Annotated in this window: 112 protein-coding genes, 1 tRNA gene, 3 riboswitches and 1 other annotated feature (1 of these 117 running past the window's edge); of the genes, 47 read left to right on the forward strand and 66 right to left on the reverse strand. The window is 65.8% G+C overall.

Features of this window, described 5'->3' with window-relative positions; all coding sequences use genetic code 11:
- Window positions 1–233: 233 nt before the first annotated feature.
- On the forward strand, window positions 234–1,556 hold the full coding sequence (locus tag BZF61_RS06890; RefSeq protein WP_086618025.1) for a tyrosine-type recombinase/integrase: 1,323 nt from the start codon (window positions 234–236) through the stop codon (window positions 1,554–1,556).
- Between the two features lie 182 nt (window positions 1,557–1,738).
- Here the strand turns inward: BZF61_RS06890 and BZF61_RS06895 are convergent.
- The 10 genes from BZF61_RS06895 to BZF61_RS06940 all read right to left on the reverse strand — a co-directional run bounded on the left by BZF61_RS06895 (window position 1,739) and on the right by BZF61_RS06940 (window position 13,883).
- Window positions 1,739–2,967, reverse strand: a protein-coding gene (locus BZF61_RS06895) for an IS3 family transposase (RefSeq protein WP_143736950.1) whose coding sequence is annotated in 2 segments (ribosomal slippage) — window positions 1,739–2,679 and window positions 2,679–2,967 — 1,230 coding nt in all. Because the reading frame shifts where the segments join, the coding sequence is not laid out codon by codon here.
- Window positions 2,570–2,686: a sequence feature (AL1L pseudoknot), on the reverse strand. (Overlaps the previous gene by 117 nt.)
- Before the next feature lie 169 nt (window positions 2,968–3,136).
- The gene (locus BZF61_RS06900; protein WP_086618026.1) at window positions 3,137–3,379 is read right to left on the reverse strand and encodes a Rieske 2Fe-2S domain-containing protein; all 243 of its coding nucleotides are present in this window, start codon (window positions 3,377–3,379) and stop codon (window positions 3,137–3,139) included.
- 90 nt (window positions 3,380–3,469) lie between these two features.
- On the reverse strand, window positions 3,470–4,531 hold the full coding sequence (locus BZF61_RS06905; protein ID WP_086618028.1) for a homocysteine S-methyltransferase family protein: 1,062 nt from the start codon (window positions 4,529–4,531) through the stop codon (window positions 3,470–3,472).
- Window positions 4,532–4,544: 13 nt separating this feature from the next.
- Window positions 4,545–4,823: a hypothetical protein gene (locus BZF61_RS06910; protein ID WP_086618029.1), complete on the reverse strand. Its 279-nt coding sequence runs from the start codon at window positions 4,821–4,823 to the stop codon at window positions 4,545–4,547.
- Window positions 4,820–5,923, reverse strand: a complete 1,104-nt coding sequence (locus BZF61_RS06915) for an FAD-binding oxidoreductase (protein ID WP_169711948.1) — start codon at window positions 5,921–5,923, stop codon at window positions 4,820–4,822. The genes BZF61_RS06910 and BZF61_RS06915 overlap by 4 nt, the downstream gene beginning before the upstream one ends.
- Window positions 5,924–5,938: 15 nt before the next feature.
- Window positions 5,939–7,186 (reverse strand): aromatic ring-hydroxylating oxygenase subunit alpha, encoded by a 1,248-nt coding sequence (locus tag BZF61_RS06920; protein ID WP_086618031.1) that lies wholly within the window; start codon window positions 7,184–7,186, stop codon window positions 5,939–5,941.
- Between the two features lie 116 nt (window positions 7,187–7,302).
- Window positions 7,303–7,509, reverse strand: a riboswitch (cobalamin riboswitch).
- Window positions 7,510–7,579: 70 nt separating this feature from the next.
- Window positions 7,580–7,852: an ABC transporter substrate-binding protein gene (locus BZF61_RS16105; protein ID WP_086618032.1), complete on the reverse strand. Its 273-nt coding sequence runs from the start codon at window positions 7,850–7,852 to the stop codon at window positions 7,580–7,582.
- Between the two features lie 172 nt (window positions 7,853–8,024).
- Window positions 8,025–9,152 (reverse strand): ribonucleotide-diphosphate reductase subunit beta, encoded by a 1,128-nt coding sequence (locus BZF61_RS06930; protein WP_086618292.1) that lies wholly within the window; start codon window positions 9,150–9,152, stop codon window positions 8,025–8,027.
- A gap of 29 nt (window positions 9,153–9,181) precedes the next feature.
- Window positions 9,182–12,190 carry a ribonucleoside-diphosphate reductase subunit alpha gene (locus tag BZF61_RS06935; RefSeq protein WP_211276729.1) on the reverse strand — a complete coding sequence of 1,003 codons (3,009 nt, stop codon included), beginning with the start codon at window positions 12,188–12,190 and terminating at the stop codon, window positions 9,182–9,184.
- Window positions 12,182–12,394: riboswitch (cobalamin riboswitch) on the reverse strand. (Overlaps the previous gene by 9 nt.)
- Window positions 12,395–12,458: 64 nt before the next feature.
- On the reverse strand, window positions 12,459–13,883 hold the full coding sequence (locus BZF61_RS06940; protein ID WP_086618035.1) for a short-chain fatty acyl-CoA regulator family protein: 1,425 nt from the start codon (window positions 13,881–13,883) through the stop codon (window positions 12,459–12,461).
- Window positions 13,884–14,029: 146 nt separating this feature from the next.
- Here BZF61_RS06940 and BZF61_RS06945 point away from each other — a divergent pair, with 146 nt between their 5' ends.
- The 6 genes from BZF61_RS06945 to BZF61_RS06970 all read left to right on the forward strand — a co-directional run bounded on the left by BZF61_RS06945 (window position 14,030) and on the right by BZF61_RS06970 (window position 21,903).
- Window positions 14,030–14,449, forward strand: a complete 420-nt coding sequence (locus BZF61_RS06945; RefSeq protein ID WP_086618036.1) for an acyl-CoA thioesterase — start codon at window positions 14,030–14,032, stop codon at window positions 14,447–14,449.
- Entirely contained in the window at window positions 14,446–15,963 is a 1,518-nt protein-coding gene (locus BZF61_RS06950) for an MmgE/PrpD family protein (protein WP_086618038.1), read from the forward strand. The genes BZF61_RS06945 and BZF61_RS06950 overlap by 4 nt, the downstream gene beginning before the upstream one ends.
- Window positions 15,964–15,973: 10 nt before the next feature.
- On the forward strand, window positions 15,974–17,140 hold the full coding sequence (prpC, locus tag BZF61_RS06955; protein ID WP_086618039.1) for a bifunctional 2-methylcitrate synthase/citrate synthase: 1,167 nt from the start codon (window positions 15,974–15,976) through the stop codon (window positions 17,138–17,140).
- Window positions 17,141–17,151: 11 nt separating this feature from the next.
- Window positions 17,152–18,063 (forward strand): methylisocitrate lyase, encoded by a 912-nt coding sequence (gene prpB, locus BZF61_RS06960; RefSeq protein ID WP_086618041.1) that lies wholly within the window; start codon window positions 17,152–17,154, stop codon window positions 18,061–18,063.
- Window positions 18,064–18,127: 64 nt separating this feature from the next.
- Window positions 18,128–18,342, forward strand: a riboswitch (cobalamin riboswitch).
- 105 nt (window positions 18,343–18,447) lie between these two features.
- The gene (gene metE / locus BZF61_RS06965) at window positions 18,448–20,787 is read left to right on the forward strand and encodes a 5-methyltetrahydropteroyltriglutamate--homocysteine S-methyltransferase (RefSeq protein WP_086618042.1); all 2,340 of its coding nucleotides are present in this window, start codon (window positions 18,448–18,450) and stop codon (window positions 20,785–20,787) included.
- 162 nt (window positions 20,788–20,949) lie between these two features.
- Window positions 20,950–21,903: a LysR family transcriptional regulator gene (locus BZF61_RS06970; RefSeq protein ID WP_211276730.1), complete on the forward strand. Its 954-nt coding sequence runs from the start codon at window positions 20,950–20,952 to the stop codon at window positions 21,901–21,903.
- On the opposite strand, the gene BZF61_RS06975 is transcribed toward BZF61_RS06970, so the two are convergent.
- From BZF61_RS06975 to BZF61_RS07180, 41 genes are all read right to left on the reverse strand, one after another.
- Window positions 21,812–22,075, reverse strand: coding sequence for a DUF2274 domain-containing protein (locus BZF61_RS06975; protein WP_086618043.1), 264 nt, complete (start codon window positions 22,073–22,075; stop codon window positions 21,812–21,814). The genes BZF61_RS06970 and BZF61_RS06975 overlap by 92 nt on opposite strands.
- Window positions 22,076–22,078: 3 nt before the next feature.
- The gene (locus tag BZF61_RS06980; protein WP_211276734.1) at window positions 22,079–23,212 is read right to left on the reverse strand and encodes a TraB/TrbI/VirB10 family type IV secretion system protein; all 1,134 of its coding nucleotides are present in this window, start codon (window positions 23,210–23,212) and stop codon (window positions 22,079–22,081) included.
- 56 nt (window positions 23,213–23,268) lie between these two features.
- Window positions 23,269–24,249: a P-type conjugative transfer protein TrbG gene (gene trbG / locus BZF61_RS06985; protein WP_086618046.1), complete on the reverse strand. Its 981-nt coding sequence runs from the start codon at window positions 24,247–24,249 to the stop codon at window positions 23,269–23,271.
- Window positions 24,246–24,929: a conjugal transfer protein TrbF gene (gene trbF, locus BZF61_RS06990; protein ID WP_086618297.1), complete on the reverse strand. Its 684-nt coding sequence runs from the start codon at window positions 24,927–24,929 to the stop codon at window positions 24,246–24,248. The genes trbG and trbF overlap by 4 nt, the downstream gene beginning before the upstream one ends.
- The gene (trbL, locus tag BZF61_RS06995; protein WP_086618295.1) at window positions 24,929–26,281 is read right to left on the reverse strand and encodes a P-type conjugative transfer protein TrbL; all 1,353 of its coding nucleotides are present in this window, start codon (window positions 26,279–26,281) and stop codon (window positions 24,929–24,931) included. Before trbL ends, trbF begins: the two co-directional genes overlap by 1 nt.
- A 4-nt stretch (window positions 26,282–26,285) precedes the next feature.
- A complete protein-coding gene (trbK-alt, locus tag BZF61_RS07000; protein ID WP_086618048.1) occupies window positions 26,286–26,621 on the reverse strand; it encodes a putative entry exclusion protein TrbK-alt in 336 nt (111 codons plus the stop codon).
- 11 nt (window positions 26,622–26,632) lie between these two features.
- A complete protein-coding gene (gene trbJ, locus BZF61_RS07005) occupies window positions 26,633–27,397 on the reverse strand; it encodes a P-type conjugative transfer protein TrbJ (protein WP_086618049.1) in 765 nt (254 codons plus the stop codon).
- Window positions 27,394–29,832, reverse strand: coding sequence for a conjugal transfer protein TrbE (gene trbE / locus BZF61_RS07010; RefSeq protein ID WP_086618051.1), 2,439 nt, complete (start codon window positions 29,830–29,832; stop codon window positions 27,394–27,396). The genes trbJ and trbE overlap by 4 nt, the downstream gene beginning before the upstream one ends.
- Window positions 29,833–29,840: 8 nt before the next feature.
- Window positions 29,841–30,119 carry a VirB3 family type IV secretion system protein gene (locus BZF61_RS07015; protein ID WP_086618052.1) on the reverse strand — a complete coding sequence of 93 codons (279 nt, stop codon included), beginning with the start codon at window positions 30,117–30,119 and terminating at the stop codon, window positions 29,841–29,843.
- Entirely contained in the window at window positions 30,119–30,478 is a 360-nt protein-coding gene (locus tag BZF61_RS07020; RefSeq protein WP_143736952.1) for a TrbC/VirB2 family type IV secretion system protein, read from the reverse strand. Before BZF61_RS07020 ends, BZF61_RS07015 begins: the two co-directional genes overlap by 1 nt.
- Entirely contained in the window at window positions 30,475–31,458 is a 984-nt protein-coding gene (trbB, locus tag BZF61_RS07025) for a P-type conjugative transfer ATPase TrbB (protein WP_086618054.1), read from the reverse strand. The genes BZF61_RS07020 and trbB overlap by 4 nt, the downstream gene beginning before the upstream one ends.
- Before the next feature lie 169 nt (window positions 31,459–31,627).
- On the reverse strand, window positions 31,628–32,062 hold the full coding sequence (locus BZF61_RS07030) for a CopG family transcriptional regulator (protein WP_086618055.1): 435 nt from the start codon (window positions 32,060–32,062) through the stop codon (window positions 31,628–31,630).
- A gap of 6 nt (window positions 32,063–32,068) precedes the next feature.
- Entirely contained in the window at window positions 32,069–34,054 is a 1,986-nt protein-coding gene (locus tag BZF61_RS07035; RefSeq protein ID WP_086618057.1) for a conjugal transfer protein TraG, read from the reverse strand.
- A gap of 28 nt (window positions 34,055–34,082) precedes the next feature.
- Window positions 34,083–35,822: a relaxase/mobilization nuclease domain-containing protein gene (locus tag BZF61_RS07040; RefSeq protein ID WP_086618058.1), complete on the reverse strand. Its 1,740-nt coding sequence runs from the start codon at window positions 35,820–35,822 to the stop codon at window positions 34,083–34,085.
- A 244-nt stretch (window positions 35,823–36,066) separates the two neighbouring features.
- A complete protein-coding gene (locus tag BZF61_RS07045; protein WP_086618060.1) occupies window positions 36,067–36,840 on the reverse strand; it encodes a lytic transglycosylase domain-containing protein in 774 nt (257 codons plus the stop codon).
- 4 nt (window positions 36,841–36,844) lie between these two features.
- Window positions 36,845–37,180, reverse strand: a complete 336-nt coding sequence (locus BZF61_RS07050) for a DUF736 domain-containing protein (protein WP_086618062.1) — start codon at window positions 37,178–37,180, stop codon at window positions 36,845–36,847.
- A gap of 45 nt (window positions 37,181–37,225) precedes the next feature.
- On the reverse strand, window positions 37,226–37,771 hold the full coding sequence (locus BZF61_RS07055) for a S26 family signal peptidase (RefSeq protein ID WP_143736954.1): 546 nt from the start codon (window positions 37,769–37,771) through the stop codon (window positions 37,226–37,228).
- A complete protein-coding gene (locus BZF61_RS07060; protein WP_086618064.1) occupies window positions 37,768–38,277 on the reverse strand; it encodes a DUF2840 domain-containing protein in 510 nt (169 codons plus the stop codon). Before BZF61_RS07060 ends, BZF61_RS07055 begins: the two co-directional genes overlap by 4 nt.
- Window positions 38,274–38,528, reverse strand: coding sequence for a ribbon-helix-helix protein (locus BZF61_RS07065; protein ID WP_086618066.1), 255 nt, complete (start codon window positions 38,526–38,528; stop codon window positions 38,274–38,276). The genes BZF61_RS07060 and BZF61_RS07065 overlap by 4 nt, the downstream gene beginning before the upstream one ends.
- Entirely contained in the window at window positions 38,525–39,163 is a 639-nt protein-coding gene (parA, locus tag BZF61_RS07070) for a ParA family partition ATPase (RefSeq protein WP_086618068.1), read from the reverse strand. Before parA ends, BZF61_RS07065 begins: the two co-directional genes overlap by 4 nt.
- A 208-nt stretch (window positions 39,164–39,371) precedes the next feature.
- A complete protein-coding gene (locus BZF61_RS07075) occupies window positions 39,372–40,250 on the reverse strand; it encodes a replication initiator protein A (protein WP_086618069.1) in 879 nt (292 codons plus the stop codon).
- Window positions 40,251–40,260: 10 nt separating this feature from the next.
- On the reverse strand, window positions 40,261–40,536 hold the full coding sequence (locus BZF61_RS07080; protein ID WP_086618071.1) for a helix-turn-helix transcriptional regulator: 276 nt from the start codon (window positions 40,534–40,536) through the stop codon (window positions 40,261–40,263).
- Between the two features lie 131 nt (window positions 40,537–40,667).
- A complete protein-coding gene (locus BZF61_RS15875) occupies window positions 40,668–41,048 on the reverse strand; it encodes a DUF2285 domain-containing protein (RefSeq protein WP_245804535.1) in 381 nt (126 codons plus the stop codon).
- 142 nt (window positions 41,049–41,190) lie between these two features.
- A complete protein-coding gene (locus tag BZF61_RS07090) occupies window positions 41,191–41,439 on the reverse strand; it encodes a transcriptional regulator domain-containing protein (RefSeq protein ID WP_086618072.1) in 249 nt (82 codons plus the stop codon).
- Between the two features lie 126 nt (window positions 41,440–41,565).
- Window positions 41,566–41,811, reverse strand: coding sequence for a DNA -binding domain-containing protein (locus BZF61_RS07095; protein ID WP_086618074.1), 246 nt, complete (start codon window positions 41,809–41,811; stop codon window positions 41,566–41,568).
- A 138-nt stretch (window positions 41,812–41,949) separates the two neighbouring features.
- Window positions 41,950–42,201, reverse strand: a complete 252-nt coding sequence (locus tag BZF61_RS07100) for a helix-turn-helix domain-containing protein (RefSeq protein ID WP_086618076.1) — start codon at window positions 42,199–42,201, stop codon at window positions 41,950–41,952.
- Window positions 42,202–42,408: 207 nt separating this feature from the next.
- On the reverse strand, window positions 42,409–42,732 hold the full coding sequence (locus BZF61_RS07105; RefSeq protein WP_011315360.1) for a DUF736 domain-containing protein: 324 nt from the start codon (window positions 42,730–42,732) through the stop codon (window positions 42,409–42,411).
- 576 nt (window positions 42,733–43,308) lie between these two features.
- The gene (locus BZF61_RS07115) at window positions 43,309–43,749 is read right to left on the reverse strand and encodes a hypothetical protein (protein ID WP_086618077.1); all 441 of its coding nucleotides are present in this window, start codon (window positions 43,747–43,749) and stop codon (window positions 43,309–43,311) included.
- Window positions 43,750–43,922: 173 nt separating this feature from the next.
- Window positions 43,923–44,345, reverse strand: coding sequence for a type II toxin-antitoxin system VapC family toxin (locus BZF61_RS07120; protein WP_086618079.1), 423 nt, complete (start codon window positions 44,343–44,345; stop codon window positions 43,923–43,925).
- The gene (locus tag BZF61_RS07125) at window positions 44,342–44,596 is read right to left on the reverse strand and encodes a FitA-like ribbon-helix-helix domain-containing protein (RefSeq protein WP_055459950.1); all 255 of its coding nucleotides are present in this window, start codon (window positions 44,594–44,596) and stop codon (window positions 44,342–44,344) included. The genes BZF61_RS07120 and BZF61_RS07125 overlap by 4 nt, the downstream gene beginning before the upstream one ends.
- A 79-nt stretch (window positions 44,597–44,675) precedes the next feature.
- Window positions 44,676–45,599 carry a DUF2493 domain-containing protein gene (locus tag BZF61_RS07130; protein WP_086618303.1) on the reverse strand — a complete coding sequence of 308 codons (924 nt, stop codon included), beginning with the start codon at window positions 45,597–45,599 and terminating at the stop codon, window positions 44,676–44,678.
- Window positions 45,600–45,934: 335 nt separating this feature from the next.
- Window positions 45,935–46,996, reverse strand: coding sequence for a DUF7146 domain-containing protein (locus BZF61_RS07135; protein WP_086618080.1), 1,062 nt, complete (start codon window positions 46,994–46,996; stop codon window positions 45,935–45,937).
- A complete protein-coding gene (locus BZF61_RS07140; RefSeq protein ID WP_086618082.1) occupies window positions 46,996–51,351 on the reverse strand; it encodes a strawberry notch-like NTP hydrolase domain-containing protein in 4,356 nt (1,451 codons plus the stop codon). The genes BZF61_RS07135 and BZF61_RS07140 overlap by 1 nt, the downstream gene beginning before the upstream one ends.
- 139 nt (window positions 51,352–51,490) lie before the next feature.
- Window positions 51,491–51,733 carry a DUF6117 family protein gene (locus tag BZF61_RS07145; RefSeq protein ID WP_085933388.1) on the reverse strand — a complete coding sequence of 81 codons (243 nt, stop codon included), beginning with the start codon at window positions 51,731–51,733 and terminating at the stop codon, window positions 51,491–51,493.
- Complete coding sequence (locus tag BZF61_RS07150; RefSeq protein ID WP_086618084.1) at window positions 51,730–52,155, reverse strand: hypothetical protein; 426 nt, start codon at window positions 52,153–52,155, stop codon at window positions 51,730–51,732. Before BZF61_RS07150 ends, BZF61_RS07145 begins: the two co-directional genes overlap by 4 nt.
- 73 nt (window positions 52,156–52,228) lie before the next feature.
- Complete coding sequence (locus BZF61_RS07155) at window positions 52,229–52,423, reverse strand: hypothetical protein (protein WP_019014755.1); 195 nt, start codon at window positions 52,421–52,423, stop codon at window positions 52,229–52,231.
- 1 nt (window position 52,424) lies between these two features.
- Window positions 52,425–53,078, reverse strand: a complete 654-nt coding sequence (locus BZF61_RS07160) for a hypothetical protein (RefSeq protein ID WP_086618085.1) — start codon at window positions 53,076–53,078, stop codon at window positions 52,425–52,427.
- 72 nt (window positions 53,079–53,150) lie between these two features.
- Window positions 53,151–53,372: a hypothetical protein gene (locus BZF61_RS07165; RefSeq protein ID WP_086618087.1), complete on the reverse strand. Its 222-nt coding sequence runs from the start codon at window positions 53,370–53,372 to the stop codon at window positions 53,151–53,153.
- A gap of 60 nt (window positions 53,373–53,432) precedes the next feature.
- The gene (locus tag BZF61_RS07170) at window positions 53,433–55,586 is read right to left on the reverse strand and encodes a ParB/RepB/Spo0J family partition protein (RefSeq protein WP_086618088.1); all 2,154 of its coding nucleotides are present in this window, start codon (window positions 55,584–55,586) and stop codon (window positions 53,433–53,435) included.
- Window positions 55,587–55,760: 174 nt separating this feature from the next.
- The gene (locus BZF61_RS07175) at window positions 55,761–56,132 is read right to left on the reverse strand and encodes a DUF2958 domain-containing protein (RefSeq protein ID WP_086618090.1); all 372 of its coding nucleotides are present in this window, start codon (window positions 56,130–56,132) and stop codon (window positions 55,761–55,763) included.
- The gene (locus tag BZF61_RS07180) at window positions 56,129–57,082 is read right to left on the reverse strand and encodes an ArdC family protein (RefSeq protein ID WP_086618091.1); all 954 of its coding nucleotides are present in this window, start codon (window positions 57,080–57,082) and stop codon (window positions 56,129–56,131) included. The genes BZF61_RS07175 and BZF61_RS07180 overlap by 4 nt, the downstream gene beginning before the upstream one ends.
- A 168-nt stretch (window positions 57,083–57,250) precedes the next feature.
- On the opposite strand from BZF61_RS07180, the gene BZF61_RS07185 reads away from it, so the two are divergent.
- From BZF61_RS07185 to BZF61_RS07195, 3 genes are all read left to right on the forward strand, one after another.
- A complete protein-coding gene (locus BZF61_RS07185; RefSeq protein WP_086618093.1) occupies window positions 57,251–57,715 on the forward strand; it encodes an Rrf2 family transcriptional regulator in 465 nt (154 codons plus the stop codon).
- Entirely contained in the window at window positions 57,705–58,598 is an 894-nt protein-coding gene (locus BZF61_RS07190; protein ID WP_086618094.1) for an NAD(P)/FAD-dependent oxidoreductase, read from the forward strand. The genes BZF61_RS07185 and BZF61_RS07190 overlap by 11 nt, the downstream gene beginning before the upstream one ends.
- Window positions 58,599–58,662: 64 nt before the next feature.
- Complete coding sequence (locus BZF61_RS07195) at window positions 58,663–59,388, forward strand: transposase (RefSeq protein ID WP_211276731.1); 726 nt, start codon at window positions 58,663–58,665, stop codon at window positions 59,386–59,388.
- Here BZF61_RS07195 and BZF61_RS07200 read toward each other — a convergent pair.
- Window positions 59,385–60,302, reverse strand: a complete 918-nt coding sequence (locus BZF61_RS07200) for a nucleotidyl transferase AbiEii/AbiGii toxin family protein (protein ID WP_211276736.1) — start codon at window positions 60,300–60,302, stop codon at window positions 59,385–59,387. The two genes, BZF61_RS07195 and BZF61_RS07200, sit on opposite strands and share 4 nt — an antisense overlap.
- A 24-nt stretch (window positions 60,303–60,326) precedes the next feature.
- Entirely contained in the window at window positions 60,327–60,989 is a 663-nt protein-coding gene (locus BZF61_RS07205; RefSeq protein ID WP_086618096.1) for a DUF6088 family protein, read from the reverse strand.
- Between the two features lie 191 nt (window positions 60,990–61,180).
- On the opposite strand from BZF61_RS07205, the gene BZF61_RS07210 reads away from it, so the two are divergent.
- The 10 genes from BZF61_RS07210 (at window position 61,181) to BZF61_RS07255 (ending at window position 75,825) form a co-directional block, all read left to right on the forward strand.
- Window positions 61,181–63,049: a KAP family P-loop NTPase fold protein gene (locus BZF61_RS07210; protein WP_086618097.1), complete on the forward strand. Its 1,869-nt coding sequence runs from the start codon at window positions 61,181–61,183 to the stop codon at window positions 63,047–63,049.
- Window positions 63,050–63,272: 223 nt separating this feature from the next.
- On the forward strand, window positions 63,273–63,878 hold the full coding sequence (gene qatB / locus BZF61_RS07215) for a Qat anti-phage system associated protein QatB (protein WP_211276733.1): 606 nt from the start codon (window positions 63,273–63,275) through the stop codon (window positions 63,876–63,878).
- A complete protein-coding gene (gene qatC, locus BZF61_RS07220; protein ID WP_086618100.1) occupies window positions 63,875–65,149 on the forward strand; it encodes a Qat anti-phage system QueC-like protein QatC in 1,275 nt (424 codons plus the stop codon). The genes qatB and qatC overlap by 4 nt, the downstream gene beginning before the upstream one ends.
- Window positions 65,146–65,880 carry a Qat anti-phage system TatD family nuclease QatD gene (gene qatD, locus BZF61_RS07225; protein WP_086618102.1) on the forward strand — a complete coding sequence of 245 codons (735 nt, stop codon included), beginning with the start codon at window positions 65,146–65,148 and terminating at the stop codon, window positions 65,878–65,880. Before qatC ends, qatD begins: the two co-directional genes overlap by 4 nt.
- Window positions 65,881–66,046: 166 nt before the next feature.
- Window positions 66,047–66,355 (forward strand): HigA family addiction module antitoxin, encoded by a 309-nt coding sequence (locus tag BZF61_RS07230; RefSeq protein WP_086618103.1) that lies wholly within the window; start codon window positions 66,047–66,049, stop codon window positions 66,353–66,355.
- Window positions 66,336–69,113, forward strand: a complete 2,778-nt coding sequence (locus tag BZF61_RS07235; protein WP_086618105.1) for a class I SAM-dependent DNA methyltransferase — start codon at window positions 66,336–66,338, stop codon at window positions 69,111–69,113. The genes BZF61_RS07230 and BZF61_RS07235 overlap by 20 nt, the downstream gene beginning before the upstream one ends.
- The gene (locus tag BZF61_RS07240) at window positions 69,110–69,943 is read left to right on the forward strand and encodes a hypothetical protein (protein WP_086618106.1); all 834 of its coding nucleotides are present in this window, start codon (window positions 69,110–69,112) and stop codon (window positions 69,941–69,943) included. The genes BZF61_RS07235 and BZF61_RS07240 overlap by 4 nt, the downstream gene beginning before the upstream one ends.
- Complete coding sequence (locus tag BZF61_RS07245; protein WP_086618108.1) at window positions 69,940–72,003, forward strand: DEAD/DEAH box helicase; 2,064 nt, start codon at window positions 69,940–69,942, stop codon at window positions 72,001–72,003. The genes BZF61_RS07240 and BZF61_RS07245 overlap by 4 nt, the downstream gene beginning before the upstream one ends.
- A complete protein-coding gene (locus BZF61_RS07250) occupies window positions 71,996–73,222 on the forward strand; it encodes a GIY-YIG nuclease family protein (RefSeq protein ID WP_086618110.1) in 1,227 nt (408 codons plus the stop codon). Before BZF61_RS07245 ends, BZF61_RS07250 begins: the two co-directional genes overlap by 8 nt.
- Entirely contained in the window at window positions 73,219–75,825 is a 2,607-nt protein-coding gene (locus BZF61_RS07255; protein ID WP_086618111.1) for an AAA family ATPase, read from the forward strand. The genes BZF61_RS07250 and BZF61_RS07255 overlap by 4 nt, the downstream gene beginning before the upstream one ends.
- Before the next feature lie 75 nt (window positions 75,826–75,900).
- Here the strand turns inward: BZF61_RS07255 and BZF61_RS07260 are convergent.
- Window positions 75,901–75,977 (reverse strand) — tRNA-Arg (locus tag BZF61_RS07260).
- Window positions 75,978–76,305: 328 nt separating this feature from the next.
- Between BZF61_RS07260 and BZF61_RS07270 the strand changes: the two genes are divergently transcribed.
- From BZF61_RS07270 to BZF61_RS07330, 13 genes are all read left to right on the forward strand, one after another.
- Window positions 76,306–76,686, forward strand: a complete 381-nt coding sequence (locus tag BZF61_RS07270; RefSeq protein ID WP_086618113.1) for a hypothetical protein — start codon at window positions 76,306–76,308, stop codon at window positions 76,684–76,686.
- Window positions 76,687–76,747: 61 nt separating this feature from the next.
- Window positions 76,748–77,251: an MmcB family DNA repair protein gene (locus BZF61_RS07275; protein ID WP_086618114.1), complete on the forward strand. Its 504-nt coding sequence runs from the start codon at window positions 76,748–76,750 to the stop codon at window positions 77,249–77,251.
- 70 nt (window positions 77,252–77,321) lie between these two features.
- Entirely contained in the window at window positions 77,322–78,098 is a 777-nt protein-coding gene (locus tag BZF61_RS07280) for a sterol desaturase family protein (protein ID WP_086618116.1), read from the forward strand.
- A gap of 5 nt (window positions 78,099–78,103) precedes the next feature.
- Complete coding sequence (locus tag BZF61_RS07285) at window positions 78,104–78,529, forward strand: DUF2141 domain-containing protein (RefSeq protein WP_342742803.1); 426 nt, start codon at window positions 78,104–78,106, stop codon at window positions 78,527–78,529.
- Window positions 78,530–78,653: 124 nt separating this feature from the next.
- Window positions 78,654–80,303, forward strand: coding sequence for a PAS domain-containing protein (locus BZF61_RS07290; RefSeq protein ID WP_086618119.1), 1,650 nt, complete (start codon window positions 78,654–78,656; stop codon window positions 80,301–80,303).
- A 109-nt stretch (window positions 80,304–80,412) separates the two neighbouring features.
- Window positions 80,413–81,780, forward strand: a complete 1,368-nt coding sequence (locus BZF61_RS07295) for a M48 family metalloprotease (RefSeq protein WP_086618120.1) — start codon at window positions 80,413–80,415, stop codon at window positions 81,778–81,780.
- Window positions 81,781–81,815: 35 nt separating this feature from the next.
- Window positions 81,816–82,508: a DsbA family protein gene (locus BZF61_RS07300; RefSeq protein ID WP_086618122.1), complete on the forward strand. Its 693-nt coding sequence runs from the start codon at window positions 81,816–81,818 to the stop codon at window positions 82,506–82,508.
- A complete protein-coding gene (locus BZF61_RS07305) occupies window positions 82,505–83,503 on the forward strand; it encodes a M48 family metalloprotease (protein WP_086618124.1) in 999 nt (332 codons plus the stop codon). Before BZF61_RS07300 ends, BZF61_RS07305 begins: the two co-directional genes overlap by 4 nt.
- A gap of 86 nt (window positions 83,504–83,589) precedes the next feature.
- Window positions 83,590–84,825, forward strand: coding sequence for a sensor histidine kinase (locus BZF61_RS07310; protein ID WP_086618125.1), 1,236 nt, complete (start codon window positions 83,590–83,592; stop codon window positions 84,823–84,825).
- Entirely contained in the window at window positions 84,822–85,628 is an 807-nt protein-coding gene (locus BZF61_RS07315; RefSeq protein ID WP_086618127.1) for a LytR/AlgR family response regulator transcription factor, read from the forward strand. Before BZF61_RS07310 ends, BZF61_RS07315 begins: the two co-directional genes overlap by 4 nt.
- A gap of 71 nt (window positions 85,629–85,699) precedes the next feature.
- Window positions 85,700–86,575, forward strand: a complete 876-nt coding sequence (gene nadC / locus BZF61_RS07320; RefSeq protein WP_086618128.1) for a carboxylating nicotinate-nucleotide diphosphorylase — start codon at window positions 85,700–85,702, stop codon at window positions 86,573–86,575.
- Window positions 86,572–87,009, forward strand: a complete 438-nt coding sequence (locus BZF61_RS07325) for a hypothetical protein (RefSeq protein WP_086618130.1) — start codon at window positions 86,572–86,574, stop codon at window positions 87,007–87,009. The genes nadC and BZF61_RS07325 overlap by 4 nt, the downstream gene beginning before the upstream one ends.
- A gap of 22 nt (window positions 87,010–87,031) precedes the next feature.
- On the forward strand, window positions 87,032–87,709 hold the full coding sequence (locus BZF61_RS07330) for a ribonuclease T2 family protein (protein ID WP_245804537.1): 678 nt from the start codon (window positions 87,032–87,034) through the stop codon (window positions 87,707–87,709).
- Here BZF61_RS07330 and BZF61_RS07335 read toward each other — a convergent pair.
- The 3 genes from BZF61_RS07335 to BZF61_RS07345 all read right to left on the reverse strand — a co-directional run bounded on the left by BZF61_RS07335 (window position 87,704) and on the right by BZF61_RS07345 (window position 89,762).
- Entirely contained in the window at window positions 87,704–87,946 is a 243-nt protein-coding gene (locus BZF61_RS07335; protein WP_086618133.1) for a ribbon-helix-helix domain-containing protein, read from the reverse strand. The two genes, BZF61_RS07330 and BZF61_RS07335, sit on opposite strands and share 6 nt — an antisense overlap.
- Before the next feature lie 200 nt (window positions 87,947–88,146).
- On the reverse strand, window positions 88,147–88,869 hold the full coding sequence (gene phbB, locus BZF61_RS07340) for an acetoacetyl-CoA reductase (RefSeq protein WP_086618134.1): 723 nt from the start codon (window positions 88,867–88,869) through the stop codon (window positions 88,147–88,149).
- Window positions 88,870–89,003: 134 nt separating this feature from the next.
- Complete coding sequence (locus tag BZF61_RS07345) at window positions 89,004–89,762, reverse strand: hypothetical protein (RefSeq protein WP_086618136.1); 759 nt, start codon at window positions 89,760–89,762, stop codon at window positions 89,004–89,006.
- A 338-nt stretch (window positions 89,763–90,100) separates the two neighbouring features.
- Between BZF61_RS07345 and BZF61_RS07350 the strand changes: the two genes are divergently transcribed.
- The 5 genes from BZF61_RS07350 to BZF61_RS07370 all read left to right on the forward strand — a co-directional run bounded on the left by BZF61_RS07350 (window position 90,101) and on the right by BZF61_RS07370 (window position 96,237).
- Window positions 90,101–90,568 (forward strand): DUF3576 domain-containing protein, encoded by a 468-nt coding sequence (locus tag BZF61_RS07350; RefSeq protein WP_086618137.1) that lies wholly within the window; start codon window positions 90,101–90,103, stop codon window positions 90,566–90,568.
- A 43-nt stretch (window positions 90,569–90,611) separates the two neighbouring features.
- Window positions 90,612–93,134 (forward strand): leucine--tRNA ligase, encoded by a 2,523-nt coding sequence (gene leuS / locus BZF61_RS07355; protein ID WP_086618139.1) that lies wholly within the window; start codon window positions 90,612–90,614, stop codon window positions 93,132–93,134.
- On the forward strand, window positions 93,134–93,634 hold the full coding sequence (gene lptE, locus BZF61_RS07360; RefSeq protein ID WP_086618140.1) for an LPS assembly lipoprotein LptE: 501 nt from the start codon (window positions 93,134–93,136) through the stop codon (window positions 93,632–93,634). Before leuS ends, lptE begins: the two co-directional genes overlap by 1 nt.
- Window positions 93,631–94,695, forward strand: a complete 1,065-nt coding sequence (gene holA / locus BZF61_RS07365; RefSeq protein ID WP_086618142.1) for a DNA polymerase III subunit delta — start codon at window positions 93,631–93,633, stop codon at window positions 94,693–94,695. The genes lptE and holA overlap by 4 nt, the downstream gene beginning before the upstream one ends.
- Before the next feature lie 138 nt (window positions 94,696–94,833).
- Window positions 94,834–96,237: a sugar transferase gene (locus BZF61_RS07370; RefSeq protein WP_086618143.1), complete on the forward strand. Its 1,404-nt coding sequence runs from the start codon at window positions 94,834–94,836 to the stop codon at window positions 96,235–96,237.
- A gap of 11 nt (window positions 96,238–96,248) precedes the next feature.
- On the opposite strand, the gene BZF61_RS07375 is transcribed toward BZF61_RS07370, so the two are convergent.
- Genes BZF61_RS07375 through BZF61_RS07385 form a run of 3 tightly spaced genes read right to left on the reverse strand, consistent with a single transcriptional unit; the run spans window position 96,249 to window position 98,125 of the window.
- On the reverse strand, window positions 96,249–96,821 hold the full coding sequence (locus BZF61_RS07375) for an LptA/OstA family protein (RefSeq protein WP_086618145.1): 573 nt from the start codon (window positions 96,819–96,821) through the stop codon (window positions 96,249–96,251).
- A complete protein-coding gene (gene lptC, locus BZF61_RS07380) occupies window positions 96,821–97,489 on the reverse strand; it encodes an LPS export ABC transporter periplasmic protein LptC (protein ID WP_086618146.1) in 669 nt (222 codons plus the stop codon). Before lptC ends, BZF61_RS07375 begins: the two co-directional genes overlap by 1 nt.
- 15 nt (window positions 97,490–97,504) lie before the next feature.
- Window positions 97,505–98,125: a ribonuclease D gene (locus tag BZF61_RS07385; protein ID WP_086618148.1), complete on the reverse strand. Its 621-nt coding sequence runs from the start codon at window positions 98,123–98,125 to the stop codon at window positions 97,505–97,507.
- Window positions 98,126–98,270: 145 nt separating this feature from the next.
- Here BZF61_RS07385 and ung point away from each other — a divergent pair, with 145 nt between their 5' ends.
- The 3 genes from ung (at window position 98,271) to BZF61_RS07400 (ending at window position 100,725) form a co-directional block, all read left to right on the forward strand.
- Complete coding sequence (gene ung / locus BZF61_RS07390; protein WP_086618149.1) at window positions 98,271–98,954, forward strand: uracil-DNA glycosylase; 684 nt, start codon at window positions 98,271–98,273, stop codon at window positions 98,952–98,954.
- Window positions 98,954–99,739 (forward strand): enoyl-CoA hydratase, encoded by a 786-nt coding sequence (locus BZF61_RS07395; protein WP_086618151.1) that lies wholly within the window; start codon window positions 98,954–98,956, stop codon window positions 99,737–99,739. Before ung ends, BZF61_RS07395 begins: the two co-directional genes overlap by 1 nt.
- A 173-nt stretch (window positions 99,740–99,912) precedes the next feature.
- Window positions 99,913–100,725, forward strand: coding sequence for an Abi family protein (locus BZF61_RS07400; protein ID WP_086618152.1), 813 nt, complete (start codon window positions 99,913–99,915; stop codon window positions 100,723–100,725).
- Here BZF61_RS07400 and BZF61_RS07405 read toward each other — a convergent pair.
- The gene (locus BZF61_RS07405) at window positions 100,709–101,164 is read right to left on the reverse strand and encodes a nucleoside deaminase (protein ID WP_086618154.1); all 456 of its coding nucleotides are present in this window, start codon (window positions 101,162–101,164) and stop codon (window positions 100,709–100,711) included. The genes BZF61_RS07400 and BZF61_RS07405 overlap by 17 nt on opposite strands.
- Window positions 101,165–101,281: 117 nt before the next feature.
- Here BZF61_RS07405 and rpmB point away from each other — a divergent pair, with 117 nt between their 5' ends.
- Window positions 101,282–101,569, forward strand: coding sequence for a 50S ribosomal protein L28 (gene rpmB / locus BZF61_RS07410; protein ID WP_086618155.1), 288 nt, complete (start codon window positions 101,282–101,284; stop codon window positions 101,567–101,569).
- Between the two features lie 66 nt (window positions 101,570–101,635).
- On the opposite strand, the gene BZF61_RS07415 is transcribed toward rpmB, so the two are convergent.
- The 3 genes from BZF61_RS07415 to xseA are packed head-to-tail and all read right to left on the reverse strand — an operon-like array spanning window position 101,636 to window position 104,335.
- Window positions 101,636–102,637 (reverse strand): esterase-like activity of phytase family protein, encoded by a 1,002-nt coding sequence (locus BZF61_RS07415; protein ID WP_143736957.1) that lies wholly within the window; start codon window positions 102,635–102,637, stop codon window positions 101,636–101,638.
- Window positions 102,638–102,847, reverse strand: a complete 210-nt coding sequence (locus tag BZF61_RS07420; protein WP_086618158.1) for a DUF2093 domain-containing protein — start codon at window positions 102,845–102,847, stop codon at window positions 102,638–102,640.
- 24 nt (window positions 102,848–102,871) lie between these two features.
- Complete coding sequence (xseA, locus tag BZF61_RS07425; protein WP_086618160.1) at window positions 102,872–104,335, reverse strand: exodeoxyribonuclease VII large subunit; 1,464 nt, start codon at window positions 104,333–104,335, stop codon at window positions 102,872–102,874.
- On the opposite strand from xseA, the gene purD reads away from it, so the two are divergent.
- A complete protein-coding gene (gene purD, locus BZF61_RS07430) occupies window positions 104,334–105,605 on the forward strand; it encodes a phosphoribosylamine--glycine ligase (RefSeq protein WP_086618161.1) in 1,272 nt (423 codons plus the stop codon). The two genes, xseA and purD, sit on opposite strands and share 2 nt — an antisense overlap.
- Window positions 105,606–105,748: 143 nt before the next feature.
- On the opposite strand, the gene BZF61_RS07435 is transcribed toward purD, so the two are convergent.
- A complete protein-coding gene (locus tag BZF61_RS07435) occupies window positions 105,749–106,075 on the reverse strand; it encodes a hypothetical protein (RefSeq protein ID WP_143736959.1) in 327 nt (108 codons plus the stop codon).
- Window positions 106,076–106,203: 128 nt separating this feature from the next.
- Here BZF61_RS07435 and BZF61_RS07440 point away from each other — a divergent pair, with 128 nt between their 5' ends.
- Entirely contained in the window at window positions 106,204–106,587 is a 384-nt protein-coding gene (locus tag BZF61_RS07440; RefSeq protein WP_143736960.1) for a cytochrome c family protein, read from the forward strand.
- Window positions 106,588–106,946: 359 nt separating this feature from the next.
- On the opposite strand, the gene BZF61_RS07445 is transcribed toward BZF61_RS07440, so the two are convergent.
- The gene (locus BZF61_RS07445; protein ID WP_086618165.1) at window positions 106,947–107,948 is read right to left on the reverse strand and encodes an adenosine kinase; all 1,002 of its coding nucleotides are present in this window, start codon (window positions 107,946–107,948) and stop codon (window positions 106,947–106,949) included.
- A gap of 126 nt (window positions 107,949–108,074) precedes the next feature.
- On the opposite strand from BZF61_RS07445, the gene BZF61_RS07450 reads away from it, so the two are divergent.
- The 3 genes from BZF61_RS07450 to BZF61_RS07460 form a co-directional block, all read left to right on the forward strand.
- On the forward strand, window positions 108,075–108,764 hold the full coding sequence (locus BZF61_RS07450) for an EI24 domain-containing protein (protein ID WP_086618167.1): 690 nt from the start codon (window positions 108,075–108,077) through the stop codon (window positions 108,762–108,764).
- Window positions 108,761–109,156, forward strand: a complete 396-nt coding sequence (locus BZF61_RS07455) for a hypothetical protein (RefSeq protein WP_245804538.1) — start codon at window positions 108,761–108,763, stop codon at window positions 109,154–109,156. Before BZF61_RS07450 ends, BZF61_RS07455 begins: the two co-directional genes overlap by 4 nt.
- Window positions 109,157–109,217: 61 nt before the next feature.
- Window positions 109,218–110,069: the 5' portion of a hypothetical protein gene (locus BZF61_RS07460; RefSeq protein WP_086618168.1), read on the forward strand. Its footprint extends 90 nt past the window's final position; the window shows 852 of its 942 coding nt (coding positions 1–852); its start codon is at window positions 109,218–109,220; its stop codon lies off the right edge, out of view.

Below are 110,069 nucleotides of genomic sequence, written 5' to 3' on the forward strand. Positions count from 1 at the left end.
AAATTTTGGCGCACCCGACAGGATTCGAACCTGTGACCTCTGCCTTCGGAGCAATTTAAGCTGCCCATCCGAAAAACACGCCAGGGCACGCTATGGTACGCCATCTATCTGATCTGACTGGATTTTCTAAAAATCGAGGAGCACGTTCGTATCCGGCACTGCGCCGCAATTTCGGCCCGAGTGCTTACGTGGTGCTTACGCGAGAAGTCGGCGTAGCGATCTGAGAGAAGGTGATGGCGAAGATCACCAAGAGGATCGTCGACGCCGCCGAAGCCCGGGAGAAGGACTACGTCATTTGGGATGACGAGTTGCCCGGGTTCGGCCTGCGCGTTTTCAGCTCGGGCAAGCGGAGCTACGTCATCCAATATCGTGCAGGTGGTCGCTCGCGTCGCTACACCATAGGCCTTCACGGAATCTGGACCCCGGAGACGGCCCGTCAGGAGGCGAAGATCCAATTCGGCCGGATCGCGCAGGGCGATAATCCCGCCGAGGAACGGTACCTCGATCACAAGGCGCTCACAGTCAAGGAACTTTGCACATTGTACCTAGCGGATCTCGAGGCTGGTCTTATCCTCGGGAAAGGCGGACGCTCAAAGAGGCCGAGCACCATTACCGTCGACGTCGGCCGCATCCACCGGCACATCATCCCGCTGATCGGCACGCGTCGCGTGAAGGATCTGACGAAGGCTGACATCAACAAGGTCCTGAAGGACATCATGGCTGGAAAGACCCGAGTGTCCGTCAAAACCAAAAAACTCCGCGGCAAGGCCATAGTGCGAGGTGGAGTTGGAACCGCAACCCGAACGGTCGGCTTGCTTGGCGGCATTCTCACTTATGCCGTCGAAGCCGGGATCATAGACAGCAACCCGGCGCACGGCATCCGCAAGCCGAAAGACAATGTGCGAACTCGTCGTTTGTCTGAAGCGGAGTATCAGATCCTCGGTCAGATGCTGCGCGATGCGGCTAGGCAAGAGAAATATATCACGACCGTGGACATCATTCGACAGATCGCCCTGACGGGTTGCCGGCGCAGCGAGATGATCCAACTGAAATGGTCAGAGGTCGACAGCGAGGCGAGCTGCCTGCGCCTGCATGACAGCAAGGAAGGAAAATCGATTCGCGCCATCGGCTTGCCCGTCGTCGAGTATCTCGATCGCCGGCGTGTGTGGGCCGTTGGCACTTATGTTTTTCCCGGGCAGGGCGAGGACAATGCGTTCGGCAGCTTCCCAAACCACTGGGAACAGATCTTCAGGAAGTCGCCGCTGTCGGATGTCACGCCGCACGTGTTGCGTCATAGCTTCGCCAGTATCGCGAACGACTTGGGATTCACCGAAGTTACGATCGCAGCCTTGATGGGCCACTCGAAGGGGTCGGTTACGAGCAAGTACATCCACACTCTCGACACGGCGCTCGTGATGGCCGCGGACACAATCGCGGGCTACATCCAAGGCCTGCTCGATGGCATTGAGTACAAGCACACAGCGTATGCACTTGATCGTGACTCACGAAAGGCGGCACTTGGGCGTTTCTTGAGCAGGGCAGTTGGAGAACAGTAACCGTCCGGTGAGACTTTCAATTACCCATATTGTTGCCTTGCGCCGATAGAGATACCGAAAGCGATGTCGTGCAAGCGGGTCAAGCCGCGCCAGAGGACCGTGTTACCAGGTGGTGGATCATGGTTGCGGGCGAGATAGCCGCCTGAACCGCCCCGGGATTGCCGGAGGCCGTTTGGTTTGAGTTATGCGGCCATGGGCCTGTCGTCCAGCATGGCGTAATATCGTTGTTCGGCTTCGGCGGGCGGGATGTTGCCGATTGTCTCGAGCAGCCGCCTGTTGTTGAACCAGTCGACCCATTCGAGAGTGGCGTATTCGACGGCTTCGAACGAGCGCCACGGCCCTCGCCGGTGGATCACCTCGGCCTTGTAGAGGCCGTTGATCGCCTCGGCCAAGGCGTTGTCGTAGCTGTCGCCGACGCTGCCGACCGAAGGCTCGATCCCGGCTTCGGCAAGACGCTCGGTGTAGCGGATCGAGACGTACTGGCTGCCACGGTCGGAGTGGTGGACGAGGCCGCCCCGGTAGGCCGGTCTCCGCTCGTGGATTGCTTGTTCGAGAGCATCGAGCACGAAGCCGGTATGGGCCGTGCGGCTGACCCGCCAGCCAACGATGTAGCGGGCGTAGACGTCGATCACGAAGGCGACGTAGACGAACCCCGTCCAGGTCGCGACATAGGTGAAGTCCGAGACCCACAGCATGTTCGGCGCCGGCGCGTGGAACTGCCGGTCGACCAGGTCGAGCGGACACGGCGCTGCCTTGTCGCTCTTCGTGGTCTTCACCGGCTTGCCCCGGATCACACCCTGTAAACCCATCTCGCGCATCAGCCGCTCGACCGTGCAGCGGGCGATGTCGAAGCCTTCGCGCTGCATCTGCCGCCACACCTTGCGCGCGCCATAGACGCCGAAGTTATCGGCGAACACGCGCCGGACCTCGCCCTTCAATGCATCGTCGCGCCGGGCACGGGGCGACCGCCGCAAAGGATCGCGCCGCTGCGCTGCCCGCTCATGGTAGGTGGATGGGGCGATCGGCAGAACCCGGCAGATCGGCTCGACCCCATACTCCTCGCGATGCTCATCAATGAAGCTGGTCATCGCTTGAACGGGCGGTCGAGCTCCGCCTGGGCAAAATATGCCGACGCCTTGCGCAGGATCTCGTTGGCCTGCCGCAGTTCGTGGTTCTCGCGCTCCAGCGCCTTCAGCCGGTCGGCCAGCTCGGTCGGAACCCCGGCGCGCTTGCCGCTGTCCACCTCGGCCTTCTTGACCCACTCCAGCAGCGTATAGGCCGAGCATCCGATCTTGGCTGCGATCGACCGCACCGTCGCCCAGCGCGACGAATGCTCGTCCTCATGATCGAGCACCATCCGTACCGCACGCTCCCGAACCTCGGGTGAAAACTTGTTCGTCGTATTGCTCATAGAAGACCCGTCCTCTCAGGAGTTGGGCCTCCGGCAATCCCGGGGCGGTTCAGCCGAGCATGGCGATTTGCAGCAGATAGGCGACGAGCGTGGATCGTTGGAGACGCAGTCGCGTTCGGGCTGCTATAGCGCGAGAATCACAGCCACGCGACGACGTTGCCAGCGGCAATCAACATGATAATCTCGGCGATGCCGCGACATAGGATCTCATCCTGTTTGTCGCGCGGCAATGACGGCAAACATTGAGCAGCGCACGGACGTTGCCGTCAGCTGATCGCGTCAGGATCACCTGCTCGTTGCCGAGCCTGAACAGCTCGAAGTCGCCCGCACCAGGGATGCAGGCATGGGCGAGGCAATGCCAGTGCCGCCGGAACACGCGCTCCATGTCGCGCTCGAAGATCGTCGGGTCCATGTAGAACGGCCGCGCCGGGCCATGGCCGGGCCGGTGCGCGGCGACCAGCGATGCTCATGGTGGCGTCCTGTCTGGCCGGGATGTCGCGGGTCAGATCTCGATCCGGCGCTCCTTGTATTTTTCCGGGATCACGGCGTCGGTGCCGAAGAAGGCGTGCTTCGACATGTCGGGCGAATAGCGGCTGCCCGGCACGGTGCGGCCGAGCGCTTCGGCTACGGCGCGGATGTGGTGGGGCGCGGCGCCACAGCAGAGCCCGATATAGCGCACGCCCATGTCGTAGGCTTCGCGCGCGTATTCTGCGCATTCGTAGCGATTGCAGGTGAAGGGATCGAGCGCGGTCGGGAACGGGCGATCTCCCGGAATGCAGGAACAGGCCCGGTCGGTGAGTGACTGGAAGGTCGGCTCGGCATCGGTCGTGCGATAAGGCACCGGCAGCGAGGCGACATGGCACGATACCGCCTGCCGGACCTTTCTGACGACCGGCATCAGGGTCCTGGGACCGCGCTGGCAGTTCAGGCCCACCACATCCGCGCCGGCCGCCTCCAGTCGCTTGCAGGCGTCGACCACATCGACGCCGTCGAACATGTTTTCGTCGCGATGGACGGAGAGCGTCACGACCGTCGGCAGGTCCGTCGCCTTCATGACGTCGAGCGCGATCGCCGCCTCACCATACCAGTCGATCGTCTCTGCGATCAGGAAGTCCGCGCCTTCCTCGACCGCCCAGCCGATCTGCTCCTCGAACATGCCCCGGACAGCATTGTGCGTCTTCGGGTCGTCCGCCTCGTAGGCGTTGGTGTTGCAGATGTTTCCTGCCATCAGGCAGCCGTTGCGGTCGGCGACGTCTTTTGCGATGCGCAGGGCCTGACGGTTGATCGTCTCCAATATGTCCTCGCGGCCGATCACCCGCAGCTTCTCGCGATGGGCATAGTAGGTGAAAGCCTCGACGACGTCGGAGCCGGCATGGACGAAATCCTCGTGCAGCCGCGTCACCGCTTCAGGATGCTCGATCACGACTTCCGGGACGAACGGCCCTGCCTGGAGGTAGCCGCGCCGTTCCAACTCGAAGAGGTAGCCTTCGGCGCAGATGACCGGGCCGGCATCGAGCCGCTCGAGCAGACCGCGCTTGGACACCGACGCTTGCTGTGGGCTCATAAGAAATTCCTCCTCAGAGATTGGCGATTGGTTTGCGCCAGCCGCCGTCGCCCGCCACTGCAACGAGCAGGGTGCGCAACTGACGGACATGGGGATGCAGGACGACCGCGGAGCTGTCGATGATCTCGATCTGATAGCGCGCGGCTGCCTCCAGACAATCTTCCGCGGGCACCGACAGAAGCCAGTCGATGAACACTTCTTCAGGGGGCGGCAGCGGGGATATCCGTGCCATGGTTTCCCGACTGACGGCGCGCCGCTTCGTGACGATGTCCTTTTGCCGGGGCGCCGTCATGCTTCTATCTCCAGTGCGGAGAGCGGTTTCGAGCAGCACGCCAGGATGTAGCCCTCCGCGATCTCCTCGTCGAGGATGCCGCCATTGTGGCTCATCTCGACCTCGCCCGCCGACTTCTTCACCTTGCAGGTGCCGCACAGGCCGAACTCGCAGGCCGCCGGAATGCGCACGCCGGCCGCCCGCGCCGCCTGCAACACCGTCTGGCCGGCAAGGCATCCGGCCTCGACATCGGAGGTTGAAAACCGGATCGCCACTGTTTCCTGCACCGGCGCTTCGGCGGGCGGCGCATCGGAAAACGGCGCCGGCAGCGGCATCACCGCGGGCCGGCCGAAGCTTTCCTCGTGGTAATGCGCCATGTCGAAGCCGGCGGCCTCCAGCATGCCGCGCACCGCCCGCATGAACGGCTCCGGCCCGCAGCAGAACACCTCGCGCTCGCGGAAATCCGGCGACAGCATCGGCAGGCGCACCGCGTCGATGCGGCCGATATGGCCGAACCAGCTTTCGCGGCTGGACCGCTCCTCGACCAGGAACCCCAGCGACAGGCCGGGCATACGGGTGCCGAGAAGCTCCAGCTCCTTGCGGAAGATGATCTCCTCCGGGCGGCGGGCGCAGTTTACGAAGGCGACGTCGGTCCACGGCGCGCAGTCGAAGAGCCAGCGCAGCATCGACATCATCGGCGTGACGCCGGAGCCGGCCGAGACGAACAGGTACTTGGCCGCCGGGTGGTTGTGGTGGGTGAAATCGCCGGCCGGGCCGCAGGCTTTGACGCGGTCGCCAGGCTTCAGGTTGTCGAACATCCAGCGCGTGCCGACGCTGCCGGCCTGCGCCTTGGCCGTGACCGCGATCGAGAACGGCCGCGACGGCGAGGACGACAGCGTGTAGGTGCGCATCAGCGGCCCATCCGCCGCCGGCAGCTCCAGCGTGACGAACTGGCCCGGCTTGTAGCGGAACCAGGTCTGCACGTCGGAGCGGAAGGTGAAGGTCTTAACGTCCGGCGCCTCGTCGGCGACGCCGATCACCTCAAGCACCTGCAGCCGGTCGTTCCACGGGGCCATCTCGTCGAGATGGCGGTAGAGGCCGGGATCGGTCATGGCGTTCATCGCCCTCTCCCGGCCTCAGGCGACGCTGCGCAGACGCGGCGACCCGTCCTCGGCCAGCCGCAGCTCGATGAAGCGCGCATACCACTCCACGAACTGGACCACGCCGCCTTCGTGGATCTGCGAATAGGGGCCGGGCTCATAGGCGGGCGAGCGGATGCCGAACGCGTTCTCCTCGACGATGCGGCGGTCCTCGTCATTGGTCTCGGCCCAGACGTGGATCAGCTCGCCCAGGTCGTAGTCAACGCCCTCGACCGCGTCCTTGTGGACCAGCCACTTGGTCGTCACCGCCGTCTCGGTGGCGCTCAGCGGCAGCACCCGGAAGGTGACCGCATGGTCGCCCAGCACGTGGTTCCACGTCGTCGGATAGTGGTAGAGCATCAGCGTGCCGATGCGGTCCGCCGAGGCCGCGTCGGAAAGCCTGCGCCGCACCGCCGGCCTGCCCGTCATGGTGTAGCTCACCGCGTCGCGCAGCAGCGGCGCGCGCGTGGCGCGGTACTGGCCCGCCTCGTCGATACGGAAGCGCGACGGCAGCCCGGCCGCCTCGCAGCGCGCCCAGTGCGCCAGCATCTCCGGATCACTCTCGGCGCCGTTCACGCCGGTTATGGTCGGCGCCTCCGGGAAGGTCTTGCACAGCTCGGGATGGTTGCCCGCGCAATGATAGCATTCGCGGTTGTTCTCCCAGACGAGCTTCCAGTTGCCCTTCTCGACGATGGTGGCCTCGTGGGCGACCTTGGCCTCGGCGAGCCGGTGCGGCGCGAAATAGGGCTCCATCATCGCCCTGAACGGCGCGATGTCCGCCGGCTGCGGCGACAGGCAGATGAAGACGTAGCCCGCCACGCTCTCACAGGCGACCGGCTTCAGCCCGAAGTCCTCCTTGCGGAAATCCTCGGCCATCTGTCGCGCGAAGACGAGACTGCCATCGAGGTCGTAAGTCCACTGGTGGTAGGGGCACACCAGCGGCGCCGAGGTGCCGCGATCGGCCGTGCAGACGCGGCTGCCGCGGTGGCGGCACGAGTTGTGGAAGGCGCGGATCAGCCCGTCGCGGCCGCGTACCACCACCACCGGATAGTCGCCGACCTGCACGGTGAGGAAGCTGCCCGGCCTGGCCACCTCGCAGTCGTGGCCGACGAACAGCCAGTCCCGATACCAGATCAGCTCCAGGTCGAGCCGGTAGAAGTCCGGGTCGATGTAGAAGGGCTGCTCCAAGCTGAAGCCCTCGCGCCTGCTGCGGATCAGCCTCAGCATCTCACTGCGCACGTCCATGTCCGTCCTCGCTCGTCGCACAAGGACTGAACTGGTGGTGATGGAGGATTCGCGGCAGCAGGCGCCAGCCGGCGACCTGCGGCGCTCCGCCTCCTGACCGCCCACCGCGATCAGTCGGTTTCAACAGGTTCGAGGCTGGTTTCCGGGCTCCGGAGCCGTCCTTCCGGACCTTCCCGACACCTTCCCGGGCCTTTCGCCCAGTGGTCTCCCGTCGGGATCTCTCGCTCCGCTACCGTTGCGGGGGCAGCGCCGGCATCAAACCGGCTTCCCAATTATCCCTTCGGTTGATTCGCCGAAGGGCACCTTGAACGCTGTTCATTGGAGCACGGATGGATCTGAACCGAGAGCATGAAAGCGACATCGCCCAAGTGCAAAGGCGACAGGGGATTGCGATCAGCAACGCCACCGACCCGGCGCGCGAATAGCCGCGACGATCGCGTCAAGCCCGTCGGTCAGGGCTGCGGGACCAAGCTGGAGGATCAATGGCGACTCGATCTCGACGATGCGCCCGTCGCGCACGGCCGGGATCGCGCCCCATCCGGGCCGCTGCGCGATCCTTTCCGGCCGCACCTTCTTGCGGCAGCATGAGGCGAGGATGATGTCGGGCGCGGCGGCGATGACGGCCTCAGGCGAGACGATGCGGAGCCGGAGCCGACAGCGACCCAGACGACCGCCCCGAGCGACGGCTGCGCGACAACGGGACGCATGGTTTCGGCCGACATTGGACCGTCCTTTCTCATCATGTTTGTGGCCCGCATGTTAGCGGCTCCGGCGCGGGTGCGCGAGTGGCGCAGGGACGCCGAGCCACCACCGCGGCGCGCCTTCCTCCAGGTCCGCGTCAATCCCATGCCAGCGCTCCACCATTCTGGTACTCGATGACGCGGGTCTCGAAGAAGTTCTTCTCTTTCTTGAGGTCCATCGCCTCGCTCATCCAGGGAAATGGGTTCTCGACCTCGCCGAAAACCGGATTAAGGCCGAGCTGCGCGCAACGCCGATTGGCGATGAAGTGCATGTACTGCTCGCACAGCGACGCGTTGAGGCCGAGGAAGCCGCGCGGCATGGTATCGCGGCCATAGGCGGCCTCCAGTTCGGCGGCGTCTTTCAGCATACCCCGCACCTCGTCCTGGAAGGTCTTCGTCCACAGATGCGCGTTCTCTAGCTTGATCTGGTTAATGACATCGATGCCGAAGTTCAGATGGATGGACTCGTCGCGCAGGATGTACTGGTACTGCTCGGCGATGCCGACCATCTTGTTGCGCCGCCCGAGCGAGAGGATCTGCGCGAAGCCCGTGTAGAACCACATCCCTTCGAACACGACGTAGAAGGCCACCAGATCACGCAAAAAGGCCTGATCGGCCTCCGGCGTCCCGGTCCGGAAGGTCGGATCGTCGAGGTTGCGCGTGTAGTTCAATGCCCAGGCCGCCTTGTCGGTGATCGACGGCACCTCCCGGTACATATTGAACAACTCACCCTCGTCGAGACCAAGGCTTTCCACGATGTACTGGAAGGTATGGGTATGCACCGCCTCTTCGAAAGCCTGCCGCAAGAGGTATTGCCGGCATTCCGGATTGGTGAGGTGCCGGTAGATCGCCAGCACGATGTTGTTGGCGACGAGACTCTCGGAAGCGGCGAAGAAGCCGAGATTGCGCTTGATCATTCGCCGCTCATCTTCGGTGAGCCCATCGCGCGACTTCCAAAGCGCGATATCGGCCTGCATGGAGACTTCAGTCGGCATCCAATGATTGTTGCAGCCGGAGAGGTACTTTTCCCACGCCCAGCGATATTTGAGCGGCAAGAGCTGGTTCACGTCGGCGCGGCAATTGATCATACGCTTGTCATCAACCGACACGCGTGCCGCGCCGCGCTCGATCTCGCCAAGGCCTGTCGCATCGGCGACAGGAACCGCATCGGGCTCGGAAGAGACCGCGGTTGAGGGATTGGTTTTCGACTCAGACCAGTCGAGCATGATTTTCTCCTTTCTTTCTTCCCGGATGTTCACTGGCAGGCTTCACATTCGGGATCGTCGATGGCGCAGGCCTTGCCCCAAGCGGTGTTCGTGGCGATCACGACCGGTCCTGTGACAGGCGCCGCAACGACCGTCGCGGAGACGGCGTTAAGCTTGCCGTCGGTGCCCTTCAGCGTCGATTTCTCGACATGGGTCGCCGAACGCGAGCGCAGGTAATAGGTCGTCTTCAAGCCCTTGTGCCACGCCAGGCGGTAGAGCTCGTCGAGTTTCTTGCCGCTCGGATTGGCAATGTAGAGGTTGAGCGACTGCGCCTGGTCGATCCACTTCTGCCGGCGCGAGGCAGCCTCGATCAGCCATTTGGGGTCGATCTCGAAGGCGGTGGCGTAGAGCGCCCTGAGATCATCCGGGATACGGCCGATCTCGCCCACGGATCCGTCGAAATACTTGAGATCGGAGACCATCACCTCGTCCCACAAGTCGCGCTCCTTGAGATCGCGGACAAGCTGAGCATTCACCACGGTGAAGTCGCCCGACATGTTCGACTTGACGAACAGGTTCTGGTAGGCGGGCTCGATCGACTGCGACACGCCGCAGATGTTGGAGATCGTCGCCGTCGGCGCGATCGCCATCGTGTTGGAGTTGCGCATGCCGACGGTCTTCACCCGTTCGCGCAAGGCATCCCAGTCGAGGGTCGAGGACTCGTCCATCTCCACACCGGGGCGCGCGGCCTTGAGCAGGCGGATCGAGTCGATCGGCAGAATGCCCTTCGACCAGAGCGAACCCTCAAAACTCGAATAGCGCCCCCGCTCCGCTGCAAGATCGACCGAAGCCGAGATGGCGAAGTAGCTGATCGCCTCCGTCGAGCGGTCGGCGAACTCCACGGCGGCATCCGAGGCGTAGGGGATGCGCAGCTTCTGCAGCGCGTCCTGGAAGCCCATGAGGCCGAGGCCCACCGGCCGGTGGCGCAGGTTCGAGGCCCGAGCCTCGGGAATGGTGTAGAAATTGATGTCAACGACATTGTCGAGCATGCGCATGGCGGTCTTCACCGTCCGCCCGAGCTGCTCCATGTCGAGCCCGCCATCGCGAATGTGATTGACGAGGTTGACCGAGCCCAGGTTGCAGACAGCCACCTCGTCCCGCGAGGTATTGAGGGTAATCTCAGTGCAGAGGTTCGACGAATGCACCACGCCCCTGTGTTGCTGCGGCGACCGGATGTTGCATGGTTCCTTGAACGTGATCCACGGATGGCCCGTCTCGAACAGCATGGTGAGCATCTTCCGCCAGAGATCGACCGCCCGAACCTTGCGGAACACCTTGATCTCGCCTCGCGCCGCGGCCGCCTCATAGGCCTCATAGGCGTCGCGGAACGCCGGCCCATAGAGATCGTGCAGGTCCGGTGTCTCGTCAGGGGAAAACAGCGTCCATTCGGCGTCAGCCTCGACGCGTTCCATGAACAGGTCCGGCACCCAGTTGGCGGTGTTCATGTCGTGGGTGCGGCGGCGGTCGTCGCCCGTGTTCTTGCGCAGGTCAAGGAACTCTTCGATGTCGACGTGCCATGTCTCGAGATAGGCGCAGACCGCGCCCTTGCGCTTGCCACCCTGATTGACGGCGATGGCGGTATCGTTGGCGACCTTCAGAAATGGGACGACGCCCTGGCTTTCGCCGTTGGTGCCCTTGATATGCGCGCCAAGGCCGCGCACCGGCGTCCAGTCGTTGCCCAATCCGCCGGAGTATTTGGCGAGCAGGGCATTGTCCCGGATACCCTTGAAGATGGCGTCAAGGTCGTCGCCGATCGTCGTGAGAAAGCAGGACGAAAGCTGCGGCCGCGTCGTTCCCGAGTTGAACAGCGTCGGCGTCGAGGCCATGAAATCGAACGAGGAGAGGAGATTATAGAACTCGATTGCACGACCCTCGCGGTCGATCTCGCGCAGTGCCAAGCCCATTGCCACCCGCATGAAGAAGGCCTGTGGCAGTTCGAACCGCTTGCCCTGCGTATGAAGGAAGTAACGATCATAAAGTGTCTGCAAGCCGAGATACTGAAAATTGAGGTCGCGTTCCGGCGTCAGCGCCTCGCCGAGGCGCTTGAGGTCGAAACGTCCGAGTTCGGGATCGATCAGTTCCGCCTCAATGCCGGTCCTGATGAAATCCGGGAAATAGCGCGCATAGCGCGTCGACATTTCTGCCTGCGTCGCCTGTTCCGGGCGACCTGACACGAAGGTCAGCGCCTCGCGCCGCAGCCGGTCGAGCAGCAGGCGGGACGAGACGAAGGCGTAGTTTGGCTCCTGTTCTACGAGCGTGCGCGCCGCCATGATCAGGGCGAGCGACAACTCATCCTGCGTGATGCCATCATAGAGATTACGCCGGGTCTCGGTCAGGATCGGCTCGGCCGAAACTGCTTCGAGCCCGTCGCAGGCCTCCTCGAGGAGGCAGGCCAGCCGTGCCTCGTCCAGCGCCATAAGCGAGCCGTCCTCGGCCTTGATATGCAATAACGGCGCAACTGGTCCGGCCACCGCCACATTTTCAGCGGCACGCTCGCGGGCACGCTCCTCACGGTAGAGCACGTAGGCGCGCGCGACCTTGTGGTGTTCGCCGCGCATCAGCGCGAGCTCGACCTGATCCTGGATGTCTTCGATGTGGAAAGTCCTTCCGGCATCCGCTCGCCTGGTCAGGCCGGCGACGATCTGTTCGGTAAGCTTCGCCACGATATCGTGGACACGGCGCGAGGCGGCGGCGCTGTTTCCCTCAACGGCGAGAAATGCCTTGGTGAGCGCGACGGCAATCTTCGAGGCGTCGAATGGCGTGACGGTGCCATTGCGACGGATCACCTGATAGGCTGGTTCGGTCGCCGGCCGCGGCGGTCGCTTCGCGGTCGGCGGTTCATCTGGTTCGATCCGCGATGCGGCTTTGGCGATTAAGGACATCGGCTTGAGACCCCTTGTGTTTTGGGGCAAAGGCCGAGCGGACGCGTGCGTAGTCCGGCTGGAGGGGCCGGCAAGACGACAGCGACCACCGGGACACCCCGCCCGAGGACGTTTCATGCTGTCACGGCAGGTCTCCTGGCTTGCGGGTCACTACCTGCATCCTGCCTTCCCGAAGCCCGAGGGCTTCAGTGGCGCAATTGGGATGAAGGCTCGCCGCCTACAGTTGCGGGGACAGCTCCGGCATTGCCTTTATCTGGCGCACCGGATTCCCTCTTGGCTCTCGATCATCTGATTCGAGAGACCGTGACCGCTATATGTAGTATCCTGCGCGCCGGTAATGTCAATCCATAGCACATGCGTAGCCGTGCGCTATTTTCGGAAACAGTTACATGTCGGTCGTATAAGGGGCAAAGGCGCTGCGATTCTGGTCGACATACAACGGCTGGCCGATCGGAGGAAACGCACGCTGCGGGCAGGCTCGGCGTTCGCAGATTTTGCAGCCTGCGCCAATCGGCGTTGCCGCCGCCGGATTGCCGAGATCAAGTCCGTCCGCGTAGACAAGCCGCGACGCATGGCGAATGTCACAGCCAAGCGCAACCGCGAAGGTCTTCCGGGGTGCGCGATAGCCACCCTGTCCGCGTGAGACAGATCGGGCAATCCACAAATAGGTTCGCCCGTCCGGCATGCTGGCCACTTGTGTCAGGATGTGATCAGGCTGGGCAAAGGCCTCATATACGTTCCACAATGGACAGGTGCCGCCGAAGCGTGAGAAGTGGAAATCCGTAGCCGACTGGCGCTTGGAGATATTGCCGGCACGATCTACGCGGATGAAGAAGAAGGGAACGCCATGCGCGCCCGGCCGCTGCAGCGTGCTGAGGCGATGGCAGGTCGTCTCAAAGCCCACGCCGAAGCGCTGCCCGAGCAGCTCGATGTCGTAGCGGAGACGCTCGGCAAGCCGCAGGAACGGTGCGTAGGGCAGGACGAGCGCGCCTGCGAAATAGTTGGCGAGGCCGATACGTGCAAGAGATCGGGCCTCCTCGTTGGAGAATGATCCGCCTGCGACCAATTCATCCATCAGCCCACGCTGCTCGAGGAAGGCGAGTTGCGTCGCGATCTGGAACGCCTGCTGTCCCGGCCGCAGCCTGCGTGACAACCAGAGGGTGCGTGTTTCGGGATCATATTTCCGCTGCGTCCCGGAGCCTGCGTCTTGGCTGAGATCGGCCAGCCGAAGTCCGTGTTTGGCCTCCAGCCTGCCGGCGAGTGCTGACGCCATCCGGCCGAGCGGCATGCCCAGTTCTTGAGCGACGATTTCCGCTGCGCGGTCGAGCGCATCGACATAGTTGCGGTTGGCATAGAAGAAGTCGCGTACCTCCTCGAACGGCGTTGACGGAAGCGCTGTCAGTTCTCCCTGCCTGTCGTCGCCGAGCCGTGCCGCATAGGCGGCCGCTTGCTCGCTCGCCTGCTTCAGTCGCCGACTCTGGGAAATGAAGGCGCGTGCGAGAGCCGGCATGTTGCTGGCCAGTTCCCGCAGGTCGGTTGAGGCGATCGGTTCACCGAGCGCCGGATCGGACAGCGCCTCGCGCAACTCGCCGATCAGCCGCGCATCGTCGTGTTCGGAGAAGAGCTGCACGTTCATGCCGAACGCGGCGTTGAGCTTCAGGAGCACTGGCACGGTCAGCGGCCGCTGATTGTTTTCGATCTGGTTGAGGTAGGAGAGCGAGATGCCGAGCGCGTCGGCCAGCGCCTGTTGGGTCAGCCTGCGCTCCTCCCGAAGCCTCTTCAACCGCACGCCCATGAACACCTTCTTCATGGGCGGCCTCGCTGCCAGCGCCTTCGCAAACTTTGCAGATTCACAGGATACCCTTCGCAAAGCTCCGCATTCTCAGTGGTTTACGCCTCCGATCCTATGCGGATAGTGCGGAGTTGAAAAGCCCATTGGAGCAACGACGCTTGAACATGCAGGCGATCAAAACGGATCAGGCCGAAGCGCGCTTTCTGGAAGTCGTTCTTCCGGAACAGGCCAATCACTACGGCACGCTCTACGGCGCGAATGCGCTGCAGATCATGGGCAAGGCCGCTTTTGTCTGCGCTACGCACCATGCGCGGTGCGCCGTCGTGATGGCTAAGGTCGACAGCATCGAGTTCACCAAGCCGATCAGGATCGGCGCGATCATCGATATCCGTGCGAGCATCGTCTTTCAGGGACGGTCATCGATGACCGTCATTGTCGAAGTCGTTGCTGATAGTCCTGCTGGGCCGTCTGGCGCGCCTTCGATCAGCGGCCGCTTCGTGATGGTCGCTGTCGATTCCGATGGCGTGCCGATACCCATTCCACCCCATGAAGATCAATCGCCAGCCGAGGATGCCGTTTCGTGAAGCCGCATAAAGTCCGTACATACAAATCCGCCGAGAAACTCGCACGCGAGGACGAGCTTGCCTGGAAGATCGCGTCCGTCGCGGCAGACGACGTGGCGCTCGACGCCGATGTCGTCGAGATGATCGGCAACCGCATCATCGACAATGCCGCCGTCGCAGCCGCGTCGCTGGCGCGCCGTCCGGTGGCGAGCGCGCGTGCGCAAGCGCAGGCGCATCCTTTCGTGCCGGGCGCGACGGTGTTCGGGCTTCCTGCCGCCGCCCGCGTCTCGCCTGAATGGGCCGCATGGGCGAATGGCGTCGCCGTGCGCGAACTCGACTTTCACGACACCTTCCTCGCCGCGGATTACTCTCATCCCGGCGACAACATTCCGCCAATCCTTGCGGTCGCCCAGCATTGCGGCCTATCGGGCACCGCGCTCGCCAAGGGACTGGCGACCGGCTACGAGATCCAGGTAAATCTCGTGAAGGGCATTTGCCTGCACGAGCACAAGATCGATCAAATTGCCCATCTCGGTCCATCGGCAGCAGCAGGCATCGGCACAGCGCTCGGGCTCTCCACGGAAATCATCTATCAGGCGGTGCAGCAGGCGCTACATGTAACCACCACGACACGCCAGTCGCGCAAGGGCGAGATTTCGAGCTGGAAAGCCTACGCCCCCGCGTTTGCCGGCAAGATGGCGGTGGAGGCGGTGGATCGGGCCATGCGTGGCGAAGGCGCGCCGTCACCGGCATGGGAGGGCGAAGACGGCTTCATCGCCTGGCTGCTGGGCGGCTCCCAGGCGGAATACATCGTGCCGCTGCCCGAAAGGGGCGAGCCCAAGCGTGCCATTCTCGAAACCTACACCAAGGAGCACTCGGCCGAATACCAGAGTCAGGCGCTCATCGATCTCGCCCGGCGGCTGGGGCCGAAGATTGGCGACCTCACCAGGGTGAAGGACATCGTCATCCACACCAGCCATCACACCCACTACGTGATCGGCACCGGCGCGAAAGATCCGCAGAAGATGGACCCGAAGGCGAGCCGCGAAACGCTCGACCATTCGATCATGTACATCTTCGCCGTGGCACTGGAAGACGGCGGCTGGCACCACGAGCGCTCCTATGCGTCGGAGCGCGCCAACCGGCCTGAAACGGTGGCCTTGTGGCACAAGATCTCCACCATCGAGGACCCGGAGTGGACGCGCCGCTACCACAGCCATGATCCGAAGGAAAAGGCGTTCGGCGGCCGGGTCGTCGTCACACTTATGGACGGGACTGTGATCGAGGACGAGCTGGCCGTGGCCGACGCGCATCCGCTCGGCGCGCGACCGTTCACGCGGCCCGACTACGTGAAGAAATTCCGCACGCTCTGCGAAGGCATCGTTGCGGCGAGCGAGCAGGATCGCTTCATCGCCACCGTCGAGCGCCTGCTGGACCTGAAGCCGCAGGAGCTTGCCGGACTGAACTTCACTGTCGACGCCGACAAGCTCGGTCCGGCAGCTGCCCCCGGCATTTTCGACTGGAAGCGCGGTTGAGGAGGATGAGATGACCGCACCCAAGCCCAAGAAATCCGTCGCCCTGTCCGGCGTCGTCGCCGGCAACACCGGGCTCTGCACCGTCGGCCGGACCGGCAACGATCTGCACTATCGCGGCTATGACATTCTCGATGTTGCGGAGACCTGTGAGTTCGAGGAAATCGCCCATCTGCTCGTCCATGGCACGCTGCCGACAGTGGCCGAGCTGGCCGCCTATAAGGCGAAGCTGAAATCGCTCCGCGGCCTGCCGCAGGCGGTGAAGCGCACGCTGGAACTGCTTCCAGCCGCCACCCACCCGATGGACGTTTTGCGTTCGGGCGTCTCGGCGCTGGGCTGCGTCCTACCGGAAGCGGCAGACCACAACCATGCCGGCGCACGCGACATCGCCGACCGGCTGCTCGCCTCGCTCGGCTCCATCCTGCTCTACTGGTATCACTTCACCCAGAACGGCCGGCGTGTCGAGGTTGAAACAGACGACATGACTATCGGCGGGCATTTCCTCCACCTGCTGCACGGCCGTGTGCCCAGCGATAGCCGTGTGCGGGCGATGCACACTTCACTGATCCTCTATGCGGAGCACGAATTCAACGCCTCCACCTTTACCGCACGTACCATCGCAGGCACGGGCGCCGACCTTTATTCCGCCATTACGGGCGCCATCGGCGCACTGCGCGGGCCGAAGCATGGCGGGGCCAACGAAGTCGCCTTTGATATACAGAGGCGCTATGTCGATCCGGCGGAAGCGGAAGAGGACATCCGCCGCCGCGTGGCTGCCAAAGAGGTCGTGATCGGCTTCGGCCATCCCGTCTACACGGTGTCGGACCCGCGCAACATCGTCATCAAGGAGGTGGCCCGCCGGCTTTCTATCGAAGCAGGTTCGATGCGGATGTTCGAGATCGCCGAACGGATCGAGCGGGTGATGGGCGACACCAAGAAGATGTTCGCTAATCTCGACTGGTTCAGCGCTGTTTCATACCACATGATGGGTGTGCCCACCGCGATGTTTACGCCGCTCTTCGTTATCGCCCGCACCGCCGGGTGGAGCGCGCACGTCATCGAGCAGCGGCAAGACAACAAGATCATCCGCCCCTCCGCGAACTATGTCGGCCCAGAGCACCAACCGTTCGTGCCCATTGAGGCACGTGACCGGGCCAGCTCTTCCGTGCGTGCGGCATAAAGGACACCGATATGCCATATCTTGTTGCATCCGAATTTCCCACCGAACCTGCCGGCGCCCGCTTCCGGGCTCTGGTGGAAAGAGACGGCATTCTTCCCATTCCCGGCGCTCATAACGGCATGGCCGCGCTCCAGGCCACGGCGGCAGGCTTTGAAGCACTCTATCTCTCCGGGGCCGCCATGACGGCTTCCATGGGCCTGCCTGACCTTGGCATCATCACCGTGGACGAGGTGGCTTTCTTCATCCGCCAGGTGGCGCGAGCGAGCGGCCTGCCGGTACTGGTCGATGGCGACACCGGCTATGGAGAAGCCCTCAATGTGATGCACATGGTGCGCACCTTCGAGGAGGCTGGGGCTGGCGCCGTCCATATCGAAGACCAACTCCTACCGAAGAAATGCGGCCATCTCAACGACAAGAAGCTCGCCGACGCCCGTGACATGGCGGCCAAGGTGGCCGCCGCTGCAAAGGCGCGCCGCACACTCTATCTCATCGCCCGCACCGACGCGGCCACGAGCGAGGGAATCGACGGCGCGGTAGCCCGCGCGAAGCTCTATGTCGAAGCGGGCGCCGATGCAATTTTTCCCGAGGCGCTCACCGACGCGGAGATGTTCCGCGAGTTCGCGCGCCGCATGCCGGGCGTGCCGTTGCTCGCTAATATGACCGAGTTCGGCAGAACGCCTTTCTTCACGGAGCAAGAGTTCGAGGAGATGGGCTATCGGATGGTAATCTGGCCGGTATCCTCGCTTCGCGTAGCCAACAAGGCGCAAGAGAAACTCTACGCGACCCTGAAGCGCGACGGCGCGACGAAGGCCATGGTCAATGAGATGCAGACCCGCGCAGAACTGTACGACCTGATCAGACTGGCTGACTACGAGCGACTCGACGCTTCCATCGTCGCCACCGTACTTCCGGCCGTTGCCTGACTGCCAAGCGATAGCACCATATAAAGATATCTTTATATTCCACTTGACAACGGGTTGGTAGTCGTCATTATTGTGCCGTCGTGGTTCTCTGCGCCTGTCTTTGGCCAGAGCTAAGAGGGAATCCGGTGCGCCAAATAAAGGCAATGCCGGAGCTGTCCCCGCAACTGTAAGCGGCGAGCCCTCATCCCAATTGCGCCACTGAAGCCCTCGGGCTTCGGGAAGGCAGGATGAAGGCCGTGACCCGCAAGCCAGGAGACCTGCCGCGACAGAATGATACGTCCTCGGGCGGGGTGTCCCGGTGGCCGCACGTCTTACCGGCATTCTCGCCGGAGTACGCACGCGCGTCCGCTCGGCCTTTGCCCCCAACATCATGGGGTTGAGCCGATGTCTCTACTTTCACTTCCTGTAAGCACTCTCGGCGTGCCGCGGATAGGTCCGCGCCGTGAGCTCAAATTCGCACTCGAATCCTACTGGTCCGGCAAGTCCGATGCCGCTGCGCTCTTAGACGCCGCTGCCGGATTGCGCGCCGCGCACTGGGCGCGCCAGAAGGCGCTCGGTGTGACCAACATCCCGTCGAATGACTTCTCGCTCTACGACCATGTGCTCGATACGAGCGTCATGGTTGGCGCCATTCCCGAAATCTACGGCTGGACGGGCGGCCCCGTTCCGCTCGACACCTATTTTGCGATGGCGCGCGGCAGCCAGGGCAATGACCATGACGGGGCGTGCTCCCACGGCGGTCACGGCGAGCCTCGCGGCGTTCCGGCACTCGAAATGACCAAGTGGTTCGACACCAACTACCACTACATGGTGCCGGAGTTCACGAAAGGGCAGCAATTCACGCTGGCTTCGAACAAGCCAGTGGATGAGTATCGCGAGGCAAAGGCGCTCGGCTACGAGACACGTCCCGTCCTGCTCGGTCCAGTTACCTATCTGAAGCTCGGCAAGAGCAAGGATCCAACGCTCGACCCCGTATCGCTCATCGGCAAACTGCTTCCAGTCTATGTTGAGGTGCTTCGACGTTTGGTGGCGAACGGCGCCGATTGGGTACAGATCGACGAACCTTGCCTCGTACTCGACGTCGATGAAGCGACGCGCGACGCATTCCGCCAAACCTATAGCCTCTTCGCGCACGCGCTGCCGAAACTGAAGATCATGCTGACGACCTATTTCGGTGGGCTCGGTGACAATCTCGATCTGGCACTTGGCCTGCCGATCGCTGGTCTCCACCTTGACCTCGTGCGCGCTCCGGAGCAGCTCGACACTGTGCTCGCGAGAGCGCCCCAAGAGCTCGTGCTGTCGCTCGGTGTTATCGACGGACGCAACGTCTGGCGTGCCAACCTGCCCGCCATTCTCGAGCGCCTGGAGCCGGTCGTGGGCAGACGCGGCTCCGACCATGTCGAGATCGCACCATCCTGCTCGCTGCTGCACGTTCCGATCGACCTCGAACTGGAAACAGGCCTCGATCGCGACCTGAAGGAGTGGCTTGCCTTCTCTGTTCAGAAGATGGGTGAGCTCGCCGTCCTGGGGAAGGCGCTGGTCGAGGGCCAAGAGGCCGTGATGCAGCAACTCACCGACTCTGCCGTTGCGGCCGGCCGACGCGAGGCGTCGGAGAAGGTGCATGACGCGGCCGTCGCGGCCCGTATCGCCTCGGTCACGCCGGAAATGGCCAGACGAGCAACCCCCTTCACTGAGCGCGTCCACCTGCAGCGTGCAGCGTTGAACCTGCCGCCGTTCCCGACGACGACGATCGGCTCCTTTCCGCAAACCGAAGGCGTTCGCAAAGCCCGCGCGGCACATGCAAAGGGCGCAATCACTGACGCTGATTACGAGGCCTTTCTGCGCAAGGAGATCGAGGCGGCTGTGCACTGGCAGGAGGAGATCGGCCTCGACGTGCTGGTCCATGGCGAATTCGAGCGCAACGACATGGTGCAGTATTTCGGGGAGCAGCTCGCTGGTTTCGCCTTCACAAAACACGGCTGGGTGCAGAGCTACGGCTCGCGCTATGTCCGGCCGCCCATCCTTTTCGGCGATGTGTCGCGGCCGCAGCCGATGACGGTGGAATGGTGGCGCTACGCCCAGTCCCTCACGAACAAGCCCATGAAGGGCATGCTCACCGGGCCGGTCACGATCCTCAACTGGTCGTTCGTGCGCGATGATATTCCACGTAGCGCCGTCTGCCGGCAGATCGCGCTTGCGATCCGTGACGAGGTCCAGGACCTCGAGGCGGCCGGGGCAAGGATTATCCAGATCGACGAAGCTGCGTTGCGCGAGGGTCTGCCGCTCCGAAAGGCCGACTGGAAGGGCTATCTCGACTGGGCGGTCGATAGCTTTCGGCTGGCCTCTTCTGGCGTTTCGGACGAGACGCAGATCCACACTCACATGTGCTATTCGGAGTTCAACGACATCATCAACGCCATCGCCGCGATGGATGCAGACGTCATCTCGATCGAGACTTCGCGCTCGAAAATGGAGCTGCTCGATGCCTTCCGGACTTTCAAGTATCCGAACGAGATTGGACCTGGCGTTTACGATATCCACTCGCCGCGCGTGCCGGAAACCGTCGAGATGACACACCTGCTTACTCTTGCGCGAGAGCGCATCGCGGACGGGCAGCTCTGGGTCAATCCGGATTGCGGCCTGAAGACCCGAATGTGGGATGAGGTCAGACCTGCACTTGTAAACATGGTGAAAGCGGCGAAACGCATGCGAGATGTCACCTGAATGGAGCGCAGCGGCGACGAGGTTATATCTCGAAGAGTGCGTACCGATCACTGCCGCGCAGAGAGCATTGAAGACGGGCGACATTTTTGCACTCGAAAATATTCGGAGCGTTGTCCGTTCTTCGATTTTGGCTGCGTCGGCGCAACAAGATGAACGCCGCCGGTGTCAATCGAGCTTAGACACCTACGCTGTGCCGAAACGGCGGAGCGCTGTGGCAGCTTCCGCCAGGCCGCTGACGCGCTTTCCCTCAAGCAGTCCAATCTCAGCCGTCGGGTGCGGCATCTCGAAGAAGAGCTCGGGGTCGCGCTATTCGAGCGGACTAATGGCGGCGTCCGGCCCACACGGGCGGGACGCGATTTCGTCAGAGGGATTCGACGTATACTTGATGAGTTGCAGCTCGTCATTGAATGCACGAAGGCCGTGGGCCGCGGTGAGGCTGGATGCCTGACGATAGGCTTCTATACGTCGCTCTCGGCAGGCAATCTCAAGGCAAGCCTCATCGAGTTTTGTCGGCGCTATCCGCGGGTGGACTTCAGCACCGTAGAGGGGTCGCGAGCGCGCCTGCTCGACGGTATTCACAACGGCACGATCGACATCGCTATCGTCACCGGAGAGCCGGCATCGGATTTCGCCCATTCGATGGTGCTATGGAGCGAGCGCATTGTTGTCGCGCTGCGCGAGGATCATCCTCTTGCCGCGAAGGAGGTCATTGACTGGACGGATCTGAAGCGTGCTCGCATCCTGTTGAGCGAGCGCGATCCCGGCCCGGAGATTCGCGATATTCTGGTTGCGAAGTTGAATTCGCCTGGAGCCTCTCTCGATATCATACGTCACGACGTGACGCTGGAGAACATCAAAAGCCTCGTTGGTGCCGGTCATGGCGTGAGCCTGATGTGCGAGGCCTGCACAGGAGCAACCAACGCCGGGGTTGTCTATCGTGAGGCGCGCGACGGCAATGAATCGACCAGGATTGTTTACCGAGCCTACTGGCGGGATGAGAACAATAATCCCGCGCTTGGCAACTTCATACGGCTCTTGGAGGAGCGTTGCCCGTCGATTGCGAGCGGAAACGGCGGTCGCGGCGAATTTTCACGAACACGCGATCGGTCGCCATGAACCTCGCGATCATCGGCGGGATGAGCTTCACGGGATCGGAGACGGGCCTGCCGGTCTCCTGCGCAAGCACTTCCGCATAGGCGAGCAATTCGCGGTGGATCGCTGCCGGCAGTTCCACCGTTAGTTTGACTGGCTTGTCGTCCTCCAGCGCGCCGAGCTTCAGCTTTGCCATTGCTCATGCTCCATAGGGTTCGAGAACGAGGTCGCGCGTGACGATCACGCGGACCGGGAAGCCGGGCCGGATGGTGAGCGTCGGCGCCACGTTAAGCTGACGACGGATAACTTCCTGACCGGCATCGTTGATCGTGTCCTGGCCGCCGTTGCGGATGGCGCGCAGGAAGCGGTCGTCGTCGTCGACGGCGAGTTCGGCTCCGATGCTCAGCAGCGTGGAAAGACCGGCAGCCTTGGCGAGGTCCCACCAGTGATAGTCGACGCCATCCTCGAGGCCCGCATAGCCCGCCGCATCCGCCCCTGGCTGGCGCTCCAGGACGATCGAGCGACCGTTGGGGAAGATCAGCCGGTTCCACACCAGCAGCACGCGGCGCTGGCCGAACTGCACGGCGTTGTCGTACTGGCCGATGATGCGGGTGCCCTGCGGCACGAGGAGAATCCGGCCGGTCGGACTGTCGTAGATGTTTTCCGTGACCTGCGCCGTGATTTGCCCGGGCAGGTCAGAGCGAATGCCGGTGATCAGCGCAGCCGGGATCACCGCGCCGGCCTGCAGGACGTAGGGTGAGGCCGGCGGCATCACGCGATCCGGGGCGACGGTGCGGCGATCGGCGGCAGCATTGAGGAAGGCGAGCTGCCGCTCCTGGGCGCGCTCTTGCGCCGTCGGCGTGTTGAATTGGCCGAGAAGCCCGAGGCCGGTCAGGTTCGCGGTGGTGGCGGCGCCGCTAGGCGACGTCGAAGCCGCGACCGTCCGTGCCTGTGTCTGGAAGAAGACTCGGCTCGTGCGTGCCGCTTCCTCTTCGGCGAGTCGGCGCTGCTCCGCCGCATCCGCGGTCGGCTGGATGGATGGCGGCATGACCGGCTGTCCACGATCCTGGGCGTTGAGGATGGGTCGGCCCAGGTCACCCGGCAGCGGCGGTCCAAGGCGCGGGCCGGTATAGTCGCGCGGCAGCCCGGCGAGTCCATCGGCCGTGGGCCGATTGGTCGTAGAATAGAGTTCCTCGCTGCGGGGGCCGCCATCGCGGGTTTGCAGCGCGTAGATGAGGGCGCCGCCGAGGCCGATCGATGCAATGAGGCCGATCCCTGCCAGCGCCTTGCGCGACAGGCGGGTGACGCGGGGCGGATCGCCGCGCAGCCGCATGGAGGCCGCGGTATCGCTCGCTCCCTCCGTTCCGAAATGGCGATTGTCGGTGTCGCTCATGAGGACGGCCTCCCGTCGCTGCGCGAGATCCTGACCGTTTGCTGACGGTCACCGCTGCCAAGGCGAAGCTCGGCGGCGCCGAAGAGGCGATCGACGATCAGGATGTTCTGGTAGATGCGGCTATTGGCGATCTGGAGCTCGCCTTCCGAGCCGATGACGAAGAGCGGCGGCATCTCGCCCTGGACGATGCCGCGTGGGAACTCGACATAGACCCGACGTCCGTCGTCGTAGACAGCTGTCGGCCGCCAGGGCGGATTGTCGCCGCTCAGGGCATAGCGATAGTTGCGTGCCGCAGCGGCGGGAATGATCGGCATCGCCGGCATGGCCTGACGCTGCGAAGCGGGCGGCTGCGGGTAAGCCCAGGCCACCGCCGGCATGTACGGATTGGCACCGGCGCGCAGCTCGATCATGTAGGTGCGGCGGTCCGTGGTGATAAGCAGGTTGGTCGTGATGTCAGGCCGCGTCGGCTTCACCAGTACGTGGACACGACGCGTGACCCCCGATCCGCTCTCGGTGTCGCCGATGATCCAGCGCGCGGTGTCGCCGGCGGCGATCGGGCCGGCGCCGGTCAGGCTTTCGCCGGGCTCGAGCGCGATGTCGGTGATCTGCCCCGGCGAGGTGTAAACTTGGTAGAGCGCGCCCTCCGACCACGGATAAATCTGGATGGCATTGTAATAGCCCTCGCGGCGCGGCTCGACGCGGGCGGCGGCATTGGCATTCGCCACGCGCGCCGTTGGGGAGTTGGCGACCGATCCGCCATGGCTGGGTGTCCAGGCAGGCGGGATGTGCAGCGGCCGTGGCCGGTCGTCGGTGAGCACGGCCGGAACGGGCGGCAGAGGCGGAACGTCGGAATCATAGTTGATCTGCGGCGGCCTCTGGCTGGCGCATGCGCTGAGCAACGTCACTGACAGAAGCGCGGCCGGGATTGCGGATTTACGGAAAGCCGCATTTGCGGCGCGGACATTCGTTCGGTTCATTGCCCCAGCTCCCGCGACCAGTTGATCGCATTGACGTAGATGCCGAGCGGATTGGCGCGGAGCCGCTCGGCGTCACGCGGCGGCTGCACGACGATGGTGAGGATGGCGGTCCATCGCTCGGTCGATGCGAGCTGACCATTCTCGTAGTGCCGCTCGGTCCAGGCCACGCGGAAGCTGTCGGGCGAAGCCCGGATGACGCTCGATACGTCGAGCGCGACCTGCTGCTTGCCGACCTTGGTGAACGGGTCGTTCGCGCGCGCGTAGTCGTTCAAGGCGGCGGCGCCGCGATCGGTCGTGAAGTCGTAGGCGCGAAGCCAGTTCTGCCGGACGATGATCGGATCAGCCGGGATGGAGCGGACCTGTTCGATGAAGCGCGCGAGGTGGAACGCGACTTGGGGATCGGTCGGGCGATAGTCGGCAACCGCGGGCGCGACCGCCTGGGCCTGGCCGAGATTGTCGACCTGCACCACCCAGGGCACGACGGTGCCGCGCGCCGACTGCCAGACGAGAGCTGCGGCGAACCCGGCGGACAGGAACAGGCAGCCGAACGCCATGAGGCGCCAGTTCCTCGCCTGCACGCGCGCCGAGCCGATGCGCTCGTCCCAGACCTGCGCGGCGCGCTGATAGGGCGTCTCGGGTGCAGGAGCTTTTCCGTAGTGTGTGGACGGTCGCTTGAACATCATTGGTCTCGCTGGGAAAGGCTGATGGAGGCGCCGCCGCCATGGCTGTCGCCGCTGCGGATCGCGTGCGCGGCGGCCATGACGCCGTGATGGAGCTGCTGGGAGCGATTCATGCGGCGGGCCCAGTCGGGCGGACCGTCAGACGTGGAAGCTCCTGACGCGTCGACCGCGCCGCCGCCGATCGTGCCCATCGTCGAGGCGCCGCCGGTCGCTTCGAAAGCGGACTGGGCGCCTCGGGCGTAGCTGGAGCGCATGCTGTCGGCCGCGTGAGAGACCGCGCGGCGAAGCGGCGAGACGGCCGCGCCGCCCGCCGCGCGCGCGACGCCACCGAGGCCGGAGGCAACGCCGGCCGCACCGGATTGTCCGGCAGCCCCCAGGCTGTAGGCCGTCGCTGCGCCGCCGGCGAGGGTCGCGCCTCCGCGCGCTGCGGCAGCTGTGCCCGAGATCGCGGCCGCGCCGCCGCGTACGGCGAGTCCGCCAGCCGCACCCGCAGCGATCACCGCACCGCCGGCCGCAAGCCCAGTGCCCACGGCCGCGCCGGCGCTGAGCTGGGGACCGCCGCTGACGAGGCCGTTGGCGATGCCGGGCCCGAAGATCCCGAGGCCGAGAAGCGACAGCGCCGCCAGCACGATCGCCATGGCCTGATCGATCGTCGGGTTGGCGCCGCCGAAGCCGGCGGTGAACTCGGAAAACAGCGTCGAGCCGATGCCGATGATGACGGCGAGCACCAACACCTTGATGCCAGAGCTGATGACGTTGCCGAGCACGCGCTCGGCCATGAACGCGCTCTGCCCGAACAGCCCGAATGGGATGAGGACGAAGCCGGCCAGCGTCGACAACTTGAATTCGATCAGGGTGACGAAGAGCTGGACTGCGAGGATGAAGAACGCCAGCAGCACAAGCGCCCACGCGAGGAAGAGGCAGGCGATCTGGATGAAGTTCTCGAAGAACGACCAGTAGCCCATGAGGCCCGAGATCGAGTCGAGCAGCGGACGGCCGGCGTCGAGGCCGGTCTGCGCGACGCGGCCCGGGCGAAGAAGATCGGCCGTCGTGAAGCCGGTTCCGCTCGCCTTCAGTCCGAGGCCGGCGAAGGACTCGAAGACGATCCGCGCGAGGTTGTTCCAGTTGCCGATGAGATAGGCGAACACGCCGACGAACAGCGTCTTCTTGATGAGGCGGGCGAGGATGTCGTCATCGGCGCCCCAGCTCCAGAACAGAGCTGCGAGCGTCACGTCGATGACGATCAGCGTGGTCGCAACGAAAGCAACCTCGCCGCCGAGGAGGCCAAACCCGCTGTCGATGTAGCGGGTGAAGACCTCGAGGAAATGGTCGATGACGCCCGTGCCGCCCATGATGCTACTCGCCGCCTGGCGCAGCGCCGCGGCTGCGGATCTCACCGATCGAGCTCGGCAGTCCGGACCCGGTTTGCGGGCGTGCCGTGCCCGGCGAGAGAAAGCGCCGGCGGCTCTCCGCCCAGGCGCGCAGGCACGCGGGATCGCGCGGGCCGGCCTCGCCCAGGCTCTGGCAGCGGAACAGCTCCTCTCGCAGCGGGTCCGCCGCACCCGTCTGTGCCGGTCGCGGCATCGCTGCCTCCGGCCGCTCCTCCTTCCGGGTCAGCTCGATCACCGTCGCGGTGATCGCGACGGCGACGAACGCGATTGCGCCGATGCGAGCGAGGGTCTTGGGGGCCACGAGTGCCCCCGTCAGTTGCCGCTGCCCGGGAACATGCTGGCATTGCCGGGCTGATAGCCGGCGCCAGGGGTGAGGAAGCGCCGGCGCTGCTCGCGGCCCTGTTCGGCCGCGGCCGCGCGCTCCGCTTCGGCAAGGGCGCGTGCGCGTCCATCGGCCGCCACGACGGCGGTGAGGTCGGCAAGCTGCTGCGCCTGGAGCGCGAGGATCTGGTTGCCGGCCTGCGTCGCCTGCAGCGCTCCGGTTGCGCCCTGGCTCTGGCCGACCAGCGCCGACATCTCGGTGCGGTTGGTGTCGAGATTGCCGACGACGGTCGCCTGGACGCGCATCGCGTCCTGAAGGCCGCCGACCGTGTTCTGCCAGCGGGTGCGCGCATCGGCGATCAATTGCTGATCGGACGCGGACAGCGAGGCATTGCCGTAGGTCGTCTGAAACGCCTGGTCGATCTGCTGAACGTCGAAAGCAATGTTCTGCGCCTCGCCGAGGAGATGCTGGGTGCGCTGGATGGACTGCTGCAGACGCTGCAACGAGGAATACGGCAGGCTCGCGAGATTGCGGGCCTGGTTGATCAGCATTTGCGCCTCGTTCTGAAGCGAGGTGATCTGGTTGTTGATCTGCTCCAGCGCGCGGGCCGCCTGCAGCACGTTCTGTGCGTAGTTGGTCGGGTCATAGACGATCCACTGGGCCGAAGCGGGTGTGACCAGGACGGGCGAGAACGCCAGTGGAAGCGAGAGAGCCGTCGCGGCGAGAAGCGCCGCGCGCGAGCGACGGATTGTCATGAGGGAGTCTCCAGATTGGTGAGGCTTGGGATGAGATCGGCGGCCCACGCGACGCCGCGGTGGTGCAGCCATGCCGGCAGGAAGCCCTCGCGGCCGTGCTCGGCGCGGATGCGGTCGATGGCGGCCTGATCGGTCTTGGAGGACGCGGCGCAGAGCGCGAGGGCGACGTCGGAGAGGCCGAGCTCGAACAGTCGATTGCCGCGGCGTGATTGGCAGTAATAGTCGCGCTTCGGCGTGGCGTGGGCGAGGATTTCGATCTGGCGATCGTTCAAGCCGAACCTTCGATAGATCGCGGTGATCTGCGGCTCGATCGCCCGCTCGTTCGGGAGCAGCAACCGCGTCGGGCAGCTCTCGATGATGGCCGGCGCGATCGGCGAATTGTCGATGTCGGAGAGCGACTGCGTGGCGAAGACGACGCTGGCGTTCTTTTTCCGGAGCGTCTTCAGCCATTCTCTTAGCTGACCGGCGAAGCCTTCGTCGTCGAGGGCCAGCCAGCCTTCGTCGACGATCAGCAAGGTCGGCCGCCCGTCGAGGCGATCCTCGATGCGATGGAACAGATAGGCGAGCACGGCCGGCGCCGCGCCGGTCCCGATCAGGCCCTCGGTCTCGAACGCCTGGACCAATGCTTCGCCGAGATGTTCGTGCTCGGCGTCGAGCAGGCGGCCATAGGCCCCGCCGACACAGAAGGGCCGCAGCGCCTGCTTGAGATCGTTCGATTGCAGGAGCACCGCGAGGCCGGTGATCGTGCGTTCGACGACGGGCGCGCTCGCGAGCGAGGTCAGCGCGGTCCAGAGATGCTCCTTGACCTCGGGCGTGATGGCGATGCCCTCGCGCTTCAGGATCGCGACGATCCAGTCGGCGGCCCAGGCGCGTTCGGGGACATGGTGGATGCCGGCGAGCGGTTGCAGCGAGACGCTCTCGGCCGATCCTTCCGTGAGACCGCCGCCGAGGTCGTGCCAGTCGCCGCCCATGGCGAGTGCGGCGGCGCGGATCGAACCGCCGAAATCGAAGGCGAAGGCCTGCGAGTTGGAATAGCGCCGGAACTGCAGCGCCATCAGCGCCAGCAGCACCGACTTGCCGGCGCCGGTCGGGCCGACGACCAGCGTGTGACCGACGTCGCCGACATGCAAAGAGAACCGGAACGGGGTGGAGCCTTCGGTCTTGCCGAACAGCAAGGGAGGCGCAGCGAAGTGCTCATCCCGTTCCGGGCCGGCCCAGACGGCTGACAGGGGAATCATGTGCGCGAGATTGAGTGTGTTGATCGGCGGCTGGCGCACGTTGCCGTAGACGTGGCCCGGCAGCGAGCCGAGCCAGGCGTCGACCGCATTGATCGTCTCGGGCATGGTGGTGAAGTCGCGGCCCTGGATGACCTTCTCGACCAGCCGCAGCTTCTCGGCGGCGATGCGGGGGTCATTGTCCCAGACCGTCACAGTCGCGGTGACGTAAGCCTCGCCGGCGTAGTCGACCCCAAGCTCCTGTAGCGCGAGGTCCGCGTCGGCCGCCTTGTTCGCCGCATCGGTGTCGATGAGAGCCGACGCCTCGTTGGTCATCACTTCCTTGAGGATCGCCACGATGCTCTTGCGCTTGGCGAACCACTGCCGGCGGATTTTTGTGAGCAGCCTGGTTGCGTCGGTCTTGTCGAGCAGGATGGCGCGCGACGCCCAGCGATAAGGAAACGCCAGCCGGTTCAGCTCATCCAAAATGCCCGGCGTGGTTGCCGTCGGAAAACCGACGATCGTCAGGATGCGAAGGTGCGCGTCGCCGAGCCGTGGCTCGAGGCCGCCGGTGAGCGGCTGGTCGGCCAGTAGTGCGTCGAGATACATCGGCGTCTCGGGCACGCGCACGCGGTGCCGCCTGGTCGAGATGCAGGAGTGCAGGTAGGTCAGCGTCTCGCCGTCATCGAGCCAGGCGCATTCGGGCATGAAGGCTTCGATGAGCTGCAGCACGCGGTTGGTGCGATCGACGAAGCCGCGCAGGATCTCGTGCGGATCGACGCCGCGGTCCGCCTTGCCCTCGTAGAGCCAGTTCTCGGCGCGCGCGGCGTCCTCAGCCGGCGGCAGGTAGGTGAAGGTGAGGAAGTAGCTCGACTCGAAATGCGCACTCGCTTCCTCGAAGTCCGCCTTGCGCTCGGCGTCGACGAGCGCAGACGCAGCATCGGGAAAACGGCTCGATGGATAGGCGCCGACGCCGTGGCGCTGGGCTTCCACGAAGATTGCCCAGCCCGATCCAAGGCGGCGGAAGGCGTTGTTGAGGCGGCCGGCGACCGCAACCAGCTCAGCCGGTACGGCGGAGTCGAGGTCGGGGCCACGGAAGCGCGCCGTGCGCTGGAAGCTGCCATCCTTGTTGAGGACGACGCCCTCTGCGACGAGGGCTGCCCAGGGCAGGAAGTCGGCGAGGCGCGAAGACGTGCGGCGATATTCAGCGAGGTTCATCATCGGCCGCCTCACACGTCTAGGAAGCCGGGAATGCGCAGGTGCCGGCGCGTGACCTCGACGAACATCGGATCGCGCTTTGCCGCCCACACCGCCGCGAAATGACCGACCGCCCAAAACCCGAGGCCGACGAGCCAGAGTCGCAGGCCGAGCCCGAGCGCGGCCGCGAGCGTGCCGTTGAGGATGGCGATCGAGCGCGGCGCGCCGCCGAGGAGGATGGGCTCGGTCAGCGCCCGATGGACCGGCACCGAGAAGCCGGGGACCTCGGCGGTATCAAGCACACCAGCCATCACACGACAGCCCCGCCGCCGAAGCTGAAGAAGCTCAGGAAGAAGGAGCTGGCTGCGAATGCGATCGACAGGCCGAACACGATCTGCACCAGTCGGCGGAAGCCGCCGCTCGTATCCCCGAAGGCGAGCGTCAGGCCGGTGACGATGATGATGATCACCGCGATCACCTTGGCCACCGGGCCTTCGATCGATTGGAGGATCTGCTGGAGCGGCTGCTCCCACGGCATGGACGAGCCGCTGGCATAGGCCGGCGCGGCGTAGAGAAGTCCTGCCGCGGTCAGACCGATGGCGCCGATCCGGTCGCGGACCGGGCCGGCAAATAGACGTTGCTTGAATGATGGCTGTCGGACCGTGGTCATGCGTGATCTCCTGCTGGGCCTGCTGTCGCGGGGGTGATGCGGTAGTCGCCGCCGGGTCCGAGGCCCTCGACGCGGGCGAGCTCGGCGAGGCGGCGCGAGGCGCCGCGGCCGCTCAGCACGGCGACGAGATCGATGGTCTCGGCGATCAGCGCGCGCGGGACCGTGACCACGGCTTCCTGAATGAGCTGCTCGAGGCGGCGGAGCGCGCCGATGGCGGTCCCAGCGTGGATCGTGCCGATCCCGCCGGGATGTCCGGTGCCCCAAGCCTTCAGGAGATCGAGCGCCTCGGCGCCGCGCACCTCGCCGATCGGAATGCGGTCGGGCCGCAGGCGCAGGGAAGAGCGCACGAGGTCGGAGAGCGTGGCGACGCCGTCCTTGGTGCGCATGGCGACAAGATTGGGCGCCGCGCATTGAAGCTCGCGCGTATCCTCGATCAGGACGACACGATCGGCCGACTTCGACACTTCCGCGAGGAGCGCGTTGGTGAGCGTGGTCTTGCCGGTACTGGTTCCCCCGGCGACCAGGATGTTGCGGCGGTCGGCGACGGCGCGGCGAATGATCTCCGCCTGCTCGGCCGACATGATGCCGGCGGCCACGTAGTCCTGCAGGCCGAATACGGCGACGGCGGGCTTGCGGATCGCAAAGGTCGGCGCCGCGACCACGGGCGGCAGCAGGCCCTCGAAGCGCTCTCCCGTTCCGGGCAGCTCGGCCGAAACGCGTGGGCTCCCTGCGTGGACCTCGGCGCCGACATGATGAGCGACGAGCCGGACGATGCGCTCGCCGTCGGCGGGCGACAGGCGCTCGCCCGTATCGGCCAGGCCCTCCGAGAGACGGTCGATCCAGAGCCGCCCGTCGGGGTTGAGCATCACCTCGACGATCGACGGGTCTTCCAGGAATCCGGCGATGGCCGGGCCGAGGGCGGTGCGCAGCATGCGCGTGCCGCGAAGGACCGCCTCGGATTGCTGGAATGAAACCGCCATGTCGTCCCCGTTCTGCGCGGGGCCGCTCGCGAGCGGCCCTGGATCGGGGATGAGTAGAAGAGGCAGAAAATCGGGCGACGCAACAACCCTGATGGGGTCATAGTAGTCTGGCGTAGAAATACAGGGAAACGGCGAAGCCGCTGACGAGTTGCGAGCGTCGTGATCTCGCTTATTCGTTACTCGGTTCGCCCGGAACGTCCTCGGAGATTTCTTGGCCGAGCTTTGGCCCCTTGGCGAGTCGCCGGCCGAGCGCGGCGACGAAGGCGTCGTAGCGTTCGCCGGCCTTCGCGCGCGCGGCGGCCTGCGCAGGCTCAGGCAGCGGCGGGTTGGTGGTCAGCCAGAAGCGGACAAAGACCGCGAGCGTCTCGACGGCGATGCCGAGGTCGCGCTCGAGGCGCGCCATGCGGCGATCGAGCTGGTCAAGGCGCCTAGTGAGCGCTGCCTCCTGCCGTTCGGCGGCGTCGGGTGAGAGGAATGAGGCGATGGCCGCCTCTGCGACGAGCGAGCGAGACTGGGCGCGGCGCGCGGCATATTCCGCCAGCGCCCTGGTCACGCTCGGTTCGAGATAGACGGAGAGCCGCTGCTTCTTGTTCGGGTTCGGCATGGCGTCCTACAGCTCCATGCCGTCGTTGGGATCGAGCGAGACCTGACGCGCGAGGCCTTGGACGAGACGGTTCATGCGGCTCAGCCGCGCGGCGTCGTCCGGCTCGTCATCGTTGGGATCGATCTCGAACTCGTTGTCGATCGGCGGTTTCTTCTCGACCGGGGCCACGCGACTGAGCTCCGGCTGGCGCCGCTTCTCGGAGCCAGTCGTGTCCTCGTCATCCATGCCGCTCACGGGTGGCGCGGCTTCCGGCAAAGGTCGCGGCGGCAGAGGCCTGCCGGTCCAGTCATTCGCCTGCTGGTGTTCCGCCGCCTTCAGCACCGGCGGCGGCAAAATGCGCGCCTGTAATCTCCGGTCCTCGAAGTAGCGCGCCTTCTTGGCGCGGATGGGCGGCGTGCCGGCGACCATCACGATCTCGTCTGTGGGCGGGAGCTGCATGATCTCGCCGGGCGTAAGCAGCGGCCGGGCCGTCTCCGAACGCGACACCATCAGGTGTCCGAGCCAGGGGCTCAGGCGATGTCCGGCATAGTTGCGCATGGCGCGCAGCTCGGTCGCCGTGCCGAGCGCGTCGCTGACCCTCTTGGCGGTCCTCTCGTCGTTGGTCGCGAAGCTCACTCGCACATGGCAATTGTCGAGGATCGAGTTGTTCGGGCCGTAGGCCTTCTCGATCTGGTTGAGGCTCTGTGCGATCAGGAACGACTTCAGCCCATAGCCGGCCATGAACGCCAGCGTGCTCTCGAAGAAGGCGAGGCGGCCGAGCGCGGGGAACTCGTCGAGCATAAGAAGCAGGCGGTGATGGCGGGTCTTGGCGTGGAGATCTTCCGTCAGGCGTCGGCCGATCTGGTTGAGGATCAGCCGGATCAGCGGCTTGGTGCGCGCAATGTCGGACGGCGGCACGACGAGGTAGAGCGTCGTCGGCCGTGCACCGCCGATGATGTCGGTGATCCGCCAATCGCAGCGGCGCGTGACGGCCGCGACGACGGGGTCGCGGTAGAGGCCGAGGAACGACATGGCGGTGCTCAACACGCCGCTGCGCTCGTTGTCCGACTTGTTGAGGAGCTCGCGCGCGGCGCTGGCGATGACCGGGTGCGGTCCGGCCTCTCCGAGATGCGGGGTCTTCATCATGGCGGCGAGCGTCGATTCGATCGGGCGGCGCGGATCGGAGAGGAAGGAGGCGACGCCTGCGAGCGTCTTGTCCTCCTCCGCGTAGAGCACGTGGAGGATGGCGCCGACCAGCAGCGCATGGGAGGTCTTCTCCCAATGATTCCTCTTCTCAAGCGAGCCTTCGGGGTCGACCAGGATGTCGGCGATGTTCTGGACGTCGCGGACTTCCCATTCGCCGCGCCGGACCTCGAGCAGAGGATTGTAGGCAGAAGACTTGGCGTTGGTCGGATCGAATAGCAGCACGCGGCCGTGCCGTGCGCGGAAGCCGGAGGTGAGCTGCCAGTTCTCGCCCTTGATGTCGTGGACGATGGCACTGCCGGGCCAGGTGAGCAGGGACGGAATGACCAGGCCCACGCCCTTGCCGCTCCGGGTCGGGGCAAAGCAGAGGACGTGCTCGGGTCCGTCGTGCCGGAGGTAGTCGCGGCCGAGCTTGCCGAGCACGACGCCGTCGGGGCCGAGAAGGCCGGCGGCCTTCACTTCATCGGGCCGGGCCCATCGTGCCGAGCCATAGGTGTCGACGTTCTTCGCCTCGCGGGCCCGCCATACCGACATGGCGATCGCGACCGCGATCGCCATGAACCCGCCCGACGCCGCGATATAGGCGCCTTCGACGAAGATCGCCGGCGCATAGGCGTCATAGAAGAACCACCACGCATAGAACGCCGGCGGATAGTAGACCGGCCAACCGAACGCGACGAACCATGGGTCACCGAGCTGGGCCTGGAAGCCCAATCGCCATGCGGTCCACTCGGTCGCGCCCCAGGTCGTCGCGAGGATGATCAGCGCGACGACCAGAATCTGACCCCAGAGAATCTTCGTTGCTGACATCACGTACTCTCCTTGTCCGATCCTCTCATCACAGGCCGATGCCCCGCTTGCGGCCGAAGCTCCAGTCGATGCCGCCGTCGCCGCGAGCGACGCCGGAGACATGGCGGCCGAGATGCTGTTCGAGCGAGGGCGACCAGGGCACGAGCTGGAAGCCGAGGCCATTGTCGAGCATCGCGAAGCGTCCAGAGGCGAGATCGAAGCGGCGGCGATACGTGCCCGCGACGTATTCCCCGGCGCTGGCCTTCACGGCCGCTTGGCCGGTGTCGGCCGTAAGGCGCTCATTCAACGCGTCGAGCTCGCGACGCCGCAGCGTCTCGATCAGGTTGCGGCTGAAGCTGACCCCGCGGCTTTGCCGCTCGGCGATCCCCTGGCCGATGAGATGCTCGGCGCGGCGCTCGAGCGCGGCGCGGACCTCGGCGCCGAAGCCGCCGACGCCGAGCGGGATCGGCTCGCGCGCGATGGCCCGGCGGTCGAGCCAGGTGGCGCCGTTCGCCGTGATCTGCTGCTCGAGCGGAAGGTCCGACCGGACGGCGAGCGCGACGCGCCGCCGGCCCTGCGCATCGTCGAACCGGCGCAGCTCGACGATCGAGCCGGGGGCGGAATCCCCGGCCGCGTTGAGATCGGGAAGCCTGATGTGGTGGGTGCGGCCATCGATGCCGTCGACGACGGCGTAGGCGGTGCCCTTCAACTCGTCGTCGAGCCCGCGGGCCAGCAAGCGGCCGACGATTGGCTCGTCCAGGCTCTCGCCGGCCAGCACATAGCTCGAAGGCCCGCGTTCGAGGCCGCGCTCCGCGAGGCCGCGATGAATCCGCTTGATGATGTCGCCGCGCTCGCCGAGCTCGCGCAGCCGCTTCTCGGCAGACTCAGAGATGACCCATTGGCCCGGCCCGATCTGGTCGGCGAGGCCGAGAGCCTCCAGCTTGCGCAGGCGTCCGACCTTCAGCGCATGGAATTCATCCGGCTGGCGATCGGGATGCCGCGCGAGATCGATGATGCCCGTCCGATGGGCGTCGCGCGCGAGCTGGCGGTCGATGTTGGTCCAGCGCTCGGCCTCGATCTGTCGCTCCAGCGCGGTGCGGATGTCGCGATCGGTGCGCGGGCCCAGCTCTTGGGTGATCAGGTTGCGCGCGCGGTCGCGCATGCCTTCCTTGATGTAGTCGCGTGCGATGACGAGGTTCTCGCCGTCGTCACGAACGCCGCGCACGATCAGGTGGATATGCGGGTGCTCGGTGTTCCAGTGGTCGACCGCCAGCCAGTCGAGCCTCGTCCCGAGATCCTTCTCCATCTGGCCGACCAGGTCGCGGGTAAACCGCTTGAGGTCCGCCATCTCGATCGCGTCGTCCGGCGACACGATGAAGCGGAAATGGTGGCGGTCGTCGGCGCAGCGCTCCGCAAAAGCCTTGGGATCGGCGTCGTCAGTACCGGGACCAAAGAGCCGCGCCTTCTCTCCGTCCCGGGTGACGCCCTCGCGCCGCAGATAGCCGAGATGGGTCGCGAGCGGCGCGCCGCGTGCGCTGTGGCGGACGACGCGCGCCTTCACGACGGCGCCGCGCGAGCGCGCGGTGATGAGCCGGTTGGCCTGTACCGAGGCGCGCTGGCCGCGGCCAAAGCGGGAGCGATGGCCGGGGCCGATCACCCCCTTCCGGGAAACGGAGCCGCCGGCGCGCTCAGCGGCGGCGAGCGCCTGTGCGATGAAGGGCCGTGCCCGCTGTGTGCGGGTGGAACGGATGCGGCCAGGGCGGATGCGGAAGTCGTCCTCGGCGCTCATGGCCGCGGCTCCGCACATCGCGTCAAGAAGCGGAATTCATTGCAAAAGTGCCGAAGGCGCAGGCTGCGCGGGGACGGCGCACCTCGCGGTTTCGGCATGCAAGCTATTGAAAAAGCACAACCGTCATGGCGCGCACATCGCGCTCCTTTATCCTGCCATCGTGCGGTCGGGGTTGCGCCCTCCCGCCGCATCGCACGCTCCGGTGCGCTGGGGTTCGCCAGACCACAACCCGGCAGGGAGCGCCTCATTGTCGGGGCTCCGGACTTGCCGAAGCCACGAAAAGCCCGGACGAGCGCGGTGAAAGCGATATCGCCTCATGCGTGCGCGATGCCGTCGCGTTGTTGCCGGACCCGCGCTGGTCTTGCGATGGTCCTGCATTCGCACCGTTGTTCGCGTGCACGACGAACAAGGGCGAGCGCGTCCAGGCGAGCGGATCGGGCGCAATCGCGGTCACGCTCTCGAACGGTTCGCCGCCGACAAGGGGCGCGAGCACAGCGACATAGGCACGCGTTTCGGCCGGCAGAGCGCGCACGCCCGCGAGGTATTCCTCATATCGCTGGGGACCGGCGTTGTAGGCCGCAAGGAAGCCCGGCGATCGGTAGCGGTCGTGCATCTCGCGCAGGTACGCGGCACCGGCCAGGATGTTGTCGCGCGGATCGAAAGGATCGCGGCCGAGACCGTAGCGCATGCGCAGCTCCGACCAGGTATTCGGCATGATCTGCATCAGGCCCATCGCGCCGTTGCGAGAGACGGCGTGGACATCGCCGGCACTTTCCGCGTCCATGACGGCCCGTATCCATGCGATGGGCACGCCGAAACGCCGCGCCGCTTCCGCGATGTAGTCAGCGATTGTGTGGTCGCTCCGAAGACGCGCGGCAGACGCGTTCTGCGCAAGCGCAACGCTGGTGAACGGCGCGGCGATCAGCAGGCCGGAAAGGAGAAGAGTGGGAAGACGCCGGACGAGCGAGCGTCGCCCGGCGTCTTCACTCCGTTTCCACGATGTCGAGCGGATGGGCATCGCCTCAGTCCCGCTCCGGCCGCTTCTGGGGACGGTTCCAGTGCAGGCCCCAGACGGACTTTGCGTCGCCCGACTGGAACAGGTTGGCGCGGATCGGCTGGCTGAGCGCCGGGTCGTCGATCTGGACGGAGACGTAATCGCCGGCTTTCTCGCCGGTGCGCTTCCAGCCGGCGCCGATCTCGGGCCCGTCGCTGTCGCCGAGATGGACGCGGTAGTCCGGCGCGTTCTCGGCGTCGGAATGTTCGGCCGGAATGAGCACGATCTCGCTGTTGAGCGTGAGCGTGCGCACATGCCCGGTATAGCCGTTCTTGGTGCGGGTGAACTCTCCGATCTGTGGCATTGAAAGCTCCCTATGTGCGGTGAAGGGGACGTGCTCGGCGCGCCGTCACCGCGTTGCGGCGTGCCATTGGAAGCGGCCGTCGCCGTCCTCGTCGGTCCACAGCGGGACCGCGCGGCCGATGATCGTGTTGGTGGCGAGCGGGCCGAAGTAGCGGCCGTCCATGCTGTCGGGAGCGGCCCAGTTCATCAGGAAGACTTCCCCATCGGCGATGCGGCGGCAGCCCTGCCAGGACGGCAAGACACGGCCGGCGCGGTCGCGCGCCAGCGCCTCGCCCATGTCGATCCCGTCGACCGTGATGTGCGATCCGTCCCGGCAAACCTGCTGGCCAGCAACGGCGGCGACCCGCTTCATCAGCGGCACGCCGCGCGGCAGATAGCGGCGCTCGGCCATGAAGGAGGCGAGCGGTTCGGGCGTGCGGACGGCAACGAGGTCGGCGACTTCGACGTGACGCGCCGACGCGATGGAATAGAGGCCGAGCGGCACGCTGGCGGACGCGTTCCAGATGAGCTTCGGCGTCACCGGAAGGCAGGAGAGGCCGCCGACCGCCAGCACGGCGAAGGACGTCGTCATGACATAGCCGAAGCGCGTCACGGCTCGACCCTCCGCCGCAGGAGGATCGCCCGATGCTGCTCGACGGTGTAGCGGCGCGGCTCCTGGCCGGCGGTCAGGCGGTTGTGGACGTGACGCCAGTGATGCGGCGATACCTCGGCCGGGTCGATGCCGATCGCCTCGATCGCATCGACGATCTGGAGGACGCGCTCGACCTTCGGCCAGCCCTCCATCTTGAGAAGGATGTCGCCGCCGGGCCGCACGAAGGGCAGCGTCTGATAGCGCTCGCCGGGCGTGATCGCGCGCACGATGTCGATGCGCGAGAGGATGGTGCCGTGGTCGTTGGAGGCCCAGCGCACGAAGGCGAAGGTGCTGTTGGGCGTGAAGGCGAGCACGCGGCGGCGCCGGTCGAGGATATGCTCGTCCTTCTCCTTACCGAAGCGGATCCAGTATTCGACCTTCTTTTCGATCCAGGTCAGCTCGACGCGCGTCAGGCCGTCGGCGGGAAGCGGCGGCGGCACGAGGCGCAAGTGGGGCGCATCGGTCATGGCAGGTCTCGTTCGGCTGGAGGGAATTCGCGGGCGAGCAGGTCGCGCAGCATGTCCGCGACGGTCAGGCCGCGTTGGAAGGCGACGATCTTGATGCGGCCGCGCAGCTCCGGCGTGATGTCGATCGTCAGCCGCGCGGTGAATGCGGCCGCGTCGCCGTTGCTGTTGGAGCGCGGCGCAGATGCCTTGATCCAGCGTTCGGGATCGGCCGGCCGCGCGATGAAGGCGCGTTTGGAAGAGCGCTGGGTCATCGCGCCAGCCTCCCGACTTCGGCCGCAAGAGCGGTGATCTCGCGCGCCGCCGGACTTTCTATGTGTGCTTCCCAGACGAGGCGGCCGGACTGCGCGGCCTCGGCGAAGGCGACACGCTGACCGATTTTGGAGGCGAGCAGCGGCGGGTCGTGATCGGCGAGCGTGAGCGCGGTCTCGCGCGCGATGACAGTGCGCGCGGCGCATCGATTGAGGACGAAGCGGGCGACGAGCTGGGGGCGATAGATGCGCGCCTCGCTCAGCAGCGTGAGCATCTCGGCCGATCCCCAGCCGTCGAAGGGCGACGGCTGCACCGGGATCAGGACGATGTCGGCCGCGAGCAGCGCCGAGCGCATGAGCCCGGCGACGCGGGGCGGACCGTCGATGACGATGTGATCGGCATTGCGCGCAAGCTCGGGCGCTTCCCGGTGCAGCGTATCGCGCGCCAGGCCGATAACGCCGAACAGCCGTGGAAGGCTCTCGCGGGCGCGTTGCTGCGACCAGTCGAGGGCAGAACCTTGCGGATCGGCGTCGATGACGGTGACGCGCTGGCCGCGTCGTGCCCATTCGCCGGCGAGGTGGAGGGCGAGCGTGGTCTTGCCGACGCCGCCCTTCTGGTTGAGCATCGCGACGATCATGGCGCCGCCTCCCGTTGGCGGCACTCATCCACAGGTGTGGAACGCGGAGCGGCCGTTAGAAAGATTCCGAAGGAATCTTGGTTAGAAGAGTTACGCCGTGCGCATTGCTTTGAATCGGCGCTCGGATTCGATGAATCCGGTCCCCGATAGCACGAGGATCGGGTCCCCGATGGCACGACAGGCCGGGTCCCTGATAGCACGAGGCGATTCACAGCTTGTCCCCAGCGCGAGAAGTCCCGCGCGGCCGCAGCGGAGCGAGGGCCGCCGAAGCGACGGGAACGAATGCGAGGCGTTCTGGGGCGTTCGGCGGCTGCTCGATGGTCAGCCGGTAGCCGGGCAGCGTCTGCCGGCGGACGATCTCGCGCAGGTCGTAGGCGAAGTGCTTTAGCGGCGAGAGGCTGCCGGACTTCGCGTGGAGATACGCGATGTCGAAGCTCCAGCCGGACGGCTGGCGGCCACCGTGCTTGCGCACCAGGCGGTAGAGCCAGCGCTCCAGTCCGCCGGTCAGGCGGAAGTAGGCGCGGTCGATCGTCAGCACGAGGGCGTCGTCGAGCACGGCCGCGTAGAACCAGTCCGGGACGATCAGCTCGAGGCCGAGCGGACGGCCGTGCGCGTCCGCACGCTCCTTCCACTCATTGATCCAGGAGAAGCGATGCATGCGCCGCTCGGAGGGCTGGCGGATCGAGGTCGCGACCGTGGTTGATTGCAGGCGATCGAGCCCGGCCTTGAGACGGTCGTAGTCGCGCACGCTCACGCCGCGGCCGATGAAGGAAAGAATCTCGTAGGGCGTCGCCGCCATCAGGCGCGACGGCTTTAGGCCAAGATCGCGGGCCTCGACGATCTGCGAGGCGGCCCAGATCAGCACGTCGGCGTCCCAGATGGTCGCCATGCCGTGCTCCGGGACCGCTTCGACGCGGATGACGATCGGGCCGGCTTTGAAGTCGATCGGCGTCAGCCGTTTCGACTTGGCGAGCGAGAAGAACGGATAGGCCATGAGGTCCTGCGCGTCGCGCGGCGCGAGGTCGCCCGGCAGCGCTCGGAAGAGATCGAGCTGCTCCCGCTCGCTGTTGCGTCTCGCCGAGGACATGGCCGGTACCTCAACGGCGGTCGCGGCCGGCCTGCACCGGGGCCGGGCCGTGGCGCTTGGCCGGCAGCACGGAGCCGCGCGGGTCGGACGTCGAGGTGACGGCGCCGCGATCGGCCCAGGCCTTGAGATCGTCGAGCGCGTAGACGACGCGCCCGCCGAGCTTGCGGTAAGCGGGACCCGTGCCGTAGGTCCGATGCTTCTCGAGTGTCCGGCTGGAGAGGCCGAGGAAGTCGGCGGCCTCCGGAGTCCGCAAGAAGCGCGGCGGCAAGCCGGCGAGATTGGTCATGTCGCACCTCCGGGCGTTCGTTCAGATCGCCGGCCAAATCCGGCGAATGGCGGCCACGGTGGCGGAGGGGCACTGGGTTGGGGGATGGCGAAGATGCGGGTGCTGAATTCGCACCCCCGCGGCCGCGCGAGCTATGGGCGTCGTCGCCGGCGCAGAAGCGAGCGATAGCCGCCAGCGATCAGCGCGAGGCCGTCCTTCACGAGGTCGATCGTCGCGTCGCGCAGGGCGGAGGTTTTCCAGGGAGCATCGGCAACGCGCGCGGCGCCGAAGATCGCCTCGGCGATCTCGCGATAGCTCGCGCCTTCGTGGCGGCCGTCTACGGCCTGAAGCATGCGGCGGAGCCGTCGTCGCTGCTGACTCGTCAGCCTCGCGTCGGCCGGTACGCGCCGGCCGTTGATGGCCCGCCAGAGGCGGGCGACCGCCTCGATCCGGTCAAGCCCGTCGGCTCCCAGCGACACCAGGGCCACGAGCGGGCTCGCCGGCGAAGCATCGGACAGGAGCAGGAGCCGCACGGCCCTCGACCCGCGGCCATGGACAATGCTCAGTCCGTCGGAACCAGCGCGGCCAGTATGCGGATCGAGTTCGGGAAGGACGGTGCTCTCGACGGTCGATGCGGCGGGAACGGCCGTGAGAATGACCGTGCCTGGGTCAATGTCAGGCGCCCAGAATACGGTCGCGGCGGTCGCATCGAGCGTGGGATCGATCGCGAAAGCGCAGCCCCCAGCGCCGCTGGATCGTCGCGGCAAGGCGCTCGGTGGCGTCGGGGGAGCGCGTGCTTTCGGCAAAATCCCGTTGATAGACAGCGTTGCGCCTCAGGCATTCCCAGGCAAGGTCAGGCGCGACCAGCTGATCCAGGTAGTCGTAGGTGTCGGACGAGCGCCAGCGCGATGTGTCGGGCCCCATTCTGTTTCCTCCCCCGACCCGCGGGCCGGGCGCGTGCGAAGGAGCTGTACGATTGCGAGGCCATCGGAGTTGGGGAAGTCCCGTTTTGTGCAACACGCGATGCCGTGACGGCATCACGGATGGACATCATTTGTCCGTCTCATGGGCGAGCTGCCGGTAGCCTTGCTCGGTCATCCAGCGGGCGCGCGCGAGATGACTGCGGTGCACGCGGCTCGCGCGCTCCGGTTCCTTCGCGGGATCGATCCCGAAGAGGACCTTGACCGCCTCGCGCCAGTCAGCGCCGTCCGTTTCGGCGTCGAGCAGGCGCAGATAGAGCTTCATGTGCGCGCGGTCGTAGCGGGTCAGAACGGCGCTCTGCGGCGGTTCGTCCATGAACGGATCGTGTGTCAAATCGAACCCCGCCGGCCGACGCTTGGACGCGTCAACGATCTGTTAACGCTACGCCGTCGGACGCACGGCGCAAGGCGACGTGTTGGCACGAAGGATCGAGGCCCGTGGCGCCCCGCGGCATCATCGGTTTTTGCGGGACTCGACCTTTGCGCGGACAAGCATCACTCCTTCGCCCTGATCGGACGACAGGAAGACGATGCCGTTGGCCTCCAGCGTGCGACGGACCTGATCTTCCGTCGACTCGTAAACGGCGCGATGGCCCGACTCCAGGCGCTTAAGCGCCGTCAGCGATACCAGGGCCTTGTCGGCGAGCGTCTCCTGCGTCCATCCCAGCAGCGCGCGAGCGGCCCGCGATTGTCGGGCGGTGATCATGCATGATCACCTCCCACCGGGCCGATCGAGCGTGCCAGAACTACGACTAAAATAGTCGTTCTTGGCCGGCGAGGCGAGGGAAAATGGCCGCTAAAGACGGGAAGTTGGACGAATCGCGCTGAACCGATTCGGTCGCCCGGCCGTGTCGGCACCAACCAGCTGGCGTGGCCCCGCCCGGTCGACCGGGCGGGGCCTGGGGCTCGCGCCTCATTCGCCGTTGCGGCGGTTCGGGCGGGACCAGATCAGGCTGTAGCCGTCGCCGTCCTCGTCGTCGAAGAGGTTGGCGTAGATTGGGGCGGTAAAGCTCGGATCGTCGAGCTTGAGGCCCAGATAGTCGCGGCCCTCGTTGGAACGCTTGGCCCAGGCGGCGCCGATCTCGACGCGGCCCGCGAAGACGCGGTGGCTGGGGGCGTTCTCGCCGGAGCGGTTGGCTTCGGGAACGATGCGGACGTTCTTGGCCTGGACGCTGAGGGTGACGATCTGGCCGACGAACTCGTTGCCGGACTTCTTGAAGGTGCCGATGGTCGCCATGGTGGGTTCTCCTTGATGTTTGCTTCGAGCCCGCACTATTGCGGCCTCGATGGTGATCGACAGGCCGCAGGCGATCGACGCCGCACCTGCCTGCAGGCCGGAGCGCAGCGGAGGATGGCAGCCGGGAGACTTTCTTGTTTCGCGAGGAATGGGCGCAGCCCAGGGGAAGAAAGTCGACCGGCGCCATTGCGGCATAGGCGATCGAGGCGAAGCCGGCCTGCGGCCAGATCAGCCCATCTAAAGAGGCCGCATGGTGCGCTCGATCAGGCAGAGAGGATCACGGAGAACCTGGCGACTCCGTCGTGCAACCGAGGGGGCCGGCGGCGTCGGTGCACGGCGCTCATCCCGCGTCGAGGTGACCGGCCGCATCGATGCTCCCGATAAGCAGGGACAGGCGTGCGATCAGCCCGCCGCATTCGAGGGCGTGGAGGTTCACGCGGGCCAACACCGCGTTCCAACGCGGTCCGCGACCGATGGGTCAGCGCGACCCGGCGCTCATCCACACCTCAGATTGCCAACAGGTGAGGACGAGATCGCAGGCGGTATGATGTCGTCATGCCGGTAGCCGGAACGGCCTCAAGCGCGCGCCACGCCCTGGCCGGTCCCACCGGGTGGGGCCAGCGTCGCCAGCCGCGCGAAGGCGGTGATGCCGACGACGACGGCTCCGACCAGCGAGAAGGCGACCTGCCAGGTTTCCGAGGGCATCGGGTGCTTCACGATGCCATGTGTCGCGTGATAGCCGGCGATGGCGGCCGGTGCGACGAAAGCGGCGGCAATCACGAGCCGCAGCCAGAGCGGCCTGACCAATGCGAGCAGGACGTGACCAGCGAGAAGGGTTGCGAGGCCGGCGACCGCTCCAACGGCGATTCCGCCGAGCCAGCCGGCGCCTGTGCCGTACGCCCAGACGCCTGCCGTGACCCCTGCGAATAGAGGAAGGGCGTAGACCGCGAGGTAGAACAAGAGACAGCAGATGACGCTGATGGCGGCGATGCTGGCGAGCACGCTGAGTAAAATCATGGTGGTGGCCTCCGTGAGACAAGGATCTGACGGTCGCGCCTTCCACCACCACCGCGGCGCAGGAGCTTTATAGCATAAGATCGACGGCGCGTGAGCGGACATCGCGAACGGCTTCCGTCCGGCGTAGCTGAGCCGGATTGTTCTGCAACGGAAGCAACTTCGTCGGCTGCCGGTCAGCCGTCGGCGGTCCAGGGATCGATGACCGTCAGGCCGGCGGCCGTGAACGCGGCGGTATCGCGCGACGCCACGGCGAAGCCGTGCGCGACGGCGATCGCGGCGATGTAGCCGTCGGGCGTGGGGAAGCCCTTGCCGGCCTTGCGCGCCTTGACGGCGAGGTCGGCATATCGCCGCGCCGCTTGCGTATCGAAGGGAAGGATTCTCAGCTCGAACAGCTCCATCACGCCGTCGAGCGTGGTTGCCAGGCGGTCCTTGCGCTTGCCCCTGGGCAGGGCGCCGATGCCGAACATCAGCTCCGCGATGGTGACGCTGGAGAGAAAGAGCGTTTCCGCGGCCTGGGCATCGAGCCAGCCACGGACCGACGGGTGCGGCTCGGGCTTCATCGCCTCGGAGACGACATTGGTGTCGAGCAGGATCATCCGAAGCGCATCGGCTGGGCGGGCCGGGTGTCGCGAGTCTGTTCGAGTGCCTCGACATCGGCATTGGTGAGCCCGATCTTGCGGCTCATCTCCGAGAGCGCGGTGCCGATCCGCAGGCGTCCCGCGGGGCGCACGGCGGCTTCCAGAATGGCGCGCATTTCGGCTTCAGTGCTGCGGTTGTGCTGCGCCGCCCGGACCTTCAAAGCGCGATGCGCCTCCTCCGATAGGTTGCGAATAGTGACAGCGGGCATGATGGCGTCCTCGACGGATTGACTGCAGTGCTATCAATATACCTTATGTGATGGCATTTTTCAAGAATGATGGCGGCGCTCAGGCGCCGCCGAAACGCCAGACCGGGATGCCGAGCTTCTTCGCCTTGTCGGCGAGGTTCTGCTGGATGCCCGTGCCGGGAAAGATCATGACGCCGATTGGCAGCACCTCCAGCATGGCGTCGTTGCGCTTGAACGGTGCGGCCTTGGCGTGCTTCGTCCAGTCTGGTTTGAACGCGATCTGCGGCACGTTGCGGTGATCGGCCCAGCGCGCCGCGATGCGTTCGGCGCCCTTCGGCGAGCCGCCGTGCATGAGCACCATGTCAGGGTGCTTGGCGTGCACCTGGTCGAGCTTTGCCCAGATCAGCCGATGATCGTTGAAGTCGAGGCCGCCGCTGAGCGCGACCTTCGGGCCGGGCGGTAGCATGACCTCGGTCTCGGTGCGCCTTTTGGCGGCGAGGAAGTCGCGGCTGTCGATCATCGCCGCGGTCATGGCGCGGTGGTTGACAAGCGAGCCGCTGCGCGGCCGCCAGGCCGAGCCGGTGTGGCGCTCGAAATGCTCGCAGGCCTGGTCGCGCATCAGCTCGAAGGCGTCGCGGCGCTCGACGAGCGTCTGGCCCTCGGCGATGAGCCGCTCCAGCTCGACCGACTTGACCTCGGTGCCGTCCTGCTCGCGCTGGCTGCGGCGCTGCGCCTGCTCGTTGTCGTCAAGCTCGCGCGCGATGCGGTCGGCGGCGCGGTGGAAGAGGTTGACGGTCGACCACAGCAGGTCCTCGAGATCGGGCTCGAGGCGGGTGTCGCCAAGGGTGGCGATGAGGGCGTCGAAGATGTCGGCGATGGCCCCGGCAACGGCATTGCCCTCGGGAAGCGGGCGCGGGTCGGGTTCGTCCTGGAAGGGGCGGAAGCCGTAGAGCTGAAGCTCGGTGAGGACGTGGTTGGTCGGAGACGAGCTGTGATGGGGCTCGAAGTCGTCGTCGCTGGTCATGGGATGCTCCGTCGCTGGATTGGCCGCGACCCTCGCGGCCTTCATGGCGACGGAAGACGGCGGGCGGGCCGGCCCTGCACCCGGAGCGAAGCGCAGGGCCGAAGCGCGAGCGGAGGATGGCGAAGGCCGGCTATTTTGCCTCGCGATGCAAAGGCGCGTCAGCGCCGGCGGAAAATAGCCGGCTGCAGCCATTGCTGGGCCGGGCCGCCCGCCGTCCCGTTCGCCCTCTCAGGAAGGCCGCGGGCGCGGCTCTGTCCCGGCGCGAGGAGCATCGGCCGCCGGTGTGACGGTGAGCCCCATCATCCGTTCCGGCCGAACGTCCACGTTCGTCAAAGCTACGCGGCCTCGGCCATGAAGCGAGCGGCATCCCGGGCCGCGATCTGCGCCCGAAGGGCTGCGCGTAGGGCGTCGGGGCCGAGCATGCGGAGATCCTCGTTGAAGTCGGCGAGTCGTGGCGACAGCACGATCGCCTCGATGCTGTCGGCGGACGCGCGCTCGATCAGCGCGGCCATCGCGCCATCGCCGGCCGGATCGTCGTCGCGCGCGATGTAGAGCCGGCGCAGCGTGTCGGCGAAGAGGATGGCCGAGAGATGGGCGGCCGAGAGGGCGGCGACCATCGGCATGCCGGGCAGCACCGTCCTCAGCGACAGCATGGTCTCGATGCCTTCGCCTGCGGCCATGACGTCGCCGGCGACGCCGAAGCGGACGGCGTGACCGAGTAGATCGCCCATCGCGCGGCGCGGCGTGTCGATCGGCGCCTTGCCGAGACGGACGGGGTCGAAGCCGTCGGGATCGAGCCAGGTCCGGTGCGCGCCGGTGAGGCGGCCGTCGAGATCGGTGACGGCGGCGATCATGGCGGGCCAGGTCTCCGTGGCGGAATGCTCGTCCGGCCGGTAGTAGCAGCGCGGGTGGAAGCGCAGCGATACGGTTCCGTGCAAAGACGTAATGCCGCGCCGGCGGAGATACGTCTCGGCGAGCGTGCCGTGGATTGGCCGCGACATGGCGAACAAGCGCCGCGCGGCTTCCGGCGAACCCGCTGGGGCTGGCTGGATGGCGCGACGATGTTCGTGCGCTTGCGGTTCGGGTTGCGGCAGGCTGAGGAAGGCACGTGCCTCCCTCGCGACGTCCGCGAAATCCACGAAGCCGCAGCTCTCCCGGATGACGTCGAGCAGGTCGCCATGCTCGCCGGTCGCGGCGTCGGTCCACTTGCCGGCCGCACCCTTGCCGCTCTCCGGGCCGATGAGGCGCACGAACATCGAGCGGCCGGGCGTGTTGCGCACATCGCCGACCATCCAGTAGCGGCCTTCGCGATGACCGTTGGACAGATAGTGGCGGCACACCGCTTCGGCATTTCGCGCGAGCCGGCGTGCCAGTTCGGAAGCGTCGAGCCGGGACATCACACCGCCTCCCGCTCGGCGACCCGCTCGATTGGATAGCGGTCCATCACCCTGGCGAGGATCGCGGGACCGCTGGCGTCGGTGGGCACGAACAGGCGCAGCTTCCACGAGATGATCTCGTGGAAGAGGCCGTAGGCCGTGAGCCGCTCGCGCATGGTGTCGGTGAAGCCCGACAGCTCGATGCGATGGCCGCCCATCAGGCGGACGCGGCGAAGCTGAAGACCTTCGGCGAGATCGATGACGCTCTTGCCCTCGATCAAGGCGGCGAAGGCCTCGACCGGCGTCAGAGAAGGCAGGCCGGTCGCGGTTGCCGTGGCGGCCCAGGCGGGGGAAACCTTGCGGCCGATGATGCGTTCGCCATCGTCGGTCTGCAGGCGATAGACGCGGGTCGATTCGTTCGGGAGCCGCTTCCAGATCGGCAGCAGTAGGCCGGAGACCATGTGCAAGGTGGAGTCGGTGAACGCGGGAACCTCGGCGAGCTCGGCCGTCCAGGCGGCCGCGAAGATCGCCTCGTCGGCGTCCTGCCAGTGGCTTTCCGCCATCGCGCGGACGGGCACGTTCGGCGCTTCCATCGGCCGGATCAGGCGGACGCGGTACTCGACTTCGCCATCGTCGAGCATGACGGATGGGGCACGGACCTGCACGGCGGCGCGGCCGGACCGCGCATTGACGAGAAGGCGCGCGCCGCGTTCGCTCAGGCAGCTCAAGGCCTCTTCGAGCGTGACGGGCCGGTTGCGCTGGCGCTGCGTGATGGTGAGGAGCCGCGTCTCGGCGCCCGTGCCGGGATGGGTATAGATCGTCTGCCGGCCGGTGACGACGAAGCTCTCGGCCCGCAGCGTCTCCAGCCCGACATCGTAGGTGCCGGCGGCGATGGCGCCCTCGATGCGGGCGTTGAGGAGCTGCTCGAATGCCGTGAAGAGCACGCCCTGGAGCTCGATGGTCAGCGCGAGCATGCGGTTGAGGAACGTGCTGATGCCCGGCAACTGGTCCTTGAGGCCATTCGCATCGGTGAGCGTGAGGCCGGTGGCCGCCTCGAACCGTTCGAGAGAGCAGCCCTCGATCCTGCCGCGGGCGAGCAGATGATAGAGCTGGCGCAAGGCGTCGCGCGCATAGTGGGACTCCAGATTGTCCTCCGGTCGGAACAGGCCCTGGCCGGCGGTTTCGCGCTGTCCGCGCGTGATCGCGCCAAGCGTGTCGAGCCGGCGCGCGATGGTGCTGAGGAAGCGCTTCTCGGCCTTGACGTTCGTGGCGACGGGCCTGAACAGCGGCGGCTGCTTCTGATTGGTCCGGTGCGTGCGGCCGAGCCCCTGGATGGCCGTATCCGCCTTCCAGCCGGGTTCGAGCAGGTAGTGCACGCGCAGCCGCGTGTTTCTCGCGGAAAGCTCCGCATGGTAGCTGCGGCCGGTGCCGCCAGCGTCGGAGAAGACCAGGATGCGCTTGTGGTCGTCCATGAAGGCCTGCGCCTCGGCGAGGTTGGCCGAGGCGGCTCGGGTCTCGACCACGAGACGATCGCTTCGGCCCGCGCTGCCGGGCTTGCGAACGATCCGGCGCGAACGCCCCGTCACCTCGGCCACCATGTCGGCGCCGAAGTGCTGGACGATCTGGTCGAGCGCGCCGGGAACGGGCGGCAGGCTCGCGAGCTTCGCGATCAGGGCATCCCGGCGCGCGACCGCCTCGCGGCTCTCGACCGGCTGTCCGTCGCGACAGACCGGACGCGACGACAGCTTGCCTTCCGAATCCGTGAACGGCTCGTAGAGCTGGACCGGAAAGGAGTGGGCGAGATAGTCGAGGACGTATTCGCGCGGCGTGATGTCGACGCGGACGTCGTTCCATTCCTCGGTCGGCAGCTCCGCGAGGCGCCGCTCCATCAGGGCCTCGCCCGTCGAGACGATCTGGACGACGGCGGCATGGCCTTGCTCGAGATCGCGCTCGATCGAGCGGATCAGGGTCGGGGTCTTCATGCTGGTGAGCAGGTGTCCGAAGAAGCGCTGCTTGGCGCTCTCGAAGGCCGATCGCGCGGCCGCCTTGGCCTGCCGGTTCAGCGTGCCCGATCCGCCCTCGCTGCCGCCGGTGATGTTGGCCGCCCGCATGGCGGCATCGAGGTTGTTATGAATGATCGCGAAGGCGTCGGCGTAGGCGTCATAGATGCGGGTCTGCTCGGGCGTCAGCGCGTGCTCGACCAGCTCGTATTCGACGCCGTCGAAGGAGAGCGAACGCGACGTGTAGAGGCCGAGCGCGCGCAGGTCGCGGGCGAGCACCTCCATCGCCGCGACGCCGCCGGCTTCGATCGCCTCCACGAACTCGGCCCGGGTTGAGAACGGGAAGTCATCGCTGCCCCAGAGGCCGAGCCGCTGCGCATAGGCGAGGTTGTACACGGTGGTCGCGCCGGTGGCGGAGACATAGACGACGCGCGCATCTGGGAGCGCGTGCTGGAGGCGCAGGCCCGCGCGGCCCTGCTGCGAGGCCTCCTGATCGCCGCGTTCGCTCCTGACGCCGACCGCGTTCTGCATGGCATGGGCTTCGTCGAAAATGATCACTCCGTCGAAGTCGGAGCCCAACCATTCGACGATCTGCCGGACGCGGGAAAGGCGTTCGCTGCGGTCGTCGGACCGCAGCGTGGCATAGGTTAGAAATAGGATGCCTTCCCGCAGCGTGATCGGCTTGCCCTGCGGGAAGCGGGAGAGCGGCGTGATGAGCAGCCGCTCCATGCCGAGCGCGGACCAGTCGCGCCGCGCGTCCTCGATCAGCTTGTCGCTCTTCGAGATCCACACCGCCTTGCGGCGGCCCTGCAGCCAGTTGTCGAGGATGATGCCGGCGGCCTCGCGCCCTTTGCCGACCCCGGTGCCATCGCCGATCATGAAGCCGCGCCGGAAGCGGACCGCGCCCTTGGCGTCCTCGGCGGCGGCGGTGACGACGTCGAAGGTCTCGTCGACGGTCCAGCCGCCGGCGAGATAGCCGGAATGCGCCTCGCCGGCATAGATCACGGTTTCGAGCTGGGCGCCCGAGAGCCGATTCAGGATGTTCGCTGGCAGGCGCGGCCGGTAGCCCGGCTTGGGTGGCGCGACCGAGGCCATCGCCGCCGACTGCACGAGCTGTGTCGGGTGATCCTGCGCGCCGGGAATTCTTATGCTCTGGAGCGCGTAGTCCTCGTAGATGGAATCGGAGAGGCGCGCACCCTGTGGCGGCATCCAGTCGACCGTCTCGTAGGGGACCTCGATGCCTTCGGGCTCGGCAGCCATCGCTGGCCGCGCTGCGGCTTGTGCGGTACGGGCGACGTAGCCGCGAACGGTGCGCGGCGTGGAGACGGTGGGCACAGCCACAGAGGCATCGACCGGCAGTCGTGCCGGAACGTGCTCCGTGATCCAGGCCAGCAGCGTGGCGACGTCCGGCGCGACACCGGGCGCGGCCGGGAAGACGGTGGGATCGTCGGCCGGACGCTTGTCGATCACGGTGAGCCGCGTCGGGAACGTCGTGCCATGCCTGGCATAGACGCGGCCGTCGATGGCGGCGGAGAAGACGATACGGCCGCGCTCCTGAAGCCGGACATAGGCGTCGCGCCAGGCGGGAGCGTCCGGCGCGAAATTGGCGCCCGTAATCGCGACCAGGCGGCCGCCGTCCGCGAGCCGCGCCAGCGCCGAGGCGATGTGCCGGTAGGCGGCATCCGCCATGCGGCCTTGCACATTCACCATTGCCGAGAACGGCGGGTTCATGATGACGACGTTCGGCACGATGGTGGCGTCGAGGTGGTCGTGAATCTGCGCGGCGTCATGCCGGCTTACGGCGATGTCCGGAAAGAGGAGGGAGAGGAGGCCGGCGCGGGTCTCCGCTAGCTCGTTGAGGACGAGCGATCCGCCCGCGATCTCGGCGAGGATGGCGAGCAGGCCGGTGCCGGCCGAGGGCTCGAGCACGCGGTCGCCGGGCGTAATGGCGGCGGCCGTCGCGACCGCGAGCCCGAGTGGCATCGGTGTCGAGAACTGCTGGAGGGTCTCGCTCTCGATCGAGCGGCGTGTGTGCGTCGGCAGGAGGCCGACGATCTTCTCCAGCATGGGGAGGGCCAGGGCCGGAGAACCGGCCTTGCGCAAAAGCGCCTTTCCGAATTTGCGGAGAAACAGAACGGTCGCGGCCTCGCAGGCTTCGTAGGACGTCTTCCAGGCCCAGGTGCCGGACGCGTCGGACCCGCCGAAGGCATGCTCCATCGCGGCGCGAAGGATCGCCGCGTCAACCTGACGACCCTGTTCGAGACGAGGAAGGAGAAGGTGGGCAGCCGCAACAGTGCACGCGGCGGCGCCGGAACGTGGTGCAAGTGGCGACGCCGCGGCCGCGGGCGCGGCCGCGAGAGCGGTGGATGGAGTCATGTCGGTGAACCTCGGGAGAGCGGAGACGGACGAGCCGGCCGGCGCTCTCTCTGGACCGCACCGGCTCAAACCCGTCCCGGCCAGGCTCTCCCTTTCGTCACGCCGCTGCCTTCACCGCGCGCCACCACGCACGCGAGGATCAGGGAGTCGGTTCGTCCGGCAGGGTTGCCGATGGCGGCACGTAGGCGTCGAAGGGGTTGCCGTCAGCGAGATGGCCGAAGGGCGTGAACACGAAATCCGTGCCGTCGCGCCCCACGGCACAGATGACGTAGCGCGGCTCGCCGGTAACGGCATCGGTGCACTCCATGAGCGCGAGGTTGCCGTCCGCCGCAGCACGGAGCAGCGTCGCAAAATTCGCCCGCGCGTGATCGGGGATGCTCATCGCGCACCTCGCATTCCGCGCTTGCCCGACAAGGTGCGGTCGAGCCAGCCATTGGTCGCGATCCAGGCGACGGTCCTGCGGCGGCCGAGGTCGAGGACGTGCGCGCCGCCACCGAACGCGTTCACACGCGGGCGCGAGCAGGTATTCGCCCACTGAAAGCCCCACCGTCCGCTGAGGCCGAATTCCGCCGCGCAGCGGAGCACGAAATCGATGACGGCCTGCGGATCGCCGGTCGTGTCATCGCGAATCCAGAGCTGCGTTCCGCCATGCTCGGGCTGGATGGAAAGAAGAAACGCCTCGGAGGGCGGGGCCTCGGCGGCGTTCTCCTCCATCATGCGATTGTAGATTTCGAGCGCGCGCGCGGCGTTCTCCGGCGTGCGGACATCGAGAAGACAGGAGAAGTGCGTGAAGAAGTCGGCCATGTCAGGCTCCTGAAACGACGAAGCCCGGCGCGATGGCCGGGCTGGTTGAAGTAAGGAGATTGCGGTCGGTGGGTCAGAGCCGGAATTCAGCGACGAGGCGCTGCGCGTTGGCGTGATGCTCCAGCATCTCGCGGTAGAATTGCTTGCGGGCCTCCCGCTTCGCCGGATCGCGCCGTGCCGATCGCGTGAGTTTGCGCCGTGCCGCGCGGATCACCGTGCGGTCGCTGTCCCAGACGGTGACGCCGAGGCGGAGATAGGTGCCGTGCATCTCAGCCTCCGTCCGCCTGCTTCGCCGCTCGCAGGGCGACGAGCGCCGCGCGGAATTCCGCCGCGCCGACTTCCTCCGACAAGTCGATGTTGGCGGCGACGGACACGCATGCACTTTGAATGTCAGCGTCCGACACGGCGTCCGCGGTCAGACTTGCGAATTCGGCATCGGTCTCGACGATCGCGGCGATCTGGTCGCGGACGCGGTCCTCCTGGAGCTGCGCGAGGACGTGACGTGGGCGAGGAGCCGTGACGGGTTCGTCGGGATCGCGCGCTCCAGCAAGGATCGCTTCGGCCTTCGCGACCGCGGCGCTCGCCCGTGCGAGCCAGTAGGCATCCGTGCGCCGCTGGGCGACCTCATCCGCAATGACGATCTTCAGAAGGCCGAACAGCACCTCGAAGTGCGCGGCCTTCCGCTGAATGGTCTCATCGAAGTGCGATGGGACCGGGACGGCCTCGCCCGAATAGGCAGGATCCGCCCCGAGCCAGATGCCGGTGACATAGGTTTCGCCGGCAGCCTCGTAGTCGAGCTTGTCGTTGGACCAGTCATCGTCCTCGATGGCCTGACGACAAGCCTCGGCCGGCGTCGCGGCATGATAGGTGCGTTGCCGGTAGACCGGCACGCGGTAGGTCGTTTCAACGGTGTAAGCGGGCATGACAGCCTCCTGGAAACGCGAAAGCCCGGCGCGGCGGCCGGGCTGTTGGGGTTGGGTGGAGGGAAGGCGGGCCTAGAAGCCGAATTGCCAGGACGGCCAGGGCTGACCGTCATCGGCGGCCTTCACCGCCGCTTCGAGATAGTCGGCATCGCCTTCCACGACGGTCGGGTTCTCGACGGGCGTTTCGTCGATCACCGTCACGCTGCACACGAGGCCGTCCTCGACTTCGACATGGACGGGCACGAGATACTGGAAGACGACGCGGCGAGGCGTGGCCGAGCTGAGCTTGGTCATCGGATTGCTCCTGATCTAGAGGCTGGCGGGAGCGCAGGAGCCGCCCCCGCCATGGTCGCGTCACTCGGCGGCGATCATCGCCGGGTCATCGGCATCGGCGTCGCCATCATCCGGCTGCTCGTCCTCATCGTCGGCGAGGAAGGCCGGCAGCGTTTCATCGCCTTCACCTCCGCTTGCATCGACCGAGGTCGTCACACCGGGATCGGCGGACCGCAGCGGCTCCGGCAGCCAGCCGGTGTCGGCGAGCAGGCGCTCGGCCTCCTTTGCCATCTCGGGCTTCTTGAGATGATCGATGAGCTGCGCCTTCTCCTCGCCGAGGGCTTCGCGCACGGCTTCGACGATCCGGCTCTTCGTCACGCGGCCGAGATAGTTCGCCACGCTCGGGCGCCATCCGGCCTCCACCATGTCGAGGCCGGTGGCACGGGCGAGCCGATCGGCATCGCGCATGCGCCGGTCGAGCCCGTGCTGGGAGACGCCGTTGCCGCTATACGGATTCGGGCGTTCGTATAGCGCGTTGATCCCGTAGCTGACGCAGTGGGCGAGCAGCGCGAGGCGGCTCGCATCGTCGAGCTCGGCGATCCAGTCCCACAGCCGATCGTCGTCATCGAGCGGCATGTCCGCCTTCCAGGCTTCCATGCGCGCCTGGATGGCCTTGGCGGAGGCGCTGTCCTTCAGGTCGGGGGCCTGGACGGGGAAGTGGACCTCGCGGACCGACGCCTCGACGGCACAGCCGTGCGCGTTGCGCTTGAACGCATCGAGCACCAGCCTGTGCAGGAGCGCCGTCAGAGCGACATGCGGATGGTTGGCGACCGCGTCGCGCAGCGCCAGCGTGCGATGGGCGGTGAGCTCGATCACCAGCCGCTCGGGCAGCGGCTTGACGGCGTCGTCTTCATCGTCCTCTTCGGCGCCGGTGGTCTGGCCGCCGATGGTGATGACAGCGTGCTGAGCGGAGGGGATCGCGGGAGCATCGTCGCTGCCGGGTTCTCCATCGGTCTCAGCGTCGCTGCTGTCGACGGCGACGGGCGCCTCGTCCTCCGGCCGCACATAGCCGCGATCGATCACGATCTCGCCGTCGCGGTCCACGCTGACGAAGACGCCGGCGCGCGCGATGTCGGCGGGATCGTAGACGACGGGACGTTTCTCGAAGGCCTCGAGCGCCTCCTCGATCTCGCCGAGGCGTCGGTCGATCTCGTCCGGCAGCTCGTCGGCGCCGTCATACTCCGCCTCGAGCCGATCGTACTCCGCGCGCAGCGTCTCGCGCTTGGCGCGTTCGTCGTCGGTGAGATCGACAAAGGCGCCGCCGATCTTGCGCAGGCCGTGGTCGTAGCCATAGGGCAGGTCGAGATCGACCTTCACCCACTTCCAGCCTTCGCCGGCGATCTCTTCGGCCACCGCCTTCAGCTTTTCGCTGACCAGGCGGTGAAGGAGCGCCGGGTCGGCAAGCCAGCCGCCATCATCGTCCTCGAACAGGTCGCGCAGCACGACGCCGCCAGCCGCTACATACGCGTCGATGCCGACAAAGCGCGCCCGCTTGTCGGAGGCCGGGATCGTCGTCTCGGTCAGCAGCTGGCGGATATGCCAGGGCTGCCGATTGTAGGAATGCTGCACGGCTTTCCACACCTGCTCCTGCCGCGCGTGGTCCGGGTTGACGGTGAAGGCCATCAGCATGTCGAGCGTCATGCGCTCCTCGGCATAGGCGTCGCGCAGCACGGGCGAGACGGCGTTCAGCCGAAGCCGCTGCTTCACGACCTGGACGGTCGTGAGGTACGCTGCGGCGATCTCCTCCTCGGTCATGCCCTTGTCGAGCATGTCCTGGAACGCGCGGAACTGGTCGAGCGGATGAAGCCCAGCGCGAAGGAGGTTCTCGGCGAGGGAGTCGTCTTCCGCGAGGATCCTGGTGTCGGCCTTGCGTACGATGCAGGGGACGAGCCCGTCCTTCGGGAAGCGCTTGGCCTTCACCAGGCGCTCGATCGCGCGATACCGGCGGCCGCCCGCCGGCACCTCGAACATGCCGGTCTCGTTGCCGTCGCCGTCGAGGATGGCGCGGACATTGAGGCCCTGCACGAGGTCCTCGCGCCGGTCGATGTCATGGATGAGTTCGTCGAGCTCGGCTTCCGGCCGGGTGCGCCGGACGTTGGACTCCGAGAGCACGAGCTTGTTGAAGGGGATGTCGCGCGAGCGCGAGAAGACGATCTTCTTGGCAGCCTTTGCCATGTCGAGATACTCCGCGACGGGCGCCGAGAGCCTCTCTCTCGGCTTCCAACCCGTCACGAAGCGAAGCGCCGCCCTCTTCCTCTGAGGACGGCGCCGCCTTCCGGCGATCCGGAGCGTAGAACCGGAGATGCGCAAACGCTCATCTCCGGCTCTTCGGACTTAAGGGTGGGTGAGTTACGTGTCATCGCGTCGAGGCGAAGCCGCCCGGTAGAGGATGCGCTCGGCCGCTCGGATGCTTCCCGCCTCGCGGGCGGCCTCTGCCCAGACCGAGATCGGGAAGTCGCCGATGAAGAGAATGTCGCGCTCGATCCCCATGCCGAACGGCAGAACGATCGAGGCCAGCTCCTCGAGCGAGAAACTGCCGAGCTCGGGACAGCCGAGATCGGCGAGGCCGAAGAGCGTGTCGCCATCGGCGTCCAGCTCGGTCGCGAGCCAGACGCCCTCGCCGAGCGGGTTGAAGAACTTGACGACGGGCACATGGTCGGCGCCGCATTCAAGCCCATTGGCGAGCAGGCGCTCGCGCAAGTCGTCGGTCAGGAGGATCATGCTGCCCTCCTGTCGCTCGCGGGTTCGCCGGCGATCTCCGTTTCGGGGAGGAACGCCAGCAGCCAATCGGCCGCCTTGCTCGCCTGCGACGCGGCGCGGACGATGGCGCGGTTGTCCTCGCGCAGCACGTCCAGCCACGAGCCGATGTAATCGGCGTGGCGCACCGTCGGAGTGATGCCGAGCGAGGCGCAGCAAAAGGCCGCGTTCATCTCGGCGACCAGTTCCTCGAAGGCATATTTCTTGGAGCCGAAGGAGCCGGTGAGGTCGCGGCCGAGACGGGACGAATGGCCCGTCGCATGGCCGAGCTCATGCAGGGCCGTGCGATGCCAGTTGATCGTCTCGAAATACGCCTGCGGTGGCGGCACCTGGACGTAGTCGTGCGCCGGCACATAGAAGGCGCGGTCGCCGCCGATACGGAAGTCGATGCCCGTCGCCTTGATCAGTGCCTCGACGCGCGGCTCGATCAGGCCGGGACCCGGCGCGGGCGGCGAGACGGCAAAATCGTCGGGCAGATCCTCGCACTGCGCGATGTTGAAGACGGTGAAGCGCTTGAGGAATGGAATGGCCTGGGCTTCCTCGCCGGTCTCTTGCGCGCGCTTCTTCTCGTCGTCTGGAATGAAGCGATCGGCGTAGACGACGGTGGTGCCGCGCTCGCCTTTGCGGACATGGCCGCCGAGCGATAGCGCCTGGCGGAACGTCAGCCAGCTCTGCACCGGAAAGCCGTGCTCGATCACCGCGCCCCAGAGGATCAGCACGTTGATCCCGGAATAGGCGCGGCCGGTGGCGGCATTCGCCGGCATGGCGAGCGGCGCCTTCGCCGCCGCCGTGCCCCACGGCTGGACCCAGGGTACGCGGCCGGCCTCCAGCTCGGCGATGATCTTGTTGGTGATGTCGTCGTAGAGGCTCGTCCGGTCGGCGCCGGCGCGAGCGTTGCGGTCATGTCTGGACATCGCGGTTCTCCGCGACGGGCGCCGGAGGCCTCTCCTCCAGCCCTCAACCCGTCACGGCAAACCCGGTCCGCACTCTCACTCTCTATGGGGGGCGTTGCGGGGCAGGCTGTGCAAAAACTCTTCTGCCTAGCCTTGATTAGTCGGATATCACGCAACATATAAAGTTGCATGAGAAGAGATAGCCGATTATCGGGCGTCCTGCACGTCCTGCTGCACATGGCCGAACATCCCGGTCCCTGCACTTCCGACATGCTGGCCCGCGCGATGGACACCAATCCCGTTGTGATCCGCCGGCTGATGTCGGGCCTGCGGGACCGACGCTACGTGCGATCCGAAAAGGGCCATGGCGGCGGCTGGATGATCGCCTGCGATCTCGGCGCGGTCACGCTCCGCGACATCTATGAAGCGCTGGGGCGGCCCGAACTGCTGGCCATCGGCAACCGGACCGATGAACCCGGCTGCCTTGTCGAGCAGGCGGTCAACGCCGCACTCGGCAAGTCTTTCGATGAGGCTGAAATGCTTCTTCTTCGCCGCTTCGGCGAAGTCTCCCTCGCCGCGCTGAGCGCCGACTTTCATGCGCGACTCGCCGAACGCGGCGGATCGATCGCTCTGGAGACCACCCATGCAGAATGACGTCGTCATCATCGGAGGCGCCTTCGCCGGGCTCGCCGCTGCCACCTATCTCGCGCGGGCGCGGCGACGCGTCTGCGTCATCGACTCAGGGCGACCGCGCAACCGCTTTACTGAGGCGTCACACGGCTTTCTGGGTTCTGACGGCAGCGATCCTTCGTCGATCCTCGCCAAGGCTCGCGATCAGCTTGTTGCCTATCCTGGCGCTACGCTTGTCTCGGGAGAAGCGGTCGCAGCGCGTGCCGTTGGCGACGGCTTCGTCGTCTCGTTGTCGAGCGGCGCGGAAATTTCGGCGCGCAAGGTGATCCTTGCCTTCGGGCTGCGGGACAGTCTCGAGCCAATCCCCGGTCTTTGGGAACGTTGGGGCAAGACGGTGCTGCACTGCCCCTATTGCCATGGCTTCGAGTTCAGCGATCAACCGCTCGGGGTGCTCGCCCGCACGCCGATGTCCATGCATCAGGCCTGCCTCATCGCCGAATGGGGACCGACGACACTCTTTCTCAACAGCGTGGAGCTTGAGCCGGAACACGCGGAGATGCTCGCCAGCCATGGCGTGGCCATCGAGCGGGGCAAGGTGACGCGGCTCACCGGCGAAGGGCACGGCCTGTCCGCCGTGGAACTGGAGGATGGACGCAAAAGTCAGGTTTCGGCGCTTTACGTCGCACCGCAATCCTCTCTTGCCAGTCCAATCGCCGCGCAACTCGGCGCCACCATCGACGACGGACCGATGGGGCCGATCATCCGGACGGGCGGTGACAAGATGACCACCGTGCCGGGCCTGTATGCCGCAGGCGACATCGCCCGTGCACCGCACAGCGTGAGCTGGGCGGTTGCCGATGGCGTGACGGCGGGCACGGCGGTCCACCGCGCGCTGGTGTTCGGATGATGGACAGGGTGCAGGCCTTCGCCAATCCGGAATGGACTTAACGAGGAACGCCGGAGGAAGCTTGATGACTTGCTTCATCGAAGGTCACGACCGCCATCAACCCAGTCTGCTCCCTCCCTGCGTTGACGACTATGTTGGCCCCGAGGCGCTCGTCCGGGTCGTTGATGCATTTGTCGAGACTCTCGATCTCGCGGCACTCGGCTTCGCTCGCACTGTCTCGGCGGCAACCGGACGCCCGGGCTTCCATCCCGGCGATATGCTGCGCCTCTACATTTGGGGCTATCTGAACCAGTTCCGTTCATCCAGGCAACTGGAGCGCGCCTGCCAGCGCGACCTTGAGGCGATATGGCTGGTGCGGCGCATGTCGCCCGATTACCGGACGATCGCAGCATTCCGGCATGACAACCCGGACGCCATAGTCGGCGCCGGTGCCGCTTTCATCCGCTTCTGTCGCGAAGCCGGGCTGATCGCGGGCGGCAAGGTCGCGCTGGACGGCACCAAGATGCGGGCGGTGGCCAGCGCCAAGAACATTGCCGGGGCAGAGCGCCTTGCCCGCAACATCGCGCATACGGAAACGGAAATCGCCTACTATCTCGACCGTCTCAACATCGCCGATGAGCAGATCGCCCAGGGGATCGCGGATCAGACTGTTCACCGTGATGCCTTTGCCCAAGCTATCGGTTCGCTGGAACGCCGGAAGGCGAGACTGGAGCGACGGCAATCCGAACTTGGCGAGCACGACATGGATATCGTCGTCTTCGGGGAACCGGATGCAAGACCTATGGGCTAATCACGGCGAAGCGCGTCAATCATGCCCTCGACAGGGGCAATCGCGAATGTGCCGGGCTGCGCTGACGCAAGATCGAAGTCCGACCGGTCGAAGAACATGCGCGCGTGGCGCACGCAGTCGCGTGCAAGCTCCAGGTCGCCCAACGCGTCCTTCCCTGCTTGCGACGCGTGCAGCTGGTGCAGGTCGCAATAATGGCGCGAAATGCGCTGGCCTTCCTGGCGCAGCACGCCGCGCCGCTCATACCATCGCCGCAGGCCGTGCGCGATCACCACCTTGTCCCAGAAGGTTCGGCCTGGCTCGATGGTCGTGACGTTGGGGACCGAAAGGTCCAGGTCGGGAGTCTCGTCGGCAATGTATGGCTTGATCAGGACCGGACGGTTGGGATCGAGCGCTGACTTCGCACCTGACTCGATCCGCACGGCCGGGCGCACATAGCCGTCGTCACGCGGTTCAACCTCCGGATACCAGAGAAGCAAAGTCTGCCCGTCGGGATCGGCCTGATCGATCTCCACGCGCCCGGCTCCGCCTGTAGCCTCGGCCAGGAGCCCGGCGAGGCTCTCCCGAAGCGGACCGGTGATATACGCGCGGCAGGCGTCACGGATGGCGTCAAGCCTGGCGCGGCGCTTCTTGCCGGAGAGCGCCTCCAGTTCCTCGGCGGTTGCCACTTGTTCGAGATCGTCACGGAAGACCGTAACGTCGATGTCCTCTGAAAACCGGTTGATGAGGCCATAGGCTTTGGACAGCGAGGTGCCGCCGTTGAAGAGAAGGCGCGGCCGGCCTGCGGGGAGGCGGTGATAGAGCGCGTCGAGCGTCCAGCAGACCCAGAAGTCCTTTTCGATGTTGCCGATCGGTGCGCCGAGCCGATTGGCAGTGGAGAGGAACAGATCGAGGCGGTCGCGCGCGGGGGCTCGGATGACCGCTGCATAAGCCTCCGGCGGTCATGTCTTCGCGCCCTTGCCGACGATCAGCGGACGCAGGAACTCCTGCATCCAGATGGGCAGAGCCGAGAGCCCTTCGCGCAGATCATCGCGAATGCCCTGGCCGTGGTTCGGATCGGCGAGCAGCCGGCGCAGAATCTCGGTGACACGGGCGCGTTCGTCGTTCTCGTTCAGCACGTCCTGAAGCCAGTGCAGAGCCTGGACGACGCGCATCGCCGGCCGGCCGGCCCAGTAGAGCCGGCTTGCCGCGGCTGCCTTGAAGTGGATTTCCTGGTTGCCGAGCTTGATGGGCTTTAGTCGGGCATCGACCAGGACCTCGATGCGGGCGGGCACGGCTGTGGTGAGGCCGAGATCGTTGGCAGCCGTCATGCCGTCCACGACGAAGCGGGCCTTGTCGCGCCGGGCGACGGCGCGGATGACGGCGCGATAGTCCGGCACGGTGGGACGGCCGGTCAGGCTGTTGACGCTCGGACGATCATAGAGGCCGCGATCGATTCGACGGAGCTCGCCTGCAGCCGCCAAGCGCTGCAGCGATTTATCGACGGCGCCCCGGCCGGCGAGATCAGCGAAGTCGCTGGGCGTCCACACCTCGCTCGGCTGTTCGGCGATGCGGGCGAGCAAGCGGCTGCGGAGGTCGGAACCCGGCTGGTGAGCATCGGTCATGTCCGAAATATGCCGCATGTTTCGGACGATGAGAAGCGTCCGAAGGATGCTACATTTTTCGGACGCGATCTGCTAAGAAATGCAATGGGTCCAACCAAACCTCACTCACATTCTGTTCCGCAATTGTTCTAGGGCGGGCTTATGGGGCGAGCTGGCCTGAGTCGCGCCGGGAAAGGAGTAGAACAAAGCCGATGTGGCCCGATAACGAGACCGAACGTGACTTCCTGAACTTCTCCGGAGTGGCCGACACCGTAGCCGAGATTATCGTTCAGGCACGGGGGCGACCAATCTCCATTGGCGTGTCGGGAGCCTGGGGGATCGGCAAGTCTTCGATGATCAAGCTTACCCAGGCGTCCCTGGCTGCCCGGCCACGCAAGGAAGGTGAGCGGGAATTTGTCTTCGTCGAGTTCAACGCTTGGCTCTACCAAGGCTATGACGACGCTCGGGCCGCACTCATGGATGTGATTGCGACGAGGCTCGAAAAGGAAGCAAAGGCACGCGAAAAGGCCATCGACAAGGCCAAGGCGCTGGTGAAGCGCGTGAACTGGCTGCGTGCGGCAAAGCTGGTCGCCGGCTCTACGGTTGCAATGTCGCTGGGCCTGCCTCCGACGGGACTGATCGGGGAAGTCTGGGGCCTGGGCCAGCGCTTCTTCTCGGGCAGCGTTGACGGCAAGCTGCTTGAGGAGGCGAAGGGCAAAGCTAGCGAGGTGGCCGAAACCGCGAGCGGGCTGTTGAACCCAAAAGAGGAAACGTCGCCACCGAAGGAGATCCAAGCGCTCCGTGACAATTTCGAGGAGACTTTGGAAGAGCTCGGCGTCACTCTCGTGGTGCTGATCGACGATCTTGACCGTTGCTTGCCCGAGACGACCATCTCGACGCTCGAGGCAATCCGGCTGTTCCTGTTTCTGAAGAACACGGCTTTCGTGATCGCCGCCGACAACGACATGATTAAACATGCCGTTCGCCGGCACTTCGAGGGCGTACCGGATGATCGCCTGGTCACCAACTATTTCGACAAGCTGATTCAGGTGCCTATCCGAGTGCCGCCGCTGGGCACCCAGGAGGTGCGTGCATATATGATGCTGCTGTTTGTCGAGAACAGCGAACTCGGCGATGATGTGAAGGAGAAGATCCGCGCGGGTGTCGTCGCCCAGCTCAGGCAAACCTGGGCTGGCAAGCGCGTTGATCGCGCCTTCGTCCAATCGCTGCATGATCCTTTGCCCGCCGAACTGATCGGCCGCTTCGACACGGCAGACCGCTTGGCGCCGCTGATGACAACGGCGTCGGGCATCCTGGGCAATCCCCGCCTGATCAAGCGATTTCTGAACGCCCTCGCCATCCGCATGACCATCTCAAATGCGCAGGGCGTCGGCGTGGACGAGGCCGTTCTGGCCAAGCTCCTGCTGTTCGAGCGGCTCGGAAACCCCAAGGCGTTCGCCGAACTGATGGCGCGGGTGAGCGCCAGCGATACCGGCAAGCCAGCTTTCCTTGCCGAGTGGGAGGAGAAGGCCATCGCCGGTCAGGACCAAACGCTTCCTGCGCCGTTCGATGATCCCTTCTTTGCCGAGTGGTTGACGCTGCCACCGTCGCTCGCCGATACGGACCTACGCGGTGCGCTGTACGTGAGCCGTGAGCACGCACCGCTGATCACTCCGGAGGACAGGCTCTCCTCAGAAGCCGCCGAGCTACTGACCGCGCTCCTTCAGCACCCGGAAATGGCGGCTAGCTTGAAGGAGCGACTCCTCCGCGTGCCACGGACCGAGATCACGATCGTCATGGACCGTCTGCTCGATCGTGCAAGGCAGGAGCAGGAGTGGGGTGTACCCGCCATTTTGGAAGCTTGTCTCATCGTTGCCGAGGCCGACCCGCCCCAAGGTGCGAGGCTTGCCGCCTTTCTCGGCGAACGTCCGGCCGCGCAGGTCCAAGCAAATATCGTCCCGAAGATCGGCGACCAGCCCTGGGCTAAGGGCGTCTTCGATATATGGGATCGGGGGCAGGTGTCGCGGCCGGTGAAGACCGCCATCAAGAGGCAGAGAGAGAATGGGAACCTCGCAGTCTAGTGGCGGTCCAGGCAGCGGAGTCCCCATGGTGCCTTCATGGACGCCGGACCCGCCCGCAAACGAGCCGATTGGTGGTGAGCTGGGCACGGATGCGCCAACTGATGCCGAACCAAGCGCGCCTCAAGTAGCGCCGCCTACCCCGGCGCCGGTCGCGCCCCCTGCTCGATTTTTAGGTGTGCGTCGCGCGCTGGGCGATTTCGCGAGATCGGGTGATAGCCGGGATATGCGGCGCAGCCTCGGCCACTATGTCCGAACCGGGTATGGTGGATCGGGCACCGCGACGCGCCGCTTTGGCGGCACCGCCGCAACAGCCGGCGTACTCGGCGGAGCCTTAGCGCGCGTGGCAGCGGGACAGCCTGCCGCACCAGGCAGTCCGCTCGATCCGGCGCTTCTCGCGGGCCGTAACGCCCAGGAGGTCATGGATGCGGTCGTAGAAGCTGTCCGGCCGGTCGATGGCACCCAAGACGCCGAAGCGGAGCGGGCGGCAATTCGGGACGCCTTGTCCGAACTGCTCACCAAATTCCCAGAAGCGGACCTTCTGAATCTTGAGCCGGAGCAGCGGGCGTTCGCTATTGAACGATTCACGGCGATCGACGTGTTTCGCCGCTTCGAGCTCGATGTGGGCAAGACGATCGTCGACAAGGCGCCCAGCGCCGTGACGGCTCTCTCGCGGCTCAAGGAAGTTCGCGAGTACGTGAAGCAGAGCGTGGCGGCGGCGTTCCGCAAGCTGCGCAACGCAGGGCGCAGTCTCACAAGCGGTCACATCAGCCAAGTGGTTCGCGACGCGCTGCGGGAGACCTTCGATGTGTTCGAGGGCTACGCGGAATGAGGCTCGCTTGCGGTCCGGACGGAGTCGACCTGCCTGGCGGCGAGGACCTCCGCGTCGTACTCTACGGTCAGCCGCGGCAAGAGGGAGAGGGAAGCGCTGGAGATGCCGCCAAGGCGGAAATTCAACGGCGCAGGCTCGATCCTGCGCCAAAGGCGTGGGACCTTCTGTCGATCGCGCTGAGCGTCGTCACCGCCGATTCTGCGGTGCTGCGGGATCAGAGTGCCGACGGGTGGACGCGCGAAATAGAACTCGACATCGCGGTTGCAGATGCTCCCTTCTGGAGCGGGCAAGCCGTGGCGCTCGCCCAAGCACTGGGTTTTCTGACGACGGACCGCTGGACTCTGCGCTTCCACGAATGTGGGCTATTGCCTGCTCCGCCGCGCGAGCCGATCCGCCCCGCAGAGGATTGCGTCGTTCTCCTTTCGGGAGGGCTCGACAGTCTCGTCGGAGCGATTGATCTCGCTGCCGCAGGCTATAAGCCGTTCGCCGTCAGTCAGACTGTGCGAGGGGACGCAGACAAACAGGTGGATTTCGCCGCGAAAATCGGAGGCGGTCTCGGCCACCTTCAACTGAACCATAACGCGAACACGCCGGGGATTCAGGAAGCTTCGCAGCGGGCAAGGTCGCTGATCTTCATCACTTTCGGGGTGATAGCCGCTACCGCTCTAAAGGCCTATCATGATGGTCAGGAGGTGTCGCTCTTTGTCTGCGAGAACGGGTTCATCGCCATCAATCCGCCGTTGACCGGCGGGCGCTTGGGGAGTCTCAGCACTCGCACCGCACACCCGGAGTTCTTCGCCCGCCTGCAGGGTGTGCTCGATGCCGCTGGCCTGCGGGTGAAGATCACCAATCCATACGCAACCAAGACGAAAGGCGAGATGCTCAAGGAGTGTGCGGACCAAGCGCTTCTTCGCGCGGAGGCGGTCCGTTCCACGAGTTGTGGTCGTTTTCAACGATTCAATTATCGGCAATGCGGGCGTTGCGTTCCCTGTCAAGTGCGACGGGCCGCATTCCTCGCTTGGGGCGCGGCGCCAGACACGACGGACTATGTCTACGCGCCGATCGGGAAGAACGATGCGGAGCACGCCGGCTTCGATGACGTTCGTTCCGTCGCCATCGCGCTCGCGGCCGTCAAGGCCGATGGTCTTGAGAGTTGGCTCGGCCATGCACTCGCATCGCCCTACATCCAGGACCGTGCCGCCCTGCTCGGGATGCTTGAGCGGGGACTCGGCGAGCTTCGCGCACTTCACCAATCTCACGGGGTCAAGTGATCGATTTCCACGCTCACCTGGATCTTTATCCCGATCCAAACACGACAGTTCGCGAGTGCGTGGCCCGGAACATCTATGTTCTATCGGTCACTACAACGCCGTCCGCATGGGCTGGAACGGCCGCTCTGACAACGGGGGCTCCCAGGATACGCACTGCGCTTGGGCTCCATCCTCAGATAGCGCATGAGCGTAAGGGTGAGTTGCCGCTGTTCGAGCAGCTGCTTCCTCGAATGCGATACGTCGGTGAAATCGGGCTCGACGGCGGGCCAGAGTATAGGCGGCACTGGCCGGATCAGGAGCAAGTCTTCTCGCGCGTGCTCGAACTCTGCGCGCGGGCAGGCGGGCGGATTATGACCATCCATAGCCGGCGCGCCGCGACGCCGGTACTTGATGCGCTGCAGGCGCGGCCGGGGGCTGGCATTGCCATTCTGCACTGGTTCTCTGGAACACAAAAGGAGCTGTCGCGCGCAGTTGACCTTGGCTGCTGGTTCAGCACAGGGCCGGCAATGTTGGCTGGCGAAAAGGGGCGCTCCTTGGTGATGAAGATGCCGCGCGACCGTGTACTCACAGAGTCGGATGGTCCTTTCGCGCAGGTCGACGGAAGGGCTGCGTGGCCGTGGGATGCCGATCGAGCGGTAGAGACGCTGGCGCAGATCTGGTCGCAGCCCGTGAATGAAGTACGCCGCCAGTTACTCGACAATCTTCGTCGACTGACCAAGAGTTTGGCGTGAGTAACTTATTTGACCCCGTCGCCGGAGCGAACTGTCATAGGTGTTGGCCGCCCTGCGCCTCACCACGGCGTAACTGGCCGCTGACCTCCCCGCTTTAAGCGGATTGTCGAGTGTCGATTATCACTGTAGGCTGAATTGAGCGAAGGGCAATACGATTCGGCAGGCGATGCACCCAGGAACGACCGTCCGGCAGGACTGCATTGAAAAGAATGGGTTAAGCGTCACCGACGCTGCCCGAATCCTCGGCGTTGATCGGCAGACTCTCAGCAACTTGCTGAACGCCAGGTCGGGTATCTCGCCGGAGATGGCCGTCCGGCTGGAAAAGGCGTTCGGCACGCCCGCGCGCGAATGGCTGATCCGGCAGCTCGACTACGAGCTGGCCGAGGTCATGCGCAGGGCCAATAAAATCAAGGTTGAGCCTTTCGAGCCAACGGCCACGGACGGCGGGGGGAACGATGAACGCCGTCGAGATTGAGGAGGCCATATCGAAACTCGCTGAGCAGCCGTTCGACGCCGAGGAGTTCCCCTATCTCTTCCTGCAAGCCTTCGGAAACAAGGAAACGACCCTAAAACGACTGCGCAAGGGCGAGTCGAACAAGTCCGACCTTGGCGGTGTCCTTCAGACCAACAACATCCATATCGCCGTCGCCGTCCCCGGCACGGTGACGCGCACCCTTGCTGCACTGAAGGCCAGCCCGGCGACGACGCGGGCGAAGGCGAAATTCGTTCTGGCGACGGACGGCGACACGTTCGAGGCCGAGGATCTGGCGTCGGGCGAGACGGTCGCCTGCGCCTATGCCGACTTCCCCGACCATTTCGGCTTCTTCCTGCCCCTTGCCGGGATTACCACCGTCAAGCAGGTCCGCGACAGCTCATTCGATATTCGCGCGACCAGCCGCTTGAACCGACTCTATGTCGAGCTTCTGAAGGACAACCCGGACTGGGGCACGGCTGAGCGCCGTCCCGACATGAATCACTTCATGGCGCGGCTGATTTTCTGCTTCTTTGCCGAGGACACCGACATCTTTGCCAGGCCGCTCCTGTTTACCTCGACCGTGGAGCAGATGAGCGCCAAGGACTCGTCGAACACCCACGAGGTGATCGGCACGCTGTTCCGCGCCATGAATATGAAGCACGCAGCGCGGGCGGCGGCGAACATCCCCCGCTGGGCCGACCAGTTTCCCTATGTGAATGGTGGCCTGTTTTCCGGCACCATGGACGTGCCGCGCTTCAGTCGGATCGCGCGCTCCTACCTTCTCCACATCGGCGGCCTCGACTGGAAAAAGATTAACCCGGACATCTTCGGCTCGATGATTCAGGCCGTGGCCGATGACGAGGAGCGCGGCGCGCTCGGGATGCACTACACCAGCGTTCCGAACATCCTGAAGGTGCTCAATCCGCTGTTCCTCGACGATCTGCGTGCGCGACTCGACGAGGCGGGGGACAATCCCCGCATGTTGCTGAATCTGCGCAAGCGTATGTCGCGGATCAGGGTCTTCGATCCGGCCTGCGGCTCCGGCAACTTCCTTGTGATCGCTTACAAACAGATGCGGGAGATCGAGGCCGAGATCAACAAACGCCGCGGCGAGCCGTACAGGCGAAGCGAAATCCCGCTGACCAACTTCCGGGGGATCGAACTGCGCAGCTTCCCGGCCGAGATTGCCCGCCTCGCCCTCATCATCGCCGAATATCAATGCGACGTGCTCTATCGCGGCCAGAAGGAAGCCCTGCGGGACTTCCTGCCGCTCGATGCCGAGAACTGGATCACCTGTGGCAATGCGCTGCGGCTCGACTGGCTGAGCATTTGTCCGCCGACTGGGACAGGCGTGAAGCACCGGGCCGATGACCTGTTTCACACCCCGCTCGATCAGGCGCAGATCGACTTCGAGAATGAGGGTGGGGAGACCTATATCTGCGGAAATCCGCCTTATCGAGGGAGTCAATGGCAGACCGATGAGCAGAAGTCCGACCTGAAAGCCATTTTCGAGGGACGCACGACCAATTGGAAGTCGCTCGATTACGTTGCCGGCTGGTTTATGAAAGCGGCGGACTATGGAACGACGACACCCACCGTCGCCGCGTTTGTGTCCACCAATTCCATCTGCCAAGGCCGACAGGTGGAGACCTTATGGTCGCTGATCTTCGCGACCGGGCATGAAATCGCCTTCGCCCATACATCGTTCAAATGGGCAAACCTCGCCAGCTACAATGCCGGTGTTACCGTTGTCATTGTGGGTATTTCCAATCACGCGGGCCGAACGCGGCAGCTATTTACCGAGGCAGACGGTAACGGCACGATTGTCAAAGAGGTTGAGAACATCAACGCCTATTTGGTGCCAGGGCCAAATGTCATCGTTGGTCCTCTCTTGCGACCGCTCAACGGTTTAAACGAAATGGGCTTCGGCAATATGCCTAACGATGGGGGGTATTTGTTGCTCGATGCCGACGAAGCAAAGACCGCCATCAAGGATCATGCCGTTCACCCAAAATACATTCGCCCCTTTATCGGCTCACAAGAGTTCGTTCGAGGAATCGAGCGAAGGTGCATTTGGGTGGCTGACAACGAGTATGAGGCCGCCGATGGAAATGCTTGGCTGAAAAAGCGGTTTGAAAGTGTTCGTGCGCAGCGAAACGCATCGAGCCGAGCAACGACCAATGCAATTGCCGTGACACCCTACCGATTTGGTGAAGTCCGCCAGACAGGCAACGAGACTGTTATCGCCGTCGCGGCAATTAGTTCTGAGAATCGCGATTACCTGCCGTGTGGCTTGCTCCCTCCCGGCACGATCATCTCAAACAAGTGCTACGCCCTCTACGACGCGCCGCTTTGGAACATGGCGCTGATTGCCTCACGCCTGCATTGGGTCTGGATCGGGACGGTTTGCGTGCGTCTGGAAATGCGCTTCTCCTACTCCAACACTCTCGGCTGGAACACCTTCCCCGTTCCTACTCTCACTGAGAAGAACAAGGCCGACCTGACCCGCTGTGCCGAGGACATTTTGTTGGCACGCGAGGCGCATTTCCCGGCGACCATCGCCGAGCTTTACGATCCGGAAAAGATGCCCGCCGATTTGCGCGAGGCCCACGAGCGCAACGACGAGGTGCTTGAGCGTATCTATATCGGCCGCCGATTCCGCAACGACACCGAGCGGCTGGAAAAACTATTCGAGCTTTACACGAAAATGACCGCCGGAGCGGGGGCGGGAAAGAAGCGGAAGGTGGGAGCAGCATGAGCAGCCTCACCGATATTGAAAAGCGCTACTTTGAAAAGCTGCTTGGGATGCAGAGCGGCTACGTTCTGGACTATTCCGACGCGACGTTCGGAGAGTTTTTTAATCGGCACAAGATCAATATTCATGGCCAGGAGTATCAGACCTACGGCACCTCCAAGGCCAAGAAGATGCGCGCTTTCTGGGAGCAGGAGCCGGATGTTCTGGTCGGAAGGGTGCTGGGGGAGATGCTGGAAGCATATGAGGCCGATTGCAGCCTGAACAACCGTGACGTTGAAACATCCGTGCTGGAGAAAGCGCGCGGCATCGTCTCGCGGCTTTCCGGAGTGCCTGCACCCACGAAGCCGACCCAGACCATTGACGAATTTCTGCATAGCGAATTTTCCATTCCCAATATCCAGAAACTTCCGATTGAAGCGCAGGCCGTGCCGATCATCGAGAGCCGCCTTAACGAAGCGCGGATAGCGATGGGCGCAGGCGCGTATCTTTCCACCATCTTCCTGTGCGGCAGTGTGCTGGAAGCCGTCCTTCTCGGAGCGGCGCAGAAGGAACCAGCACGCTTCAACAGGGCTTCGGCCAGTCCGAAGGCCGTTGACGGGAGCGTGAAGCGGTTTCACGAATGGAGCCTCGCACAGTTCATAGATGTCGCCTGCGAGGCGGGGTTGCTGAAGCCCGACGTCAAAAAGTTCAGCCACGGGCTTCGGGATTTTCGCAATTACATTCACCCATACGAGCAAATGCTATCCGGCTTCACACCGGATCAGCATACGGCGAAAGTCTGTTTTCAGGTGCTTAAGGCGGCGCTTGCCAGCGTTGCTGGGGAAAGAAAATGAAGCCAGAAGCCAAATCCATCCCCTCCGTCTCTGTCACCTACGCGCGCAACGGCAGCTCGACGAAGGCCAATGCCCTCGGCATGAGGCCGATGCAAGAGCGCGCCTATGAGAAACGGGGCGAGCAATATCTTCTCATCAAGTCGCCGCCGGCCTCGGGGAAGAGCCGCGCGCTCATGTTCATCGCCCTCGACAAGCTCCACAATCAGGGCTTGAAGCAGGCGATCATCGTGGTGCCGGAAAAGGCTATCGGCGCGAGCTTCAACGATGAAGCCTTGTCCAAGTTCGGCTTCTGGGCCGACTGGATCGTCGCGCCGAAGTGGAACCTCTGCAACGCGCCGGGCTCGGACAATGGCGGGAAGGTGAATTCCGTCGAGGCATTCCTGAAAAGCGACGACAAGGTGCTGGTCTGCACCCATGCCACCTTCCGCTTCGCCGTGGACAGGTTTGGGGTGGAAGCCTTCGATGACCGGCTGATCGCGGTTGACGAGTTCCATCACGTCTCGGCCAACCCCGACAACAAGCTCGGCCTGCATCTCGGCCAGTTCATCGCTCGCGACCGCGTGCATATCGTGGCGATGACGGGCTCCTATTTCCGAGGCGACGCCGAAGCCGTGCTCGCCCCGCAGGACGAGTCGAAGTTCGACACCGTCACCTACACCTACTATGAGCAGCTCAACGGCTACGAATATCTCAAGCAACTCGACATAGGTTATTTCTTCTACAACGGCCCGTATACGGACGACATCCTGAAGGTGCTCGACCCGGCCGAGAAAACCATCATCCACATCCCGAACGTCAATTCCCGCGAAAGCATGGGCGACAAGATCAAGGAGGTGGAACACATCCTTCACGAGCTGGGCGAATGGCAGGGCCGTGATCCCGCAACCGGCTTCCAACTGGTCAAGACCCCGGGGGGCCGCCTTCTTCGCATCGCCGACCTGGTTGACGACGATCCCGCCAAGCGCGACCGCGTGACCGCTGCGCTCAAGGACCCAGCGCAGAAGAACAACCGCGACCATGTGGACATCATCATCGCGCTCGGCATGGCGAAGGAGGGCTTCGACTGGATCTGGTGTGAGCACGCCCTGACGGTCGGCTATCGGTCGAGTCTCACCGAGATCGTGCAGATCATCGGCCGCGCCACCCGCGACGCGCCGGGCAAGGTGCGCGCTCGCTTCACCAACCTGATCGCCGAGCCGGATGCGTCGGAAGAAGCCGTCACCGAGGCCGTGAACGACACGCTGAAGGCCATCGCTGCCAGCCTTCTCATGGAGCAGGTGCTTGCGCCGCGCTTCGAGTTCAAGCCGAAGAACCCGCAGAGCGGCCCGACGCCAGGCTTTGATTACGGTGAAGGCGGGTACGATCCCAATAAGACCAATGTCGGCTTCAACGAGGAAACCGGCCAGTTCCAGATCGAGATCAAGGGCCTTGTCGAGCCGAAGAGCGTGGAGGCGCAACGCATCTGCCAGCAGGACCTGAACGAGGTCATTGCCGCCTTCGTACAGGACAAGACCACGATCGAGCGCGGCCTGTTCGATTCCGAGCTGGTGCCGGAGGAACTGACCCAGCTCCGCATGGGCAAGATAATCAAGGACAAGTATCCCGAGCTGGACGAGGAGGATCAGGAGGCCGTGCGCCAGCACGCCGTCGCGGCCCTGAACCTCACGCAGAAAGCCAAGGAAGTCGCGCTTGGGGGAGCCGAGGGTGACGGTGAAAAGAGCCTCAATACCGCCTTCATTGAGGGCGTCCGCAAATACGCAATGGATGTGCGCGAGCTGGACATCGACCTGATCGACCGCATCAATCCGTTCGGCGAAGCCTATGCCATTCTCGCCAAGACCATGAGCGAGGAGAGCCTGAAGCAGGTCGCCGCTGTGATCGGCGCCAAGCGCGTCAACCTCACCATCGAGGAGGCGCGGGAGCTTGCCAAGCGGGCCTTGAAGTTCAAGCAAGAGCGCGGTCGGCTGCCTTCGATCACCTCGGCCGACGCTTGGGAAAAGCGCATGGCCGAGGGCGTGGCGTTCCTTCAACGTATGAAGGCGGAGGCCGCCCGTGGCTAAGGGCTTCACCGACGAGGATGACGCGCTTCTCGCCGAGCTTGGCGTCCAGGCCGAGGCGAAGAAGGAGTCGAGCCGGACGCCTCGCGAGGAGCGGATCATTGCCGGTTTCGAGGAGATACAGCGGTTCGTCGAACAACATGGCCGCGCTCCACAACACGGCGAGGACCGCGACATCTTCGAGCGCTTGTATGCCGTGCGCCTTGATCGCCTGCGCGAGTTGGCCGATTGCCGCGCCGTGATCGAACCCCTCGACCATCAAGGACTTCTAACCGGCGCGCAGCCCGCGCCGCTTGGTGTTCCTGAGGACATCGACGATGACGAGCTTCTGGCGCAGCTCGGCGTGGATGACACCACACCCGGCGGCATCACTGAGTTGCGGCATGTCCGGTCGGCTGCCGACAAGCGCGCAGCCGAGGAAATCGCCAACCGCCAGAGATGCGAGGATTTCGACGACTTCAAACCGCTGTTCGAGCAGGTGCAAAAGGAGCTTGGCGCCGGTCTTCGGCAGACCCGCCGCTTCGAGCGCAAGTCCGAGATCGCGCCAGGCCGCTTCTATATTTTGGGCGGTCAGAAAGCCTATGTCGCGACTATGGAACAGCCCACGGTCAACGAGCACGGCAATATCGACGCCCGGCTGCGTGTGATCTTCGACAACGGCACCGAGAGCAATCTGCTTATGCGGTCGCTCCAAAAGGCGCTGCAACAGGACCCGGCCGGACGGCGGATCGTCGAGCTCTCGGCCGGCCCATTGTTCTCTGATCAGAATGAAGAAGGGGATGAGGCCAGCGGCATCGTTTATGTGCTGCGCAGCAAGTCCGACCACCCGGCCGTCGCGGCCCACCGTGACGTGCTGCACAAGATCGGCGTGACCGGCGGCGATATTGCGCGCCGCCTCGCCAATGCCAAGCTCGATCCGACCTTCCTCATGGCTGAGGTCGAGGTCGTTGCCACCTACGAGCTGTTCAACATCAACCGCACGCGGCTTGAGAACCTGATCCATCGGATCTTCGGTCCGGCCCGGCTCGACATCGAGATCAAAGACCGCTTCGGACAGCCCGTCATCCCACGCGAATGGTTCCTCGTGCCCATTTTCGTGATCGACGAAGCAATCGAGAAGATCAGGGACGGGACGATCACCGGCTATGTGTATGACCCGAAATCAGCTCGGCTGGTTCAGCGCGAAAGTGGCCATACCAATATTGGGGGAGACACCGGATGACGACTGAGGCAGAGGCGCTTGCCAACATTCTTGCGTGGTCTGCCGATAGTCCGAACTGGCAGAAAGACGCGCTGCGGCGGCTTGCGACTCAGGCGACGTTGGAGCCGGCTGAGATCGACGAACTTGTCTCCATTTGCAAGGGAGAAAGCCAAGCGGCACCGCTGAATGCCGAGCATTTGCGCGATCCCAGCCGCGAGCAGGGCGAAGTCTACCTAAGGCAGGTGCATGGCGTCCGACATGTCAACGCCTTGGCCGCTGACCAGCGGCTGACGCTCCAGCGCCTCGGACTGACGATCATCTATGGCGATAACGGATCGGGCAAATCCGGCTATGCGCGCATCCTGAAGAAGGCATGTCGTGCCCGTATGCCGAGCCGTGTTGAGGAGATCATACCCGACATCTATGACCCAGCACCGGGCACACCCTGCGCTACGATAGAATACGCGATCAGCGGTCAGAATCGCACTTGCGCGTGGCAGCTCGGTCAGGCGGCCGATGCCGCGCTGTCGGCCGTTAGCGTTTTCGATTCGCGTACAGCCAATATCCACGTCGATGAAACCAATGACGTGGCCTACACGCCGTTCCCGCTCAAATTGCTTGGAGCGTTGGCCCAGATCTGCAAGTCGGTCAAAGATAAGCTGGCCGCCGAAATCACGCAGATTAAGGCACAGACGCCACAAAGCATCAAATCCCCGACGTGCAGCTCGACGACGGCCGTAGGCAGGCTTATGGCCCGACTTGCCGCTAACACCGACCCTACCACCGTCGAGAGACTGGCTGCGCTCACCCAAGCAGAGCAAGACCGGTTGGCCCAGCTCACGGCGGACCTTTCCGGCGATCCGGCCCGCGCGGCGCGTCAACTCGCCGCGCTAAAGTCCAAGGTCGAGGGACATATTGCGCGCCTCGATGTGCTGTTTGCTTCGATCGGCGACGATACGGCCTCCAATCTGCGTCGGCTCGCGGACGTCAGCGATACGGCGCGACGGGCGGCAGAGGCCGCGTCCGGCGCGCTCTTCCACGACGAACCATTGCCGCAGATCGGGTCAGATGTTTGGCAGGCTCTATGGGCGAGCGCGCGAGCATTTTCCGATCAAGAAGCGTATCCCGATCGACGCTTCCCTGTAATCGATCCTGGCAGCGTATGTGTTCTTTGCCAGCAGGAATTGACCCCTGTTGCCGCCAGTCGGCTCAACCGCTTTGAGGCATTCGTGCGCGACGATAGTCAGCAGCGCGCCGAGGCCGCGCGCGCGGCATACGATGAGGCGCTTGCGACATTCGAGGGTGCCGCGTTTTCGCTGACCGAGCTTGCAAACATCGTGGCGACCATCCGCGATGAGCTGCGGCAGGACACCCTGGCATTGGAAGTCAGGAATGTCGTCTTGCGCGCGCTGTGGCGTCATCGCCAGATCAGACGACGCCACGCGAGTCCTGCCGCCACGCTCGACGCGCCTATTGTCTCCTATCCGCGCCAAGCACTGACCGATCAGATCGCGGATATTGTAACGCGGTCGCACGCCTTGGGCGCCGAAGCCGACTCTCCGGCGCGTGGGGCGTTGCTTGCTGAAAAGGCCGAACTTGCCGATCGACAATGGCTTAGCGGTATCAAGGCGGATGTTCTTGCAGAGATCGACCGCCTGAAACAGATTGCGCGTCTTGAGACGGCCCAGCGGGACACCGCCACCAATCGCATCACGACCAAGAGCACCGAGATTGCGCAGGCATTGGTGACGGACGCGCTCCGCGCGCAGTTCGCGCGTGAGGTCGCGAGCTTCGAGATCGCTGGCCTGGCGGTAGAGCTGCGCCAGCAAAGCAGTGCGCAAGGCGCCCCTCGTTTCAAGGTCGCGCTGACCCGCAAGCCGAGTGCCGCTGTGGGCCAAGTCTTGAGCGAAGGTGAGCATCGTTGTGTGGCGCTCGCTGCATTCATGGCGGAACTTGCCACCACCGAGAATAAGTCCGGCATTGTTTTTGACGATCCAGTATCGTCACTTGACCACATGCACCGAGAGGCCGTCGCGAAACGCTTGGTCGCCGAAGCGGCACGCCGACAGGTTATCGTTTTTACGCATGACCTTGCCTTCTTGTTCGAGTTGAACCGTGCGGCGGATAACGCCGATCCAAAACCGCAAGTCGCAATCAGCTCTGTTAGTCGGGGCGCAGACAAGGCCGGCTTTTGCCGTAGCGAGCCGCCATTCAAAGCGCGGCGTGTCAGCGACATTACGGCGAGCCTAACTAATCAGCTCGCAAACGAACGCTACCACTTCGACCAGGGCAATGAGGACGAATGGCGCAAGGCCGTCAAATCCATCGCCGGAACGCTGCGCGACACCTGGGAGATCGCGGTTGAGGAAGTTGTCGGTCACGTCATCCGGCGTCTGTCTAACGAAGTGAAAACGCCTGGCTTGGTCAAATTGACCGCAATCACTGTTGCTGATTGCGAGGCCATGCGGGACGGATTTGGCCGCTGCTCTGAATTGATGCACAGCGCCGCCGCGGCACTGAATCGCCCGCTTCCGAGGCCAGATGTGCTCTCAGCCGAGATAAGCGCTTTGGCTGCTTGGGCGGATAGCCTCCGGCAGCGCCAGGGAGTTGCAAGGCTGCCCTGACTGCGGTCTTCCTGCAATGCCGCTTAGCCGATGATGCCGCTAACGGCGGCTGCCCTTCCTGAGAGGGGTTACAGTTGGCGCACCCAACAGGATTCGAACCTGTGACCTCCACCTTCGGAGGGTGGCGCTCTATCCAGCTGAGCTATGGGTGCATGCCGTGTTGCTTACGTGGTGCTTACGCGGGTTTCTTGCGAGTGAGAAGTCTCTGAGCACCGATCTCGCAAGTCCTTATTTTTCAAGCTCCTTTCGATCTCCTTTCCTGTGCGAACCGGCTTGACACCTGCCTTCGGAGGGCAGCGCTCTATCCAGCTGAGCTACGGGTGCCTGGTGCCTCGCGGCGCGCGAAAGCATTGCGTGCGGCGGCGCGCTTAGCAAGACCGGCGGCGCTGCGCCACACAATTTGTCGTTCCGGGGGCGGCCTTGCAGGCTGCAGGCGGGCGATTAACCAATCGGCAAGGAGGCGCTCCTAGCCTCTTGCCCATGGCCAGTCTTCCGCCTGAACCGATTCTCCCTCTGGCCGATCCCCGGCGCGACGGCGCACCGGCGCCGGCCGCGCTGGTCGCGCAGTGGGACGCGCTCCACGCGTGTGCGGCAACACTTGGCAAGCTGGCGCAGATCGGCCCGGAAGCTGCTCCGCCCGCCTTTGGCCGGCTGGTGCAAAGCGCGCGGCCGTGGCAGCTGACGCTCGCCGCTCAGGGTCTGGAGGATATCACCGCGATGCTTGCCGCCGGCTTGGCCGCACTCGACACGCTTACCGCGCGCGGGCAGGCAACCGCCGCTCCGGCGCTCGCGCTGTGGCGCGAGTTCCACGCGGCCCGCGCCGGTGTGCTCGCCGCGCTGGACGTTCCAGCCGCCGCCTGAACCCGTCCGCCGGCACCTCCGCCCGCTTGACTGTGTTCGCATTCTGTTCGAATTTCCTGTGATGTCGGAACCTGCCGCCGCCATCCATGATTCGCCCGGGCAGGCGAGCCTGCTGGCCGCCGATCTCGCGCGCGGGATCGCGCGGCTGTTTGCGCGCAACGACATTTGGTGCCTGTCGGAAGTGCCGCTGCGCAACGGGCGCCGTGCCGATTTGATGGGGATCGACGCACGCGGACAGGTGGTGATCGTCGAGATCAAGGTTAGCCGGGCCGATCTGCTGGGCGATGCCAAGTGGCCCGACTACCTCGATTTCTGCGATCGGTTCTTCTGGGGCGTGCCGCCAGGGCTTGATCGTGCGCTGCTGGACAGCGCGGCCTACCGGCCCGAGACCTGCGGGGTGATTGTGGCGGATGGCTATGATGCCGAGATCCTGCGCCCCGCCGCGCTCGAACCGCTGGCGGCGGCGCGGCGCAAGACCCAGGTCGAACAGCTCGCGCGGATCGCGATGCGCCGGCACACGGCGCTGCGCGATCCGCTGTGCGCGGCGCTCGATACGCTCGCCTGAACGGGGGGCGTGACGCCGGTCGGCGATTGAGGCTGTCGCACAGGTGCGATTTGCGCCATATCCGCCCGCAATGCTGCCTGCCGACCTGCCCGTTCCGCTTGCGCTCCTGATCGTCAGCCTGACCGTGACGGCGATTGTGGCGCTGCGCTACCTGCTGTCCTCCGGCCTGTTCGCGCTGGCCACGGCGCGGATGCGGCCGGGGCTGTACGCCGGTCGGGGCCGGCAGATCGGGCGCGAGATCCGCTGGTCGCTGATCTCGGCGGCGATCTACGGCACCCCGGCCGGGATCGTGCTATGGGGCTGGAACCACCACGGCTGGACCAGGATCACTGCGGATTGGGCCGCGCTGCCGCTGTGGTATCACCCCTTGAGCGTGCTGATCTACCTGGCCGTGCAGGACACCTGTTTCTACTGGAGCCACCGATGGATGCACCGGCCCAAATGGTTCCGGATCGCCCATGCCGTCCACCACGACAGCCGCCCGCCGACGGCGTGGACCGCGATGAGCTTCCATCCGATCGAGGCCCTTACCGGCGCCATGGTGGTGCCGGCGCTGGTGTTTCTGGTGCCGATCCACCTGTCGATGCTGGGGCTGGTGCTGACAATCGCCACGGTGATGGGGGTGACCAATCACATGGGGTGGGAGATGTTCCCCCGCTGGCTTGTTCACTCGGCGTTGGGGAAGTGGCTGATAACCGCCAGCCACCACGAGCGTCATCACGAGGAATACAAATGCAACTTCGGGCTTTATTTCCGCGTGTGGGATCGCTTGTGCGGCACCGACAAGGGGCTGTCGCGGCGGATCGTCGCCGAGGCGGGACACGCGCGCAACACGGAGCCTTCGTGAGGCGCGTGGCGCTGGCTCTTGCGGCGATCGCCGCGCTGGCGGCAGCGCCGGGGCAAGCGGGCGAGGTGGTGATCACCATCACCGATCTGCGCTCGGCCAAGGGGGTGGTGCGCGCCTGCATGACCACCCGCGCCGACATCTTCCCCAAGTGCGTCAAGGATCCGGCCGCGCATCGCGCCGTGGTTCCGGCGGCCGAAAGGGTGGTGATCCGTTTCACCGGGGTCAAGCCGGGCGACTATGCTGTCGCGCTGCTGCATGACGAGAACGACAACGGCAAGGCCGATCGGGCGATGGGGATGATGCCCAAGGAGGGCTACGGCTTCTCGCGCGATGCGCCGGTCAAGATGGCGCCGCCCAGGTTTAAGGACGCGGTTTTCCGTCAGGGCGAAGGCGCCACGCGCCTCACCATCAAGATGCGCTATTTCCTGTAAAGGCGAGGGCGCGGCGGGGCTGGCGTCCGGTTCCGGCCGAAGGCGGCCGGCTTAACGTGATGTTTACCACACCGCGCCACAACGGCTGCCGTATCTCTTCACCAAGGGGCGGAAATAAACAGCCATGGACACTTTGCGCGGCCCATTCGACACTGGCGAGCCTGCCGATCGCGGCTGGGATGCGCCCGAGGATGACAGCCCCGAAACCCTCGTCCCGCACGACCTGCCGCCCGAAGCGATCGGCCAGGACGAGCGCCGGATGCAGGTGCGCGCCTATAATCACTGGGCGAGCCAGCTCGGCGATCGGATGTTCCCGCTGATCGACGATCTCGATCCGGCCAACCTGCCCGATTTCGGCCCTTACAGCGTGCTGCTCGACTTCACCGCTGGAATCGAGAACCCCGCCGTCCAGTTCCTCGGCGAGCGACTCAGGCAGGAATGCGGCGGCCATGGCACCATCAAGCACCTGTCGGACGTGCCGCCGCGCTCGCTGCTCAGCCGAATCACCGATCACTACATGCAGATTCTCTCCAATCAGGCGCCGATCGGGTTCGAGGCCGAATTCGTCAACCAGCGCGGGGTGGAGATCCTCTATCGCGGCATCCTGCTGCCCTATTCCAGCAACGACGAGACGATCGACTTCATCTATGGCGTGATCAACTGGAAGGAGCTGGCCGACCAGCTGACCGCGGACGAGCTGCTGCTCGAGATCGACCAAGCGCTCGAACTCGGCAGCGAGCTGGAAGTGACCGGCGAAGCCTTGCGCCGCGCCGCCGATCCGGTCACCGACTGGGCGGATTCGCCCGCACACGAGGCCGAGGACGCATTTGCGGACAGCGGCCAATTCGACGCGGACGTGCGCGGGCAGGACATCCGCCCTCTGGCCGACTTCTCGGCCTATGCGCTCGACGCGGACGATGAGGAGTATGACGAGGACGAAGGCGAGGATAGCACCGCCGGCTACTCCTTCGCCTCGCTCGCCGATTATATCGAAGCGCCGGCCAAGAAAGCGATCGATCCGTCCAGCCTGCCCTATGATCCGGCGGCAGATGCCGATTTCGCTGCGCCCTATGCCGACAGCCAGGCTCCCGACTTTGGCGCTCCCGACTCTGGCGGGCAGGCCACGGGTCTGGCGGACATGGTGTACGCCGCGGCAGTGCTGCCCGAGGATGCGGGCCTCTACGACTGGCTCGCCGCAGCGCGCGAACTGGCGCAGGCCGCCGATGCCAGCGAGGACCGGAGCCGCAGCGCGCTCTATGCAGCGGTCAGCCGCGCCTATGACTTCTCGCTCGCCGCCGCCGCCGCGCCGGAAGACTATGCCGAACTGATCGCCGAAAGCGGCCTGACCGTGCAGGAACGCGCGCCGATGACGCCGGTGGTCAAGCTCGTGTTCGGGCATGACTACGATAAGACCCGCCTGACCGAATATGCCGCCGTGCTGACCCACGCCCACCGCCTTGGGCTGGAGCGCGGCACGCTCGCGCGCTTCCTCAGCGAGGCCGAGGGCGGGATCAAGGGCGTGGTCAAGGCCGAACGCCGCCTGCGCCGCGCGGAGCAGGGCGCGGCGATCGACGCGGAAAAGGGTATCCGCAAGGCGCTGGCTGAAAAGCTGCGCGCCCTGGAAGCCCTCACGCTCGCGGCGCTGGCCAGCGACGGCCCGGAATTCGCCCTGGTGATGGTGCGCCGTGATGCGCACGGCAATCTCGCCGTGCTCGGCGAGCTGCCCGAGGACGTGCCCCAGCTCGAACGCGCCGCCAAGAAGCTGGTGGGCTGAGGGTTCCTGTTTTCGGGTTCGCGAGCGCGAATCCCAGGCCACCGACGGTGGCGCGCAAACAAAGGCGCTTCAGTTTGAGTTCATCGGGAATCGCGATAGGGTGGCCGGGATGCCTCGCCCCCGCTCTCTTGTCGCCAAGGCCCTTGCGCTGCTGGCAAGTCTGGTCATGGCCGTGCAGCCGGTGGCCGCGCAATCGATCCTGCGCGATGCCGAGACCGAGGAACTGCTCAAGGACATGGCCGCCCCGCTGATCGAGGCGAGCGAGCTGGAACCCGGCAATGTCGAGTTGGTGCTGATCAACGACGGCTCGATCAACGCCTTCGTCGCGGGCGGGCAGGCGATCTATGTCCACACCGGCCTGCTCAACGCCGCCGACACTGCCAACGAGGTGCAGGGCGTGCTCGCGCACGAACTCGGCCATATCACCGCCGGCCACGTGATCCGCTTCGGGGAGCGCACCAAGGCCGCCACCGGCATCACCCTGCTGTCGCTGCTGCTCGGCGTCGGGGCGGCGGTGGCAGGCGCGGGCGATGCAGCGATGGGCGCGATCATGGCCGGCCAGCAGGCGGCGATGGGCAGCTTTCTCGCCTATAACCGCGATCAGGAAGCCGCCACCGACCTTGCCGGCGCGCGTTACCTTTCGGGCGCGGGCATCTCGGGCCGCGGGATGATCTCCTTCTTCGAAAAGCTGCGCAATTTCGAGATCCGCCGCGGCTACAGCCAGTCGGACGAGGCCACCTACATGCGCACCCACCCGCTGTCGGGTGACCGGGTTCAGACCCTGCGGAATCTGCTGGCCGAAGACCCCGCGTGGAACGCGCCCGACGATGCCGCGCTGCAGGAGCGGTTCGTCCGGGTCAAAGCCAAGCTCTACGGCTACCTCGCCGAACCGCGACGGGTGCTCAATGCCTATCCGCTGACCGACACCAGCATCCCGGCGCGTTATGCCCGCGCCTATGCCTATCACAAGGAAGCAAGGGTCGACATGGCGCTGGCCGAAGCCGAAGCGCTGCTCGCGGCCGAGCCGGACAATCCCTATTTCCTCGAGCTCAAGGGGCAGGTGCTGCTCGAATCCGGACGACCGCAGGAAGCGCTCGAGCCGCTGCGCCGTGCGACCGAGCTGACCCGCACCCATCCACTGATCGCCGGCCTGTTCGGCCACGCGCTGATCGCCACCGAAAACCAGGCCAACTACGCCGAGGCCGAGCGCGTGCTGCGCGCTGCCGTGGCGCGCGATCGCTACAATCCTTTCGCGTGGTATCAGCTCGGCGTGGTCTATGCCGCCAGCGGCGACATGGCGCGTGCGCACCTTGCCAGCGCGGAACAGCTGGTGATGAACCGCCGCTTTTCCGAGGCGCTGCAAAACGCCCAGGCCGCCGAGGCGGGCCTGCCCTATGGCTCGCCCGACTGGCTCCGCGCCCAGGATGTCGCGCTCGAAGCGCGCGCCGAACTGGAACGGATGCGCGACAAGCGCTAGGGTTGGCTATTACTGCCGCTGCCGACGGAACCCCGATGCCCCAGTCTTCGCTGCACAACACCCTGCTGACTGCGCTCACCGCGCTGGCGTTCGGCTTTCTCGGCGCGGCCATCTGGTCCTATGCCGGGCTGGCGGACAACCGCACCCGCCGCTTCCTGCTCGACAACCCCGACATGCTGCCACAGATGGTCGAGGCCTACGAGGCGCAGGAGGCCGAGAAACGGCTCGCCGGGATGGGCGACGAGGTCTTCACTCCCTTCCCTGGCGTGGTGCTCGGCAATCCGCAAGGCACCAAGGTGCTGGTCGAGTTCACCGACTACAACTGCCCCTATTGCGAGGCGAGCCTGAAGGACGTGAACCGGCTGGTGGCCGAGGATCCACAGCTCAAGGTGGTGATCCGCGAGTGGCCGATTTTCGAGGGCAGCGATGCAGCCGCGCGGATGGCGCTTGCGGCGGGCCTGCAAGGCAAGTATCGCGCCTTCCACGATGCAATGTTCCGGCTCGGCGACGTGCGCGCCGCCGCCAGCGCCGCCGGGCTCGACATGGCCCGGGCCGAAGCCGATGCCGCCTCGGATGCGGTGACGGCGGAGATCGCAAATAATCTCGAGCTCGCCCGCGCGCTGGGCTTCACCGGCACCCCGGCATGGATCGCGGGGCACAAGCCGATCGGCGGGGCGGTCGGCTATGACAGGCTCAAGGCGGCGCTGGACGAAAGCCCGCCGGGATGACGCGCGCCCTGTTGGCGGGTGCGTTGCTGCTGGCCGCTCCGCTTGCCGCCCAGCCCGCTCCCATGATCGACTATGCTGCCGAACGCGCCGTGATCAGTCGGTTTCAGGATGCCGACCAGCGCTTGCAGGACGTGGGCTGGCGCCTCGCGCGCGGCAATGCCGGCTTCTGCCCCAAGGTGGTGGCCTCGGTTGGCCTGCAGTTGCAGGACATGGCGAGCTACGGCGCGCCCGAGATTGCCCGCAAGGCGCTCGGCCTGACCGGCGACTTCGCGGTGCAGACCGCCGCGCGGGGATCGCCCGCCGCGCTCGCGCAGGGCGTGACGCGCAACCGCGAGATCATCCGGCTTGAGCGCCTCGACCCCAATGCCTGGCCCGCGGGCAAGGCGATGGACTGGCAGCGGCTGTTATGGGCGCATGATCACGTCGAGGCGATGCTGGCCGAGCAGGGCAGCATCACCATCGGCTTTGCCGACGGGGCCGAGGTGCAGCTCCGGCCGGTCGCGGTCTGCGCCAGCCGGTTCGAGCTGATGGGCGAGGGCGACATGGCGGTGGCCGATGGCAGCCGGGTGGTGATCGGGATCGACTTTCCCGCTTTCGCCTATCCCGAGGAAGACCTGTTCGCCGCGCTGGTGGCACACGAACTGGCGCACAACGTGCTCGGACATGACGCATGGCTCGACACGCACGGGCGCAGCCGCCGCCATGTGCGCCGCACCGAGCGCGAGGCCGACCGGCTGATGCCGTGGCTGCTCGCCAATGCCGGCTATGATCCGGCAGCCGCCGCGCGCTTCTGGGACCGCTGGGGCAGGAAACATGATTCCGGGTGGCTGATGCTGCGCAACCATGACGGCTGGGACGAGCGGGTGGAATTCGTCACGGCCGAACTGCCGCTGATCGCGGAACTGATGGCCCGCGAGGGCCGCGCCGACTGGAGCCGGCATTTCCGCCGCGAAATCGATCCCGCGGGCGGGCTGATGCCGGATGCGCGGCCATGACCGCTGCGCCGAGCCGTTGCGCGGGCGCGACCCCTTGCGCGAATTGCGGTGCGGTTTCGGACGAAATGGGTTAGACCGCACAGCCTATGGCAGTGCTCCAGCTCAAGCCGGCGCCGTTCTTCGCGAGCAAGAACCGGGCGTTCTGGAACCTCCAGCTGGCCGGCTGGGGCGCGGCTTTCCTGCTGCGCGCGGTCTCGGCACTGGCCAACCAGCAGCCTTTCGATCTGCTCGCGCTGATCCTCGTCACCACCATCACCGGCTTTTCGATAAGCCTGATCCTCTCGGTGATCTACCGCAAGCTGATCCACCAGCAGCCGCTGGTGACCTGGGGCGTGACCGCGCTGGTGCTGTTCGTGGCGGTGCTGCTGCACGCCTCGATCGATGCCTGGGTGCAGGGGGTCTATTACGGCGCCACCCGCGAGACGAGCTTCGTGCAGCGGCTGATCGGCCTGCTCTACCTGCCGCTCACGCTGCTGGGCGGGTGGAGCGCGCTTTACTACGCGATCAACTTCTTCCTCACGGTCGAACGGCAGGCCGACCGGCTGGAACGGCTGGAGGCGCAGGCGACCGCCGCGCAGCTGGCGATGCTGCGTTACCAGCTCAACCCCCATTTCCTGTTCAACACGCTCAATTCGATCTCGACGCTGGTGCTGCTGAAGCAGACCGAGCCGGCCAATGCCATGCTCACCCGCCTGTCGGGTTTCCTGCGCCACACGCTGGTCGCCGAACCGGGCAGTCAGGTCAGCCTCGCGCAGGAGATCGAGACCTTGCAGCTCTATCTCGATATCGAGCGGATGCGCTTCGAGGAGCGCCTGCGCACCCATTTCGAGATCGAGGATGCGGCGATGGATGCGCAACTGCCGGCGATGTTGCTGCAACCGCTGGTCGAGAACGCGATCAAATACGCCGTCAGCCCGCAGGAGGAAGGCGCGCGCATTTCGCTGACCGCGCGGGTGATCGGTGACCGGCTGCGCCTGACGGTCGAGGATACCGGGCCGGGGGCAGAGCAGCCGCAGCTCTTCGACCGGACGCATCCCGACGAGCTTCGGGCCGAGATACGCTCGGGTCACACGCCGGGCCGTCCGGTCTCGACCGGCGTGGGCCTCGCCAATATCCGCAACCGGCTGATGCAGGCCTATGGCGAGGCGCATCTGTTCGAGACCCGCTCGGAACCCGGCGGCGGCTTCACCGTGCTGATCGAGATCCCCTTCGTCCGCGCCGCCAAGTCCGAACCGCAGGCGCCGCCCGCCCCTGCCGTCTCCCCCGGCGCGCAGGTCATTGCCTTCACCCCCCCGCAACGAGCATCGGGAACCCCCGCATGACTATCAGAACCATCCTTGTCGACGACGAGAAACTCGCCATTCAGGGCTTGCAGCTGCGCCTGCAACCCTACGAGGACGTCGAGATCATCGACACCTGCGCCAACGGGCGCGAGGCGATCCGCAAGATCAAGACCGAAAAGCCCGATCTGGTGTTTCTCGACATCCAGATGCCCGGCTTCGACGGCTTTTCGGTCGTCAAGGGCGTGATGGATATCGAACCGCCGCTGTTCGTCTTCGTCACCGCCTATGAAGAGCACGCGATCCGCGCCTTCGAGGCCAATGCGGTCAACTACCTGATGAAGCCGGTCGACGAGCAGAAGCTGGCCGACACCATCGAACGCGTGCGCCAGCGCCTTGCCGAAAAGAAATCGGCCGAAGACGCGGGCCAGCTGCTCGACGTGCTCGCCGAAGTCGCTCCGGAGCGCGCCGCCGATTTCGTCGAGACCACCGCCGCCGCCACCGAAAGCGAGGGCCGCTTCGAGAAGCTGATCAACGTCAAGGACCGCGGCCAGATCTTCCGTGTCGAAGTGGACAGGATCGAGCATATCGAGGCCGCGGGCGATTACATGATCATCTCCACCGGCGACAATTCGCTGGTGCTGCGCGAGACGATGAAGGACCTCGAACGCCGTCTCGACCCGCGCAAGTTCCAGCGCGTCCACCGCTCGACCATCGTCAATCTCGATCTGGTGCGGCAGGTGCGCCCGCACACCAACGGCGAATGCTTTCTGGTGCTGGAAAGCGGCACGGAGGTAAAGGTGTCGCGTTCGTACCGGGACGTGGTGGCGCGCTTCGTGCATTGATCTTCGCGTGGCTGCCCCGGCGGGCGCAGCGTGGTGCTTGCGGTGCCTGCGGCTCGGTTTAATGTGCCAGCATGACTGATTTCACCCTCCCCGGCTTCGACCTCGCCGCCTTTATCCGCGCGACGCTGGCCGAGGACTTGGGCGAGGGCCTGCCCGGCGGCGGGCGGGATGTGACCTCGGAAAGCGTGATCCCCGCCGAGGCGCGCTTTTCGGGGGTGATGGACAGCCGCGATGCGATCGTCGTCGCCGGCCTGCCTCTGGCCGCAGCCTTCTTCCGGCACCTCGACCCCGATTGCACCATCGAGGCGGGCGTGCACGATGGCGACAAGGTGCCCGCAGGCACCGATCTGATGCGGATCGCGGGCAAGGCGCGGGCGCTGCTCACCGCCGAACGCAGCGCGCTCAACATCGTCCAGCATCTCTCCGGCATCGCCACGCTCACCCAGCAATATGTCACCGCGATGCGTGGCCCCGGCGGCAATCCCGCCTGCACGCTGCTCGACACCCGCAAGACCATACCGGGCCTCAGGGTGCTGGAAAAATATGCCACCCGCATGGGCGGCGCGCAGAACCACCGCATGGGGCTATGGGATGCGGCGATGATCAAGGACAATCACGTCGCGGTGGCGGGCAGCGTCGAGGAGGCGGTGCGCCGGGCGCGGCAAGCGGGGGTGGCGCGGATCATCTGCGAGGTCGACCGGCTCGACCAGATCGAACCCGCATTGGCCGCGGGGGCGGATCACTTGCTGCTCGACAATATGGACCCGCAGATGCTGGCCGAGGCTGTCCGTCTGGTCGCAGGCCGCGTGCCGACCGAGGCGAGCGGCGGGGTGAACCTCGATACCATCGCGGCCAAGGCGGCGAGCGGGGTGGACTACATCTCTGTCGGCCGCCTCACCCAAAGCGCGCCTGCGGCGGACATCGGACTGGATTTCAAGCCGCTATGATCGCGCTCTCGCGGCCGCGTCCGCGCAGCATCACGATCTTCGCGGTGATGTTCCTTGCCGCAGCCGTGCTTTCCTGCATCGATGGTTTGGTGCGGATTCCGGTGACGCTGAAATCGCAAGACGCCTATTCGTGGCTGACGCGGGATTTTCTGATCGTGTGGCACAGCGCATGGCTTTCGATCGCGCTGATTCCGGTTGCGATGGTGTGGCTGTCGGCCTTGCGCATCGCCCGCTGGCTGGTGGCAAGCGTTACGCTGTTCAAGCTGGCGGGCTTTGTTCTGATGCTGCCGGGCTTGCCGATGCTGTTGCGGATGCAACCGCTGGGGGTCGCCTCGCTCGCGCTGGGCGTGCCGGCGGCGGCGCTGCTGTTCACGCCCGCGAGTAACCGATGGTTCGCGCGCAAGGGAGGGGAAGAGGTTGCGGTGTTCGAATAGCGCTCTCGCTGCCCTGTTGCTGGTGCTGCCCGCCGCCGCCCCAACAACGGCGAGCGCGCAGGCCTACCAGTGCCGCGCCCCGCAGGTGCGCAGCGTGCCGCAGGTCGCGCCCGACGGCCCGCGCCGCTCGCTGCCGGTCACCGGCTACACCCTTGCGCTGAGCTGGAGTCCCGAATTCTGCAAGCCGCGCGCCGGGCAGCGCGCCCACGCGGCGCAGTGCTCCGGCACCACCGGCAGTTTCGGCCTCGTCGTCCACGGGCTGTGGCCGGAGTCCGGGCAGCGCTGGCCGCAGTGGTGCACCCCCGAAGCCCCGCTCACCCCGGCGGACATTCGCGGGGCGATGTGCATGATGCCGTCGGAACGCCTGATCGCCCGCCAATGGGCCAAGCACGGTTCCTGCATGGTCAGCAATCCGGCCGCCTATCTCAAGATTACCCGCATCCTGTGGGCCTCGCTGCGCATCCCCGATTACCGCCGCATCGCCTACGAGAAAGATCTCACCGCCGGTCGCATCCGCGCCGCCTTTGCCGATGCCAATCCTGGCATCCCGCCGGGCGCGATCGGCGTGAAGCTCAACCCGCGCGGCTGGCTGGAGGAGCTGCGGCTGTGCTACGCCAAGACCTTCCGGCCCGGGCGCTGCTCGCCCGCGCGCTTCGGAGCGAAGGACAGCGCCCCGGCCCAGATTTGGCGGGGGCTATAGCGCGCAAGGGCGCCGGTTCTCCACGAGCCATACCCGGATCGCGGATGCGAGGCCGGGCGGGGTGGGCGACTTGATCCGCTCGGCATCGATCCGCGCCACCAGCGCGGCCACGGCCACGCCTTCGGCCACGGCGGCCTCGCGCAGCAGTTCCCAGAACAGCGGTTCGAGGCTGATCGAGGTCTTGTGCCCGGCAATCGCCAGGCTGCGTTTGACCGGCGGGTGATAGGGGTTGGTCATCGCCGCAGGATAGGCGCTGTCGGACGGCAAGGAATAGGAAAAATTCGCGGTGGGGCGAGGCGGCCCGCCCCCTCAAAGTGCCGCGATGTCCGACCACCACGATGCCCTGGCCGACAAGCACAAGCACAAGCACAAGCGGGGCTTGCGGCCACCGGTTGGCCGGAGCGCGGTTCCTCCCCGCCTGGCTGCGCCAAGCGGCATCAATACATGTGCTGCCCGCCGTTGATGCTCATGGTCGAGCCGGTCATGAAGCCGGCGTTCTCGCTGGTGAGGAACGCCACGCCGCGGGCAATCTCCTCGGCCATGCCGAGCCGGCCGACGGGGATCTTGGCGACGATCTTTTCCAGCACCGGCGCAGGCACGGCGGCGACCATGTCGGTGTCGATATAGCCCGGCGCGATCGCATTGACCGTCACCCCGAACTTCGCGCCTTCCTGCGCCAGCGCCTTGGTGAAGCCATGAATGCCGGACTTGGCCGCGGCATAGTTGACCTGACCGTACTGCCCGGCCTGACCATTGATCGAGCCGATATTGACGATCCGCCCCCAGCCGCGCTCGCGCATTCCGGGGAAAGTCGCCTTGGCCATGTTGAAGCACCCGCCGAGATTGATGCGCAGCACCTCGTTCCAGTCTTCGAAGCTCATCTTGTGGAGCGTGGCGTCGCGGGTGATCCCGGCGTTGTTGACGACGATGTCGATCGGGCCGAACTCGGCCTCGATCGCCGCGCAACCGGCGAGGCAGGCCTCGTGATCGCCCACGTCCCAGCGCCTGGCGGGAATGCCGGTTTCCGCAGTGAAGGCGGCGGCCTTCTCGTCATTGCCGGCGTAATTGGCGATGACCATGTGGCCCTGCCGCTTGAGCCGCTTGCAGATCGCCTCCCCGATCCCGCGCGTTCCTCCGGTGACGATGGCAACCCGGCCCATGGCATTCTCCCCTTTGCGTTGCGCTTTCGGGAGGTAGCCTAGCGCGCCCTTTCCCTTAGGGAAAGCAGGGAATAGCTATGCGGTGGGAAGGCTGCGCGCGGTGGGCAGAGGCCGCCCGTCAGACCGGCTCAGGATCAGAACTTGATCTGGGTGCCGACGTAAACGGCCTGACTATCCTTGACCGAATTGGTCAGCGGATCGATCCTTTCGCGCTCCTGCGAGTAGCGCACGCCCGCCATCACGTTGAAGTTGGGCGAAAGGCGGAAGCTGCCGCCGACGCCAACCGTCTGCTGCCCGATCGAATCGAGCGTGTTGGGCGAACGACCGGCAATCTCGCGGTCTTCAAGCTCGATGCGCGGCTGGAGCCGGCCCGGCTTTTCGGCGGTCTGCGGGGCCGCAGGCTTGAACTGCGCCAGATCGGGCAGGGCCATGCGGCGCACTTCGACGGGCAGCTCGATCGGGCGCGCAAAGCTGCGATAGCCGCGCGCCGCGCCGAGCTGGAAACGGCTTGCGTCGAGGCCGCCAAGCCCAACGCCGCGGCCCGGTACCGCCTCGATCGCCTTGCGCACCGAAATCGCACTGGCGGCATCGCTGTCGACCCGCACCGCGACTGTCACCGTGCGCTCCCCCGCGACCGGAGTCGCCCCGGCGGGGGTGAAGCGGATGCCGTGCGTGCGCGCCTTGTCAGCGATGCGGGCGGCAAGCTCGGGATCGACCGCGGCCGGGGTAAAGACATTGAGGCCCATCGCCTCGAACGAACGCGATGCGAGCGGCGCGCTCTTGCCGACGAGCGCAAGGCCCGCGCTCGGCACGGCGAAGGCCAGCGCGCCGCAGACGGCCAGCAGCGTCAGCTTGCGCTGCGCCCTTGCTGTGCTGTCGGCCTTGCGTGCCATGGCGGTGCCTGCTTCCTTCTGTTTTGTTGCTGCTGTCAGGCATCTGCCTGAACATAGGCAACCTTAACCCGCGATGAGTCGCGCGGTGAATCCCGTCAAGTGATAGGCGCGCGCCTGCTGCTTGCAATGCCTTGCCGCAGGGGAAACCGGATTCCCGATCCACCTGTGGCCGCAAGCACACAGAATCCGCCCCGCGCCCGCCCATTTGCGGTTCAGCCGGGGTAAAGCCGGCCGGGCCGACGTTCCTCCCCCCGCGATCACCCGCGCATCGGCGCTTGCCGCAACGGCGTTGGGGGTTATAGAGCGTCAGGCACACAGACGATGAGGATTTTCCGGCAGTGACACGCGCCAACCCCGCCCAATTCCGCCCTGCCCTCCGCCGCACCCTGACCGCTGCGCTCACCGGCGGTGCGCTGCTCGCGCTTGCGGCCTGCGGCGGATCCGATCGGCCGCGCACCGAACTGGCGGCGGCCCGGATCAACACCATCGGTGTCAACGCCTACCTCTGGCGCGCGGCGCTGGAAACGGTGAGCTTTGCCCCGCTGCTGCAGGCCGATAGCAACGGCGGCGTGATCGTGACCGACTGGTATGCCAACCCCGCCAACCCGAACGAGCGGGTCAAGCTGACGGTCACCATCCTCGATCAGGATCTGCGTGCCGATGCCCTGCGCGTCGCAGCGAGCCGCCAGGTGGCCGAGGGCGGCAACTGGGTCGAAGCCCCGGTGCAGGCCGCCACCGTGCAGAAGCTCGAGGACATCATCCTCACCAAGGCGCGCGATCTGCGGCGCCAGGCGCTGGCTTCCTGACGCCGCTCGCACCCCGAGTTCACGCTACTTCGGATAGCACCGCATGACTGAAACCCGTTTCGATCCGTCCGTCGCCGACGGGCGATGGCAGCGTGCATGGGAGAAAGCGGGCACCTTCACCGCCGATTCCCGCAGCACCAAGCCAAAAAGCTATATCCTCGAGATGTTCCCCTACCCTTCCGGGCGCATCCACATGGGGCACGTGCGCAACTACACCATGGGCGACGTGCTCGCCCGCTATCAGAAAATGCGCGGGTTCGAGGTGCTGCACCCGATGGGCTGGGACGCCTTCGGGATGCCGGCGGAAAACGCCGCGATGGAAAAGGGCGTGCATCCGGGCGGCTGGACGCGGGCGAACATCGCGCAGATGAAGGCGCAGTTGCAGCGCATCGGCTTCGCGCTCGACTGGACGCGCGAATTCGCCACCTGCGATCCCGAATATTATGGTCACGAACAGGCGCTGTTCCTCGATCTGTATGAAGCGGGCCTCGTCTATCGCAAGGAATCGACCGTCAACTGGGATCCGGTCGACATGACCGTGCTCGCCAACGAACAGGTGATCGATGGCAAGGGCTGGCGCTCGGGCGCCGAGGTCGAGAAGCGCAAGCTCAACCAGTGGTTCCTCAAGATCACTGATTTCGCCGATGATCTGCTGGAGGGCTTGGAGGAGCTGAAGGACTGGCCCGAGAAGGTGCGCCTGATGCAGGAAAACTGGATCGGCAAGTCGCAGGGGCTGGAGTTCAGCTTCGAGCTTTCCGATGGCGGCAAGCTGGCGGTCTATTCGACCCGCCCCGACACGATCTTCGGGGCGAGCTTCTGCGCCATCGCCGCCGATCATCCGATTGCACAATCGCTGGCGGGCGATCCGGAAATTGCCGCCTTCATCGACCGGTGCAAGAAGGGCGCGACCACCGCCGCCGCGCTCGAAACCGCGGAAAAGCTCGGCTACCGCACGCCGATCACCGCGCGCCACCCCTTCACCGGCGCTGCTCTGCCGGTGTTCATCGCCAACTTCGTGCTGATGGAATACGGCACCGGCGCGGTGATGGGCGTGCCGGGGCATGACCAGCGCGACTTCGAGTTCGCCACGAAATACGGCCTGCCGATCCTGCGCGTGGTCGCCGCCGATCCCGCCCAGGCCGGCGCGCCCTTCGAGGGCGCGGCCGAGGTCGGCGACGGGGTGATCGTCAATTCCGCTTTCCTCGATGGCATGACCGTCGCGGCCGCCAAGGCCGCCGTGATCGCCCGCGCCGAGGCGGAAGGCTGGGGCCGAGGGCGCACCGTGTGGCGGCTGCGCGACTGGGGTGTCAGTCGCCAGCGCTATTGGGGCACGCCGATCCCCTTCATCCATTGCGATAGCTGCGGCGTGGTGCCGGTGCCGAAGGACCAGCTGCCTGTCACCCTGCCCGAGGATGTCAGCTTCGACATCCCCGGCAATCCGCTCGAACGCCACCCGACCTGGAAGCACGTCGCGTGCCCGAAATGCGGCAATCCGGCGCAGCGCGAGACCGACACGCTCGACACCTTCGTCGATTCCTCGTGGTATTTCCTGCGCTTTGCGAGTCAGCCCACCGACCAGCCCTTCGACCCGGAAGAGGTCGCCAAGTGGCTGCCGGTCAAGCACTATATCGGCGGCATCGAACACGCGATCCTGCATCTGCTCTACGCCCGCTTCTGGACGCGGGCGCTGGCCCGCATCGGCAGGCTCGCCGTGAAGGAGCCGTTTGCCGCGCTGTTCACCCAAGGCATGGTGACGCACGAAACCTATAGCCGCATCGACGCGAGCCGGGGCGTTCCGGTGTTCTTCGGCCCGGAGGAAGTCGCGCGCACTTCCGAAGGCGCAACCCTGCTGGCGGACGGCGCGCCCGTCGATGTCGGCCGCGTCATCAAGATGTCGAAGTCGAAGAAGAACGTCGTCGATCCGGATGCGATCATCGCCCGTCACGGGGCGGATGCGGTGCGCTGGTTCATGCTCTCGGACAGCCCGCCCGAGCGCGACCTGCCTTGGTCCGACGCCGGGATCGAGGGCTGTGCGCGCTTCGTGCAGCGCTTGTGGCGCCTGTTCAGCGCCCATGATGCCGCGGCCGAGGGGGAGGACAAGGCCTTGATGCGCAAGACCCACCAGACGATCGCGGCGGTGGCCGCCGATATCGAGGCGCTGGGCTTCAACAAGGCGGTGGCGCGCATCTACGAGCTGACCGGCGCGGTCGAGAAGGCTGCGCCCTCGGCCAGCCGAAGCGCAGCCATTCGGGCGCTGGTGCAGCTCGTCGCGCCGATGATGCCGCACCTGGCCGAGGAAGCCTGGGAGAAGATGGGCGGGCAGGGCCTGATCGCCGACGCGCCCTGGCCCGAGGTCGATCCCGCGCTGCTGGTCGAAGACGAGGTCACCATCGCCATCCAGCACATGGGCAAGCTGCGCGACACCGTGACCGCGCCCAAGGGCGCATCACGAGAGACGCTTGAGACGCTGGCGCTGGCCTCGCCCAACCTGCAACGCTCGCTGGATGGCGCCGCGGTGCGCAAGGTCATTGTCGTGCCCGACCGATTGGTCAATATCGTCACCTGATGCGCAAGGCTCTCGCCCTCCTCACCTGTCTCGCCCTGCCCGCCTGCGGCCTGTCGCCGATGTATGCCGGCAGCGGCTCGGCCAGCGTGGCGCAGGGGCTGGCGGCGGTCGATGTCCCGGCAATAGCGGGACAGAGCGGGTGGCTGGTGCGCAACGCGCTGCAGAACCGACTCGGGGTCGCGGGCCGCACCACCCCGGCCTATCGGCTCGACGTGCGGCTCGACGATTCGCTCGAAGCGCTGGGCGTGCTCAACGACGATACCATCAGCCGCGAGCGCCGCATCCTGCGCGCGCGCTACCAGCTGGTCGATATCGCCACCGGCGCGATCCTGCTCGATGCCACCGCCGGTTCGGACGCGGGGATCGACGTGGTCAGTTCCGAATATGCCACCATCGCCGCCGAGCAAAAGGCGCTGGAGAACCTCTCGCTCGAACTGGCCGAGCAGATGGTGACGCAGATAACGCTGGCGCTGCGCAGCCACGCCAGAACGGCGCGATGAAGCTCAAGAACAGCGATTTCACCCGCGGCCTGCCCCCCGGCATCGAACGCCACGCGATCTTCTTCTTCTGCGGCCCGGACGAGGCCGGAGCAAACGCCGCCGCCAACCGCCTCGTCGCCGCTCTGCCCGACGCGGGCGAGCGGGTCGAGCTGAGCGGTGCCGACCTGAAGAATGATCGCGCGCGGCTGGGCGACGAAGCGCGCTCGATCTCGCTGTTCGGCGGCAAGCGCCATATCTGGGTGCGCGCCACCGGCGACGAGGCGCATGACGCGCTCGAAACGCTGATCCAGACCAGCGAGGCCGGGGCGGGCGAAGCGGCCCCGGTGATCATCGTCGCAACCTCTGCCACCGACAAGTCGCGCACCGCCAAGCTGCTGGAAAAGCGCAAGGATGCGGTGGTGGCGATGTTCCACCCGCCCGAACTGAAGGACGTCGCGCAGGCGGTGCGCGGCATGGCCGACGCGGCCGGCCTCAGGCTCGGCGGGGATCTGGCCGAACGCATCGCGCGGGCCGCCGGGCTGGACCTGCGCCTCGCCCAGTCCGAGATCGACAAGCTCGCGCTTTATTGCGGGGCCGATCCGCAGTCGCCCCGGCCGGCCACGCCCGAGGATCACGCCGCGATCGGCGCGGCCACCGAGGAAGATGGCTTCGCCCCACTGGTCAACGCCGTGCTCGGCGGCGAGCTGGCGCGGGTCAGCAGCGAGATCCGCCGGATGCGCGAGCTAGGGCTCAATCCGGTCGGCCTTGTGCTGGCGCTGCAACGGCGTGCGGCCCAGCTGGCCCAGATCATGGCGCACCTTGGCCCGCGCGGTTCCCTCGACCAGCTCGACAAGGGCGCGGAACTGCGGCTCGGCATCTTCTTCAAGGAGAAGCGCAACATCCGCGTGCAGTACGACCGTTGGCGCCAGCCGGCCCGGCCCGGCGGACAGGATACCCGGCTCGACCGGCTGATTCCGCGCCTCATCGCGCTGCACCGCACCCTGCTCGCCAACAGCCAGGCGGCCGAGTTGCTGCTCGCCCAGGAACTGGCCGAAATCGCGCGGTTTGCGGCAAAGCGCTAGGGCGGCGAAGGGCGCGAAAGGGCTGAACGGTTCTCATTATGTGACAAGCTGCATTTCGCAGACGCACAAAAGCATCTTTTCTATGTAATGTTGCCTAGGTATTGCCCACAGGGGTCGCGCCTTTGGGGGAAGGTCCGAATGAACCGCTTGACACCGAAACTTGTGGAATCGGTTCGGCACGAGAATGTCGAGAAGGTGCTCGTGCCCTCGCTCGAACGGCGTCGCCTGCGCACCTATGTGCTGCTGCTTGTGGCTGACGCTATCCTGTTCAACCTAAGTTTCGCGTTTGCCAGTCTTGTGTGGGAAGGCCGCTGGGCCGAACCGCGCGCGATGCTGGCCGCACAGGCGATGCTGCCGGTGTTCTACACGATTGCCTTTTACAATGGCACCTACGGGCTCAATAGCCTCGCCGACTGGCTGTACGCCACCCGCAAGGCGCTGATCGCATTGCTGATCTCCGCCGGTCTCATCAACTTCGTCGCTTTCTACACCAAGTCCAACGAAGATTTCTCGCGCGCCGGGGTTACGCTCGGGCTGATGTTCACCGCGATCATGCTGGTGGCGGTGCGCCGCCTGGTCGCCGGGCTGGTGAAATGGCGCTGGAACGGACGGATCGCGAACCATCTGGTGATCGACGATGGCGGCTCGGGCTTTCCCTATCCTGGGGCGATGACGATTTCGGCCGCGGAATTCGGCTTCGATCCGGCCAGCCATGATCCTTTCATGCTCGATCGCCTCGGCAAGCTGCTGCGCAACCAAGATCAGGTGGTAGTGAGCTGCCCGCGCGAACGGCGCGAGGACTGGGCCTTGCTGCTCAAGGCGGCGGGAGTCCATGGCGAGATCGTGAGCGAGCCGGCCCACAGCCTCGGCGCGCTCGGGGTGCACCGTTACGAGGATCTCGACCGCACCACGCTGGTGGTCTCCACCGGGCCGCTGCGACTGCGCGCGCGGATCATCAAGCGGGCCTTCGATACGCTGGTGGCGGGTGCTGCGCTGATCGTGCTGTGCCCGCTGATGCTGCTGGTGGCGGCGCTGATCAAGCTCGAGGACGGCGGCCCGGTGCTGTTCGTGCAGCGCCGGCTGGGGCGCGGCAACGCCTTCTTCGACATGTACAAATTCCGCTCGATGCGCGTCGAGAGGCTTGACCACGACGGCAAGTGCTCGGCCTCGCGCGACGATGACCGCGTCACCCGGATCGGCGCCTTCATCCGCCGCACCAGCATCGACGAGCTGCCGCAGCTGATCAACGTGCTGAGGGGCGAGATGTCGATCGTCGGCCCACGCCCGCACGCGATCGGCAGCCAGGCGAACAACAAGTTCTTCTGGGAGGTGGACCGCAAGTACTGGCAGCGCCACTGCCTCAAGCCGGGCCTGACCGGCCTCGCGCAGGTGCGCGGCCACCGCGGCGCCACGGCCCGCGAGCAGGACCTCACCGACCGGCTGCAATCCGATCTCGAATATATCGCGCAATGGTCGCTGCTGCGCGACATCGAGATCATGCTCAGGACGGTTAGAGTCCTGAGGCACGAAAACGCTTTCTAGCGCGGCTTGGGCTAGTTCTTGTCGCGCCGCGGGACGGTGAAGCTGCCCGTCACCCGGCCCTTGCCCGCGCTGCCTGAGCCTGCGCTGCCCGCCGCGCTGCCGTCGACGCTCGACAATCCGCTGGCAAGGTCGATCACCAGCCGCCCGCCATTGAGCGTGTCGCTCCCGCGCCGCAGGCGAACATTGCCGGCCATGGTGATGACCCGGCGGTTGAAGTCGTAGATCGCGTTGTCGCCGCTGGCGCGCTCGTCGCCGCGGGTCACTTCGACCCCGCCCGTGGCGGTGATGCGCTGGATGGTCAAGGACCCGGCATCGGTGAAATTGACCAGTGTGCGCGCCGAGCGAACCGTGAGTCCGGCCTGCTCGATCACCACATTGCCCGACAGGATCACGCGGTTCTCGCGATCCTGCAACTCGATCCGGTCGGCGGCGTAATTGACCGGCGCGGTGGAATCATGGCTGGCGATGCCCTGCGCGTGCAAGGCCATGCCGCCCGCCAGCACGCTGGCAATAGCAAAGCCGCCCGCACCCCAGACCAGCGCGATACGGTGCAAGGAACTACGGCGAGGGGTGTGGGTGGTCATCACGGCATCCTCAACTTGCCAGGAATCATGGTCAGGCGCGCATTGCCCTCGAGCGTCAAGCTGCGCGCGCCAAGGTCGGCGCGGATCGAATCCGCAGAGAAGGTACCAGCCGGAACCTCGCCGGAAACGCCCGCATCGCCGCGCATCAGCTTGGCCCTGAGATCGACCGAGACCCCGCGCGCGACCATCGCGTAGCCGTCGCTCGCGGTCAGCCGCACCGGGCCGTCGATCGCCACGGTCTCGGCATTGATGTCATAGGTGCCGCCCGCGGCGCTGAGGCGCGCCGGGCCATCGGCCAGCACCATCTGCGCCACCAGGTCCCGCATCCGCACCAACCCCTCGGCACTGGAACGCTGCACCGCCTCGCCCGCCATCAGCGAGAAGGGGCGGCCCCGGTTGTCGCGCCCGCGATACATGGCGTTATCGACCGACAGGCGTTCGTCGATCAGCGCGACCTTGTTGCGATCGAGCAGGAAGCTCACCTCGCCGCGCGGCGAGAGCGGCGTGATCACCATCAGCGCGGCGACGATGCCCACCGCCATCGGCAGGGCGCGGGCGAGGAAGGCCACCAGCCGGTCATGCGTTCCGCCCGGCGCGGCGAAATGCTGCCGCCGGCTGCGCAGAGCGCGGGCCTCGCTGGTCTCGGTCTCGGGGTGGCTGCTCAGCATGGCCGCGCTGCCTCGTCAGGCGTGGGCGAAGATATCGGCGTCGGGCCAGCCAGCCAGATCGAGCAGTGCGCGCGTCGGCAGGAAATCGAAGCACGCCTGCGCCAGCTGCACCCGCCCCTCGCGTTCGAGCCGCAGCATCAGTTCGGCCTGCAAGCGGTGGAGATAGCGCACGTCGCTTGCGGCATATTCGCGCTGCGCCTCGGACAGCACCGGCCCGCCCCAGTCGGAAGACTGCTGCTGCTTCGACAGGCTCTCGCCGAGCAGTTCCTCGACGAGGTTCTTGAGACCGTGGCGATCGGTATAGGTGCGGGTCAGGCGGCTGGCGATCTTGGTGCAGAACACCGGCCCGGCCATGACCCCGAGATAGTGCTGGATCGCGGCGAGATCGAAGCGCGCGAAGTGGTAGATCTTGAGACGCGCCGGATCGCCCAGCACCGCCTTCAGATTGGGCGCGTCATAACTGCTGTTCGGGCCGAAGCGCACCAGATGCTCGTCGCCCGAACCGTCGGACAATTGCACCACGCAAAGCCGGTCGCGCGGGGTGACAAGCCCCATCGTCTCGGTATCCACCGCGATCGCGCCCGTGCCGGCGAGCACGCCGGGGGACAGGTCTTCCTCGTAAAAATACACAGCCATGGTGCCCGCCCTACGCCGATTGGGGAAAGAGGGGAAGGGGCCAGTAGCGCCGCGCGAGCAGGTGACCTAAGTCACCGTGGCAGAGCGCGGTCGGGGCAGTTCAGGCGACACCTCCCGATCGCGCTCGCCTGCGAGGGAGTCCAGGGTGACCGACGCCATTCCCGAAAGCTGGCGAAGCACGCTCGAACCCGTATTGGCCAGCCCCGAGGCGCGGCGGCTGGGCGGGTGGCTCAAGGCGGAGGAAAGCGCGGGCAAGGTGGTCTATCCCCCGCGCGGCCAGCGCCTTGCCGCGCTTGCGCTCACCCCGCTCGAGGCGGTGCGCTGCGTGATCCTTGGCCAGGACCCCTATCACGGCCCCGGACAGGCGCATGGCCTGGCCTTCTCGGTGCGGCCTGGCGTGCCCCTGCCGCCCAGCCTGGTCAATATCTTCAAGGAGCTGGAAAGCGATCTCGGCCTGCCGCGTCCGGCCAGCGGCGATCTGTCGAAATGGGCGCAACAGGGCGTGCTGCTGCTCAACAACACGCTGACGGTCGAGGCGGGGCAAGCCGGAAGCCACGCCGGGCGCGGGTGGGACGCGATCACCGATGCCGCGGTCGCCGCAGTCGCCGAACGCGAGGAGCCGACCGTGTTCATCCTGTGGGGCAGCCATGCGAGGAAGAAGGCGAGCCGGATCCCCGCCCTGGCCCGCAAGCGCACGCATCTGGTGCTGGCCTCGGCCCACCCCAGCCCGCTATCGGCGCATAACGGCTTTTTCGGCTCGCGCCCTTTCAGCCAGACCAACGCCTTCCTCGCGGCCCATGGGCGCGGCACCATCGACTGGAGCTTGTGATGAACGACGAAGTAATCCTGCTCGACGTGGCGGACGGTATTGCCACCGTCACCCTCAATCGCCCGCAAGCGATGAACGCGCTCAACCGCGCACTGCGCAAGCGATTGGCCGAAGTGATGCGGCAGGTGGACGCGGACGATGATGTTCGCGCAGTGATCCTTACCGGCGCGGGGGAACGCGCCTTCACGGCGGGACTCGATCTCAAGGAACTGGGCAGCGAGCAAGGCGCGCTCGGCAGCGCCAATGCCACCGACCCGGCGGACAATCCGGTGAAAGCCATCGAGCTGTGCAGGAAGCCCGTGATCGGCGCGATCAACGGCGTGGCGATCACCGGCGGCTTCGAGGTCGCGCTTGCCTGCGACGTGCTGATCGCCAGCACCAACGCCCGCTTTGCCGATACCCACGCGCGGGTGGGCATCGTGCCGGGCTGGGGCCTGTCGCAGAAGCTCAGCCGCATGATCGGCATTTCCCGCGCGAAGGAACTGGCCTTCACCGGCAATTTCCTCGACGCCGCCACCGCGCACAGCTGGGGGCTGGTCAACCACGTTGTCGCGCCCGAGGAACTGCTTCCTCTCGCCCGCAAGCTGGCGGGCGACATGGCGGGGATCGATCCGGCCTTCCTCGGCCTCTACAAGCGCCTGATCGACGATGGCTACGCGATGAGCTTCGGCGAGGGGCTGGCGCTCGAGGCCGAACGCTCCAGCCTCGCCAATTCCGCCGTGGCGCCCGCCGACGTCGAAGCCCGCCGCGCCGCGGTGCAGGAACGGGGGAGAGGGCAGGGGTAGGCAGGGCTAGCGCTGCAACGATACGAAAAAGGCCCATCGTGAGATGGGCCTTTCATCGATAGGCGGGGGGTCCGTCACTACAAAAGCAGCGCTGCCGACCTAATCCCCGACCTTTCACGTTTCAACATATAAACATTTGACAAGAATGCAAGCCCAAACGAAACCTCTTTGATATGAGCATCATAGAACTGATTTCGACCGAACGGCTCAACACTTACCGAGAGCTGACAGGTAGCGAGAAGCAAGCCATTGCGCTCCACAACCATACGCTCCAGCTTGCATCGTCGTTGATGTCGATGATCGCACTCTTGGAATTGGCACTCAGAAACGCGACCAATCAGCGGCTTATCGAAGATTTTGGCGATGGGGAGTGGTTGCTTCCATCGAGCTCGACCCTGCCTCTAAGGCCGCAAGAACGGAGAATGATCAGCAAGGCTCACTCGCATGCACAGCGGGCCATGTATGCTAAGTTGAGCTACAAGGAAAAAGCAGCGCTAGACTCCAAGGCTTTTCCCAATGGAGTCCCTACCGCGATCACTCATTCTAAAAAAGTCAAAGCGCGCCAAGCACTTTTTGAAGTTTCACACGGCCAAGTGATCTCACAAACGACAATCGCTTTTTGGAAAAGACTCTACTCGAGCGATTACGAGAATGATCTTTGGAAAACATCGCTCAAGCGGGTCTTTCCGAACAAAAAGCTCAAACGCAGCCAAATCTCAAAATCCCTTGAGGTGATTTATGCTGCAAGAAATAGAGTTGCGCATCATGAGCCTGTCTATGGCTTGCGCCTAGAGCAAACCATGGATGCACTTACACTCATTAGAAATTCAATTGGTACTCGTTCTTTCGAGCAAGACTCTTCGTTCAAGAGATTCTCAAAGGTGCTCTATTTGAGGCTCTTGATGGACTATGAGGGTTTCAAAGAGGCGTGGGACACGCTGACGGTCTCGACCTTACCAAACCAACCCCTTACCGCCGCTCCCTGAAAAACGCCTTGAGCATTTCCGCCGCCTCCGCCTCGCCGATGCCGGAATAGACCTCGGGGCGGTGGAGGCACTGCTCCTGCTCGAACACCCGCGCGCCGTGTTCGACCGCGCCGCCCTTGGGGTCGCTCGCGGCGTAGTAGAGCCGGGCGATGCGGGCATGGGCAATCGCGCCCGCGCACATCGCGCAAGGCTCCAGCGTCACCCACAGCTCGCAGCCGGTCAGGCGCTCGTCGCCCAGCGCTTTGGCGGCGGCGCGAATCGCCAGAATCTCGGCATGGGCGGTGGGATCGTGCAGGTCGCGCGGGGCGTTGTGCGCTTCGGCGATCACCACGCCGTCCTTGACGATCACCGCACCGATCGGCACCTCGCCGGCCGTCGCCGCCACCCGCGCCGCATCAAGCGCGCGCTGCATCGGCACAGGGAGCGGCCAGTGGGTCATGCCCGCCGCGCTACTCTGGCCTAAGCAAGGGTGCAACTTGCTTGACGATTCGGCGTCCCCCCGTTATGCGCGCCGCTTTCCCGGATCACACCCGAACCTTACAAGAAGAGACACACCATGTCGCGCATCTGCGAACTGACCGGCAAGGGCCGCCAGGTCGGCCACAATGTGAGCCACGCCAACAACAAGACCAAGCGCGTGTTTCTGCCCAACCTTCAGAACGTCACGCTGATGAGCGAAAAGCTCGGGCGCAGCTTCAAGTTCCGCGTCTCGACCCACGGCCTGCGCTCGGTCGAGCACAATGGCGGGCTCGACAACTGGCTGCTCAAGACCAGCGATGACAAGCTTTCGGCCAATGCGCTCAAGGTGAAGCGCGAACTGCTCAAGGCGCAGGCTGCCGCCTGATTTCTCGCCTGTCTCTCCGGACAGGAACGATACGATCAAGCGTCCGGGGTTCCGGGCGCTTTTTCGTTATGGGGCGCGGGCGGAACGCGCGTCCCAATCGAAGCGCACCAGCAGATTGCGCTGGAACACCGAGAAATTGTCGTCCGATACTAGCCACACCGCCCCGCGCGCCGGATCGGCCGGATCGGGGACGAAGGCGATGCCTTCGAAATTGTCGGCAAACAGCCCGCCGCTCAGGCGCTGGATGACCCGCGCCGGCCAAGCCTTGCCGGGCCGGACCGCGGCCGGATCGGCGATGGCGATGGCCGTGTCGAACCGCGCCGGCAGGGCATATTCGACCCGCCGCAGCAGGATCAGCACCCGCCCGTCGGGCAGCTGGGCAGCATCGACCGGATCGTAATCGGCCGGAGCAAGCAAGACGAAGGCAAGCGGCGCCAGGGCGCCCGTCTCGACCGGATCGCCGGAGAAGAGCAGCGCCTCGTGGTGGGTCTGGCTGCCACGCAGGGGCCCCTCGGCGATGATCAGGAAGCGGCCGTCCTCCAGGCGCTCCATCGTTTCCGCACCGCTGTTGGCGCTCCAGCGCCGCATGGCGTGCGGGGTGGTGCTGGTGCGGGTGCCGTCGGGGGCGAAGCGCGTCACGAGATTGAAGTTCTCGAACCCGCCCCACAGCGTGCCGCTGGCCGGATCGTACGCAAGCGATTCGAGATCGACGACTTCCTCGCGCCCGCGGCTGCTGTCGCCGACGAAGCGGAAGCTGCCCGGCACGGCGCGCGGGACGGGGCCGGCGAGATCGATTTCGAGCAGGAAGCCGCGGTCGCTCCCGGCGATCAGCCCGCGCCCGCCTGCCACCAGCGCCGAAAAGCCGCCGAACCAGCCATGCGCGGCGCGCATTTCCCATGCGCCGCTGAGCCTCAATACCCCGGCAACCCCGGCGCGCTCTGCAACCGGCGTGAGGCTGACCTGCGCCGTGTCGCTGCGCTGGCCGGTGGGCGCACGCCAGAACAGGCCCGGGCCAAGGCCCAGAGCCACCACAGCCAGCAGCAACCCGCGGGTAGCCCAGGCGCGCACCTAGGCGCGGTCGAGGCCGAGCAGGCGGCGCGTCGCGACCTCGCAAGAGGCATAGGCCTCCTGCCGCTCGGCGCTCCAGTAGCGCAGTTCGGAAAGCGGGATTTTCGCTCCGGTGACGGCGCACAGCACATGGCTGCCGGGACGCAGCACCCGGAAGCTGGAAGGGCCGTAGTAGAGCTTGGCGGTCTTGTCGGCGGAAGACATCAGCATGGCGCCTGCGATAGCACCACGCGGCTATCCGAACAAATCCTCTTGTCGCGGCGGCGGGGCGGGGCGCGGTCTGGGCGCCGGGCGCAGGGGCGGCGAGGTGCTGCCGGCAGGCACGGCATCCAGCGTCCCGTCGCGCCATTGCAGCACCAGACGTGCCTCGCCCGCGGCGTCGGCCCGGGTGGTCAGCGCCGCGCCATCGGCCCTCCGGATGATCGCGTAGCCGCGCTCGAGCGGCCTTTCGGGGTGAAGCTGGCTCATCACCCGTGCCAGCGCGGCGACGCGGTCGGCCCCTTGGCGCAAGGGCCGCTCGACCAGCGCCGGGACGAGCCCTGCGCGGTCGAGCCGGCGCTGCGCCTCACTCGCAGAGCGAACGAGCAGGCTCGGCGAAAGCCGCGCCGCCGCCCCGGCGAGCCGCTCGCGCCCTCTGGCCGAACGATCGCCCAAGGCGCGGCGCAGGCGTTCGGCGAACTCATCGAGCCGCTGGGCTTGGGGTGCAAGCAGGTTCTCCGGCCGCGGCAGGAGACGAACGCGGGCGGCGAGACGCTCGCGCCCCAGCTCGACCAGGCGATAGACCGCGCGGCGCTGACGGGCGGCGAGATCGTTGAGGGTGAAGACCAGATCGGCGCGCACCGGGACCGCCATTTCCGCCGCAGCCGTGGGGGTGGGCGCGCGGCGGTCGGCGGCGAAATCGGCGAGCGTGGTGTCGGTTTCGTGGCCGACCGCGGAAATCACGGGAATGGTGGATTCGGCGATGGCGCGCACCACCACTTCCTCGTTGAAGCTCCACAGGTCTTCGATCGACCCGCCCCCGCGCGCAACGATCACCACATCCGGGCGCGGGACAGGCCCGCCGGGCACAATCGCCGAAAAGCCGCGCACAGCCGCCGCAACCTGCTCGGCCGCGCCCTGCCCCTGCACCAGCACCGGCCAGACCAGAACGTGGCTCGGGAAACGGTCCGCCAGGCGATGGAGAATGTCGCGGATCACCGCCCCGGTGGGTGAAGTGACAACCCCGATGATGCGCGGCAGGAACGGCAAGGCGCGCTTCCTGCCAGCATCGAACAGGCCCTCGGCGGCCAGCCGGGCGCGGGTTTTCTCCAGCAGCGCCAGCAGCGCGCCTTCGCCCGCCAGCTCCATGGAATCGATCACGATCTGGTATTTCGAACGCCCGGGATAGGTGGTGAGCTTGCCAGTGGCGATCACCTCCAGGCCATCTTCGGCACGGAACTTGAGGCGGGCGGCGTTGCCCTTCCACATCACCCCGTCGATCACCGCGCCTTCATCCTTGAGCGCGCAGTAGAAGTGCCCCGAAGCCGCGCGCTTCACCCCCGACAGCTCGCCGCGCAGACGGACGAAGCCGAAGCGCTCCTCGACGGTGCGCTTGAGCAGCGCGGAAATCTCGCTGATGGTCAGCGGCTGGGCGTTGTCGCCCTGCCTTTCGCGCGCTACCAGCCCGGCATCGTCATCGCAGTTGGGCAGAGGGGCCATGAATATCCTGCTATTGGGTTCGGGAGGCCGCGAACATGCGCTGGCATGGGCGCTGGCGCAATCCCCAAGCCTCACCAAGCTCTACGCCGCCCCCGGCAATCCGGGCATCGCCGAGGAAGCCGAATGCGTGGCGCTGGATGTGACCGATCACGGCGCGGTGATCGCCTTCTGCGCGCGCCACGCGGTCGATCTCGTCGTCATCGGCCCCGAAGCGCCCCTGGTGGACGGGCTGTCGGATTCGCTCAGGGCCGCAGGCGTGCCGGTGTTCGGCCCCTCGCAGGCGGCCGCCCAGCTTGAAGGCTCCAAGGGCTTCACCAAGGACCTGTGCGCCCGCGCCGGAATCCCGACCGCCGGTTATGTGCGCACGTCCTCGCTCGATGAGGCCCGCGCCGCGCTCGCCCGTTTCAGCCCACCTTACGTGCTCAAGGCCGATGGGCTGGCGGCGGGCAAGGGCGTGGTGATCGCCGCAAGCCTGGCCGAGGCCGAGGAAACCCTCGCCGAGATGTTCGGCGGCGGCTTCGGCGAGGCAGGCGCGCAGGTGGTGATCGAGGAGTTCCTGGAAGGCGAGGAGGTGAGTTTCTTCGCGCTCACCGATGGCACCACGATCGTCCCTTTCGGCAGCGCGCAGGATCACAAGCGCGTCGGCGATGGCGACACCGGCCCCAACACCGGCGGGATGGGTGCCTACTCCCCCGCGCGGGTGCTGACGCCCGAACTGGAGGCCCGCGTCATGGCCGCAATCATCGAACCCACGGTGCGCATCATGCGCGCGGAGGGAACCCCCTATCAGGGCGTGCTCTTCGCCGGGCTGATGCTGACGGCGGACGGCCCCAAGCTGATCGAATACAACGCCCGCTTCGGCGATCCGGAATGCCAGGTGCTGATGATGCGGCTCAAAAGCGATCTGGTGGCGCTGATGCTCGCCTGCGCTACGGGCACGCTCGAAGGCACGCAAGTGGCGCTCAGCGATAAGACCGCGCTCACCGTGGTGATGGCCGCCAAGGGCTATCCCGGCACGCCGGAAAAGGGCGGGGCGATCGATCTGTCGGGGGTGGAACCGGGCGCTGCCAAGGTGTTTCACGCCGGCACCGCGATGAAGGACGGCGCGCTGGTGGCCGCCGGCGGCCGGGTGCTCGCCGTCACCGCGACCGGTGCGAGCGTCACCGAGGCGCAGGCCAGGGCCTATGCCGCCGTCGACAAGATCGCCTTCCCAAGCGGCTTCTGCCGCCGCGACATCGGCTGGCGCGAAGTGGCGCGCGAACGCGGCTAGAACCGCGCGGCGTAGGTTACCCCGCCGCCGTGGAAATCGCCCCACGGCAGCACGACCGCCACGCGCCCGTCCTTGTCGGGCTTGCGGTGGGTAATAACCAGCCCGACCCCCGTGCCGAGCGCCGCGCCTGCGACGACATCGTATCAGTGGTGCTTGTCCGCCTCGACCCGCGCGAGGCCGACGAAGCTCGCCAGTGCGAGCGCCGGGATGCCTTCGGCTGATCCGCCCGCCCGGAATGCGCCCTGCGTGTCGCCCTCGGCCGCCGGCACGCCGAGCGACCACAGCGCCAGCCCGCCGACCGCGATATCACTGGCAGTGGCCCAGTCGCCCTGCGCAGAGGCGTGCGCGCTTTGGCTTGTCGCCAAGAGCATGGGCGCGGCCAAGGCGAGGCTCCAGCGACGCAGACGCAGGTGCGTGGCGGAAAAGGGCTTCATGCAGAATGCTTCTCGCGGATGGGTGGAACGGGTCATGTCCGTGGCATCGCAACGCAGCAGCCCGCGGATGGTTGCAGCGGAATGCGATTGCCATCACGGGCTTTGCAGGTGCAAACTTGATCCCGATCAAGGAAATTCCGCCGGACAGAGGGGATAAGACCAGCATGACCTATCGCCTCTCCCTCGCCGCCGCAGCGGCGCTTGCGCTCGCCGCCTGCGCCACCGCGCCCGGCACCGACAACCCGCCGCCCATGCTTGGCAAGGCGACCTCGCCTTCGCCCGACACCCGCGCGCCCGCCTTCGTCGAGGCGGCCTGCGGGGGATGCCACGCGGTCGAACCGCCGTTCCTCTCAGCGAACCCCGCCTCGCCCAGCTTTGCCGCGATCGCCAACCGGCGCGGGCTGTCGGAAAAGTCGCTGGCCGACTGGCTGGCCGACGCGCACAACTACCCAGAGGAGATGGACTTCACCCTCACCCGCAAGCAGATCGACCAGATCGCGGCCTACATGGTGACCCTGCGCGATGCGGGCTACGTGCCGGACGAGTGAGCTTTCCTACAGGGCGGGCGGGCGGTTAGGCTGCGCGTCGCTCTTTGTCCCCGTTCTTTGTCATCGTCAGCCAGCCAAACCAGCGCACAAACGCTTCGCGCGCGCGAAGTTCTTGTGTCCGTTTGTGCCCGGACATGGGTTCAAGCTCATGATTTTACGAGATGAAACGGCGGGAGACAAAGTTGACACCCTGTCACCTTTGTCACCTTTGTTATTTTATTACGCAGGGGTTTGCGCTCCGCATCGCCTGCGCGCTGCGAAATCCTCGCTCTTGGGGCCTGAAGGCCCCGTCGCGGCGGACGGGCGCCAAAGCTGGCGCATCGCGCTGATTTCAGCCCGCAGGGCCGCGAGCGCAAAGCCTAAAGCCTTTCTTCCATCAGCTTGAGCATGTCGGCTTCGGGGCGGGGGCCGTAGTGCGAGATCACTTCCGAAGCGCAGATCGCCCCGCGCTTGAGGCACCGCGTCAGCGGCTCGCCCCGGACATAGCCCGAGAGGAATCCGGCCGCGAACTGGTCGCCCGCGCCGGTGGTGTCCACCACCTTCATCACCGGCACCGCGGCCACCTCGGCGCGCTCGCCATGGGCGATGGCAACCGCGCCCTTCTCGCTGCGGGTCGCCACCAGCACCGGCACCTTGCCCGCCACCGCCGCAAGGCCCGCCTCGAACGCAGATTCGCCCGTCAGCGTCGCCAGCTCGCTTTCGTTGACGAACAGGATGTCGATGATGCCTTCCTCGATCATGCTGCGGAAATCATCGCCGTGGCGCTCGATCACGAAGCTTTCCGAAGCGGTGAAGGCGATCTTGCGGCCGGCATTGCGGGCCACCGCGATCGCGCGGCGCATCGCCCGGCGGGGTTCTTCCGGGTCCCACAGATAGCCTTCGAGATAGAGGATCGCGGCCGAGGCGATCAGCTCCTCGTCGAGCGCCGCGGCGGGGAGGAACTGCCCGGCACCGAGGAAGGTGTTCATCGTCCGCTCGCCATCGGGGGTGACGAAGATCAGCACGCGCCCGGTTGCCGGTTCGCCCGGACGGGCCGGGGTGTCGAAATCGATGCCGGTGGCGCGCATGTCGTGGCGGAACACCTTGCCGAGCTGGTCGTCGGCAACCTGCCCGATGAAGGCGCATTGCAGCCCGAGCGTGGCGAGACCGGCCAGCGTGTTCGCCGCCGAGCCGCCCGAAAGCTCGCGCGCAGGCGGCATCGCCTCGTAGAGCTCTTCGGCCCGCGCCTCGTCGATCAGGGTCATGCCGCCGCGATTGAGCTGGAGCTCGTCGATCAGCTCCTCGTCGCAGGAAGCGATAACGTCGACCACGGCATTGCCGATGGCAACAACGTCGTAGCGGGGCGGGGTGGTGGCGGTCACGGGAGGTTCCTTGGGAATGACATCTGCGCGCCGCCTAGCTTTGTTCGGAGCCTACGCCAAGCATCTGTGTGCGGCGCCCCATCCCCGCGTTGACTTCGCTGCTCATGGCCCGCATCGGCTGAGGCCATGACCGCCGTTGCCGCCGCGCTTGCGAAGGCCCTTGGCCAGCTCGGCGATCGCCGCATCCTTGCGGTGGTCGTCAGAAGCGTGGCTTTGACGCTGGCGGCGTTCGGCGTGGCGGGCGCCGGACTCTATTGCGCCCTCGCGGCAGCGGGCGCGCGCTACGGGATCGACCAGAGCTGGGCCGGGATCGCCGCAATCGTGCTGGTGCCGGTGGCGATGTGGCTGCTGTTCCGGATGGTGGCGATGGCGGTGTTGCAGTTCTTCGCCGACGCGGTGGTGGCCGCAGTCGAGGCGCGGCACTATCCGGCGCGCGCAGCCGAGGCGAAGCCGCTGCCGTTCCGGCGGGATCTGGCCAATTCGGTGAGAGGGCTGCTGCGGGCGCTGGGCTACAACCTGCTGGCGCTGCCGCTGGCGGCGGTGGTCGCCCCCACGGCTTTCGGCCCGGGGCTGGTCTTTCTCGGGGTCAACGCGGTGCTGCTCGGGCGCGAGCTGACCGACATGGCATGGCTGCGGCACGCGCCGCGGGCGCCCGGCGCCAATCCGGTGGGCAAGGGGCAGCGGTTCGTGCTCGGCGCGTGTATCGCCGGCCTGATGCTGGTGCCGGTGGCAGGGCTGATCGCTCCGGTGTTGGGCGCGGCGGCGGGGACGCATTTGGTGCTGCGACGGCTTGAAGAAGGGAAGGCAGAGGCATGACCTCCCGTTCCGCCACCATGCTGGCCGCGCTGGCCCTGATGCTGGCCGGATGTGCCGGAGGCACTGTCCCCTCGCGGCCCGCCCCTGCCTCGCCGCCGCGCGGCAGCAGCATCGCGGTGGTGCCCGAGATGATGGCGCCGCAGGGGCTGGAGGGCGTGATCGGGCAGGACGCCGGCACCCTCGCTCGGCGGTTCGGGACGCCGCGGCTCGATGTCGCCGAGGGCGATGCCCGCAAGCTCCAGTTCTCGGGCCGCGACTGCGTGCTCGACATTTATCTCTACCCACTGCGTCCCGGCGCCGATCCGGTCGCCGCGCATGTCGAGGCACGCCAGCGACAGGGCGGCGCGGCGGTGGATCGCGGGGCCTGCATCCGCGAGGTGGAACGGCGGTAACCCGGCCTTAAGCCTGATCATGCCATCCCCTCAGGCGAGACCGGCAAGGAACCGACAGGACATGACCACGCACTTCATCGCAATCGCCGAGCGCGCGGCTGCCGACGGGCAGATTGCGGCCGACGAGTTGCTCGCGCTCCGCCGCGAAGGCTGGGGCGACGGGATCATCACCCGCGCCGAGGCCGAGGCGCTGTTCGCACTCAACAATTCGCTCGTCGAGCGCACGCCGGCGTGGTGCGACTTCTTCGTCGAGGCGATCGGGGAATTCGTGCTCAACGGCACGCCGCCGCGCCTGCAATGCAGCGACGAGGAGGCCGAATGGCTGATCGGCCAGATCGACCATGACGGGGTGCTCGAAAGCATGGTCGAGCTCGAAGCCATTGTGCGCATCATCGAGCGCGCCGAGAACACCCCCGAACGGCTCAAGAACTACGTCCTGGCACAAGTCGAACGCGAAGTTCTGACCGGCACCGGCCCGACCCGCTGCGGCGGCGATCTGTCCGCGACCCACATCTCCGCCGCCGAATGCCGCATCATCCGCCGCGTGATTTGGGCGAGCGGCGGCCACGGCCCCGCGGCGGTCTCACGATATGATGCCGAGATGCTGTTCCGCCTCAAAGACGCAACCCTCACCGAGGAAAACGCGGTCGAATGGGACGAGCTGTTCATCGACGGCGTTGCCAATTACCTCAAGGGCTTCGTCTTCGATCACGCGCAGGTCAGCCACGAACGCAAGCGCGAGCTGGAAGCCTTCATTGCCGATAATCGCGCCAATGTCGGCCGCGTCATCGGCGGTGTTTTGCGTGAGGTGCCGCATGTCGCCAACCACTTCGGCAAGGTGTTCGGCAAGAAGCAGCCCGGCACCGATTATGCCGCCAAGGCAGCCGCGGGCGCGCTCGTCACCGACGAGGAG

Origin of the sequence: Erythrobacter tepidarius, assembly GCF_002155695.1 — a bacterium.
Classification (GTDB): domain Bacteria; phylum Pseudomonadota; class Alphaproteobacteria; order Sphingomonadales; family Sphingomonadaceae; genus Erythrobacter; species Erythrobacter tepidarius.

Excerpts from the sequence above, each read along its gene's own strand:
- parA (WP_086618068.1), bottom strand. The coding sequence starts at position 39,163 with ATGATCGTCGCGATGCTCAACCAGAAGGGCGGCGTCGGCAAGACCACG.
- nadC (WP_086618128.1), top strand. The coding sequence starts at position 85,700 with ATGACTGATTTCACCCTCCCCGGCTTCGACCTCGCCGCCTTTATCCGC.
- phbB (WP_086618134.1), bottom strand. The coding sequence starts at position 88,869 with ATGGGCCGGGTTGCCATCGTCACCGGAGGAACGCGCGGGATCGGGGAG.
- qatB (WP_211276733.1), top strand. The coding sequence starts at position 63,273 with ATGCGGCGCAGCCTCGGCCACTATGTCCGAACCGGGTATGGTGGATCG.
- BZF61_RS07230 (WP_086618103.1), top strand. The coding sequence starts at position 66,047 with ATGCACCCAGGAACGACCGTCCGGCAGGACTGCATTGAAAAGAATGGG.
- trbB (WP_086618054.1), bottom strand. The coding sequence starts at position 31,458 with ATGGCGGTTTCATTCCAGCAATCCGAGGCGGTCCTTCGCGGCACGCGC.
- trbE (WP_086618051.1), bottom strand. The coding sequence starts at position 29,832 with ATGATGAACCTCGCTGAATATCGCCGCACGTCTTCGCGCCTCGCCGAC.
- trbL (WP_086618295.1), bottom strand. The coding sequence starts at position 26,281 with ATGGGCGGCACGGGCGTCATCGACCATTTCCTCGAGGTCTTCACCCGC.
- BZF61_RS07205 (WP_086618096.1), bottom strand. The coding sequence starts at position 60,989 with ATGACCGATGCTCACCAGCCGGGTTCCGACCTCCGCAGCCGCTTGCTC.
- BZF61_RS07045 (WP_086618060.1), bottom strand. The coding sequence starts at position 36,840 with ATGCCCATCCGCTCGACATCGTGGAAACGGAGTGAAGACGCCGGGCGA.
- BZF61_RS07030 (WP_086618055.1), bottom strand. The coding sequence starts at position 32,062 with ATGCCGAACCCGAACAAGAAGCAGCGGCTCTCCGTCTATCTCGAACCG.
- BZF61_RS07080 (WP_086618071.1), bottom strand. The coding sequence starts at position 40,536 with ATGACCAATCTCGCCGGCTTGCCGCCGCGCTTCTTGCGGACTCCGGAG.
- BZF61_RS07120 (WP_086618079.1), bottom strand. The coding sequence starts at position 44,345 with ATGATCCTGCTCGACACCAATGTCGTCTCCGAGGCGATGAAGCCCGAG.
- BZF61_RS07190 (WP_086618094.1), top strand. The coding sequence starts at position 57,705 with ATGCAGAATGACGTCGTCATCATCGGAGGCGCCTTCGCCGGGCTCGCC.
- BZF61_RS07315 (WP_086618127.1), top strand. The coding sequence starts at position 84,822 with ATGACTATCAGAACCATCCTTGTCGACGACGAGAAACTCGCCATTCAG.
- BZF61_RS07245 (WP_086618108.1), top strand. The coding sequence starts at position 69,940 with ATGAAGCCAGAAGCCAAATCCATCCCCTCCGTCTCTGTCACCTACGCG.
- prpC (WP_086618039.1), top strand. The coding sequence starts at position 15,974 with ATGACCGCACCCAAGCCCAAGAAATCCGTCGCCCTGTCCGGCGTCGTC.
- trbF (WP_086618297.1), bottom strand. The coding sequence starts at position 24,929 with ATGTTCAAGCGACCGTCCACACACTACGGAAAAGCTCCTGCACCCGAG.
- BZF61_RS07455 (WP_245804538.1), top strand. The coding sequence starts at position 108,761 with ATGACCTCCCGTTCCGCCACCATGCTGGCCGCGCTGGCCCTGATGCTG.
- purD (WP_086618161.1), top strand. The coding sequence starts at position 104,334 with ATGAATATCCTGCTATTGGGTTCGGGAGGCCGCGAACATGCGCTGGCA.
- BZF61_RS07235 (WP_086618105.1), top strand. The coding sequence starts at position 66,336 with ATGAACGCCGTCGAGATTGAGGAGGCCATATCGAAACTCGCTGAGCAG.
- BZF61_RS07290 (WP_086618119.1), top strand. The coding sequence starts at position 78,654 with ATGGACACTTTGCGCGGCCCATTCGACACTGGCGAGCCTGCCGATCGC.
- BZF61_RS07160 (WP_086618085.1), bottom strand. The coding sequence starts at position 53,078 with ATGCCCGCTTACACCGTTGAAACGACCTACCGCGTGCCGGTCTACCGG.
- BZF61_RS07095 (WP_086618074.1), bottom strand. The coding sequence starts at position 41,811 with ATGGACGAACCGCCGCAGAGCGCCGTTCTGACCCGCTACGACCGCGCG.
- BZF61_RS07040 (WP_086618058.1), bottom strand. The coding sequence starts at position 35,822 with ATGAGCGCCGAGGACGACTTCCGCATCCGCCCTGGCCGCATCCGTTCC.
- BZF61_RS07050 (WP_086618062.1), bottom strand. The coding sequence starts at position 37,180 with ATGCCACAGATCGGAGAGTTCACCCGCACCAAGAACGGCTATACCGGG.
- xseA (WP_086618160.1), bottom strand. The coding sequence starts at position 104,335 with ATGGCCCCTCTGCCCAACTGCGATGACGATGCCGGGCTGGTAGCGCGC.
- BZF61_RS07450 (WP_086618167.1), top strand. The coding sequence starts at position 108,075 with ATGACCGCCGTTGCCGCCGCGCTTGCGAAGGCCCTTGGCCAGCTCGGC.
- prpB (WP_086618041.1), top strand. The coding sequence starts at position 17,152 with ATGCCATATCTTGTTGCATCCGAATTTCCCACCGAACCTGCCGGCGCC.
- BZF61_RS07275 (WP_086618114.1), top strand. The coding sequence starts at position 76,748 with ATGTCGGAACCTGCCGCCGCCATCCATGATTCGCCCGGGCAGGCGAGC.
- BZF61_RS07100 (WP_086618076.1), bottom strand. The coding sequence starts at position 42,201 with ATGATCACCGCCCGACAATCGCGGGCCGCTCGCGCGCTGCTGGGATGG.
- BZF61_RS07400 (WP_086618152.1), top strand. The coding sequence starts at position 99,913 with ATGAGCATCATAGAACTGATTTCGACCGAACGGCTCAACACTTACCGA.
- BZF61_RS07185 (WP_086618093.1), top strand. The coding sequence starts at position 57,251 with ATGAGAAGAGATAGCCGATTATCGGGCGTCCTGCACGTCCTGCTGCAC.
- trbG (WP_086618046.1), bottom strand. The coding sequence starts at position 24,249 with ATGAACCGAACGAATGTCCGCGCCGCAAATGCGGCTTTCCGTAAATCC.
- BZF61_RS07180 (WP_086618091.1), bottom strand. The coding sequence starts at position 57,082 with ATGTCCAGACATGACCGCAACGCTCGCGCCGGCGCCGACCGGACGAGC.
- BZF61_RS06890 (WP_086618025.1), top strand. The coding sequence starts at position 234 with ATGGCGAAGATCACCAAGAGGATCGTCGACGCCGCCGAAGCCCGGGAG.
- BZF61_RS07035 (WP_086618057.1), bottom strand. The coding sequence starts at position 34,054 with ATGTCAGCAACGAAGATTCTCTGGGGTCAGATTCTGGTCGTCGCGCTG.
- BZF61_RS07270 (WP_086618113.1), top strand. The coding sequence starts at position 76,306 with ATGGCCAGTCTTCCGCCTGAACCGATTCTCCCTCTGGCCGATCCCCGG.
- BZF61_RS07210 (WP_086618097.1), top strand. The coding sequence starts at position 61,181 with ATGTGGCCCGATAACGAGACCGAACGTGACTTCCTGAACTTCTCCGGA.
- BZF61_RS07175 (WP_086618090.1), bottom strand. The coding sequence starts at position 56,132 with ATGATCCTCCTGACCGACGACTTGCGCGAGCGCCTGCTCGCCAATGGG.
- BZF61_RS07325 (WP_086618130.1), top strand. The coding sequence starts at position 86,572 with ATGATCGCGCTCTCGCGGCCGCGTCCGCGCAGCATCACGATCTTCGCG.
- BZF61_RS07295 (WP_086618120.1), top strand. The coding sequence starts at position 80,413 with ATGCCTCGCCCCCGCTCTCTTGTCGCCAAGGCCCTTGCGCTGCTGGCA.
- BZF61_RS07310 (WP_086618125.1), top strand. The coding sequence starts at position 83,590 with ATGGCAGTGCTCCAGCTCAAGCCGGCGCCGTTCTTCGCGAGCAAGAAC.
- BZF61_RS06940 (WP_086618035.1), bottom strand. The coding sequence starts at position 13,883 with ATGAAGAAGGTGTTCATGGGCGTGCGGTTGAAGAGGCTTCGGGAGGAG.
- BZF61_RS07435 (WP_143736959.1), bottom strand. The coding sequence starts at position 106,075 with ATGACCCGTTCCACCCATCCGCGAGAAGCATTCTGCATGAAGCCCTTT.
- BZF61_RS07130 (WP_086618303.1), bottom strand. The coding sequence starts at position 45,599 with ATGACCAGCGACGACGACTTCGAGCCCCATCACAGCTCGTCTCCGACC.
- BZF61_RS06975 (WP_086618043.1), bottom strand. The coding sequence starts at position 22,075 with ATGGCAAAGCTGAAGCTCGGCGCGCTGGAGGACGACAAGCCAGTCAAA.
- BZF61_RS07150 (WP_086618084.1), bottom strand. The coding sequence starts at position 52,155 with ATGGCCGACTTCTTCACGCACTTCTCCTGTCTTCTCGATGTCCGCACG.
- BZF61_RS07280 (WP_086618116.1), top strand. The coding sequence starts at position 77,322 with ATGCTGCCTGCCGACCTGCCCGTTCCGCTTGCGCTCCTGATCGTCAGC.
- BZF61_RS07240 (WP_086618106.1), top strand. The coding sequence starts at position 69,110 with ATGAGCAGCCTCACCGATATTGAAAAGCGCTACTTTGAAAAGCTGCTT.
- BZF61_RS07345 (WP_086618136.1), bottom strand. The coding sequence starts at position 89,762 with ATGGCACGCAAGGCCGACAGCACAGCAAGGGCGCAGCGCAAGCTGACG.
- BZF61_RS07140 (WP_086618082.1), bottom strand. The coding sequence starts at position 51,351 with ATGACTCCATCCACCGCTCTCGCGGCCGCGCCCGCGGCCGCGGCGTCG.
- BZF61_RS07375 (WP_086618145.1), bottom strand. The coding sequence starts at position 96,821 with ATGACCACCCACACCCCTCGCCGTAGTTCCTTGCACCGTATCGCGCTG.
- BZF61_RS07300 (WP_086618122.1), top strand. The coding sequence starts at position 81,816 with ATGCCCCAGTCTTCGCTGCACAACACCCTGCTGACTGCGCTCACCGCG.
- BZF61_RS07090 (WP_086618072.1), bottom strand. The coding sequence starts at position 41,439 with ATGGGGCCCGACACATCGCGCTGGCGCTCGTCCGACACCTACGACTAC.
- BZF61_RS06900 (WP_086618026.1), bottom strand. The coding sequence starts at position 3,379 with ATGGACCCGACGATCTTCGAGCGCGACATGGAGCGCGTGTTCCGGCGG.
- BZF61_RS07125 (WP_055459950.1), bottom strand. The coding sequence starts at position 44,596 with ATGCCCGCTGTCACTATTCGCAACCTATCGGAGGAGGCGCATCGCGCT.
- BZF61_RS07020 (WP_143736952.1), bottom strand. The coding sequence starts at position 30,478 with ATGACCACGGTCCGACAGCCATCATTCAAGCAACGTCTATTTGCCGGC.
- BZF61_RS07170 (WP_086618088.1), bottom strand. The coding sequence starts at position 55,586 with ATGGCAAAGGCTGCCAAGAAGATCGTCTTCTCGCGCTCGCGCGACATC.
- BZF61_RS07105 (WP_011315360.1), bottom strand. The coding sequence starts at position 42,732 with ATGGCGACCATCGGCACCTTCAAGAAGTCCGGCAACGAGTTCGTCGGC.
- BZF61_RS06910 (WP_086618029.1), bottom strand. The coding sequence starts at position 4,823 with ATGACGGCGCCCCGGCAAAAGGACATCGTCACGAAGCGGCGCGCCGTC.
- BZF61_RS07065 (WP_086618066.1), bottom strand. The coding sequence starts at position 38,528 with ATGACCCAGCGCTCTTCCAAACGCGCCTTCATCGCGCGGCCGGCCGAT.
- BZF61_RS07370 (WP_086618143.1), top strand. The coding sequence starts at position 94,834 with ATGAACCGCTTGACACCGAAACTTGTGGAATCGGTTCGGCACGAGAAT.
- leuS (WP_086618139.1), top strand. The coding sequence starts at position 90,612 with ATGACTGAAACCCGTTTCGATCCGTCCGTCGCCGACGGGCGATGGCAG.
- holA (WP_086618142.1), top strand. The coding sequence starts at position 93,631 with ATGAAGCTCAAGAACAGCGATTTCACCCGCGGCCTGCCCCCCGGCATC.
- BZF61_RS07165 (WP_086618087.1), bottom strand. The coding sequence starts at position 53,372 with ATGACCAAGCTCAGCTCGGCCACGCCTCGCCGCGTCGTCTTCCAGTAT.
- lptC (WP_086618146.1), bottom strand. The coding sequence starts at position 97,489 with ATGCTGAGCAGCCACCCCGAGACCGAGACCAGCGAGGCCCGCGCTCTG.
- BZF61_RS07155 (WP_019014755.1), bottom strand. The coding sequence starts at position 52,423 with ATGCACGGCACCTATCTCCGCCTCGGCGTCACCGTCTGGGACAGCGAC.
- BZF61_RS07395 (WP_086618151.1), top strand. The coding sequence starts at position 98,954 with ATGAACGACGAAGTAATCCTGCTCGACGTGGCGGACGGTATTGCCACC.
- BZF61_RS06980 (WP_211276734.1), bottom strand. The coding sequence starts at position 23,212 with ATGCGGCTGCGCGGCGATCCGCCCCGCGTCACCCGCCTGTCGCGCAAG.
- trbJ (WP_086618049.1), bottom strand. The coding sequence starts at position 27,397 with ATGACAATCCGTCGCTCGCGCGCGGCGCTTCTCGCCGCGACGGCTCTC.
- BZF61_RS07195 (WP_211276731.1), top strand. The coding sequence starts at position 58,663 with ATGACTTGCTTCATCGAAGGTCACGACCGCCATCAACCCAGTCTGCTC.
- BZF61_RS07405 (WP_086618154.1), bottom strand. The coding sequence starts at position 101,164 with ATGACCCACTGGCCGCTCCCTGTGCCGATGCAGCGCGCGCTTGATGCG.
- BZF61_RS07385 (WP_086618148.1), bottom strand. The coding sequence starts at position 98,125 with ATGGCTGTGTATTTTTACGAGGAAGACCTGTCCCCCGGCGTGCTCGCC.
- BZF61_RS06905 (WP_086618028.1), bottom strand. The coding sequence starts at position 4,531 with ATGAGCCCACAGCAAGCGTCGGTGTCCAAGCGCGGTCTGCTCGAGCGG.
- BZF61_RS07135 (WP_086618080.1), bottom strand. The coding sequence starts at position 46,996 with ATGTCCCGGCTCGACGCTTCCGAACTGGCACGCCGGCTCGCGCGAAAT.
- rpmB (WP_086618155.1), top strand. The coding sequence starts at position 101,282 with ATGTCGCGCATCTGCGAACTGACCGGCAAGGGCCGCCAGGTCGGCCAC.
- BZF61_RS07440 (WP_143736960.1), top strand. The coding sequence starts at position 106,204 with ATGACCTATCGCCTCTCCCTCGCCGCCGCAGCGGCGCTTGCGCTCGCC.
- BZF61_RS07145 (WP_085933388.1), bottom strand. The coding sequence starts at position 51,733 with ATGAGCATCCCCGATCACGCGCGGGCGAATTTTGCGACGCTGCTCCGT.
- BZF61_RS06945 (WP_086618036.1), top strand. The coding sequence starts at position 14,030 with ATGCAGGCGATCAAAACGGATCAGGCCGAAGCGCGCTTTCTGGAAGTC.
- metE (WP_086618042.1), top strand. The coding sequence starts at position 18,448 with ATGTCTCTACTTTCACTTCCTGTAAGCACTCTCGGCGTGCCGCGGATA.
- BZF61_RS07335 (WP_086618133.1), bottom strand. The coding sequence starts at position 87,946 with ATGACCAACCCCTATCACCCGCCGGTCAAACGCAGCCTGGCGATTGCC.
- BZF61_RS06935 (WP_211276729.1), bottom strand. The coding sequence starts at position 12,190 with ATGAAACGTCCTCGGGCGGGGTGTCCCGGTGGTCGCTGTCGTCTTGCC.
- BZF61_RS07060 (WP_086618064.1), bottom strand. The coding sequence starts at position 38,277 with ATGACCGATGCGCCCCACTTGCGCCTCGTGCCGCCGCCGCTTCCCGCC.
- BZF61_RS07255 (WP_086618111.1), top strand. The coding sequence starts at position 73,219 with ATGACGACTGAGGCAGAGGCGCTTGCCAACATTCTTGCGTGGTCTGCC.
- BZF61_RS07305 (WP_086618124.1), top strand. The coding sequence starts at position 82,505 with ATGACGCGCGCCCTGTTGGCGGGTGCGTTGCTGCTGGCCGCTCCGCTT.
- lptE (WP_086618140.1), top strand. The coding sequence starts at position 93,134 with ATGCGCAAGGCTCTCGCCCTCCTCACCTGTCTCGCCCTGCCCGCCTGC.
- BZF61_RS06915 (WP_169711948.1), bottom strand. The coding sequence starts at position 5,923 with ATGAACGCCATGACCGATCCCGGCCTCTACCGCCATCTCGACGAGATG.
- BZF61_RS06920 (WP_086618031.1), bottom strand. The coding sequence starts at position 7,186 with ATGGACGTGCGCAGTGAGATGCTGAGGCTGATCCGCAGCAGGCGCGAG.
- BZF61_RS06930 (WP_086618292.1), bottom strand. The coding sequence starts at position 9,152 with ATGCTCGACTGGTCTGAGTCGAAAACCAATCCCTCAACCGCGGTCTCT.
- BZF61_RS07115 (WP_086618077.1), bottom strand. The coding sequence starts at position 43,749 with ATGATTTTACTCAGCGTGCTCGCCAGCATCGCCGCCATCAGCGTCATC.
- BZF61_RS07420 (WP_086618158.1), bottom strand. The coding sequence starts at position 102,847 with ATGCTGATGTCTTCCGCCGACAAGACCGCCAAGCTCTACTACGGCCCT.
- BZF61_RS07075 (WP_086618069.1), bottom strand. The coding sequence starts at position 40,250 with ATGTCCTCGGCGAGACGCAACAGCGAGCGGGAGCAGCTCGATCTCTTC.
- BZF61_RS07015 (WP_086618052.1), bottom strand. The coding sequence starts at position 30,119 with ATGGCTGGTGTGCTTGATACCGCCGAGGTCCCCGGCTTCTCGGTGCCG.
- qatC (WP_086618100.1), top strand. The coding sequence starts at position 63,875 with ATGAGGCTCGCTTGCGGTCCGGACGGAGTCGACCTGCCTGGCGGCGAG.